Source organism: Brevundimonas faecalis, from assembly GCF_040549405.1.
Classification (GTDB): domain Bacteria; phylum Pseudomonadota; class Alphaproteobacteria; order Caulobacterales; family Caulobacteraceae; genus Brevundimonas; species Brevundimonas faecalis.
Window position 1 is genome coordinate 1 of the sequence record NZ_JBEPTF010000001.1, and the last position, 115343, is coordinate 115343.

The 115343-nt window shown below is 67.9% G+C and carries 98 protein-coding genes (1 of these 98 running past the window's edge); 57 read left to right on the forward strand and 41 right to left on the reverse strand.

Annotation, left to right across the window (positions count from 1 at the left end):
• The first annotated feature begins 1027 nt into the window (after positions 1-1027).
• A complete protein-coding gene (locus tag ABIE19_RS00005) occupies positions 1028-2092 on the forward strand; it encodes a winged helix-turn-helix domain-containing protein (protein WP_354087053.1) in 1065 nt (354 codons plus the stop codon).
• Between the two features lie 64 nt (positions 2093-2156).
• Here the strand turns inward: ABIE19_RS00005 and ABIE19_RS00010 are convergent, their stop codons facing one another.
• Both ABIE19_RS00010 and ABIE19_RS00015 read right to left on the reverse strand, forming a co-directional pair.
• A complete protein-coding gene (locus ABIE19_RS00010; protein WP_354087054.1) occupies positions 2157-3140 on the reverse strand; it encodes an AraC family transcriptional regulator in 984 nt (327 codons plus the stop codon).
• A 5-nt stretch (positions 3141-3145) separates the two neighbouring features.
• Positions 3146-4369: an MFS transporter gene (locus ABIE19_RS00015; RefSeq protein WP_354087055.1), complete on the reverse strand. Its 1224-nt coding sequence runs from the start codon at positions 4367-4369 to the stop codon at positions 3146-3148.
• Between the two features lie 516 nt (positions 4370-4885).
• Between ABIE19_RS00015 and ABIE19_RS00020 the strand changes: the two genes are divergently transcribed.
• The 7 genes from ABIE19_RS00020 (at position 4886) to ABIE19_RS00050 (ending at position 14853) form a co-directional block, all read left to right on the forward strand.
• Positions 4886-7183 carry a TonB-dependent receptor gene (locus tag ABIE19_RS00020; RefSeq protein WP_354087056.1) on the forward strand — a complete coding sequence of 766 codons (2298 nt, stop codon included), beginning with the start codon at positions 4886-4888 and terminating at the stop codon, positions 7181-7183.
• A gap of 162 nt (positions 7184-7345) precedes the next feature.
• Positions 7346-8035 (forward strand): response regulator, encoded by a 690-nt coding sequence (locus tag ABIE19_RS00025; protein WP_354087057.1) that lies wholly within the window; start codon positions 7346-7348, stop codon positions 8033-8035.
• The gene (locus ABIE19_RS00030) at positions 8032-9072 is read left to right on the forward strand and encodes an ATP-binding protein (protein WP_354087058.1); all 1041 of its coding nucleotides are present in this window, start codon (positions 8032-8034) and stop codon (positions 9070-9072) included. Before ABIE19_RS00025 ends, ABIE19_RS00030 begins: the two co-directional genes overlap by 4 nt.
• 198 nt (positions 9073-9270) lie before the next feature.
• Positions 9271-10371, forward strand: coding sequence for an HPP family protein (locus ABIE19_RS00035; RefSeq protein WP_354087059.1), 1101 nt, complete (start codon positions 9271-9273; stop codon positions 10369-10371).
• A 113-nt stretch (positions 10372-10484) separates the two neighbouring features.
• Entirely contained in the window at positions 10485-12605 is a 2121-nt protein-coding gene (locus ABIE19_RS00040) for a TonB-dependent receptor domain-containing protein (RefSeq protein WP_354087060.1), read from the forward strand.
• 11 nt (positions 12606-12616) lie between these two features.
• Positions 12617-13759: an ABC transporter substrate-binding protein gene (locus tag ABIE19_RS00045; RefSeq protein ID WP_354087061.1), complete on the forward strand. Its 1143-nt coding sequence runs from the start codon at positions 12617-12619 to the stop codon at positions 13757-13759.
• Between the two features lie 23 nt (positions 13760-13782).
• Positions 13783-14853 carry a YncE family protein gene (locus ABIE19_RS00050; protein WP_354087062.1) on the forward strand — a complete coding sequence of 357 codons (1071 nt, stop codon included), beginning with the start codon at positions 13783-13785 and terminating at the stop codon, positions 14851-14853.
• A gap of 56 nt (positions 14854-14909) precedes the next feature.
• On the opposite strand, the gene ABIE19_RS00055 is transcribed toward ABIE19_RS00050, so the two are convergent.
• The gene (locus ABIE19_RS00055) at positions 14910-15695 is read right to left on the reverse strand and encodes an ABC transporter ATP-binding protein (protein WP_354087063.1); all 786 of its coding nucleotides are present in this window, start codon (positions 15693-15695) and stop codon (positions 14910-14912) included.
• The gene (locus tag ABIE19_RS00060; protein WP_354087064.1) at positions 15692-16750 is read right to left on the reverse strand and encodes a FecCD family ABC transporter permease; all 1059 of its coding nucleotides are present in this window, start codon (positions 16748-16750) and stop codon (positions 15692-15694) included. The genes ABIE19_RS00055 and ABIE19_RS00060 overlap by 4 nt, the downstream gene beginning before the upstream one ends.
• Before the next feature lie 112 nt (positions 16751-16862).
• Between ABIE19_RS00060 and ABIE19_RS00065 the strand changes: the two genes are divergently transcribed.
• Positions 16863-17588, forward strand: coding sequence for an alpha/beta hydrolase (locus ABIE19_RS00065; RefSeq protein ID WP_354087065.1), 726 nt, complete (start codon positions 16863-16865; stop codon positions 17586-17588).
• Here ABIE19_RS00065 and ABIE19_RS00070 read toward each other — a convergent pair.
• The 3 genes from ABIE19_RS00070 to ABIE19_RS00080 all read right to left on the reverse strand — a co-directional run bounded on the left by ABIE19_RS00070 (position 17585) and on the right by ABIE19_RS00080 (position 21654).
• A complete protein-coding gene (locus ABIE19_RS00070; RefSeq protein WP_354087066.1) occupies positions 17585-18031 on the reverse strand; it encodes a transcriptional repressor in 447 nt (148 codons plus the stop codon). The genes ABIE19_RS00065 and ABIE19_RS00070 overlap by 4 nt on opposite strands.
• 80 nt (positions 18032-18111) lie before the next feature.
• Entirely contained in the window at positions 18112-19533 is a 1422-nt protein-coding gene (locus ABIE19_RS00075; protein WP_354087067.1) for a YncE family protein, read from the reverse strand.
• Between the two features lie 18 nt (positions 19534-19551).
• Positions 19552-21654, reverse strand: coding sequence for a TonB-dependent receptor domain-containing protein (locus ABIE19_RS00080; RefSeq protein ID WP_354087068.1), 2103 nt, complete (start codon positions 21652-21654; stop codon positions 19552-19554).
• Between the two features lie 250 nt (positions 21655-21904).
• Here ABIE19_RS00080 and ABIE19_RS00085 point away from each other — a divergent pair, with 250 nt between their 5' ends.
• Positions 21905-22819: a LysR family transcriptional regulator gene (locus ABIE19_RS00085; protein WP_354087069.1), complete on the forward strand. Its 915-nt coding sequence runs from the start codon at positions 21905-21907 to the stop codon at positions 22817-22819.
• A gap of 13 nt (positions 22820-22832) precedes the next feature.
• Here the strand turns inward: ABIE19_RS00085 and ABIE19_RS00090 are convergent, their stop codons facing one another.
• Complete coding sequence (locus ABIE19_RS00090; protein WP_354087070.1) at positions 22833-24239, reverse strand: HAMP domain-containing sensor histidine kinase; 1407 nt, start codon at positions 24237-24239, stop codon at positions 22833-22835.
• Positions 24217-24888 carry a response regulator gene (locus ABIE19_RS00095; RefSeq protein WP_354088564.1) on the reverse strand — a complete coding sequence of 224 codons (672 nt, stop codon included), beginning with the start codon at positions 24886-24888 and terminating at the stop codon, positions 24217-24219. Before ABIE19_RS00095 ends, ABIE19_RS00090 begins: the two co-directional genes overlap by 23 nt.
• Positions 24889-25036: 148 nt before the next feature.
• Between ABIE19_RS00095 and ABIE19_RS00100 the strand changes: the two genes are divergently transcribed.
• From ABIE19_RS00100 to ABIE19_RS00140, 9 genes are all read left to right on the forward strand, one after another.
• Positions 25037-26296 carry an isochorismate synthase gene (locus ABIE19_RS00100; RefSeq protein ID WP_354087071.1) on the forward strand — a complete coding sequence of 420 codons (1260 nt, stop codon included), beginning with the start codon at positions 25037-25039 and terminating at the stop codon, positions 26294-26296.
• Positions 26293-27921, forward strand: coding sequence for a (2,3-dihydroxybenzoyl)adenylate synthase (locus tag ABIE19_RS00105; protein WP_354087072.1), 1629 nt, complete (start codon positions 26293-26295; stop codon positions 27919-27921). The genes ABIE19_RS00100 and ABIE19_RS00105 overlap by 4 nt, the downstream gene beginning before the upstream one ends.
• Entirely contained in the window at positions 27918-28565 is a 648-nt protein-coding gene (locus ABIE19_RS00110; protein WP_354087073.1) for an isochorismatase family protein, read from the forward strand. Before ABIE19_RS00105 ends, ABIE19_RS00110 begins: the two co-directional genes overlap by 4 nt.
• Positions 28562-28825 (forward strand): phosphopantetheine-binding protein, encoded by a 264-nt coding sequence (locus ABIE19_RS00115; RefSeq protein ID WP_354087074.1) that lies wholly within the window; start codon positions 28562-28564, stop codon positions 28823-28825. Before ABIE19_RS00110 ends, ABIE19_RS00115 begins: the two co-directional genes overlap by 4 nt.
• A gap of 9 nt (positions 28826-28834) precedes the next feature.
• A complete protein-coding gene (locus tag ABIE19_RS00120) occupies positions 28835-32725 on the forward strand; it encodes a non-ribosomal peptide synthetase (protein ID WP_354087075.1) in 3891 nt (1296 codons plus the stop codon).
• Complete coding sequence (locus ABIE19_RS00125) at positions 32722-33492, forward strand: 2,3-dihydro-2,3-dihydroxybenzoate dehydrogenase (RefSeq protein WP_354087076.1); 771 nt, start codon at positions 32722-32724, stop codon at positions 33490-33492. Before ABIE19_RS00120 ends, ABIE19_RS00125 begins: the two co-directional genes overlap by 4 nt.
• A gap of 42 nt (positions 33493-33534) precedes the next feature.
• Entirely contained in the window at positions 33535-34695 is a 1161-nt protein-coding gene (locus ABIE19_RS00130; RefSeq protein WP_354087077.1) for an aminotransferase, read from the forward strand.
• A gap of 112 nt (positions 34696-34807) precedes the next feature.
• Positions 34808-36862: a phytase gene (locus tag ABIE19_RS00135; RefSeq protein ID WP_354087079.1), complete on the forward strand. Its 2055-nt coding sequence runs from the start codon at positions 34808-34810 to the stop codon at positions 36860-36862.
• 85 nt (positions 36863-36947) lie between these two features.
• Entirely contained in the window at positions 36948-38981 is a 2034-nt protein-coding gene (locus ABIE19_RS00140) for a TonB-dependent receptor (protein WP_354087080.1), read from the forward strand.
• On the opposite strand, the gene ABIE19_RS00145 is transcribed toward ABIE19_RS00140, so the two are convergent.
• Genes ABIE19_RS00145 through ABIE19_RS00155 form a run of 3 tightly spaced genes read right to left on the reverse strand, consistent with a single transcriptional unit; the run spans position 38975 to position 43835 of the window.
• Positions 38975-41284 (reverse strand): ABC transporter permease, encoded by a 2310-nt coding sequence (locus ABIE19_RS00145; RefSeq protein WP_354087081.1) that lies wholly within the window; start codon positions 41282-41284, stop codon positions 38975-38977. The genes ABIE19_RS00140 and ABIE19_RS00145 overlap by 7 nt on opposite strands.
• On the reverse strand, positions 41281-42330 hold the full coding sequence (locus tag ABIE19_RS00150) for an HlyD family secretion protein (protein ID WP_354087082.1): 1050 nt from the start codon (positions 42328-42330) through the stop codon (positions 41281-41283). The genes ABIE19_RS00145 and ABIE19_RS00150 overlap by 4 nt, the downstream gene beginning before the upstream one ends.
• Entirely contained in the window at positions 42327-43835 is a 1509-nt protein-coding gene (locus ABIE19_RS00155) for a TolC family protein (protein WP_354087083.1), read from the reverse strand. Before ABIE19_RS00155 ends, ABIE19_RS00150 begins: the two co-directional genes overlap by 4 nt.
• Before the next feature lie 193 nt (positions 43836-44028).
• On the opposite strand from ABIE19_RS00155, the gene ABIE19_RS00160 reads away from it, so the two are divergent.
• From ABIE19_RS00160 to ABIE19_RS00175, 4 genes are all read left to right on the forward strand, one after another.
• Positions 44029-44625 (forward strand): RNA polymerase sigma factor, encoded by a 597-nt coding sequence (locus ABIE19_RS00160; RefSeq protein WP_354087084.1) that lies wholly within the window; start codon positions 44029-44031, stop codon positions 44623-44625.
• Positions 44597-45556, forward strand: coding sequence for a FecR family protein (locus ABIE19_RS00165; RefSeq protein WP_354087085.1), 960 nt, complete (start codon positions 44597-44599; stop codon positions 45554-45556). Before ABIE19_RS00160 ends, ABIE19_RS00165 begins: the two co-directional genes overlap by 29 nt.
• Positions 45557-45707: 151 nt before the next feature.
• Positions 45708-48950 (forward strand): TonB-dependent receptor domain-containing protein, encoded by a 3243-nt coding sequence (locus ABIE19_RS00170; RefSeq protein WP_354087086.1) that lies wholly within the window; start codon positions 45708-45710, stop codon positions 48948-48950.
• A gap of 158 nt (positions 48951-49108) precedes the next feature.
• Positions 49109-50374, forward strand: coding sequence for a dicarboxylate/amino acid:cation symporter (locus ABIE19_RS00175; protein WP_354087087.1), 1266 nt, complete (start codon positions 49109-49111; stop codon positions 50372-50374).
• Between the two features lie 108 nt (positions 50375-50482).
• Here the strand turns inward: ABIE19_RS00175 and ABIE19_RS00180 are convergent, their stop codons facing one another.
• The 3 genes from ABIE19_RS00180 to ABIE19_RS00190 form a co-directional block, all read right to left on the reverse strand.
• Entirely contained in the window at positions 50483-53227 is a 2745-nt protein-coding gene (locus ABIE19_RS00180; protein WP_354087088.1) for a M14 family metallopeptidase, read from the reverse strand.
• Between the two features lie 177 nt (positions 53228-53404).
• Positions 53405-54274, reverse strand: a complete 870-nt coding sequence (locus ABIE19_RS00185) for a bile acid:sodium symporter family protein (protein ID WP_354087089.1) — start codon at positions 54272-54274, stop codon at positions 53405-53407.
• A gap of 24 nt (positions 54275-54298) precedes the next feature.
• Positions 54299-55975, reverse strand: coding sequence for an FAD-binding dehydrogenase (locus ABIE19_RS00190; protein ID WP_354087091.1), 1677 nt, complete (start codon positions 55973-55975; stop codon positions 54299-54301).
• Positions 55976-56204: 229 nt separating this feature from the next.
• Here ABIE19_RS00190 and ABIE19_RS00195 point away from each other — a divergent pair, with 229 nt between their 5' ends.
• From ABIE19_RS00195 to ABIE19_RS00205, 3 genes are all read left to right on the forward strand, one after another.
• The gene (locus ABIE19_RS00195) at positions 56205-59156 is read left to right on the forward strand and encodes a TonB-dependent receptor (protein WP_354087092.1); all 2952 of its coding nucleotides are present in this window, start codon (positions 56205-56207) and stop codon (positions 59154-59156) included.
• A 158-nt stretch (positions 59157-59314) separates the two neighbouring features.
• Positions 59315-59824, forward strand: a complete 510-nt coding sequence (locus ABIE19_RS00200) for a PraA/PraB family alkane oxidation protein activator (protein ID WP_354087093.1) — start codon at positions 59315-59317, stop codon at positions 59822-59824.
• Positions 59825-60200: 376 nt separating this feature from the next.
• A complete protein-coding gene (locus ABIE19_RS00205; protein WP_354087094.1) occupies positions 60201-60623 on the forward strand; it encodes a peptidase S1 in 423 nt (140 codons plus the stop codon).
• Between the two features lie 7 nt (positions 60624-60630).
• Here the strand turns inward: ABIE19_RS00205 and ABIE19_RS00210 are convergent, their stop codons facing one another.
• The 5 genes from ABIE19_RS00210 to chvI form a co-directional block, all read right to left on the reverse strand.
• Positions 60631-60909, reverse strand: a complete 279-nt coding sequence (locus tag ABIE19_RS00210) for an HPr family phosphocarrier protein (protein WP_354087095.1) — start codon at positions 60907-60909, stop codon at positions 60631-60633.
• Positions 60906-61310, reverse strand: a complete 405-nt coding sequence (locus ABIE19_RS00215; RefSeq protein WP_354087096.1) for a PTS sugar transporter subunit IIA — start codon at positions 61308-61310, stop codon at positions 60906-60908. The genes ABIE19_RS00210 and ABIE19_RS00215 overlap by 4 nt, the downstream gene beginning before the upstream one ends.
• Before the next feature lie 108 nt (positions 61311-61418).
• Entirely contained in the window at positions 61419-61850 is a 432-nt protein-coding gene (locus tag ABIE19_RS00220; RefSeq protein WP_354087097.1) for an HPr kinase/phosphorylase, read from the reverse strand.
• Positions 61847-63457 (reverse strand): two-component sensor histidine kinase ChvG, encoded by a 1611-nt coding sequence (gene chvG, locus ABIE19_RS00225; RefSeq protein WP_354087098.1) that lies wholly within the window; start codon positions 63455-63457, stop codon positions 61847-61849. The genes ABIE19_RS00220 and chvG overlap by 4 nt, the downstream gene beginning before the upstream one ends.
• The gene (chvI, locus tag ABIE19_RS00230; protein ID WP_354087099.1) at positions 63426-64130 is read right to left on the reverse strand and encodes a two-component response regulator ChvI; all 705 of its coding nucleotides are present in this window, start codon (positions 64128-64130) and stop codon (positions 63426-63428) included. The genes chvG and chvI overlap by 32 nt, the downstream gene beginning before the upstream one ends.
• Before the next feature lie 195 nt (positions 64131-64325).
• On the opposite strand from chvI, the gene ABIE19_RS00235 reads away from it, so the two are divergent.
• A complete protein-coding gene (locus tag ABIE19_RS00235; RefSeq protein ID WP_354087100.1) occupies positions 64326-66065 on the forward strand; it encodes a hypothetical protein in 1740 nt (579 codons plus the stop codon).
• A gap of 4 nt (positions 66066-66069) precedes the next feature.
• Here ABIE19_RS00235 and ABIE19_RS00240 read toward each other — a convergent pair whose 3' ends face one another.
• From ABIE19_RS00240 to nepR, 11 genes are all read right to left on the reverse strand, one after another.
• Positions 66070-66417: a TFIIB-type zinc ribbon-containing protein gene (locus tag ABIE19_RS00240; RefSeq protein ID WP_354087101.1), complete on the reverse strand. Its 348-nt coding sequence runs from the start codon at positions 66415-66417 to the stop codon at positions 66070-66072.
• Positions 66418-66560: 143 nt separating this feature from the next.
• Positions 66561-67763: a BaiN/RdsA family NAD(P)/FAD-dependent oxidoreductase gene (locus tag ABIE19_RS00245; protein ID WP_354087102.1), complete on the reverse strand. Its 1203-nt coding sequence runs from the start codon at positions 67761-67763 to the stop codon at positions 66561-66563.
• A 37-nt stretch (positions 67764-67800) separates the two neighbouring features.
• Complete coding sequence (locus ABIE19_RS00250) at positions 67801-68109, reverse strand: GNAT family N-acetyltransferase (RefSeq protein WP_354087103.1); 309 nt, start codon at positions 68107-68109, stop codon at positions 67801-67803.
• An 82-nt stretch (positions 68110-68191) separates the two neighbouring features.
• A complete protein-coding gene (locus tag ABIE19_RS00255; protein WP_354087104.1) occupies positions 68192-70918 on the reverse strand; it encodes a TonB-dependent receptor domain-containing protein in 2727 nt (908 codons plus the stop codon).
• Between the two features lie 132 nt (positions 70919-71050).
• Entirely contained in the window at positions 71051-73945 is a 2895-nt protein-coding gene (gene polA, locus ABIE19_RS00260) for a DNA polymerase I (protein ID WP_354087105.1), read from the reverse strand.
• 105 nt (positions 73946-74050) lie between these two features.
• Positions 74051-75106 carry a GTPase ObgE gene (gene obgE, locus ABIE19_RS00265; protein ID WP_354087106.1) on the reverse strand — a complete coding sequence of 352 codons (1056 nt, stop codon included), beginning with the start codon at positions 75104-75106 and terminating at the stop codon, positions 74051-74053.
• 59 nt (positions 75107-75165) lie between these two features.
• Complete coding sequence (ald, locus tag ABIE19_RS00270; RefSeq protein ID WP_354087107.1) at positions 75166-76284, reverse strand: alanine dehydrogenase; 1119 nt, start codon at positions 76282-76284, stop codon at positions 75166-75168.
• A 155-nt stretch (positions 76285-76439) separates the two neighbouring features.
• Positions 76440-76577, reverse strand: coding sequence for an entericidin A/B family lipoprotein (locus ABIE19_RS00275; protein WP_354087108.1), 138 nt, complete (start codon positions 76575-76577; stop codon positions 76440-76442).
• Positions 76578-76627: 50 nt separating this feature from the next.
• Positions 76628-78319: a sensor histidine kinase PhyK gene (gene phyK / locus ABIE19_RS00280; protein ID WP_435521133.1), complete on the reverse strand. Its 1692-nt coding sequence runs from the start codon at positions 78317-78319 to the stop codon at positions 76628-76630.
• Positions 78320-78391: 72 nt separating this feature from the next.
• Positions 78392-79003, reverse strand: coding sequence for a sigma-70 family RNA polymerase sigma factor (locus ABIE19_RS00285; RefSeq protein ID WP_354087110.1), 612 nt, complete (start codon positions 79001-79003; stop codon positions 78392-78394).
• Complete coding sequence (nepR, locus tag ABIE19_RS00290) at positions 79000-79194, reverse strand: anti-sigma T factor NepR (protein ID WP_354087111.1); 195 nt, start codon at positions 79192-79194, stop codon at positions 79000-79002. The genes ABIE19_RS00285 and nepR overlap by 4 nt, the downstream gene beginning before the upstream one ends.
• A 216-nt stretch (positions 79195-79410) precedes the next feature.
• On the opposite strand from nepR, the gene phyR reads away from it, so the two are divergent.
• From phyR to ABIE19_RS00305, 3 genes are all read left to right on the forward strand, one after another.
• On the forward strand, positions 79411-80202 hold the full coding sequence (gene phyR, locus ABIE19_RS00295; RefSeq protein WP_354087112.1) for an anti-anti sigma factor/receiver protein PhyR: 792 nt from the start codon (positions 79411-79413) through the stop codon (positions 80200-80202).
• Positions 80203-80442: 240 nt separating this feature from the next.
• Positions 80443-81465, forward strand: a complete 1023-nt coding sequence (locus tag ABIE19_RS00300) for an NADP-dependent oxidoreductase (protein WP_354087113.1) — start codon at positions 80443-80445, stop codon at positions 81463-81465.
• Positions 81466-81493: 28 nt separating this feature from the next.
• Positions 81494-81901 carry a MaoC family dehydratase gene (locus ABIE19_RS00305; protein ID WP_354087114.1) on the forward strand — a complete coding sequence of 136 codons (408 nt, stop codon included), beginning with the start codon at positions 81494-81496 and terminating at the stop codon, positions 81899-81901.
• Positions 81902-81976: 75 nt separating this feature from the next.
• On the opposite strand, the gene ABIE19_RS00310 is transcribed toward ABIE19_RS00305, so the two are convergent.
• Positions 81977-82768: a SapC family protein gene (locus ABIE19_RS00310; RefSeq protein WP_354087115.1), complete on the reverse strand. Its 792-nt coding sequence runs from the start codon at positions 82766-82768 to the stop codon at positions 81977-81979.
• Between the two features lie 161 nt (positions 82769-82929).
• On the opposite strand from ABIE19_RS00310, the gene ABIE19_RS00315 reads away from it, so the two are divergent.
• Genes ABIE19_RS00315 through ABIE19_RS00330 form a run of 4 tightly spaced genes read left to right on the forward strand, consistent with a single transcriptional unit; the run spans position 82930 to position 85372 of the window.
• Positions 82930-83424, forward strand: a complete 495-nt coding sequence (locus ABIE19_RS00315; RefSeq protein WP_354087116.1) for a Fur family transcriptional regulator — start codon at positions 82930-82932, stop codon at positions 83422-83424.
• A complete protein-coding gene (locus ABIE19_RS00320) occupies positions 83390-84313 on the forward strand; it encodes an alpha/beta fold hydrolase (RefSeq protein WP_354087117.1) in 924 nt (307 codons plus the stop codon). The genes ABIE19_RS00315 and ABIE19_RS00320 overlap by 35 nt, the downstream gene beginning before the upstream one ends.
• A gap of 30 nt (positions 84314-84343) precedes the next feature.
• Positions 84344-84817: a GNAT family N-acetyltransferase gene (locus ABIE19_RS00325; protein WP_354087118.1), complete on the forward strand. Its 474-nt coding sequence runs from the start codon at positions 84344-84346 to the stop codon at positions 84815-84817.
• 57 nt (positions 84818-84874) lie between these two features.
• Positions 84875-85372 (forward strand): hypothetical protein, encoded by a 498-nt coding sequence (locus ABIE19_RS00330; RefSeq protein ID WP_354087120.1) that lies wholly within the window; start codon positions 84875-84877, stop codon positions 85370-85372.
• A gap of 2 nt (positions 85373-85374) precedes the next feature.
• On the opposite strand, the gene ABIE19_RS00335 is transcribed toward ABIE19_RS00330, so the two are convergent.
• Positions 85375-86538, reverse strand: a complete 1164-nt coding sequence (locus ABIE19_RS00335) for an aminotransferase class V-fold PLP-dependent enzyme (protein ID WP_354087121.1) — start codon at positions 86536-86538, stop codon at positions 85375-85377.
• A 142-nt stretch (positions 86539-86680) separates the two neighbouring features.
• Positions 86681-89533, reverse strand: a complete 2853-nt coding sequence (secA, locus tag ABIE19_RS00340) for a preprotein translocase subunit SecA (RefSeq protein ID WP_354087122.1) — start codon at positions 89531-89533, stop codon at positions 86681-86683.
• Positions 89534-89795: 262 nt separating this feature from the next.
• On the opposite strand from secA, the gene ABIE19_RS00345 reads away from it, so the two are divergent.
• Genes ABIE19_RS00345 through mutT form a run of 3 tightly spaced genes read left to right on the forward strand, consistent with a single transcriptional unit; the run spans position 89796 to position 92520 of the window.
• Positions 89796-90731, forward strand: coding sequence for a peptidylprolyl isomerase (locus ABIE19_RS00345; protein ID WP_354087123.1), 936 nt, complete (start codon positions 89796-89798; stop codon positions 90729-90731).
• Positions 90728-92107 carry a bifunctional glutamate N-acetyltransferase/amino-acid acetyltransferase ArgJ gene (gene argJ, locus ABIE19_RS00350; RefSeq protein WP_354087124.1) on the forward strand — a complete coding sequence of 460 codons (1380 nt, stop codon included), beginning with the start codon at positions 90728-90730 and terminating at the stop codon, positions 92105-92107. The genes ABIE19_RS00345 and argJ overlap by 4 nt, the downstream gene beginning before the upstream one ends.
• On the forward strand, positions 92104-92520 hold the full coding sequence (mutT, locus tag ABIE19_RS00355) for an 8-oxo-dGTP diphosphatase MutT (RefSeq protein WP_354087125.1): 417 nt from the start codon (positions 92104-92106) through the stop codon (positions 92518-92520). The genes argJ and mutT overlap by 4 nt, the downstream gene beginning before the upstream one ends.
• Positions 92521-92552: 32 nt before the next feature.
• On the opposite strand, the gene ABIE19_RS00360 is transcribed toward mutT, so the two are convergent.
• Positions 92553-93437, reverse strand: coding sequence for a methyltransferase domain-containing protein (locus tag ABIE19_RS00360; RefSeq protein WP_354087126.1), 885 nt, complete (start codon positions 93435-93437; stop codon positions 92553-92555).
• 43 nt (positions 93438-93480) lie between these two features.
• On the opposite strand from ABIE19_RS00360, the gene ABIE19_RS00365 reads away from it, so the two are divergent.
• Genes ABIE19_RS00365 through ABIE19_RS00395 form a run of 7 tightly spaced genes read left to right on the forward strand, consistent with a single transcriptional unit; the run spans position 93481 to position 97639 of the window.
• The gene (locus ABIE19_RS00365) at positions 93481-94254 is read left to right on the forward strand and encodes a ComFC family protein (protein ID WP_354087127.1); all 774 of its coding nucleotides are present in this window, start codon (positions 93481-93483) and stop codon (positions 94252-94254) included.
• Between the two features lie 30 nt (positions 94255-94284).
• The gene (gene grxC, locus ABIE19_RS00370) at positions 94285-94542 is read left to right on the forward strand and encodes a glutaredoxin 3 (protein WP_354087128.1); all 258 of its coding nucleotides are present in this window, start codon (positions 94285-94287) and stop codon (positions 94540-94542) included.
• Entirely contained in the window at positions 94543-95382 is an 840-nt protein-coding gene (locus ABIE19_RS00375; RefSeq protein WP_354087129.1) for a carbon-nitrogen hydrolase family protein, read from the forward strand.
• Complete coding sequence (locus ABIE19_RS00380; RefSeq protein WP_354087130.1) at positions 95379-95813, forward strand: DUF1178 family protein; 435 nt, start codon at positions 95379-95381, stop codon at positions 95811-95813. The genes ABIE19_RS00375 and ABIE19_RS00380 overlap by 4 nt, the downstream gene beginning before the upstream one ends.
• Positions 95814-95817: 4 nt before the next feature.
• Complete coding sequence (locus tag ABIE19_RS00385; protein ID WP_354087131.1) at positions 95818-96627, forward strand: AraC family transcriptional regulator; 810 nt, start codon at positions 95818-95820, stop codon at positions 96625-96627.
• Between the two features lie 41 nt (positions 96628-96668).
• The gene (locus ABIE19_RS00390; protein WP_354087132.1) at positions 96669-97151 is read left to right on the forward strand and encodes a DUF6265 family protein; all 483 of its coding nucleotides are present in this window, start codon (positions 96669-96671) and stop codon (positions 97149-97151) included.
• An 11-nt stretch (positions 97152-97162) separates the two neighbouring features.
• Positions 97163-97639, forward strand: coding sequence for a GNAT family N-acetyltransferase (locus ABIE19_RS00395; RefSeq protein ID WP_354087133.1), 477 nt, complete (start codon positions 97163-97165; stop codon positions 97637-97639).
• Here ABIE19_RS00395 and ABIE19_RS00400 read toward each other — a convergent pair.
• From ABIE19_RS00400 to ABIE19_RS00410, 3 genes are read right to left on the reverse strand one after another with little or no spacing between them, the layout of a single operon-like run.
• Positions 97626-98168 (reverse strand): AAA family ATPase, encoded by a 543-nt coding sequence (locus ABIE19_RS00400; RefSeq protein ID WP_354087134.1) that lies wholly within the window; start codon positions 98166-98168, stop codon positions 97626-97628. The two genes, ABIE19_RS00395 and ABIE19_RS00400, sit on opposite strands and share 14 nt — an antisense overlap.
• Complete coding sequence (ubiG, locus tag ABIE19_RS00405) at positions 98165-98983, reverse strand: bifunctional 2-polyprenyl-6-hydroxyphenol methylase/3-demethylubiquinol 3-O-methyltransferase UbiG (protein WP_354087135.1); 819 nt, start codon at positions 98981-98983, stop codon at positions 98165-98167. The genes ABIE19_RS00400 and ubiG overlap by 4 nt, the downstream gene beginning before the upstream one ends.
• Positions 98970-99092 carry a hypothetical protein gene (locus tag ABIE19_RS00410; protein ID WP_354088608.1) on the reverse strand — a complete coding sequence of 41 codons (123 nt, stop codon included), beginning with the start codon at positions 99090-99092 and terminating at the stop codon, positions 98970-98972. The genes ubiG and ABIE19_RS00410 overlap by 14 nt, the downstream gene beginning before the upstream one ends.
• Here ABIE19_RS00410 and ABIE19_RS00415 point away from each other — a divergent pair.
• The 9 genes from ABIE19_RS00415 to ABIE19_RS00455 all read left to right on the forward strand — a co-directional run bounded on the left by ABIE19_RS00415 (position 99040) and on the right by ABIE19_RS00455 (position 107969).
• On the forward strand, positions 99040-100314 hold the full coding sequence (locus tag ABIE19_RS00415; RefSeq protein ID WP_354087136.1) for an aspartate kinase: 1275 nt from the start codon (positions 99040-99042) through the stop codon (positions 100312-100314). The genes ABIE19_RS00410 and ABIE19_RS00415 overlap by 53 nt on opposite strands.
• A gap of 116 nt (positions 100315-100430) precedes the next feature.
• Positions 100431-102635, forward strand: a complete 2205-nt coding sequence (gene ptsP / locus ABIE19_RS00420; protein WP_354088565.1) for a phosphoenolpyruvate--protein phosphotransferase — start codon at positions 100431-100433, stop codon at positions 102633-102635.
• Between the two features lie 82 nt (positions 102636-102717).
• Positions 102718-103779: a helix-turn-helix domain-containing protein gene (locus ABIE19_RS00425; RefSeq protein ID WP_354087137.1), complete on the forward strand. Its 1062-nt coding sequence runs from the start codon at positions 102718-102720 to the stop codon at positions 103777-103779.
• Between the two features lie 63 nt (positions 103780-103842).
• Positions 103843-104979 (forward strand): flavodoxin-dependent (E)-4-hydroxy-3-methylbut-2-enyl-diphosphate synthase, encoded by a 1137-nt coding sequence (gene ispG, locus ABIE19_RS00430; protein WP_354087138.1) that lies wholly within the window; start codon positions 103843-103845, stop codon positions 104977-104979.
• A gap of 58 nt (positions 104980-105037) precedes the next feature.
• On the forward strand, positions 105038-105910 hold the full coding sequence (locus tag ABIE19_RS00435) for an alpha/beta hydrolase family protein (RefSeq protein WP_354087139.1): 873 nt from the start codon (positions 105038-105040) through the stop codon (positions 105908-105910).
• Between the two features lie 108 nt (positions 105911-106018).
• Complete coding sequence (locus tag ABIE19_RS00440) at positions 106019-106285, forward strand: putative hemolysin (RefSeq protein ID WP_354087140.1); 267 nt, start codon at positions 106019-106021, stop codon at positions 106283-106285.
• Between the two features lie 13 nt (positions 106286-106298).
• The gene (locus tag ABIE19_RS00445) at positions 106299-106895 is read left to right on the forward strand and encodes a glutathione S-transferase N-terminal domain-containing protein (RefSeq protein ID WP_354087141.1); all 597 of its coding nucleotides are present in this window, start codon (positions 106299-106301) and stop codon (positions 106893-106895) included.
• Positions 106896-106998: 103 nt separating this feature from the next.
• A complete protein-coding gene (locus ABIE19_RS00450; protein ID WP_354087142.1) occupies positions 106999-107415 on the forward strand; it encodes a translation initiation factor 2 in 417 nt (138 codons plus the stop codon).
• Positions 107412-107969, forward strand: a complete 558-nt coding sequence (locus tag ABIE19_RS00455) for a hypothetical protein (RefSeq protein WP_354087143.1) — start codon at positions 107412-107414, stop codon at positions 107967-107969. The genes ABIE19_RS00450 and ABIE19_RS00455 overlap by 4 nt, the downstream gene beginning before the upstream one ends.
• A gap of 58 nt (positions 107970-108027) precedes the next feature.
• On the opposite strand, the gene ABIE19_RS00460 is transcribed toward ABIE19_RS00455, so the two are convergent.
• Together ABIE19_RS00460 and ABIE19_RS00465 are read right to left on the reverse strand one after the other, a co-directional pair.
• On the reverse strand, positions 108028-108810 hold the full coding sequence (locus tag ABIE19_RS00460) for a sulfite exporter TauE/SafE family protein (RefSeq protein ID WP_354087144.1): 783 nt from the start codon (positions 108808-108810) through the stop codon (positions 108028-108030).
• Between the two features lie 101 nt (positions 108811-108911).
• Positions 108912-109520 (reverse strand): response regulator, encoded by a 609-nt coding sequence (locus tag ABIE19_RS00465; protein ID WP_354087145.1) that lies wholly within the window; start codon positions 109518-109520, stop codon positions 108912-108914.
• Positions 109521-109707: 187 nt separating this feature from the next.
• On the opposite strand from ABIE19_RS00465, the gene prfA reads away from it, so the two are divergent.
• Positions 109708-110775: a peptide chain release factor 1 gene (gene prfA / locus ABIE19_RS00470; RefSeq protein WP_354087146.1), complete on the forward strand. Its 1068-nt coding sequence runs from the start codon at positions 109708-109710 to the stop codon at positions 110773-110775.
• A 4-nt stretch (positions 110776-110779) separates the two neighbouring features.
• Here the strand turns inward: prfA and ABIE19_RS00475 are convergent, their stop codons facing one another.
• Positions 110780-112000, reverse strand: coding sequence for a YihY/virulence factor BrkB family protein (locus tag ABIE19_RS00475; RefSeq protein ID WP_354087147.1), 1221 nt, complete (start codon positions 111998-112000; stop codon positions 110780-110782).
• Between the two features lie 99 nt (positions 112001-112099).
• Between ABIE19_RS00475 and prmC the strand changes: the two genes are divergently transcribed.
• The 3 genes from prmC to ABIE19_RS00490 form a co-directional block, all read left to right on the forward strand.
• Complete coding sequence (gene prmC, locus ABIE19_RS00480; protein WP_354087148.1) at positions 112100-112996, forward strand: peptide chain release factor N(5)-glutamine methyltransferase; 897 nt, start codon at positions 112100-112102, stop codon at positions 112994-112996.
• A gap of 290 nt (positions 112997-113286) precedes the next feature.
• Positions 113287-114195, forward strand: a complete 909-nt coding sequence (locus ABIE19_RS00485) for a DUF4167 domain-containing protein (RefSeq protein WP_354087149.1) — start codon at positions 113287-113289, stop codon at positions 114193-114195.
• Positions 114196-114278: 83 nt separating this feature from the next.
• Positions 114279-115343 carry the 5' portion of an ATP-binding response regulator gene (locus tag ABIE19_RS00490; RefSeq protein ID WP_354087150.1) on the forward strand. 246 nt of this gene lie beyond the right edge of the window, so the window shows 1065 of its 1311 coding nt (coding positions 1-1065); it begins with the start codon at positions 114279-114281; the stop codon falls past the right edge of the window.

The window sequence follows — 115343 nt, forward strand, 5'->3', positions numbered from 1 at the left end:
ATCCTGCTCCCGCACCCAAAACTCTCAAAGCCCCGTAGCTCAAAGCTCCGGGGCTTTCTGCTGTCTGCGCCTGACCCAGCGCCAGCAACGCCGCCAAGCTGCCGTGCACCTCCAACTGGAACCAGCCCAGGTCTTCCACTGAGATGAAGTCCATGCGGTCGACGTCGCTGGAGAAGGATTGCGAGCGGCCCGGTTCAAATCTACGTTTTGAGCCGGGCCGTTCGGTTTGATGCAGGGGACGTGATCTGAAAATTCCTGGTGCAACATGCCGTCCTGGGCGCGGCGGTCACCATGAATGCTCAATGGCGTCCATGTCCCGCCGCGAGGTCCAGGCGCCCCGGCGGCGTTCAGGCTGTCAGCACGACATCGCCTCATCGCCGGGTGAGCCTAATGGCGTTCAGGTCGGCTTCGTCGCGCACCACTCTCGCAGCGACGATCTCCTGGTTCGGAGCAGCCAGGCTGTGTTGCTGGCCGAACATGCCCAGGGACTGCACGTCCCAAGACGCTCTCGCAAATCGGGAGAGCAATCCAAACGTGGCGGTCCCGCCATCTGGGCAGGGTCAGGGCGGACTTCCATAGTCGGCGCGGTCGTTTGTTGTCGCAGGCTGTCAGAAGCGAATGATGGGTCGCAGCCGATGTGCGCTTTGGGCGAATCCCGGGCATTTCGACATCGCCGCCATGGGCGGTGCGCCTGCCGTCGTGGAGGCAAAGATCTGAACAGGCGAGAGCCGTCGCGTAGCAACCGGTCTTTTGCAATCAAGGATGTGAACTGCCCGCGCCCCGGGCTTCGATGATCATGCTGGAGAAAACTGGACCTTAGTTTGTCAGTCTGACAAGGCTTTGAACATGCTCATGCGCTTGGATGGGGTGTCGATGTGAATATGATTTCGCCTTTCGCCGGCGCCAGATTTGGCCATCGCTTCAAGTGAGGACACGGCCTGGGCTATCGCGCGAGACTGCGCGCCGTATCGCCCTTGGCGCGCAAGGTTTTGCGCGCGGGCGGCCGTCCGACGTCACCGCGCTCCATTTGCGAGGGCTGGTCGACCGTCTGGGGCTGCACCAGATCGACAGCGTCAATGTCGTCGCGCGTGCGCATTATCTGCCTGCCTTTTCCCGCCTTGGCGTTTATGATCGCGATCTGTTCGACCGCGCCGCCTGGGGTCCGCGTCGGGACCGACGGCTCTTCGAATATTGGGGGCATGAAGCCTCCTTGCTGCCGCTTGCCCTGCACCCCCTGTTGCGTTGGCGCATGGAGAGCGCTGATCGGGGCGAAAGCGGTTGGGGCAGTCTGCGCGCCTTTGCGACCGAGCGCCGCGCGGAGGCGGACGCCGTGCTCGCACGCATTCGGGATCAGGGAGCGATGGCTGCGTCCGATTTCGAGCACGGTAAGAGCCGCAGCGGCTGGTGGGAGTGGGGCGACAGCAAGCGTGTGCTCGAATGGCTTTTCCGCGCCGGGCATGTGACTACCGCTACGCGTCGGGCAAGCTTCGAACGCGTCTATGACCTGACCGAACGCGTCATCCCGGCGTCGATCCGCGCCCTGCCGACCCCCGATGCGGCCAGCGCGCACCGTGGGCTCATCGCGCACGCCGCTCGCGCGCTCGGAGTCGCGACCACGGGAGACCTGCGCGACTATTTCCGGTTGGCGCCTGCGCCAAGCCGCCTGGCGATCGCTGAACTGGTCGAGACAGGGGAACTGGAACCCGTCAGCGTCGAGGGCTGGCCGCATCCGGCCTTTGTCCATGCCTCGGCGAAGCGCCCCCGTCTGATAACGGGTGAAGCGCTGCTCGCGCCCTTCGACCCCCTGATATGGGAACGCGATCGAACCGAGCGCCTCTTCGGCTTCCGCTACCGGATCGAGATCTACACGCCCGCGCACAAGCGCGTGCACGGCTATTATGTTCTGCCATTCCTGATGGACGGGCGCCTCGTGGCGCGTGTCGACCTGAAGGCCGATCGCCAGGCGTCGCGCCTTCGCGTCCAGAATATTCATATAGAACCGGAAGCCCCGGCCGAGACGCGCGAACGTCTTGCCGGCGAACTGCGCCTCATGGCCGACTGGCTTGGATTGGAGACGGTCGCTCATCGCTGACGGCAGAGGCCGTTCGGTTGCTGCATCTAGAGATGGCTCCCATGCTCCGATTGTTTGCCGTCCTTCAGTCCTGTGTTGGAGCGCCGCGACGAAGTTCGCCTGGAGATCGCCCCAGGTGACGCTTGACGGCGCGGCTGAACGAGGGCGTCGAGCGATACCCCAAACGTTGAGCGATCACGGCGGCGCCGAGCCGTTTTTCCTTCAACATGCGGCTGGCGGTTTGAATCCGAAGCGCGGCCAGGTATCGGCCGGGCGACTGCCCCATCACGGTTGTGAAGCGTTCCGCGAAGACCGACCGAGACAGGCCTGCCGTTCTGGCGAGATCAGCCGTCGTCCATGCTCTGGCGAGATCCCTGTGCATGGCGCCCAGGGCGCGTCCCAGCTTGGGGTCTCGCAAGACGGTCAGCCAGCCCTGAGACTGGGCCTGATCTGTTTCCACCCAAGCTCGGATGACGCGTGTCATGACGACATCCGCCAGTCGTCCGAGCACGGTTGCGCCGCCGATCTTCGGGACTAGGATTTCGTCCGCCATCGCGGCGAGAAGGCTCTTGATCACCGGGTCGCAATGAGCGCCCGGCACGGTCAGGACTTCCGGCATGAGCGCCAGGAGCGGATGCAGGCAGGGTTCGTTGAAGGCGACCCCGCATGAGACGATCACCGCATCGGGCGGCTCGGAGGCGCTGGAACTGAAACCTTCTCCCCCGGCTCGATCGCTGCTCCATTCGGCGATGTGCGGCGTCGGTCGTCCTGCGGTTCCATGCAGGACGTGTGCGAGGCCGCGCGGCAGAAAGACGACGTCGCCTCGGGAGAGGGCGCGAGGCGGCTCCCCTTCGACGGCAAGCCAGGCCCCGCCTTCCACGATGCAGTGCAGCCGCGCGGCGGCGGATTTGGGAAAGGCGATCGCCCAGGGTTCGGACAGTTGCTGGTGCCCGTAGTCCACCCCCGAGATACGAAGATCGTGCAGGAGGTGGCTGAGCGCGTCGTCCGCGGGCCCCCCGCCTCCAACTGTACGACGAGCCGAGGGCGGCGATACGTTGGCGCTCTTCACGCCGCTCATGTCGCGCGGCACGCGACGGGCGACGCTTGGCTGCGCCGGGCGATGTTTAGGCGAAGCGCGACCAGGGCCAATCCGGCGATGGCGACAGTCACGCAATAGGCGGGAGCGGCGAGGATGGTGAATCGATCCACGAGAAGGCCGCCGAAGATCGCGCCGCCCGCGATCGCGACCTGGAAGGTCGCGGTCAGAAGTCCCCCGCCGAGTTCCGCCTTGTCCGTGGTTTCGGTCGCGACCCAGGCCTGGAAGCCGACGGGAAGCATGGCGAAGCCCATGCCCCACAAGCCAAGCGCCGCGGTCGTGACCAGGACAGATGCGCCGAGGATCAGGACGGCCGCCAGAGCCGTCGCCATCGCCATGGCGCCCACGATGACCGACAGCTTCGGATCGCGCCCGCTCAGAAGGCCGCCGGCCAGGTTGCCGAGGAAGCCTGCGCCGCCGAACACGAACAACGCCAGGGTGATGGCGCTGATCCCGAGGCCGGTCACCTGCTCGAGAACGGGGCGGACATAGGTGAAGGCCGCGAAATGTCCGGAGATGATGAGAAGAACAGCGATCAAGGCCCAGAGCACCTGCGGGCGCCGCGCGACTTCGACCAGGCCTGCGAGGTCCGCGCTCCCGCGAGCCGGCAGGCGGGGGAGGGTGACGAGGACGCCAAGCAGGGCGGCAAGACCGACGCCGCCCGCGAGCCAGAAAGCGGTGCGCCACCCCAGAAGATCGCCGATGTAGGCGCCGACCGGAGCCGCCAGAACCGTCGCCATGGTCACGCCCGTGAACACGATGGCCATCGCGCGACCGAGAACGGACATCGGGACCAGGCGCATGGCCGTGGCGGCGACCATCGACCAGAAGCCGCCCAAGGCGACGCCGAGAAGGAGCCTGGCCGTCAGCAGGGTGACAAGGCCGGTCGCCGTGGCCGTGAGCAGATTGGACAGGCTCAGGGCGATCATCAATCCGATCAGAACCCGCTTGCGGTCCCACCGTCGTGTCGCGACTGGAACGAGCAGGGCCGCGACGGCGGCGATCACGGCTGTGGCCGTCACGGCCTGGCCGGCGGCGCCGAGGGAAATTCCGAGATCGGCGGCCATGGGCGTCAGCACGCTCGGCGGAAGGAATTCAGCCATGACCAGCGCGAAGACGCTGAGGGACAGGGCGGCGATGCCCGACCACAAGGCCGTGGACGGGCTGTCTTGATCCATGGGGAGGGCGATCTGTTCCGTCATATGGGCTCATCCGTGGTTAGGGAGCCGAAGTGGGGAGCCGGCATGAGCGGCTCAATGCCGAAAACTCCGGAAGACTTATCCGATCGTCCGACTTCAATGGCGACGGCCGGTCGGCGGCTCTGTGCCTTTCTTCAAGGCGGGCACGCGACACAGCGCGAATATACGGCCCTTTCGGGCACGTCGGCTCTCTTGGCGGTCAGGCGGCAGGCGATGGATTCTTCCCGCCAGACCACCGGCGTCGAGCGCCGCCTCGTCCAGCCAGACACAGCATCTGCGCGCTTCTGTCCCAAGCGTCCGCAGTCGAATTGTGGAGATTTGGCGATGTTTGAGTGTTGACTGGGCGGGCGTCGCGCAAATGCGCTTCCATCAAACATACATCGGAGTGTGTTGGGAAATTTAAATAGGGAATACAATCGTGTCTTAGAAGCCGCCCTCTCGAATGAGGGGATGGTGATGCAACACCGCACACAAATACGTAATGTCTTGCTACTCGGATCGGCGCTCGCCGTCGTCCCGATGTCAGCCTGGGCGGCCGCAGACGCGCCCGCTTCCGCGCCTTCCAGCCCTGCCGCATTGGAAGCAGGCGCGCCGGTCGGGGAAGTGACGGCCCTGACGGATGTCGTCGTCACCGCCACCAAGCGCGAGACGAACCTTCAGGACACGCCCATCGCCATTTCGGTGATGAGCCGCGAGGCCCTGGAGAACCGCCACGTCCAGAGTCTGATGGACCTGGCCGACGGCGCCGTTCCCGGCCTGCGCATCGCCACCTTCGAGGCCCGCCAGTCGGCCTTGACCATCGGCATCCGGGGCATCGTGCCGAACGACGCCAACCAGCCTGCCCGTGAGCAGGGCGTCGGCGTCTATGTCGACGGCGTCTATCTGGGCCGCCAGCACGGCCTCGGCGCCGCATTGCTCGACATCGAGCGCATCGAGGTCCTGAAGGGCCCGCAAGGCACCCTGTTCGGCCGCAATACCGAGGGCGGCGCCCTGTCGCTGGTGACCCGCAAGCCGACGGGCGAGTTCGGCATGCGGGCGAAGGCCGGCGTGGGCAATCTGAACGCCTACAACAGCGAACTCCACGTCGACTTCGCCGCCATCGGCGACTTCGCCGTCAAGATGGACGGCGTGATCTCGACCCAGGGCCCGGTCACCAAGAACCCTCTGCCCGGCGAGGAAGGCTTCGGCGCCTATGATCGTCGCGGTCTGCGCGGCCAGGTACGCTGGACCCCGACCGCCAACTTCACCGCTGACCTGGCCGCCGACATCGGCAAGGACAAGAACACCCCCTTCTACAGCCAACTGCTGAACTTCAACCCGAACGGCCTGAAGGTCGTGCCGTGGACCTCGACCAGCATTCCTTCGGGCAGCATCCGCGCCCTGGCGCCGATCGTTCAGGTCAACGGCGACAGCATCATGAAGGTCGCGGACATCGGCGTGCCGCAGCAGTGGAGCGTCGACGACACCAAGGGCGTCGATCTGCACCTGTCGTATCGTCCCAACGACAATCTGGAACTGCGCTCGATCACCGCCTACCGCGAAGTCGCCGTCGAGCAGTACGACAATATCGCTGGCGCCCACCGCCCGCCGGTCGTCGGCCCGAACGCCAACTTCAGCCGCTATTCGCTGGCCGGCCTGTGGCAGCACCAGTTCAGCCAGGAGGTCCAGGCGGTCGGTTCGCTGGGCGACCGTATCGACTATGTCGGCGGCCTCTACTACTTCAAGGAAACGGCTTCGGACGATGCGGCGACGCCGTCCACCAACCGGTGGAACGCCGACGGCACGGGCTACACCATCCTTGATCCGACGCCGACCATCCGCGGCTTCCGTTCGATCGACCGCCAGAGCCGCGCCGAATCCGAGTCCAAGGCCGTCTATGGCCAGGCGACCTGGACCCCGGCCGTGCTCAACGACGCCCTGCACGTCACCGCCGGCGGCCGCTTCACCTGGGACGACAAGTCGGGCGTCCTGTCCAAGGTCAACAACGCCGCGACCAACTTCACCTTCCAGGAGAAGAACGAACGCTTCAACCCGATGGTGACCGTGGCCTATGACGTCAACGACGACGTCAACGTCTACGCCAAATACGCCACGGGCTATCGCGCCGGCGGCGCGAGTTCGCGCTCGCTGACCTATCGCTCGTTCGGTCCGGAAGACATCAAGTCCTACGAACTGGGTGTGAAGAGCGACTGGCTGGATAGCCGCCTGCGCCTGAACGCCGCCGCCTTCTATTCGGAGCGTGAGGACAGCCAGATCGACTTCAGCCTGGTGACCGTGATCGGCGCCTCGACCCGCAACACCCTGGAGACGATCAACGCTCCCGGCACGACCAAGATCAAGGGCGTGGAACTGGAAGGCATGGCGCGCGTCACCGACGCCCTGACCCTGTCGGCGTCCTACGCCTATACGGACGCCGAGGTGCCGCCGACGCGCAATCCGTTCAGCGGCGTCGTGCAGCAGGTCTTCATCGCCTTCACGCCGAAGAACGCCTTCAACCTGGCCGCCGACTACTCGGCGCCGATGTTCGGCGCGACCTTCAAGGCTCACGTCGACGCCAACTACGCCGACGCGACCCAGGCCTTCGACCAGTTCGAGTTGAAGAACGACAGCTCCTTCATCGTCAACGGCCGCCTGGCCCTGACGGACATCGCCACCCGCGACGGCGGTCCCTCGATCGAGTTGGCCCTGTGGTCGCGCAACCTGTTCAACGAGCAGTATGTCTATCGTCGCGACCCCTCGAACCGGGCGACGATCGGCGACTACGGCAACTTCAACACGCCGCGCACCTTCGGCCTCGAGGCAATGGTTCGCTACTGACCCAAGCAGACGGCCTGCGGGCTGTCGCGCTGGAAAGCTCGGGCCCTCCTCGACAGAACACGTCGGGGAGGGTCCGAGAATTTGGCCCTGCTCGATCCTTCAGGGGATGGTTTCCCTGGACGCGGCCCGGGAAGCGAGTGCATGGCAGGGCGAGGAGACGCCATGAGCAATCTGGTTCTGATCGCGGAAGACGAAGTCGAGATCGCCGACATTCTCGGCGCCTATCTTCGCCAGGAAGGCTTCCGCACCGTCTGGGCCGCCGACGGCGAGACCGCGGCCGAGCTTCACGCCGCGTTGAAGCCGGATCTGGTGCTGCTCGACGTACGCATGCCCGGGCGCGACGGCTGGGACGTGCTGGGGGAACTGCGTCGGCGAGGCGAGACGCCGATCATCATGATCACCGCCCTGGACAAGGACATAGACAAGCTGCAGGCCCTGCGCATCGGGGCGGACGACTATGTGGTCAAGCCGTTCAACCCGGTGGAGGTCGTCGCCCGGGTCCACGCCATCCTGCGTCGCGGGAGCACGGGCGGCGGCGCCCGCATCCTCCGGGTCGGCCCGCTGGAAATCGATACGGACGGATACCTGGCCCACTTCGTCGGCGCGTCCGGTCGTCGGCGCCTCAGCCTGACCCTGACCGAGTTCCGGATGCTGGCTCATCTGGCGACCGCCCCCATGCGGGTCTTCACCCGCGCGGAACTGGCCGAGGTCTGCCTGGCGCGCGCGGACGTGCAGGACCGAACCGTTGACAGCCATCTCAGCAAGGTGCGTCGGAAGCTCGAAGAAGTCGGCGCCGAAGGCGTGCTGGTCAGCGTCCGCGGCGTAGGCTACCGGCTGGAGCCGAACGGATGAGGCGTGCGGCCAGCCTGAGCCGCAAGATCGCCGTGCGCATGGCGATCGTCACGCTCAGCGGTCTGGCTGTCGCCGCCCTGTTCGCCTTTTCCGTCTACATGTGGGTGTTCGAGAACCACCCGGAGGCCGTGCCGCCGCCCAGCGAATGGCTGCCCCAGCCCATCGACTATCTCGCCATCGCCGGCGCGGTGGCGGCTGCGGTCGGCATAGCCGTCGCATCAGGCGTGCAACTGGCGCGCCGCATCGTCCTGCCGCTGACCTCGCTGGCGGAGACGGCGCGGCGCATCGCCGGCGGGGATCTGTCGGCGCGCGCCGTGGTCGGCGACCGCACCATCGGCGAGACGGCCCGTCTCGTGGACGACTTCAACGCCATGGCGGCCCAACTGGAGCGGCTGGCCGACGGCATGGTGACCTGGAACGCCTCCATCGCTCACGAGCTGCGGACGCCGCTGACCATCCTCAAGGGGCGGCTGCAAGGCGTCTGGGACGGCGTCTTCGACATGGACGAGGCCACCCTGGTCAGCCTTCTGAAGCAGGTCGACGGCCTGGCCCGGCTGGTCGAGGATCTGCGGGTCGTCAGCCTGGCCGAGAGCGGCCACCTGCATCTGCAGCTGGAAGAGGTCGATCTGGCTCAGGTGATCGGCGATCTCGAGGGCGCGGTGTCGCCTGGGCTGGCGGCGGCGGGATTTACGCCGCAATGGCGTCTGGAGACGGCGAAAACCGTATGTGATCCCGTCCGCTTGCGGCAAGCCGTTCTGGCCCTCATCGAGAATGCGCGCGTCCACGCCACGCCCGGGCCGCTCGTGGTGGAAACCCATGCGACGCCGGATGGGGTTCGCATCCTTGTTCAGGATTCGGGCCCTGGGCTGGCGGAGGGCTTCGAGGCTCTGGCGTTCGATTCCTTTCGGCGGGGGAACGCGCTGGGCGGCAGCGGCCTGGGGCTCTCAGTGGTCCGGGCGGTCGCCGAGGCGCACGGGGGCGGCGTCGCCTATCGACGGGTCGAAGGAGGCTCCGTTTTCGAGATACGGACGCCGTGAAGCAGGAGCGTCGGAGCGATTGTTCACCTCCTGGAAGTCGGCAGGACCAGAGATAGACTCGAGCGATAGATGGCCGTGGCGAGCGGTGTGAACCTTCGTCTGCCCCGACCGGGGTTTCTTGGGCGGTGAAGATTTTCTATCCGGCGATGGCAGTTCATTTGCCTTGAGGCCGCCCCTTGTCGCGGGCAGAAGGCGCTCATGTTCTCGCATGTGCGAAATCTGCTGGCAGGGGGTCTGCGGGCGCCTCGGCGGGAGGTCGTTCGCGGCGCCCTGGGCGCGGCTGTCGGAATCGCGGCCTGTGGTTTGATCGCGCGCTGGCTGGTGGAGGGGCGGATGTCCTTTTCGCCCTTGCTGGCGGCGCCGATCGGGGCGTCGGCCGTCCTGGTTTTCGCCCTGCCGGCCAGCCCGCTGGCGCAGCCGCGCGCCGTCATCGGCGGCAATATGCTGGCCGCCTTCGTCGGAGTGGCGTGCGGCCTGGTCGTTCCTGATCCCCTGCTGGCGGCGGCGCTGGCCGTCGGCGCGGCGATTTTCGCCATGAGTCTGCTCGGGTGCCTGCATCCGCCCGGCGGCGCCATGGCCCTGGGGGCGGCCTTGGCCGCTTCCTCGTCGACGCCGCTCGGGTTTGATTATCCCCTTGTTCCTGTCGGCCTCTGTTCGGTGCTGCTGGTGGTTGCTGCGAGCGTCTACGGTCGTCTCACCGGCCACGCCTACCCCCGTCGTCTGGAGGCTGCGCCGAGCCCGCATCGCACCCAGGACCGCCCTCCGACCGAGCGGTTCGGCTATACGCGCGCCGATCTGGATCAAGCCCTGGCGCAATACGGCGATCTGCTGGATGTCAGGCTTGAAGATCTGGACGCCCTGTTCCGCAAGGTCGAGCTGCAAGCGCATCGACGTTTGCACGCGGCCATCCCCTGCGCCGACATCATGTCGCGCGACGTGATCGCCTTGCCGGCGGATCAGGCTGCGGACCTGGCTCTGGCCAGGCTACAGGCGCACGAACTCAGAACCGCGCCGGTGGTCGATGCGCGTGGGCGGGTTCTGGGCCTGGTCCGACGCGCGGAGCTGCTGGCGGGCGGCGCTCGTCCGGTCGCTGGCCTGGCCGATCCCGTGGTCCATACCGTGCGGCCGACCGCGCCGATCGAGGCGCTGTTGCCCCTGTTGTCGAGCGGTGCGACGCATGAGGTCTTGGTCACGGACGAGGACGGGGTCCTGGTTGGAATCGTCACCCAGACGGATCTGCTCGCGGTTCTTTACAGGGCGCATGTCGTCGAGGCCGTGGCGTCGGCCCAGGCCGCCTGAGCATCACGATCTGCAGGGAAGCGACCAAGGGTCGCGAACCCAGTGGTTGCAAGTGACAATGACTATCATTAGGCACATCCGCATCGTCGTTTTCGACAGGGATGAAGTCACAGATGATGCGCGCCGTTTCCGCCCTGGCCCTGCTGACCGCTGTCGGCGGCCTTTTCAGCGCCTCATCGGCTGACGCGCAAACGGCGGCGCAGAACGCGACGACCGTCGACGACGTGGTCGTCACGGCCTCGACCCGAGCCCAGAAGATCGAGCAGGCGCCGGCGACCATCAGCCTGATCACCTCTGAACAGTTGCAGAGCAGAGCCTATGCCGACCTGTTCGACGCCGTGAGGGACGTGGAGGGGGTGTCGGTCAGCGGCGGCTCCAACTTCCAGGACGTCTTCATCCGAGGCCTGCCGGGCGCCTACACCCTGACGCTGGTGGACGGGCGGCGGCAGTCGACGCGCGACGCCCGAGTCAACGGCAACGGCGGACTGGAGCAGAGCTTCACTCCGCCCGTCTCGGCCATTGAACGCATCGAGGTCGTGCGCGGACCGATGTCGTCCCTCTACGGCTCGGACGCCATCGGCGGCGTGGTCAACATCATCACCCGGAAGGTCCCCGACCGCTGGGGCGGTACGGTTTCAGCCGACCATGTCGCCCAGGAAAACAGCGACAGCGGCGACTGGAGCCAGGGCCAGTTCTATCTGGCCGGGCCGATCGTCGGCGGCAAGCTGGGCGCCCAGATCTGGGGGCGGGTCTTCGACCGGACCGAGGACGACATCTTCAATGCGCCGAACAGCACCGGCGTCATGGGTTCCGAGGAATACAGCGTGACGGGGCGGCTGGCGTGGACGCCGACGCCGGATCACGAAATCCTGCTGCAGGCCGACACGACGAGGATCGAAAGGTTCAGCACGGCGGGCAAGACCCTGGCCGCCAATGCGCGCAGCACCCGCAATGACCACAGCCGGGACAGCGCTTCGCTGTCGTGGAACGGCGACTGGACCTGGGGAACCAGCGCCCTGTCCGTGATGCGCGAGGAAGCCTCCCGCGAGATATTCACTGCCGATGCGACGGTGGCGATGGCGCGCAACCCGCGTGCGCCGGAACTGACGAACACGGTCTTCGACGCCCTGTTCAACCTGCCGCTGTCGGGTTCGCCGCTGGGCGATCACAACCTGGTCTTCGGCGGTCAGTGGATCGAAAACAGCCTGAAGGACATCAATCCCGGCGCCCGGGACAATGTCGCCAAGACCTTCGACGTCTGGCAGCGCGCCCTCTTCATCGAGGACGAATGGACTCTGACGCCGCAACTGGCGTTGACGCTGGGCCTGCGGGTCGATGACCACAAACGCTATGGCGACCACTGGAGCCCGCGCGCCTACGCCGTCTGGACGCCCAGCGAGACCCTGACGATCAAGGGCGGGGTCTCGACCGGCTTCCGCGCGCCGGAGATCCGCGCTGTGGCCGACGGCTACGCCTATGAAACCGGCGGCGCCAACTGCAACTACGGCGCGGGCCTGTGCGGCGTCATCATCGGCGATCCGAACCTGAAGCCGGAAAGCAGCGTCAACTATGAGGTCAGCGCCCTGTGGCGGCCGATCCCGGCGCTGTCGTTGAACGCCACGATCTTCCGCACCGACTTCAAGGACAAGATCGCCGATGACCGCGTGTGCGGTCCCGACGCCAACAAGAACGGCGTCTGCGACGTGCCCAACGAGGTCCTGCGCTGGAGCGAGGACCCGCTGTATCAGCTCTACTACTGGTACAATATCAACGACGCCCGGATCCAGGGCGTGGAACTGAGCGGACGCTGGCAGGCGACGGATCGTCTGGCGCTGAAGGCAGGCTACACCTACACGGATTCCAGGCAGAACGGCGGCCTGTACGACGGCCTGCCCCTGTCGCGCACGCCCGAGCACATGGCCAATCTGCGCGCCGACTACGCCGCGACCGATCGGGTCAATCTGTGGGCGGCGGGCTCCTATCACGGCGAGGAGGTCAACGCCGGCCTGCGCGTCGGCGTGAACGGAAAGCCGGTCATGGACGGGGCGCGTCAGGTGGGGCGCCGCTATCCCGACTACACCCTGCTGGACGTGGGCGCCAACTGGCGGGTGCGCGATGCGGTGACGCTGAAGTTCGGCGTCTACAACCTGACGGACAAGGTGCTGAAGGTGGCGGACTACGACTTCCAGGGCGACGGGCGTCGCTACTGGATGGGCGTGAGCTGGGACTTCTGAGGATGGGGCCGATGATGGCGATGAAGCCGGGCCGTCGCGCCCTTCTGCTGGGGGCGGCGGCGCTTTTGGCGGGCGCCGGAGCGAGCGCCTGCACGCGGCGTGAAGGTGGGGTGGCGTCGTCGTCCCTGCTGACGGACCTGCGGGATCGGCCGCTGGCGATCACCCCGCCGGTGACGAAGCTGTCGATCGACGACAGCCGTTTCCTGATCGCCCTGTCCCTTATCCACCCCGATCCGGTCAGCCTGCTGGCTGCCTGGGCGGGGGACGTGAACCGCCTCAGTCCTGAAATCTACGCCGCCTACCTGGCCAAGTCGCCCGTCCTGGCGAACCTGCCCAAGACGCCGAGCTCGGCCGCCGCCTTCAATGTCGAGGCGGTGCTGGGCGCCCAGCCCCAGGTCGCCCTGGTGTCCCTGGATTCCGGCCCGACCGACACCCAGGCCGCCCAGTTGGAGCAGGCCGGGGTTCGCGTGGCCTATATCGACTTCTTCCAGCACCCGTTCGAGAACCAGTCGCGCAGCCTGACCCTGCTGGGGGCCATGACCGGCCGCGAGGAGCAGGCGGAGGCCTACAACGCCTTCCGCGCCGCCCGGTTGAAGACCATTTCCGATCGCGTGGCGGGGCTCAAGGACGATCAGAAACCGACCGTCTTCCTGGAGGCTCATGCGGGCAACGGGCCGGATTGCTGCAACTCGGTCGGGGCCGGGAACATCGGCGACTATCTGACCTTCGTCGGCGCGCGCAACATCGGCGCCGAGGTGTTGAAACAGCCGTCCGGCAAGCTGAATCTGGAGTTTGTGGTCGAGCGCGACCCTGACATCTACATCGCCACGGGCGGCCCGCACCTGGAGAAGGTCGGCGGCTTCGTCGTCGGACCCAAGTACGACGTCGAGACGTCGCGCGCCTCGCTGCGTCGCGTGGCCGGGCGGCGCGGCCTGTCGACCTTGAAGGCGGTGCGCGAGAACCGCGTCCACGGCCTGTCGCACCAGTTGATCAACTCGCCCATCGACATCGTCGCCACCGAGGTTCTGGCCAGGTGGATCCAACCTGAGCTGTTCGCCGACCTGGACCCGCGCGCCACGCTGAACACGATCAACGAACGCTTCCTCGCCGTGCCCTATCGCGGCGACTACTGGACCGACCTGGTCCCTGCCTGACGATCCCAAAAAGGAGAGACCGAATGACCATCCTGCGCAAAGGCGTTCTGACCGCCGCCGCTCTCGCCGTCCTGGCGACGGCGTCCGCCGTCTCGGCCCAGTCGATCGAGAAGACCGTCAAGGTCGCGCCCGGCGGACTGTATGAAATCGTCTTCAACCCTGCGGACAACGACGTCTATGTCGCCGCCATCGGTCCGCGCGGCGAGAACCGCGCCCAGGTCGTGCGGCTGGACGGCCGCACCCTGGAGACGGAAACGCCGGTCGATGTCTCGGCCAACCCCCTGTTCGGCCTGGGCCTGAACAGCCGCACCCAGGTGCTGTACGGAACCGACACCCGCGCGGGCGCCGTCACGGCCATCGACCTGAAGACCGGTCGCGTCCTCGCCACCTTCCGCCACGGCGACGAAGAAGGCGCCCATGTGCGCGAGGTCATCGTCGATGAGCAAAGGAACAAGGCCTATGTCACCATCGTCGGCGGCGACGCGGGCGATGCTTCCCGTCCCAACCTGATCTGGGTGATCGACGGCGCGACCAACCGGGTCGAACGCACCATCGCCGCTCCGGTCGGCGGCCTGACCGGCGCCGCCCTGGACGTCGCGGCCAACCGCCTGTTCGTCACGGGCATGGGCAGCAACGAGGTGGCGGCCATCGATCTTGCAAACGGCCAGGTCGTGGGCAAGTGGGCGGCCGGCGGCGAGTCCCCGACCAATGTCGCCGTGGACGCCGAAGGTCGTCGCCTGTTCGTCGCCAACCAGAAGTCGGGCGATCTGACCGTGCTGAACGCCGATACCGGCGCCCTGCTGCAGACGGTCAAGACCGGCGAAGGGGCCTTGAGCGTCGCTTATAATCCCGGGGTCAAGCAGATCTATGTCGCCAACCGCCAGGCCGGCACGGTGACGGTGGTGGACGCCGACACCTATGCGGTGAAGGCAAACCTGCAGACCGGCACCTTCCCGCAGACCATCGCCGTGGATCGCGCGACGGGCGCCGTCTATGTCACCAACAAGGCGCGGGGTCTGCCGCGCGGCGCCCCGGCCGGCACGCCGGTCCCGGTGGATCCGACCGGCGACGTGGTGACGCTGATCCGTCCCTGATTATCGTTGTTTCCAGCCTGAAAGGCCCGGTCGCTGCGGCGGCCGGGCCTCTTTTTTCAGGTCAGCACGCCGTCGATCATGACCTGTAGCGCGCCGCGCTCGCACCGCAGGACGCGAGCCGAAACGCGGTAGACCTGGGCCAGGATGCCGGGCGTCACCGCCTCGTCCGGCGCGCCGAAGGCGACCAACCGTCCCTGGGTCATGACCGCGATCCGGTCCGAGACGCGGGCCGCCGCCTGAAGGTCATGCAGGACGATCATCACCGTCATGCCCCGCTCGGCCGCCGCCTCGCGCGCCAGGTCCAGCACGCGTAGCTGATAATGCAGGTCCAGGGCGCTGGTCGGTTCGTCCAGCAGCAGCAGGCGCGGTTCGCGCGCCAGGGCCTGAGCCAGGCCCGCCAACTGCTTCTGCCCGCCTGACAGGCGGTCCAGCCTCTGTCCGGCCAGGGCCTCGGCGCCGATCCGTTGCAGCACCTCATAGGCGCGTTCGACGGCCTGTTTGTCGGTGAAGTCGGCGCCGCCCAGGGGCGTGGCTCGGATCGAGGCGACCACCGTCTCTAGCACGGTCAGCGCCACGCCCTGCGGCAGGGTCTGGGGCATGTAGGTGACGCGCTTGGCCCGGTCGGCCAGCGACAGGCCCGTCAGCTCCGTCTCGTCCAGTCGGATCGAGCCCTTGGTCGGGATCAGGCCGGCCAGGGCGCGCAGGAAGGTGCTCTTGCCCGCGCCGTTCGGTCCCACCACCGACGCCACCTCGCCGGCGGCCAGGGGCGGCAGGCTCAGCGCCTCGACGATTGAACGACCGCCGTAGCCGGCGGTCAGGCCGCGGATGTCCAGCCTGCTCATCCCCGTCCTCCGTTGCGGAAGATCAGCACCAGGAAGACCGGCACGCCGATCACGGCGGTGACGATGCCGACCGGCATCAGAACGCCGGGCACGATGACCTTGGACGCCGCCGAGGCCAGGGACATGATGACGGCTCCCGCCAGGACGCTGGCCGGCAGGAAGAAGCGGTGGTCCTCGCCGACCAGCAGACGTGCGATGTGCGGCCCGACCAGGCCGATGAAGCCGATGGCGCCGACGAAGGCCACGGCGGTCGCCGACAGCAGGCTGACCCGCAGCAGGGACAGGAAGCGCAGACGCTTCACGTCCACGCCGAAGCTCATGGCCCGGTCCTCGCCCAGCCGCAGCGCGGTCAGCCCGCGCGAGGACAGAAGCGAAAAGGGCGCGACCAGGGCCAGCACCAGGGCCAGGGCCCCGACATTGCTCCACGTGGCTCGCGACAGCGACCCCATGGTCCAGAACACCAACTGCTGCAGGGCCTCGGCCGAGGACAGGAACTGCACCAGGGCCGTCAGGGCGTTGAAGGCGAAGACCAGGGCGATCCCGAACAGGACGATGTTCTCGACCCCCGACCCCTTCAGCCGCGCCAGGGCCTGGAGCGCCAGCACCGAGCCGAAGGCGAAGACGAAGGCGTTCAAGGGCACCAGCCAGTCGGCCCCGATGAAGCCGGCGCCCACGCCCAGCACGATGGCCAGGGAGGCGCCGAACGACGCGGCCGAGGACACGCCCAGGGTGAAGGGGCTGGCCAGCGGATTGTTCAGCACCGTCTGCATCTCGGCCCCCGCCAGGGCCAGGGCGGCGCCCACCATCATGGCCATCAGGGCGTAGGGTAGGCGCACCTGCCAGACGATGGCCTGTTGGGCCGGCGTCAGGCTGGAAGGGTCGAAGACGCCGGCGAGGACCGTCAGCGGCGAGATCGAGGAAGGCCCCGTCGCTATGTCCAGAAGCAGGGCGACGACCGCCAGCACGGCCAGGGCGGCGATGGCCAGAAGCCTGGTTCGGATGTCCCGGGAATAGGCGATCACGGCCTCGGGCGCAGCGCGTTCAGCGTCCGCCAATTGACGACCTCCACTCAGCGAATGCGTCGCAATACATGTTTGCTTCCGGATCGGCTAGGGTGGCGGAATGATGCAGACCTCCCCCGCCTTTCTTGACGACCCTTCCGCTGCCTTGACCAGGGTCCTGCGACTGCCAGCCGTCGACGGCGCGCCCAGCCTGGAACTGCGCCTCAGCTTGCCGGAAGGGTCACGTTCGCCGCAGGGGCGGCCCGTTCTGATCATTCTGGAAGCCGAGGCCTATTTCGAGGCGGCGGTGCAGATGGCGCGTCGCCTGATCCGGCGGTCGGCCAAGACGCGCGTCGATCCGCTGATGATCCTGGGCGTGTCTCTGACGGATGCGCCGGACCGAATTTCGGCCTTTGTCTTCACGTCCGGCGCCGACGGGCGGGATGTCGTCCCCCAGGGCGCTGGTTTGCTGCGTCGATTGACCGAAGAGATCTTGCCGCTCCTGGTCGCCGAGGGGGCGGATCCCGACAACGTCGCCCTCATGGGGCATTCCATGTCGGGCCTTTTCGTCCTGCAGGCGCGCGCCGCCGCCGCGCCCTTCGCCCGCTATGTCGCGGCCAGCCCGTCGATCTGGTGGAATCCGGACGTGATCGCCGCGCAGCCTGTCCGTTCCGACGCCGAGACTGATCTGCTGGCGGTGGTGGGCGAACGCGAGGAGACGCCGGGTCTGCCGCCTGCGCATCTGGCGCGGCGGATGATCTCCAACATGCAGGGCCTGGCTGATGCAGGCGGGACGCGGCTGCGGGTTCTGGAGGACGAGGATCACGGTTCGACGCCTTACGCCGCTCTTCCGGCCGCCCTGCGTTTCGCCTCTCCGCTCAAGGGCGCCTAGGCGGCGTCGCGCTCTTCGATGGGCTCGACGCGGAATTCTATGCCTTCGGCCAGGCGATAGCCCAGACGTTCGAGCAGTTGCTCCACGGAGTCGGCCAGGGCGTCGTCCTGAATCTGAAGGATCTCGTTCCGCTGGACACAGCTCAGGCTGATGGTCCGCGTGGCGCGTCGCAGGCGGAAGAAGCGCCGCGCGTTCCGACGAGCGGCGACCTCCGCCAGGCCCAGCGCGTTCAGCAGGGTGAGGAAGCGAGAGACCGCCGCGCGGGAGACCAGGCTGCCGTCGCGACGCGCGGTCGCCAGGACGCCGTCCACGTCGAGCGGCTGCGGTGCTCTCAAAAGGACATGCAGGACGTCGCGGCGCGACCGGTTGAGCAACAGGCCGCGCGCCTTCAGCGCCTGTTCGATCTCGGTTTCGCAGACAGCGGCGAGGGGGGCGTGCGGCATTGAAAGAATGGGGGCGAACTGTTGGACATGAAGAGGGGCTCGCGCGCGACGGCGGGAGCCCCTGATCGGCTTGGCGAGGATCAGCGCGCGGGGCGGATCCGCAGGACGGAGTCGTTGCCCTCGTTGGTCCAGCCCGACTTGACGGCGGCGTAGATATTGCCGCGCCCGTCGGTCGAGACGTGGTTGGCCACGGGCGGGGCGGGCAGGTTGGCGACGATGCGGCCGTCGACGTCCGCCACCGTCACCGTGCCCGCGCCGAAGGTGCTGACGAAGACACGACGCGATCTCGGTTCGAACACGACATTCAAAGCGCCTGCGCCGACCGGGGTGTCGGCCACGACCGATCCGTCCGAACCCTTCAGCACCACCAGATTGTCGGTGCCCTGGGCCGCGACGAAGATGCGGTCGGTCTGCGGGTCATGCGAGACGCCGATCACGCCGCGCGCGCCCGGCACGGGGAAGACATGCTCGACCGTGTCGGTGCGGGTGTCGATGACCGCGATCTCATTGGTCGAGTTGGAGGCGACGTAGAGACGGCGCGCCTCGCGGTCGTAGGAGACGCTGGCGGCCGAGAAGGTCTCGCCGCGCACGGTCGAGTCGATCTTGATCCGCTTGGCCACCGTCAGGGCGCCGGTGTCGAACACCACGACCTCCGGTTCGAAGGTGGCGCTGGCGTAGGCCTTGCCGTCCTGTTCGTCGATGACGACGTCGCGGGCGTGGTTGACCGTGCCCGGCTCGAACTGGCGCACCAGGGACAGGTCCGACTGGCGATAGACGGCGACCGTGTTCTGGCGACTGTTGCTGACCCAGACGGTGTCATGGGCGTCGTCGACGCCGACGCCGTAGACGGCGAAGACGCCGCCGTCCTGGGGCTGACCGTCGCGGCCGGTGCGGCCCGGTGCGGCGGCCGGGGTGACGCGGGCCTCGACCGCCAGGGTGTCGGCGTTCAGGCGCAGCAGCTCCGACTGGCGCACCGGCGGACGGCCGACCGCCGAGGTGGCGAAGACGGCGTTGCGCTTGGCGCTGTAGGCGGTCTGATACAGGCCGCGCGTCGGCTGGACGTTGGTCACGCGATAGGCCGCCTCGTTCGACAGCGGCACGTTCGGCGAGATCTTCAGATTGGCCAGGACGGCGTTGTAGGGCGCCTGGGACACCGCCACGATCGGATGATTGCCCGGCTGGGCGTCGGCGGGCAGCGTCAGGCGCGCCTCGAAGCCGCCCTCGGCGTTGGCCGTGATCGGGCCGGTCGACAGCGGCGTCTGGCCGTACATCAGGACGACGTTCTGACCGGGATGGAAGCCGCGGCCGCTGGCCACGACCGGACCGCCCGGCAGGACGGGTCTGCCGCGCTCGCCGGACGAGAAGTTCACCTGGCCTTCGACCAGACGCTCGGGCGCCGAGAACAGGGCCTGGGCCGAGGCGACCGCAGGAACCGCGACGGCCGAGGCCGCCAGGAGGGCGCCGAGGGCGACGCCGCGAAGGGATTGGCTCAGTTTAATCATGATCGCTGCATCTCCGGATCAGAAGCGGGTGGTCAGGCCAACGAAGAAGCGGCGGCCGGGCGAGTAGTAGCCGTCGCCGGCGGTGCCGCTGACCTTCTCGTTGAAGAGGTTGGAAACGCCGGCGCGCAGGGTCACCGTGTCGGACGCCTCATAGGCGGTGGTCAGATCGAACTCGGTGCGGGCGTTAGTCAGGGTCGAACCGCCGCTCAACTGTTCGCCGGTGTACTGGGCCGACAATATGAGCCCCAGACGGTCCGTCGCCCGCCAGTCCAGCGAGGCGTACCCCGACCATTCCGGCGTGGTGATCAGGCTGGCGCCGGTATCCAGGTTCTTGGCCTCGATCATCCAGGTGGCGTTGGCGCGCAGGGTCAGGTCGTAGGGCAGGCTGGCCTGGCCGGTCAGTTCCAGACCCTTGGTGCGGGCGCGCTGGACGTTCTCGTTCTTGGTCCACCAGCGGCCTTCGAAATAACCCAGCGGCGCGTACTGGATCTTGTTCTCGAAGTCGGTGTGGAAATAGGTGGCGGCGAAGCTGTAGGCGGCGCCGTCGTAGGCGAAGCCGAACTCGTAGCTGGTGCTTTCCTCGGGCTTTAGGTTCGGGTTTCCCGCCATCCAGCAGCCGCCCGAGGTGTAGACCAGGGGCTTGCCGTTTCCGTCCAGGATCGGATTGCCGTTCTTGTCCTTGGCGGCCATGCCGATCAGGCCCCGGCAGCCGTTGCCGCCGGACTGGGTCGCGGCGCCGGCGCTGTTCTCCTTCAGGGACGGCGCACGGAAGCCCTGGGAGACGCCGCCCCGGATGGTCCAGGCCTCAGCGGGATGCCAGACCAGATAGGCGCGCGGGCTGAAGTGCTCGCCGTACTTGTCATGGCTGTCCAGGCGGCCGCCGAGCGTCAGCAGCAGGTTCTCGCGCAGGGTGATCTGGTCCTCGGCGAAGATCGCCGCCGTGTCGCCCTTCAGCGTGGCGCCGGTGATGACGTTGCCGTCATAGTCGATCGGCACCGTGCCGATGGTGTCGGTGTTGGTCAGCTCTTCCTGACGGTACTGGGCGCCCAGCGCGAACTTGTGCCGCCAGACGAAATTCTTCTCGAAGTTCCACAGGCCGTCGATGATCAGCTCCTCGAACTCGCCGGAGCCGCCGTACTCGCCCATGGCCTTGTTCTCGAAGGCGTTGCGATAGACGTCCAGGCGCGTCTTGCCGAAGGACCATTCGCCCTCGTGGCTGGCGCGGAAGTTGGTGCGCTCGGTCTCGGAGCCGAAGGCGCCCTGAGGCGTCAGCACGCCGTTGCGGTTCGGCACCAGCAGCTTGGGCGCCAGGGGCTCCTCCACCCCGTAGTTGGCCTCGAACGAGAAGTTGTGATTCTGGATCGGCGCCCAGTTCAGCACGCCGTTCAGGCTCTTGTTGACGACGCCGCCCGTGCCGTTGGCGCCGGCGATGTTGACCTCGTCCGGATTGGTGCGGGCGTAGGTCGCGCCCAGCCTCAGCCCCAGGTTCTCCGCGAGCGGACCGGCCACGTTGACGCCCAGCTGATAGGCGTCGCCGCGCTCGGACTCCTCGGACCAAGTGTAGCTGGTGTTGGCCGAGCCGCGCCACGTCGGGGCGATCTTGCGGGTGATGATGTTGATGACCCCGCCCATCGCATCAGAGCCGTAGAGGGACGACATCGGACCGCGCACCACCTCGATACGCTCGATCATGTCGGGCGAGATCCAGTTCAGATCCTGACGGCCCAGGTCGGGGCGATAGCTGATGTCGCGCGAGTTGCCGACGCGACGGCCGTCCACCAGCACCAGGGTGTAGTTGTCCGGCAGGCCGCGGATGGTGATCTTGGACATGGCGCCGGTCGGGCTGACGCCGCCGGTCACGCCGGGCAGACGGCCCAGCAGTTCGCCCAGGCTCTGAACCGGTTGGCGTTCGATTTCTTCACGCGTGATGACGCTGACCGAAGCGGGGGCGTCGCGGGTATCGACGGCCGAACCGGAGGCGGTGACGATCACGTCGGCCACGGCGACGGCCTGAGGATCGACGCCCGGAGCCAGCGGGTTGTTCTCCGCCAGGGCCGGCGAGGTTGCGAGCAGGGTGGACGTCATCAGGCCGAGCCCGATGCGGCGAGTGGAAATAGGCATCTGCGCCCCCAGAAGGCATGCGTTGGTCGGGCGTTGTGCGCCCGGCGGGGAGGGAGGCTCGACGGTGCGAGCGACGGGCGCTTCTAATAATCATTCGCAAAATTGCCTCAATGCCGCATTCGGCATGGGCCGCATTCGCCTTGGGACATGAAGGCGGCGGGTCCTAAGAGACAGAGGCATGAAGGTTGCAATTGATATTCGTTATTAATATCGAGGCCGTCCTATTCCTCGAGATGTCGGAACAAGGCCTATGTCGGGGCGGCTTCCCCACCGCGCGGATTTCACCCTGCTGCAGCACCTGTCGGTGTTGATCGAGCAGCGCAGCGTCTCGCGCGCGGCTGAGCGGCTCGGGATCGGCCAGCCGGCCATGAGCCGGATCCTGGCGCGTCTGCGCGATCAGTTCGACGATCCCCTTCTGGTCCGTGGTCCGCGCGGCATGACGCCCACGCCCAGGGCGGAGGCGATCCTGGCGCCCCTGCGCGCCTGGCTGGACGCGGGCGAGGCGCTTCTGCGTGATCCGGGGGCGGAGCCCGCGCGCATGAAGCGGGTGTTCCGCCTGGCCTCCACCGATTTCGGACTGCTCAGCGTCCTCGCGCCGGTCATCGCGCGCATTGAACGCGAGGCTGCGGGAGTGGAACTGGCGGTCGAATCCCTGTCGGACGCCAGCTTGAGGCGGTTGGAAGACGGTCGCCTGGACCTGGTTCTGACGGGGTGGAACCCCGACGGGGCCGGGCTGAAGTCGCGCTGGCTGTTCCAGGAGACCTATCTGGGCCTGGCTCGGACCGATCATCCCGTGCACCAGGCGCCGCCGTCATGCGCGGATCTTCTGCTCTGGCCCCATGTGGCGACCTCCGTCGGCGACGGCTTCGGCGACTGGGTGGCCCAGGACCTGCCTGAAATCGCGGACCGCCGCGTCCTGGTCTGGGCGGAGAGCTTCTCCCTGGCGCCCTATCTGCTGAAGGAGGGAGAGGCGGTGGCGCTTCTGCCGCGTCGAGCCGCAGAAAGATTCGCCGTCGCCCATGATCTTCGCACCTTCCCGGCGCCCAAGGGCATGCGGCCTTTCGACTATCATCTGGTGTGGCACGAACGTTCGGATCTGGACGCAGGAACCCGGTGGCTGGCGGACGCCCTGTCCGCCGCCTTCGTCGGTGCGGCGTCGCGATAGACCGGGGCCGAGGTCAGGCGTCGGTGGTCGTCGGCAGGATCAACTCCGCTCTCAGGCCCGGACCGTTGTCCGACAGGCGCAACGCGCCGCCGTGAACGCGGGCGACCGCATCCACCATGGCCAGGCCGAGGCCGGAACCGCTCGCCCGCCCCGCGCCATGCTCCCGGCGATAGAAGCGTCGCACCACCTTGTCCCGCTCTTCCGGAGGAACGCCTGGACCCTGGTCGGAGACGCTGATGATCGTCAGATCTTCGGTCGTCCTGGCGGCTACCTTGATCTGCGTGGGCGAGCCGCCGTGGAAGACGGCGTTTTCAATCAGATTGGCCACGGCCTGTTGCAACAGGGCGGAATCCGCCCTGAGCGGCTGCGTCGGCTGGGCGTCGATCTCCAGACGGCCGCCGGCCTCCTCGACGAACGGCCGATAGATTTCGCCCACGGACTCGACCAGGGCGGAGGCGTCGACGCTTTCGGTCTTGAGAACCGCGCCGCCGCTTTCGATGCGCGCCAGCGCCAGAAGCGCCTCGAACAGGGCGCTGACCTGATCCGTCTCCTCAAGCGCGCGTTCGAGGGCGTCGGCGCGCGCATCGGGGTCGTCGAGGCCGGCGGCGATGTCTTCCAGCCGGTTCCGCACGCGGTTCAGCGGGGCGCGCAGTTCATGGGCCACGCTTTCGGACAGGGTCTTCAGGGTGGTCAGGGCGGCTTCCTGTCGATCCAGCATGTGGTTCAGGTTGACGGCCAACTCGTCGAACTCGCGGCCCAGGCCGACGGCGGGCAGGCGTGCGGACTCCTGACCGGCGATGATCCGGCCGACCGCCTGATTGACCTCGTCCAGCCGTCGCAGGAACAATCGACCGGAAATCCATCCGCCGCCCACCGCCAGCAGGATCAGCGCCAGACCGCTCCACAGGGCGTAGCGGCGAATGCCGCCGCGCAGTTCGTCCAGATGCTGGATGTCGCGTCCGACCGCCAGCAGGCCGCCGTCCGCCGCCCGGGCGCTGAGCGTCAGCATGTTGGGGGTCTGGTCGGGCCAGCGGGTCGGGCGTCCCTTGTCGGGCAGGTTGCGGCGAAAGCCGGCTTCATTGACCGCCAGGCGGGTCAGGCCGTTGGAAAAGACGGCGCCGTCCGGGGCCTCGACCAGCAGCAGATAGCGGCGCGCGTCGCGATTGCGGGCCTCGGCGTTCAGTTCCTGCACCAGTCGGGCGGTGCCGTGTCGGTCGGCGTCGGCGCGCATCACCTCCATCTGATGGTTCAGGCCGTCCCGCACCTCGGCCTCGGCGAACCGCATCAGGCCGTAGTCGACCCCGGCGACCATGACGACGGCGCCGAGCGCGAACAGGGCCGAAAAGGCGACGGCGTAGCGCAGTCCGGCCGTCGACCAGACTGAAGGGCGACGACGGCTATTCCGGGGTCTTGAGAACATAGCCCACCCCGCGGATCGTATGGATCAGGTCGCGGTCGAAGCCGCGGTCCACCTTGGCGCGCAGACGGCTGACGTGGGCGTCGATCAGGTTGGCGCGCGGGTCGAAATGGAAGCCCCACAGGCTTTCAAGAAGCATGGCCCGGGTCACCGCATGTCCGGCGTTGCGCGCCAGGCGCTCCAGCAGCTTGAACTCGTGCGGGGTCAGGTCCAGCGTCCGGCCGGCGCGCGTCGCCCGATGTGCGGCGACATCGACCTCCAGGTCGGCGACCTGATGCCGCATCGGCGCATCGGCCAGGGGTGGGCGCCGCACCAGGGCCTGAAGACGGGCGCTCAGTTCGCTGAAGGCGAACGGTTTGACCAGATAGTCGTCGGCGCCGGCGTTCAGGCCGGCCACCCGGTCGTCGACCGAGCCCAGGGCGGTCAGCATCAGAACAGGCGCCTTGAGCCCGGCGGTCCGCATCGCCTGGACGGCTTCGAGCCCCGGAAGGCCGGGCATCATGCGGTCGATGACGACGGCGTCATAGGCGCCTTCCACGGCCATGTGCAGCCCTGTCTCGCCCTCGGCCGCCTCGTCCACCGTATGGCCCTGTTGCCGCAGGCCGTCGGCGACGAAGGCGCGGGTCCGAGCGTCATCGTCAATGATAAGCATTCGCATGACCCTGCTTCTAGCGCGATGCGCGGGCGAGGTCAGGTCAATTGCGAATTAATCTCACGGCAAGGTCGCGCGAAGGTTGGGCGGCTATAGGCTCCGTTGTTGCGAATGACATGCAACAGCGTGATTTTCGGCGAGTTGGGTCATGGATGTCAGGACGGCGGAATTCTGGGGGGCGCCCGATCTGTCGATTCAAATCGGCGGAGACGGCGCGTCTGAGCGTCGAACCGCCGAGCAGGGAGGCGGCGATTCGTCGCTCGACTGGGCCTTCGGCCTGACCACCCCGGAACTTCGGCTGTTCACTACGGGCATGCGGCGACGTCTGACGCCGGGACCGGCGGCCACGCTGGGCGAGCGAACGCGACGTTTCTTCGCCGATCTTCCGCCCGCGACGGAGACGAAGGCGCCGTCGCCGCGTCTTCTGGTCGGCGCCCTGCCGTTCGACCGCGAGGCCGAGGATCGTCTTTTCCTGCCGCAGCGCGCCGCCAACCGCCCCTGGGCTTCGCCTCGAGCCGGAGCAGTCCCGCTCCGCGGCATGCGCCTGACCTCGCAGCCGTCGCGGGCGCACTATCAACAGGCGGTGGCCCGGGCATTGGAAGCGATGCGAGCGTCGCGGGACGGCCCGACGCGGCTCGATAAGGCGGTGCTGTCGCGCAGCCTCTTGGTTCAGGCGGATGCGCCGATCGACCCCTTCGCCCTGTGGCGCGACCTCAAGGCCGATCCGACCGCCGCGCGTTTCCTGGTCCCGCTGGGCCAGGGCCAGGACGGCGCCATGCGTCGCCTGGTCGGCGCGACCCCCGAGCTTCTGGTTTCCAAGCGGGGCCCGGCGGTCCTGTCCCACCCCCTGGCCGGGTCGGCGCGTCGCAGCGCCGATCTGTCGCAGGACGAGGCGGCGGCCCAGGACCTGCTGGCGTCCGAGAAGGATCGCCGAGAACACGCCCTGGTGGTCGAGGCCATCATGGATCTGCTGACGCCTTGGTGCAGCGACCTGCGCGCCCCGCCGGCGCCGGCCCTGGTCTCGACCCGGACCATGTGGCACCTGGGCACGCGCATCGAAGGGCGGCTGCACCGCCCGGACGAGACATCCGCCGCCGATCTGGCCGCCCTGCTGCATCCGACGCCCGCCGTCTGCGGTTCGCCGCGGGACCAGGCGGCGGAACTGATCCGGGACCTGGAAGGCTACGACCGGGGCTTCTACGCCGGGGCCGTAGGCTGGACCAACGCCTCCGGAGACGGCGCCTGGTACGTCTCCCTGCGTTGCGCCGAAGTCTGCGGCGACCAGGCGCGGCTCTATGCGGGGGCGGGCGTTGTCGAAGGCTCCGACCCCGCCGCCGAGGCGGATGAGACGTCGGGCAAGTTCCAGGCCGTGCTGCGCGCCCTGGGCGTAGATGAGGCGAGCCTATGATCCCCCTGCAACAGATCTGGCCGGACGACATGGCGGCGCGTTATCGGGCCAAGGGCTATTGGCGCGGCGAGACCTTCTCCCAACTGCTGCGCAGTCGCGCCGAGGCGCAGGCCGACGCCGTCGCCGTGGTCGGCATGGAGCAGTGCTGGACCTATGGCGAACTGCTGGAAAAGGCCGAGACGGTCGCCGCCGGCTTCCTTGCGCTGGGGCTGAAGCCTGGCGACCGGGTCGTGGTGCAACTGCCGAACCTGCCGGAGTTCCTCAGCGTGATCTTCGGCCTGTTCCGGGCCAAGCTGATCCCCGTCTACGCCCTGCCCGCGCACCGCTCGACCGAGGTCGTCCATTTCGTGACGCGTGCCGAGGCCTCGGCCTATGTCGTGGCCGATCGGCATGAGGGCTTCGACTACCGCGCCCTGGCCCGCGCCGTTCAGGCCGAGGTTCCCGAACTGCGCCACGTGATCGTGGTAGGCGAGGCCGAGGAGTTCGCACCCTTGGACGCCTTCCGCGCCGATCCTGCGTCCCTGCCGACGCAGGACGCCGATCCGTCCGACGTGGCCTTCCTGCAGATTTCGGGCGGGTCGACCGGCCTGTCCAAGCTGATCCCGCGCACCCACGACGACTATCTCTACAGCGTGCGCGAAAGCGCCGACATCTCGGGGCTGGAGCCGGAAAGCGTCTATCTGACGGCCCTGCCGGCGGCGCATAATTTCCCGATGAGTTCGCCGGGCTATCTGGGCGCCCTCTATGTCGGAGCGACGGTGGTGATGGCGCCGTCGCCGTCGCCGGACGTCTGTTTCCCCCTGATCGCGCGCGAGGGGGTGACGATCACCGGCCTGGTGCCGCCTCTGGCCCTGCTGTGGATGCAGGCGGCGGCCAAGAAGACCCACGACCTGTCCAGCCTTCAGGTGCTGCTGGTCGGCGGGGCCAAGTTCCTGCCCGAGGCGGCGCGGCGCGTGCGCACCGAACTGGGCTGCACCCTGCAACAGGTGTTCGGCATGGCCGAAGGGCTGGTCAACTACACCCGGCTGGACGACCCCGAGACCCTGATCGTGGAGACGCAAGGGCGGCCGATCAGCCCCGACGACGAGATCCTGATCGTTGACGACGCGGGCGCGCCCGTGGCCGAGGGCGAGCCGGGCGATCTGCTGACGCGCGGCCCCTATACGATCCGGGCCTATCACAACGAACCGGCGGCCAATGCGCGGTCCTTCACCGAGGACGGCTTCTATCGCACCGGCGACGTGGTGCGTCGCACGCCCGAGGGCTATCTGGTGGTCATGGGCCGGGCCACCGACCACATCAACCGCGCGGGCGAGAAGATCTCGGCCGAGGAGGTCGAGGATCACCTTCTGGCCCACCCGTCCGTGTTCGACGCGGCCGTGGTGTCGGCGCCGGACGACTATCTGGGCGAGCGGATCTGCGCCTTCGTCATCCCCAACGGCGCCGCGCCGCGCGGCGTCGAGCTGAAGGCCTGGATGCGCAAGCGCGACATCGCCGACTTCAAGGTGCCGGACCAGATCGTCTTCGTCGACGACTTCGCCGTGACCGCCGTGGGCAAGGTCAGCCGCCGCGAACTGCGCGCGGCGCTTCGCCAGCGCATTCTGGAAAACGAGGGCAAGGCGTGAGCGTCTCGAAGGGTCTTCCTGCCGTCCCGGCCTACGCCCTGCCGACCGAGGCGGAGATTCCCGCCTCGCGCGCCCAGTGGACGCTGGAGCGTGATCGCGCCGCCCTGCTGGTCCACGACATGCAGCGTTATTTCATGCGTCCCTATGCACCGAGCGCCGAGCCTCTGCCTGGGCTGATCGCCAACATCGCCCGGCTGATCGCGGCGGCGCGGGCGGCGGGCGTTCCTGTCTTCTACACCGCCCAGCATGGCGATCAGGACCGCCGCGACCGGGGCCTGCAGGCCGACCTGTGGGGACCGGGCATGAGCCGCACGCCCGAGCATGAAGAGATTTTGCCTGAACTGGCCCCGGCGCCGGGCGACTTTCCCCTGGTCAAGCACCGCTACAGCGCCTTCCAGCGCAGCAACCTCGAGACTCTGATGCGCGTGCGGGGGCGGGATCAACTGATCGTCTGCGGCGTCTACGCCCATATCGGCTGCCAGCTGACGGCGGCCGAGGCGTTTCAGCGCGATATCGAACCCTTCTTCGTCGCCGACGCTTTGGGCGACTTCTCGCGTGAGAAACATATGGGCGCGGTGGCCTGGGCCGCCGACACCTGCGCCGTGGCCCTTTCGACGGCGCGCGTTCTGGAACGACTGACATGACCAAGCTGACCCCGCAGGATCTGACGCTGGAGCGGATGCGCGCTGATGTCGCCGCCGTGCTGCACGAAACGCCGGACTCCATTCTGGACGATGACAATCTGATGGACCTGGGCGTCGACTCCTTACGCGCCCTCAACCTGTCGCTGGCGTGGAGCGAGGCTGTGCCGCTGGAGTTCAGCGAACTGGCCGAGCACACCACGCTCGCAGGCTGGTGGGGCGTGGTTCAGGCGCGCCTGCGCGCAGCCGGTCACGACGCCTGACCTGACATCATGGACGACGGACGCATGGCGGCGGTGCTGGAATATCCGCTGACGGAAGCCCAATCCGGCCTGTGGTTCGCCCAGAGGCTGGACCCGGCCAACCCGATCTTCAACACGGCCCACTATCTCGACATCCAGGGCGATCTGGACGTTGAAGCCTTCCGCGCCGCCGTCGACCAGACCGCCGCCGAGGCCGAGGCCCTGTCGCTGCGTTTCGTCGAGCGAGGCGGCGAGGTCGTCCAGACTCTAGACCTGACCCATCGTCCCCTGCTTCAGGTCGTGGACGTGGCCGCTGCCGCCGATCCGGTCGCTGAGGCCGTGGCGGCCATGCGTCGCGACCATGAGACGCCGCTGGACCCGACGCGCGATCCGCTGGCCGCCAACATCCTGTTCCGCATGGGACCGCAACGCTTCCTGTGGAGCCTGCGCGTTCACCATCTGGCTACCGACGGCTTCGGCATGGCCCTGCTGACCAACCGCACAGCCGAGCTTTACAACGCCGCGCGTGGCGGCCCGGCGCCGGGTCCGGTCTTCAACCCCATCGCCAGGGTATGGGACGAGGACGCCGCCTATCGTGCCTCGGACAAGCGCACGGCCGACGCCGTCTACTGGCGCGAGATCATGGGCGACGCGCCCGAGGTGGCCTCCCTGGCGCCCGGCAAGGCCACGACCGCCCACCGCTTCCACCGCATCGAGCGCGCCCTGCCGCCGCAGGTCACGGCCCGCCTCCGCGCCCGCGCCGACGCCGGGCGCCTGTCCTGGCCTGACGTGCTGACCGCCATCGGCGCCGCCTATGTCCGCCGCTTCTCGGGCGCGGAGGAGGCCGTCATCGGCGTGCCGTGGATGGGCCGCATGGGCAGCGCCTCGGCGCGCACGCCCGCCATGATCATGAACGTTCCGCCGCTGCGCCTGACGCTGGATGAGGACGCGCCGTTGGACGAGCAACTGATCCTCGCCTCCAAGGCCCTGATCAAGACCCGCCGCCACGGCCGCTATCGCAGCGAGCAACTTCGGCGCGACCTGGGCCTGATCGGCGGGGCGCGGCGCCTGTATGGGCCGCTGGTCAACGTCCTGCCGTTCGACCTGCCGCCGCGCTTTGCCGGGCTGGACACGACGCTGAAGGTGCTGGGCGCCGGCCCGGTGGACGACATCAGCTTCACCTTCCGCGGCGACGCCGCCCCGGCTCTGACGCTGGAGGTCGACGCCAACCCCGACCTCTATACGCTGGACGAAGCCGCCGCCCACGCCGAGCGTCTGGCCGCCTTCCTGACGAACGCCCTCGACGCCGAGACGCTGGGCGAGGTTCCCATCGCCACGCCGGAAGAAGCCGCGCGCGAACTGGAAGCCTTCAACGCCACGGCCCACCCGGTTCCCGACACGACCCTGACCGCCCTGCTGGAGGCGGCGATGAAGGCGACGCCGGACGCCCCGGCGCTGACTTTTGGCGATCAGACCCTGACCTACGCCGAGCTGGACCGCCGCACGGCCGCGCTGGCCTCGGCCCTGGCGGCGCGCGGCGTGGGGCGCGAGAGCCTCGTGGCCGTGGCCCTGCCGCGTTCGCTGGAGCTGGTGATCGCGCTGGTCGCGACCTTACGCGCAGGCGGGGCCTATCTGCCGCTGGATCTCGAGCATCCGGCCGAGCGCATCGCCGCCATCGCCCGCGCCGCCGGACCGAGCGTCGTGCTGGCCCATGAAGACATCGGCACCGCGTTCGGCGAGGCATTGCTGGCGCCCGCCGACTGGCCGCAGGACGGGGCGGGGCCTGCCGTCGCGCAGGGGGGCGAGGACGCCGCCTATGTCATCTACACCTCGGGGTCGACCGGCGATCCCAAGGGGGTGCTGGTCGAGCATCGCGCCATCGTCAATCGCCTGCTGTGGATGCAGGCCGAGTACGGCGTCGGCGCCCATACCCGCATCCTGCAGAAGACGCCCGCCACCTTCGACGTCTCGGTGTGGGAGTTCTTCCTCGCGCTGATTTCCGGCGGCGAACTGGTCGTGGCCCCGCCCGGCGCGCACCGCGATCCGGCCGCCATCGCCGGGCTGATCCGCCGTCATGCGATCACCGACCTGCACTTCGTCCCTTCCATGCTGTCCGCCTTCCTGGCCGATCCGGCCGCCAAGGGGATCGCGGCCGCCCACGTCTTCTGCAGCGGCGAGGAACTGCCCGCCGAACTGCGCGACCGTTTCCACCAGACGGTGAGCGCCGAACTGCACAACCTCTACGGCCCGACCGAGGCGGCGGTGGACGTTAGCTATTGGACGGCCGGGCCGGATGATGCGTCCCGCCCCATGCCGATCGGCTGGCCGGTGTGGAACACGCGGCTGGTCATTCTGGACGAGCGGCTGCGCCCCGTGGCGCCCGGCATGGGCGGTCATCTGCATCTGGGCGGGGTGCAGCTGGCGCGCGGCTATCTGAACCGGCCCGACCTGACCGAGGACCGCTTCATCCCCGACCCGCACCATCCCGGCCAGCGCCTGTATCGCACCGGCGACGTGGCGCGCAGGCGGGCGGACGGGGCGGTGGTCTACCTGGGTCGCAGCGACCATCAGGTGAAGATCCGCGGCCTGCGCGTCGAACTGGGCGAGATCGAAGTCGCCGTCATCGCCAGCGGCCTGGCTCGCGAGACGGTGGTGCTGGCGCGCGAAGACCGGCCGGGAGAGCGCCGCCTGGTCGCCTATCTGGTCCCGGCCGAGAGCTACGATCCCGCCGCTCTGAAGGCCAGGCTGGTCGCGCGCCTGCCCGATTACATGGTCCCGGCCGCCGTCGTGACTCTGGACGCCCTGCCGACGACCTCCAACGGCAAGCTGGACCGCAAGGCGTTGCCCGCCCCGGTGTTCGAGGCGGCGGCAGGCCGGGCGGCCGAGACACCGACCGAGAAAATCATCGCCGAACTGTTCGCCGAGACGCTGGGCCGGGCCGAACCGGCGGGCGCCGACGACGACTTCTTCACCCTGGGCGGCGACTCCCTGCTTGCGGTGCATCTGATGATGCTGATCCGCGAGCGGTTGGGGCGCGATCCGGGGCTGGGCGCCCTGTTCGACCGGCCGCGCGTGGCCGAACTGGCGGCCCTGATCGACGCCGAGGCTCTGGACTTCGACAATGGGCTGGGCGTGCTGATCCGTCTGGCCGAGGGCGATCCGGCCCTGCCGCCGCTGTTCCTGATCCATCCGGCGGGAGGGTTGTCGTGGGGCTATCGCACCCTGGCGCGCGCCCTGTCGCCGCGTCGCACGGTGTGGGGCGTGCAGTCGCCCGCGCTGGACCCGGCCAACGCCCTGCCGGACGGGATCGAGGCGCTGGCGTCCGCATACGTCGATCATATTCTGGCGCTCGGCTCGTCCGGCCCGGTCCACATTGCAGGCTGGTCTGTCGGCGGCATCATCGCCCAGGCGGCGGCGGTCGAGCTGGAGCGGCGCGGGGTCAGGGTCGGGCTGATGGCCATGCTGGACTCCTACCCGGCCGAGTGCTGGCGCGCCGAGCCGGAGCCCGACCCCGTCGACGCCATGCGCGCCCTGCTGGCCATCGCCGGATACGACCCGACCCAGTATCCCGAGCTACGCAGCTGCGCGGCCATCCTCGCCTTCCTGAAGGCGGGCGACAGCGCTCTGGGCGGCCTGCCCGAAGCGGCGCTGGACGGGGTGATCCGCGTGGTGTTGGACACCAATCGTCTGGTCCGCGAGCACCATCATCGGCCCTTCGACGGCCGCACCACCCACGTCCGCGCGGCGCTGGACCACAAGGAGCGCGACCTGACGCCCGGTCTGTGGCGGCCCTACGCCGCCGATCTGGACGTGGTCGAGGTTCCCTTCCTGCATCCGCAACTGACCGGGCCGGCGGCGACGGCCCTGATCGCCCCGGCGCTGGACGCCCGCATGACCGCCGCAGAGGAAATGATACGATGAGAGACAGCGGACTGTCCGGCCGTCTGGCCCTGGTCACGGGCGCGGGCGGCGGCATCGGCGCCGCCGTGGCGCGCCTGCTGGTCGAGGAGGGCGCGCGCGTGGTCGCCACCGACCTGCCGTCCACCGCCCTGTCGGGTCTGGCCTTCCTGAACGGCGTGCGCGTCGAGCCGCTGGACGTGTCCGACGGCGCGGCGGTCGACGCCCTGTTCGACCGCATCGAGGCCGAAGACGGCCCGATCGACCTCGTCGCCAGCGTGGCGGGCGTCCTGTCCAATGTGACGGTGGATCAGACCTCCGACGCCGAATGGCGCCGCGTCTTCGCGGTCAATACGGATGGCGTCTTCCATCTGGGCCGCGCGGCGTCGCGCCGGATGGGCGAAAGGGGCAAGGGCGCCTTCGTCACCGTCAGCTCCAACGCGGGGGGTGTGCCGCGCCATGCGATGGCGGCCTATGCCGCGTCGAAAGCGGCGGCGACCATGTTCACCCGCTGTCTGGGGCTGGAACTGGGGCCCAGGGGCGTCCGCTGCAACATCGTCGCCCCCGGCTCGACCCTGACGCCGATGCAGACCGGCATGTGGGCCGACGAGGACGGCGCTGCCCGCGTCATCGCCGGCTCGCCCGAGACCTTCAAGGGGGGCATTCCGCTGCAGAGGCTGGCCACGCCGGAAGACATCGCCGAGGCGGTGGTCTTCCTGCTGTCCGACCGCGCCGCCCACATCACCATGACCGACCTCTACGTCGACGGCGGGGCCACGCTGAAGGGTTGAGCCAGGGCTTTCCCTGAAGCCTATCCTGCGTAGTGTGGGCGGATGCGGCTCAACTCCCTTTTCGACGGTCTGCCGACCACGGTGTTCGAAACCATGTCCGGCCTGGCCCGCGCGCACGGCGCGATCAACCTGGGGCAGGGGTTTCCGGACGGAAGAGAACCGGCCGACCTGCTGGCCTCGGCGGCGCGCGCCCTGACGGAGCGAGGCAACCAGTATCCGCCGTCGCGCGGCCTGCCGGAACTGCGCGCGGCGGCGGCCGCCTTCTACAACCGGTTCGACGGGCTGGCCCTGACGGCCGAGAACCTGGTGGTCACGTCTGGCGCGACAGAGGCCCTGGCGGCCGCCTTTCTGGCCACGATTTCTCCCGGCGACGAGGTTGTGGTCGTCGAGCCGGCCTATGACGCCTATCGCCCCCTGATCGAGCGGGCCGGAGGCGCGGCGCGGACCGTGGCCCTGACGCCGCCGCACTGGCGGCTGACGGCGGATCTTCTGGAGACGGCGGTGACGCCCCGGACGCGCGCCCTGGTCTTCAACAATCCCCTGAACCCGGTCGGTCGCGCCTTCAGCCGCGAAGAGGTGGAGGCGGTCGCGGCCGTCTGCCTGAAACACGACCTGATCGCGATCAGCGACGAGGTATGGGAGCGGCTGGTTTACGACGACTGTCGCCATGTCAGCCTGTCGTCCGTCGCGGGCATGTTCGAGCGGACGCTGAAGATCGGTTCGGCGGGAAAGCTGTTCGGCCTGACGGGCTGGAAGGTGGGGCTGATGATCGGCGGCGGCGCCCTGCTGGAGGCGGCGGCCAAGGCGCACCAATACCTGACCTTCACCACCGCGCCCAATCTCCAGGCCGCCGTGGCCGAAGGCCTAGCCTGGCCCATGGAGCGGTTCGAGGTCCAGGCGCGATCCCTAGCGCGATCGCGTGATCGTCTGGCGGCGGCCCTGACGGCGGAGGGCTTCCAGGTTCTTCCGTCAGAGGCGACCTATTTCCTGTGCCTGGATCTGGCGGCTTCGGGGCTGTCGATGACGGCCCAGGCCTTCGCCGAACGCGCCGTGGCCGAGCATGGGGTGGCGGGGATTCCGGTGTCGGCCTTCATGTCAGGTCCAGCGGCGGACGGCGTGCTGAGGCTCTGCTTCGCCAAGCCCGACGCCATGCTGGATCAGGCGGCGGAGCGCCTGGGGCAGGCGAGACGTGCTTGGGCGTAGAGCGGAAACCGCGCGGGACGGAGAATCTGTCACCCCGGCGTCGCGCTTCCTTTGCAGAACCTCCCTACTGGCCCTGATCGACGCCGGGGCGCGTCGGATCTGGGAGGCGATCATGGCGAACCGACTCAAGACCTGGCTCATGGGCGTCGGCGCGGCGGCGCTGGCGACGGCGGCCATGGCGCAGGATGTCCCGACACCGGTCGTGGCGGCGGCGATCGACACGGCGTCGCACGGCGAAGCGGCCGGCGCGGTGCTTGTGCGGGACGCGGCGGGACGAGGCCGTCTGGTGTCCGCCGCCGGTCTGGCCGGCTTGCAGGTCATGGATCTGACGGGGGCCTTGCAAGGCGCGGTCCCGGCGGGCGAGGCCGGCGGGCTGGACCTTCGTTACGGCTTCCCGCTCGACGGCCGAGCGGAGACCCTGCTGGTCTCGACCGACAGGACGAACAACGCCCTGCGCTTCTTCGCCATGCGGGACGACAGGCCCGTCGAGGTCGGCGCGCGCGCTGTGCCTCTGGGCTTCGCCGTCGAGGCCGTCTGCCTGATACGCAACGCGGCCGACGGCGGCTTCTACGCCGTGGCCGTGGGCGACGGCGGCGAGATCGAACAGCTTCTGCTCTATGCGACCGCCGAGGGGCGGGTGGACGCCCGTTCGTCGCGACGGATCAACCTGCCGTCCAAGATCAAGTACTGCGTCGCCGATGATGCGACCGGCGACCTCTATGTGTCGCAGCAGGCGGTCGGGGTCTGGCGCTTCAATGGCGATCCGGAAGCCGACGCGGCCCCGACCCTGGTGGACGCGACCGGCCTGGGCCGGATCAGCGAGGAGAGCGGCTCGCTGGCCCTGTATGACGGCGGGGCGGGCGCGCGCTATCTGATCGCGACCGACGCCTCCAGCGGCCGGCTCTTCTTTTACGACCACGGGGCGGGCGACGCCTTCCTGGGCGCGGTCGGCCTGACCGGCCGCGACGGCGCGGCGGTCAAAGAGCCGGGCGCGCTGCAGATTGCGGGGGCGGGGCTCACCCCGGACCTGCCCTCCGGCGTCCTGACGGCGACGGACGAGGACGCTGCTGCCGGACCCGGCTACAAGCTGATCTCCATCGCGGCCCTGACCGGCGCCCTCGGCCGTCCGGCCGGCGCGCCTCGGGATCCGGGCGCGGTCGTCGCGCCGCGCTTCCCCGCCGTGGTTCCGGTCGTTGAGACTATTCCAGTCTCCAGCCCCGGCGACGCCGCCGACGATCCCGCCGTCTGGGCCGATCCGCACAATCCGGCGAACAGCCTGGTCATCGGCACGGACAAGAAGGCGGGGCTGAACCTCTACGACATGCAGGGACGGCTGCTGCAGCACCTGCCCGTGGGCAAGATGAACAACGTCGACCTGCGCGAGGGTTTCATGCTGGGCGGGCGGCCGGTGGTCCTGGTCACGGCCAGCGACAGGACGAACAAGGCGGTGGCCGTCTATCGCCTGGACGTCGAGGCGCGGCGGCTGGTCGATGTCGCGGACGGCCTGCAGCCCACGGGCCAGGGCGATCCCTATGGCCAGTGCATGTACCGCTCGGCGCGCAGCGGGAAGACCTATGTCTTCATCAACGACTCCAACGGCGAGAAGCGTCAGTGGGAGCTGGTCGACGCTGGAAACGGCAAGGTCCGCGCCGTCCGGGTGCGCGACTTCGCCTTCTCCAGCCAGGTCGAGGGCTGCGTGGCTGACGACGCGACCGGCCGCCTCTATGTGGCCGAGGAGGACGTGGGCCTGTGGAGCCTGTCGGCGGAGCCGGACGGGGGCGCGAACATGACCATGATCGCCCGCATCGCCGACAATCCGGCCCTGAAGGACGATCTCGAAGGCGTCGGCCTCTATGACCTGGGCGACGGGCGGGGCTATCTGATCGTCTCCAGCCAGGGCAACGACAGCTACGCCGTCTTCCGGCGCGAGGGCGATCAGGCCTATCTGGGTTCCTTCATCATCGCGGCCGACGGCGCGCGCGGGATCGACGGCGTGTCGGAGACCGACGGCTTGGACGTGACCAGCCGCAATCTGGGGCCGGGCTTCGAACACGGCGCCCTGGTCGTCCAGGACGGACGCAACGTCCTGCCGGCCGAGAACCAGAACTTCAAATACGTGCCCTGGACGGCGATCGCCGGCGCACTGGGCCTCGAAGTGCGGCGCTGAAGGCGAACGACATCGGCACGCCGATGAACTATCTGAAGAGGGCGTCGCATCAGGAGCGGCCGTCTACAGGGAAGCTCCAGGGCTGATGTTTGCAGAGACGGCGTCCCAGGCGCAGCCGACGACCCAGGTCGACGAGGTGACGGTCACGGCCGCCCGGCTGCCGCCCGCGGCGGGCGAGGCCGCCTTCTCCGTGATCCGCCTGGGCGAGGAGGTCCTGTCGTCCGCCACGCGGCTGGATGAGGCCCTGGCGACGGTTCCGGCCGTCTCCCTGTTTCGGCGCACCTCCAGCCTGGCGGCCAATCCGACGACCCAGGGCATGTCCCTGCGCGCTATCGCGCCGTCGGGGGCGGGGCGGACTCTCGTGACTCTGGACGGGGTTCCCCTGAACGATCCCTTCGGCGGCTGGGTGATCTGGTCCCAGCTTCCGACCGAGGCGGTCGAGAGCCTGGACGTGGTGCGCGGCGCGGGCGCCGGCCCCTATGGCGCGGGCGCTCTGACCGGGGTGATCCAGCTGCGCGAGCGGGACAGGGGCGGCGTGCTGGACGCCTCCGTGTCGGAATACGGCGGGGCTCGGCTGGCCGGTTCGGGCGGGACGAATATCGGGCCGGGGCGCCTGAGCGGCGGCTTCTTGCGCGAGGTCAGCGACGGCTACACGCCGGTGCGCGGCGCGGCGGCCAGGGCGGCGGACACGCCCCTGGACCTGGACGTCAAGAGCGCCTTCCTGCGGGCGGACATCCCCGTCAGCGACGCCGCCCTGTCGCTGCGCGCGGGCGCCTATGAGGAGAAGCGGGGGGCCGGTCTCGCCGGCGCGCGCTCGACCGCCAGCGGCCATGTTCTGTCGGCGACCCTGGCGCGACGGGCTTCGGAGGATCACGCCGGGTGGCGGCTTCAGGCCTGGCGCCGAGAGAGCGATTTCGCCAACACCTCGGTCGCCGTGGCCGCCGACCGTTCCGTGACCACGCCCGCCAATGATCAGTATCAGACCCCGGCGACGGGCTGGGGCGCCAATGCGGCCCTGCGCGGTCGGAACGACGGTCCCTGGGGCGGACGGCTGGAGTGGGAGGTGGGCGCCGACGCCCGCTTCAACGAGGGCGAGACGCGCGAACGGTTTCGCTACATGGGCGGCCAATTCACCCGCGACCGCGTCGCCGGCGGCCGCACGTCCGTGGCGGGCCTCTATGGCGAAGGCGCGCTGGAGACCGGTCCCTGGCTGATCGCCGGGGGGCTGAGGCTGGACGGCTGGAAGAACGAGAAGGGGCGGCGGCTGGAACGTGACCGGGGGACCGGTCTCGCCGTGCTGGATGAGCGGGACCCCGAACGATCGGGCGAGGTGGTCAGCGCCCGTCTGGCGGCGCGGCGGATGATCGGCGGCGGCTGGGCGGCGCGGGCGGCGGCCTACAGCGGCTTCCGGCCCGCGACCCTGAACGAGCTGCACCGGCCCTTCCGCGTCGGCAACGACCTGACCGAGGCGGACGCCGGCCTGGTGCCAGAGACCTTGCAGGGCGTGGAGGCGGGCCTGGCGTTCGAGGGGGCGCGGTCCGCCGTGACCGCGACCCTGTTCTGGAACCGCATCGAGGACGCGGTGGTCAATGTCACCATCGGCCAGGGACCGGCGACCTTCCCCCGCGCGGGCTTTGTTCCTGCGGGCGGCGTGCTGCGTCAGCGGCGGAACGCGGGAACCATAGAGGCGACAGGCGTGGAGATCGGCGCGCGCCGGACCGTCCGGGACGGCCTGACCCTGTCGGCGGCCGTCTCGATCACCGATGCGCGGATGGACGGGGGCGGCGCCGCGCCGCAGCTGACGGGCCTGCGCCCCGCCCAGGCGCCGATCTGGAGCGCCAACGTCGGGGTCGACTGGCGCGCCCACCCCCGTCTGACCCTCGCGGCCCGCGTCCGGTATGAGAGCCGGCGCTTCGAGGATGATCTGAACAGCCGGATCCTGGACGCCGCCGCGACGGCGGACGTGCGGGCGGACTGGGTCCTGAACGACCGGGCGACGGTCTGGCTGGCCGCCGACAACCTGTTCGATGAAGCGGTCGAGGTGTCCGAGACGGGCGCGGGCGTGGCGGGATACGGGCCGCCGCGAACCCTGTCCCTGGGCCTGCGCCTGACCTACTGAGCGGGACGCGCCTCGCCCTCTGATCGCGCACACAGGCGCCAGGCGGCGCCCAGGCCGAACAGGACCGCCAGGACCGCCAGGGTCAGGAGTTCCGGCGCGACCTCCGACAGACGGGCGCCGGCCGCGTTCAGCTTGACGAAGGCCTGGATGGCCGAGGTCGCGGGCGACAGATGCGCGGCCCAGGCCAGGGGCTGGGGCATCATGAACAGGGGCCAGGCCGCGCCGCCCAGGAAGAAGAGCGGCACCGAGGTTCCGACCAGAATCTGCATGACCCGCTCATGTCGATCGAACAGGGAGCCCAGCATCAGCCCCAGTCCCGCCGTCGCGGCCGCGAACAGGGGCGCGGCGATCAGCAGGCCCAGGGGCTCGCCCATGCGCGGATAGTCCTGGAACCAGAAGACGAAGCCGAAATAGAACAGGCTGCCCAGGACGCCGATCAGCGTCAGCGCGCCCCACAGCCCCAGGAAGCCGCGAAGACGCAAGGGTCGCGCGCCGGTCTCGCGTCGAATGCCGGCCAGGACGGCGGCGCCCAGCAGCAGGGTCTGTTGCAGGATGATGGCGCTGACCGCCGGCACGGCGTAGCTGCCGTAACCTTCGGTGGTGTTGTAAAGCGGCCTCTGCACCACGGACGGCAGGCGTTCCGCCAGGCGGGTCGCATTCTCCACCGAGGCCAGGGCGTGTCCGGCCACCGATGCCGCCGCCCCGCCCAGGGCCTTTCCGATCGAGGTGGCGCGCACCAGATAGGCGCCGTTCAGATAGACGCCCACGCCGCGCGGCGCGCCGGAAAACAGGCTGGCTTCGAAATGATCGGGGATGTGGATCACCCCGTCCACCTGTCCGTCGCGCAGCAGGCGTTCGGCCTCGGCGGGAGAGGCGGCGACGGTCGCGGGCTCGATGGCCCGGGTCGCCTCCAGGGCTTCGATCAGGCGACGACTGAGGGGGGAACGGTCCTGATCCACCACGGCGACCGGCAGGCGTGTCGCCGTCTGCCCCACATAGGCCAGGGGGTAGTAGAAGGCGTAGGCGACCACGGCGAGCAGCAGCAGGCTGGAGACCGGACGGTTGCTGAGGATTCCCTTGAAGGTCGCGACGAAGGCGCCGGGCAGGCTGGCGGCGGGCAGGGGAAAGGACAGGGCGTTCGCTTTCGGCGCCCGACCCGCGCGACGTTTCGCCAGGGGAACCGCCAGGGCGAAGGCGCCCAGGGCGACCGCCGACAGCGTCAGCAGGGGGCCGAGAGAGGTCATGAGGCTTGAGCCCAGCACCATCTGCTCGTTCTGCAGCTTCAGGTAGTGGGTAAAGGGTAGGGCGGCGCTCCATATCTGGGCGAAGGCGGGGCCGTGGGTCAGGGGCAGGGTGCCGTTGGAGAAGGCGATGGCCGATCCGGCATAGATGGCCGTGGCCGAGAAGCTGACGTCCAGGTCCCCCGTCAGGACGACCAGCAGGGCGGATATGGCCGCCGTCGCCGCCGCCAGGGCGAAGACCCCCGTCAACAGCACGGCCATGTCCCCCTCGACGCCCCAGCCGCGCCATCCGCACAGCCAGGCGATCCAGAGCGCCCCCCACAGGGTGAAGACGACGACATAGGGGATCAGCTTGCCCAGGATGGCCGCCGCCGTCCGCCCTTCCATACGCGCCGACCAATCGGCCAGGGAGCCGCCCTTCAGCTCCCGCCCCATGGCCATGACCGCGCCGCAGGCGGTTAGCAGATGCAGGACGCCCGGCGCGATCAGGCCGCCGAGGAAGAGCTCGAAACTGGTCTGCGGATTGCCCAGGACGGTGACCTGGACCGCCGGCGGCGACAGCCGGGCGGCCGGAACGCCCGCGGCGTGGGCGCGATCGCGGATCAGGGGAAGGGCCGCGGCCGTCAGGGCCGTGGTCTGGGCGGATGCGGCCAGGGAGCCGACGGTCTGGAAGGCGCCGTTGTAGTAGACGATCACGGCTTCGGGCTTGCGCAGGGCGTCGCGCGAGGCGCCCTTGGGAATATAGGCCAGGCTGTAGATGCGGCCGGAACGCATCAGCGGCCAGGCGGCTTCCAGGTCGGTCGGCGCGGCCACGACCCTCAGGCCGGTGCTGGCCTCCATGTTGCGGATTGCGGCGCGGCTGAAGGCCGAATGATCCTGGTCCACCACGGCGACGGGCACTCCGCGCAACACGCCCTGAAACAGCATGGCTGCGATCACGGCCAGAAGGATCAGGGGCATGCCGAACAGCAGGAACTGATCCCAGCGGTCGCGACCCAGATGGGCCAGTTCAGCCTTGAGCGCCCGCAGCAGAACGGTCCCGGCGCCGGCCCGCGCCGTCACCGGGCGGGCCAGTCGAACAGGACGCTCATGCCCGGACGCAGGCCCTCGACCGGGCGAACGGGCGTGGCGTGGACCTCGAAGCTGCGGACGTCATAGCCGCTGGACTGGCGGGTGGCGCGCCAGGTGGCGAAATCGCCCTGGGGGCTGATGAAGCTGACGCGGAAGGCGATGTTCTTCAGGTTCAGGGCGGGGATGTCGCCCCGGACCGTGCGGCCGATCTTCAACCCGTTGAACTGATCCTCGCGCAGGGTGAAGGAGACCCAGATCTCGTGCAGGTCCGTCACGGTGAAGACCGGGACCCCGATCAGCACCAGTTCGCCCGGATTGGAGAAGCGATGGGCGATCTCGCCCGCCGCCGGGGCGATCAACCGCGTCTCGGCCTGCAGGGCGGTGGTGGCGTCCACGCCCGCGCGGGCGGCCAGGACCTGGGCGTCGGCCATGGCCTTTTCCTCGGCGCGGGTTCCGGCGACGGCCTTCAGATACTGCTGTCGAGCCGCCTCGGCCTGGGCGGCGGTGGCGGCGCGGGCGGCCACGGCCTCGTCGCGACGCTGGGCGGAGATGACGCCCTCGGCGAACAGATTTTCAGCGCGACGCGCGGTCTGGGCGGCCAGACCGGCGGCGGCCTGGCTGCCGCGCCAGACGGATTCCACCGTCTTCACGTCCTCGCCCCGCGCGCCCAGGCGGCTGAGCTGTTGCATGGCTTCGGCGCCCTGGAGGGCGGCGGCGGCCTGCTGGTCGCGGGCCTCGATCTCGGGGCTCGACAGGATGGCCAGGACCTGGCCCTGGGTCACGCGGTCGCCCTCGGCCACGAGCATCTTCTCGACGCGGGCCGGGGCCTTGGTGGCGACGGTGAAGGTTTCGGCCTCGACCATGCCCTGGACCTGCGGCGGGGCGGGGCGCGCCGCCAGGAACAGGCCGACGCCGATGAAGACCAGGACGCCCAGGGCGACCAGACTGAGGATCAGGGTCCGCAAGGGGAAGGTTTTCTTCGGCTTCGAGGCCGGCGGCGCGGGGTCCTGCGGAAGGGCGGCGGGGGTTTCGGTCATGGGGCGATCACCCGGTCGGCGCGTTGCACATAGGCGGAGAATTCCTCGCTCCGGCCGCTGGCGGTCAGCAGGGCGGCCAGGGCCAGTTCATATTCATAGGCGGCGGCCGCGCGCTGCAGTCGGGCCGTGCCCAGCAGGTTGCGCGCGTCGATGACGGCGGAGGCGGGCGCCTCGCCCTCGCGGAATGACAGCTCCTGCACGCGCAGGTTTTCCTGGGCGGCCGCCAAGCTGGACTCCAGCGACAGGAACTGGCGGCGCGACAGCTCGACCAGATTATAGGCGCGGATGATCATGATGCGGATCTCGTCCCGCGCCTGGCGTCCGACCTGATCGGCGGCCTGGGCCCGGGCGCGGGCGGCGCTGAGCATGCGGCCCCGGTCCAGCGAGGACATGAGGGTGTAGCGCGCGCCGACGCCCACGGCCCAGTCGGGCTCGGTCGGCAGGGCGTGTTCGCGGTTCAGGTTATAGGCGCCGAAGGCGAAGACCGAGGGCCGCATCCGCGACCGAGCCAGGTCGACGCCCGCCTCGGCCAGTTCGCGCCCGGCCTCGGCCTGGGCGATGCGGGGATGCTGGTTCATCCCGGTCTCGACGAAGACGTCCACCGGCGCCGGCGGCGTCGCATTGACGAAGAGGGGCGTGGTCGGGGTCACGGGCGTCGCGACGTCCAGCAGGCGCGTCAGGCTCTGCACCGCCGTGTCGTGCTCCAGCTCCGCCCGGTCGACCTGGCGCTGGGCCGCGTCGCGCGCCACCTGGACCTGAAGCCTCTGGCCCGCGCTGAGGAAGCCTTCGCGCTCCATGGCCTCGGCGTTGCGCAGGTGCAGGTCGAAGCCGTCGCGGGTGTCGCGGGCGATGACCAGGGCCTGATGGGTCAGGGCCTGGCCGAAATAGGTCCGCACCAGGTTGACCTCTTCCAGATTGCTGGCCGATTCCCGTTTGGCGCGCGCCATATCCACATTGGCCGCGGCCGCGTCGCGCAGGGCCGGGATGGCGCCGCCGGTATAGATGGGCATCACGGCGGTGGCGACCGGCCGAAAGACGGTGTCGGCGCTCTTCAACCGGATGCTGCCGGGCAGGCTGGCGAAGAACTCCGGCAGGGCCTGCTCCAGCCGGTTGTTGATCGTCTCGAGCACGTCGCCGGGCACGCCCGGCAGGTCGCCGGTCAGACCGGGCAGGAGCTGGCCCGCGATCGATTCCGCCTGACCCAGGGCGTCGGTCAGGGAAATGTCGAAGGTCTTCTGATAACGCAGAAGCTGGGCGTCGATGGAGACGGTGGGCCGGTTCAGCGTCGCGGTCGCCGCCGCCTGCTCCTGGGCCGCCGTCACCTCGGCGTCGGCCGCGCGCCGGATGCTGGAGGCCGCGTCCAGCCGAACCGATGCGGCGTCGTAGGAGAAGGGAACCGCCTGGGGCTCCTGCGCCGCGAAGGCGGACGGCGCGGTCAGGACCGTGGTCGCGAACAGGGCGGCGGCGCATCCCCGTCCGATTCCGAAATTCGGTCCTGACTTCATTATGAAAGGCGACTCCTCGAACGCCGGGCCGCGCCTGCGGTCCAGCTAGGCCTTAATATCGCATCAGGACCGGGACGGTTGCATGACGCCCCATTCTTGAGGGGCGTGCGCGCAGGAAGACAACGTTGTTCGTTGAGGCTTCACGAATAATTGCGGTTGAAGCGGACGGCTTTCGTCATGCAAAAGCCGGCGCATGGGGGTCTCAGACGAACGCGCATTGTGGTTGGCCACGCACGTCATGCCGCACGAACCGGCGGTTCGCGGCTGGCTTCGTCGCGGCCGTCAGGCCGAGTTCGACATCGACGACATCATCCAGGAAGCCTACGCCAAGCTGGTGACGACGCCGGACGTGGCGGGGATTCAGAACGTCAGGGCCTATTTCTTCCGCACCGTCTATTCGGTGGTCGTCAGCCGCGTGCGCCGCAAGAGCGTGGTCTCGATCCGATCCCTGGCCGAGGTCGAGACTCTGCAACTGGCCGTTGAGGAACTGACGCCCGAGGACAGCGCCGTGGCGCGCAACGAGCTTCAGGTCCTGGCCGAGATGATCGCCCGCCTGCCGGAAAAGACGCGCAGGATCTTCCTGCTCAGCCGGGTGTCCGGCCTGTCGCAGAAGGAAGTTTCGCGGCGGACGGGGATTGCGGAAAGCACGGTCGAGAAACACATCGCCAAGGGGCTGAGATTGCTTTTATCCGCCTACGCCAATGGCGGATTCGGCGAAGTGATCGCGTCTAGGTCGGGTAAGCAACAGAACAGGCGTGCGAATGGTCAGGCAGACAAGCCAGGAGGTTGAGCGGACCGCTTGCCTCTGGGCGGCCAGACTCGACGACGGGCCTCTCTCGGAGACGGACCAGGCCGAACTCGACGCCTGGCTGGCGGGAGGAGACGAGCGCCGCCTGGGCGCCTTCGCGCGTGCACGCGCCGTGGCCTTGCACAGCCGACGGGCGGCGGCCCTGGCGGGGGGGGCGGTCCCCCTGCCGCCGCGACCGGCGCGCCCCATGATCCATCGACGGGGGCTGATCGCTGCTTCGGTCGGCGCCCTGGCCGTCGGCGGGGCCGGCGCCTACGCCTTCTTCGCCGGACGGGGCTACGCCTTCGAGACCCGGATGGGCGAGACGCGGGTCGTGCCGCTGGACGACGGCTCGGTGATGACGGTGAACACCCTGTCCGAGGGCGACGTGCGTTACGGTCGTCGCGCACGCGAAGTGGTGCTGGAAACGGGCGAGGCGCTTTTCAACGTCGTGGCCGAGACGGGACGTCCCTTCATCGTCCGCGCCGGCGAGGCGGCGGTGATCGCCAACGGCGCCAGCTTCCTGGTGCGCCGTCTGGAACGCGCGCCGCTCCAGGTCGTGTCCTTCAGCGGTCATGTGGAATTGAACGGACCGACGGGCGAGGGCCTGATCCTGGCGCCGAACACCCGCGCCGCCCTGGCGGAGGGCGAGCGTCCCGTGCGGGTCGGGGCAGTCGACGCCGATCGCGAGCTGGCCTGGCGGCATGGCCGCATCCAGCTGGAGGATGAAACCCTGGCGCGGGCGGCGCGGGAGTTCGCCCGCTATAATCCGACCCGGATCACCCCGGCGGATCCTGCGGTCGCGGCCTTGCGGATCACCGGTCTTTTCGTGGCCAACGACCCCGTCTCCTTCGCCCATGCGGCGGCCGGCAGCCTGGACCTGAAGGTCGACGTCAACGCCCGCGAAATCCGCCTCAGCCGTCGTTCCGTCTAATTTCCGACCAGAAACGGCTTTTTTTTGGAGGAAGCGCGCGCGGCCCGCGTCTTGGACAGGAACCGTCATGAGGCGGACATCCTAAAAAAGATCGAGGGTCGGGATTATGAAAGCGTCTTGGAAGCAGTGTCTGGCGGCGAGCGCCGCGAGCATGGCGCTGCTGTTTGCGGCTGACGGAGTGCTCGCGCAGGCTCGAGCCTTCAATGTTCCGGCCCAGCCGATCAGCCAGGCGATCACCGAGCTGGCGCGCCAGGCGGGCGTGCAGATTTCGGCGCCGACCTCGCATCTTTCCGATTTCCGCACCCGCCCCGTCAGCGGGACCATGGACGTGGCCGAGGCGGTGGATCGTCTGATCGAGGGAACCGACCTGGAGGTCGTCAGCCGTCAGGGCTCGACGATCGTGTTGCGCCAGCGCCCTATGCAGGGCGACGCTACCCAGGTGGACGAGGTGGTGGTCGTCGGCAGCCGCATCAAGGGAACGCGCATCAATGAAGCCCTGCCGGTGACGGTCCTGGGCGCGCAGGAGATCGACGCGGCGGGCGCCGTCGACGGCGACGACCTGTTCCGCTCCATCTCCCAGGCCGGCGACGTCAACTTCAACGATGCGGACACGGACAACGGCGGCATCAACAATGCACGGGGCGACGTGGCCTCGATCGACCTGCGCGGCCTGGGCACGGGCAACACCCTGACCCTGCTGAACGGCCGCCGCCTGGTGAACCACCCCGGCACCCAGGTCGAGAACTACGTCCCCGTCACCACGGTCAACACCAACGCCATCCCGGTCATGGGGGTTCAGCGGGTCGAGGTCCTGGCGGACGGCGCGGCCGCCCTGTTCGGCACCGACGCCGTGGCGGGCGTGGTCAACACGGTTCTGAAGAGCAACTTCAACGGCTTCAACACCCAGGCCGGCATGGGCCGCGACGAAGGCGGAATGGAGGAGTATTCCTTCAGCTTCCAGGCGGGCAAGGATTTCAACGACGGCCGCACCAACATCTCGATCATGGGCGACTATCTGACCCGTGACGCCCTGTTCATCTGGGAACGGCCCTACGCCACGGTCGAGGGCCGCAAGGCGCGCTTCGGCGACGGCTTCTCAGGCCTGGATTACGTCACCTACAGCGCGGTTTCCGCCTGGGCCGAGGGCCTGCGCCTGAACCCCACCACCTATGCGCTGGACAAGACGGCGGCCATGGTCAACGGCCAGCGGCTGACCAGCACGACCGGCGTCTTCCATGTTCAGCCGACCGCCAATCCCGGTTGCGTCACGGGCGGCTTCCGCGACGGCGTCTGCTTCGACGACGGCACATTGGCGGTGACGGGGGCGGACGAGAACCTGCGCTACGACCTCGACACCATGCGCACGATCAGCTCGGCCGTGGACCGCGCCAACCTCTTCACCTTCATCAACCACCGCTTCGACAACGGGATCGAGGCTTTCGGCGAGATCGGCTACTACTGGGCCAACACCTGGTCGCAGCGTCAGCAGGACACGCCGCTGGACTATCAGCGCGTGCTGATGTCGCCGACGGCCTATTGGAATCCCCTCGGCGCGATCGGCGTCACGGCGCGCCTGCCGGGCCTGACCTCGGTGCCGACCACGGGCGCGGCGGTCCAGGTCCAGGACTTCCGCTTCGCCGACCTGGGCTATCGCCAGGTGGACGTGGAGAACGTCTCCACCCGCTTCGTCGGCGGCCTGCGCGGCGAATGGCGCGGCTTCGACTGGGAAACCGGCCTGCTCTACTCCATGGCCCGCACCGAGGACGTCATGGACGCGGTCAGCATGACCGGCCTGCAGGCGGCCATCAACCGCACGACCAAGGACGCCTATAATCCCTTCGCGGGCGGCGACCTGAACAGCCCCAAGGACGGCGACTTCACCGTGAACAGCCGCGAGACCATCGACAGCTTCATGGTCAAGGCGACGCGCACCTCCGAGACGGAGCTGATGCAGTGGGACTTCCACGTCTCCAGGCCTGACCTCTATCAGCTGCCGGCCGGCGACATCGGCCTGGCCGCCGGGGTCGAGGCGCGCCGCGAGACCTTCACCGAGACGCGCGACGACCGCCTGAACGGCACGATCAACTTCACCGATCTGACGGGTCAGACCTTCCAGAGCGACATCATGGGCGTGACCTTCACTCCCGACAGCTCCGGCGCGCGCAACGTCTACTCGGCCTTCGCCGAACTGGCCGTGCCGATCGTCTCGCCGGAAATGAACGTCCCGTTCGTGAAGGCGATCGACATGCAACTGGCCGGGCGGGTGGAGCACTACTCCCTGTTCGGATCGGTCGGGGCGCCCAAGATCGCCCTGTCCTATCGTCCGACCGACTGGCTGATGTTCCGCGGCGCCTGGTCCAAGGGCTTCCGCGCGCCCAACCTGATGCAGCTGCACCAGCCGGACTTCGAACGCTCCAACGCGCGTCGCGACTATGCGTCCTGCGCGGTCCAGCTGGCGATCGGCGCCATCACCTCCATCACCCAGAACAACGACTACTGCGCTTCCGATTCCCGCGTGGAGCGGCGAGCGGGCAACCTGGAGTTGAAGCCTGAGCACTCCAGGAACCTGACCTTCGGCGCGGTGCTGGAGCCCAAGCTGTGGGACGCCAAATACGGGGTGCTGACGGCGACGGTCGACTACTGGAAGATCAATCAGACCGATCTGGTCGGCATCTTCGGCGCCACCAACCAGCTGATCATGGATTACTACCTGCGTCAGAAGGGCGGCTATAACGAGAACGTCGTCCGCGCCGACCCGACCGCCGAGCAGATCGCCGATGCTCAGCAGGCGGGCCTGGCGCCGGTGGGCGACATCGTCTCGATCAACGACGTCTACCTGAACCTGCAGCCGCGGGAGTCGGAAGGGATCGACTATCGCCTGCACTACAGCCTGCGCGACACGGCGCTCGGCGACTTCACCTGGACCCTGAACGCCAGCCAGTGGCTGAAGATGTATCAGGAGGCGAACGCCGATTACCAGATGCTGCTGGACGGCCTGCGCGACGGCGTCATCGCCGGCGTCTCGGTCGGCGGCGTCGAGGAACTGGTGCGTCGCAACGGCCGTCCGGAATGGAAGGTCACCTCGACCGTGACCTGGAGCGCCGGTCCCTGGACCACGGGCTTCTATTCCAGCTACGTCAGCGACTACTACGACACCTCGGCCACCTATGCGGCGACCGGCGACTACCTGGTGGTGGACGACTGGCTGACGCACAACCTGTACGTGCAGTACGAGTTCGAGAAGGGACCGATGTCCGGCACGCGCCTGCGCGTCGGGGCCCGGAACATCACGAACGAGGACCCGCCCCTGGCCAACCAGCGCTACGGCTACGACGGCCGACTGCACTCGAACCGCGGTCGCTGGTGGTATGCGACGATCCGCAAGTCATTCTGATCTAGTCGCGAGAGCCGATTGGCTTTAGCAACGGTAGGGACGAAACGGGGCAGTGGACAGATCGGACGTCTGCTGCCCCGATTTCGTGTGAACGACAGGCGCGAAAGGCCTGGGGCCGAGCCCCGGCGAAGCGGGCCGAACGGAGCTGGAACGCAAGCATGAAGAAACTTTTCGCCTATCTGATCATCGGCGCGATGATCCTGGGCGTCCTCGTAGGCTGGGGACTGAACCAGTATCTGACGGCCGACCAGGCCAAGGACGCCGCGACCAATCTCAACCTCATCACCGACGTCTTCCTGCGCCTGATCAAGATGATCATCGCGCCCCTGGTCTTCACCACCCTGGTGGCGGGCATCGCCCACATGGAAGACGCCGCCTCGGTCGGACGTATCGGGATCAAGACCATGACCTGGTTCATCGGCGCCTCGGTGGTGTCGCTGGTCCTGGGCCTGGTCATGGTGCAGATCCTGCAGCCGGGCGCCGGCATGCATCTGCAGCATGCGGCGGTGGCGACCGCGCCGGCCGCCTCGACCGACGCCTTCTCCCTGCACGGCTTCGTCACCCATCTGGTGCCGACCTCGATCTTCGACGCCATGGCCAAGAACGAGATCCTGCAGATCGTCGTCTTCTCCCTGTTCGTGGGCACGGCGGTCGCCGCGCTCGACGACAAGGCGCCGGCGGTGCTGAACCTGGTCGAACAGGCCGCCTCCATCATGCTGAAGGTGACGGAGTTCGTGATGAAGCTGGCGCCCTTCGCCATCTTCGCCGCCCTGGCCTCGACCATCGCCACCCAGGGCCTGGAGATGCTGGGCGTCTACGCCAAGTTCGTCCTGGGCTTCTACGGTTCCATGGGCCTGTTGTGGGGCCTGCTGTTCGTCGCCGCCGCCCTGGTGCTGGGCCGTCGCGTCATTCCGTTGTTCAAGGTGATCCGCACCCCGGCCCTGCTGGCCTTCTCGACCGCCAGCTCGGAAGCCGCCTATCCGCGCATCCTGGACGCCCTGCCCACCGTCGGCGTGCGTCGCCGGATCGTCAGCTTCGTCCTGCCGCTGGGTTACTCGTTCAACCTCGACGGCTCGATGCTCTACTGCACCTTCGCCACCATGTTCATCATGCAGGCGCACGGCGTGCACCTCAGCGTCTCGCAGCAGGTCTTCATGCTGCTGCTGCTGATGGTGACGTCCAAGGGCATCGCCGGCATTCCGCGCGCCTCCCTGGTGGTCATCATGGCGACCCTGACCTACTTCGGTCTGCCGGAAGCCTGGATCGCCATCGTCCTGGGCGTCGATCACCTGCTCGACATGGGCCGTTCGGCCACCAACGTCGTCGGCAACTCCGTCGCCGCCGCCGTGGTCGCCAAGTGGGAAGGCGAACTGGACGACATCCCCGAAGGCGGGCCGGAAGCGCCCAAGCCCGTCGCCGCCTAGGTCCTTCTCGGCGCACCCAATGAAACGGCCGCCCCATCGCTGGGGCGGCCGTTTTGCTTTGCAGGGATATGGAAGCGGGCGGCGATCCGAAGACCGCCGCCTCGGCCCCTATTCCTCCGCGCTGACCGCCGGCCCGTAGAAGAGGGCGTTGAACAGCAGGCGGACCGACGACCGAGCCTGGGCGCGGTTGACCACGTCGGGGCCCAGGACGATCACCCGGCCCTCGCCGTGCGGCAGGTCCAGCACCGCGTCCGCGCCCGACAGCTTCTGCGGCCCGATGGCCCAGCCGCTGGAGACCGCGACCTGTTGCGGATAGCGGACGATGGAGCCCGTCTCGCCGCTGTGGCGGAAGCCGGAGTTACGGTTGAAGAAGACGTTCATCCGGGCCGGGGCGCCGAAGGCCAACGGCTGGCGATTGTCGACCTCGGTGTTCAGGACGGCGCCGGGGATGAAGAAGTCGGTCGAGGCCGGTGCCTTGCCGTCCGCGCCCAGCAGCACGTCCTGAACCGGCGCGCCCATGGCCGCGGCCAGGCGATGCGACGAGCCGATGGTCACGACGCTGCCGCCGCCGCGCACGAAGGCGTCGAGCTGGGGCACGGTCTTTTCAGCCGTGATGTGGCCCAGCCAGCCGCGGTACTCGGCGGGAATGGACTCGGGTTCCGGCTGGTCGCGCTGGGCGGCCGCCGACAGGTCCGCCGGGATCATGTCCGAGGCGAAGACCAGGACGTCGAAGTCCTTGGCCAGGTCGCCGGCGTCCAGACGCTGCGGATAGACGACCTCGAACGGATACTCGAACTGCTCCAGCATCCAGCGGGTCCAGCCCGAGGCCATAGAGCCGCCGTAGCGGTCGACCAGGCCGACGCGGACGGGCTTCAGAGCGATCTTGTCGCCGCCCGGCGCGCGGGCGACGGCGTGGGCGTTCAGGCCCAGATCGCGCACGGCGGCCTCGACGATCGGACGCGCCGCGTCGCCGGCCGGAATCCACAGGGCGCCGGGAGCGAGCGTGGCGCGGCCCGCGCGCGTCTCGCCTTCCTGCCAGAAGACCGGCACGCCCGCCTTCAGCAGGCGGTTGGACAGGATGTAGCCGTTGACCGGCGCATGATCGATCAGCCAGCCGGCGCGGCCCGAACCTTCGATCTTGCCCGGCGGCGGGGCCATGACGTCGGCGACGCGCTCGGTCGGGGCCTCGAAGCCGTCTAGGATGCGGTCGAACTGCACCCCCATCTGCAACGCCAGGGTGTAGCCGGTGGCGTCATAGGGCAGTTTGGGCGGACCGCCCGGATATTGCAGGTCGTGCGGGTGATCCTGCGGCTCGAACATGTCCAGCACGTGCGGGCGATAGGCCTGGGCCGTCTTCACCACATAGGAGCCGGCCGGATAGGCCTTGCCGCCGACGGTGAAGGCCTGGGTGGCGCGGTCCACGTCGACGCCCGTCTTTATCAGGCTGTTCAGGAAGGCCACGGCGTTGGGCAGGTCGGCCTGATCCGCCGGGATGACGTATCCACGCGGGTCGCGCCGGGCCGGATCGCGCAGGATGGAGTTGTAGAGAGCCGGATCGACGCGACGGGCGTTCTCGCCGGCCGCCGCCTCCAGAGCCTCGATCCCCGACGGCGTGACGCGCCAGGTGTCGGTATTGCCCTTGTCGATGGCGTTCTGGCCCATGCGCCAGATGTTGAACAACAGCCGGTCCTTGTTGCGCGAGGCGTAGTTCAGCACGGCGCGGTTGATCGACTGCGAGTACTCGATCGACTGGGCGAAGCGCCAGGTCTGGGGCGCGACCGGCATGGGCAGGTCGTTGCGCGGCAGCTGGTTGTCGGGGACCAGGCTGATCTGGCTGGGCGTCGGGTGGCCGGTGATCTCGGTCAACAGGCCGACGGCGTTGTGGAAGTAGGTGATGGAGCGTTCCATCCCGTTGTTCCATGTCGAATAGTTGGCGCCGCTGCGCATGGTCGAGCCGGGCTTGCCCTCCTCGATCAGGCGGCTGTGCATGGCCGCCCCGACTTCCGACAGCGTGCCCATGACCAAGGGGTCGTAGTTGTAGTTGAAGGGGTCGCGGAAGGGCGGCATGAAGACCACGGTTCCGGCCGGCGCCGTCTGGTGGTGGTTGTAGATGATCTGCGGGAACCACTCGCGGAAGAACTGCCGGTTGACGTTGGTCGTCTCGGCCATGGCCGACAGGTAGTAGTCGCGGTTGTTATCGTGGCCGACGTACTTCTGGTACAGCACCGGGATCGAGCCGAACTCGCGCTTCAGCGGGTCCTCGTTGCGCATGTACCAGTTGGAGACCAACTCCATCCCGTCCGGGTTCAGCGGCGCGAACAGGATGATCGTATCGTTCAGGACGCGCAGGGCCTCGGGGTCCTCGGCCGTCAGCCATTCGTGCACGGCGGCGATCAGGGCCTGGGGCGGAACCGTCTCGGTCGCGTGCAGGCCGCCGTCGATCCAGACCACGGCCTTGCCCTCGGCGGACATGGCGCGAGCCTCGGCCTCGCTGACGCCCTCGGCTTTCGCCAGGCGGCGCGCGATCTCCTGATAGCGGTCCAGATGGGTCAGGTTCTCAGGGGTGGAGACGATGGCGATATACTGGGTTCGGCCTTCCGAGGACTTGCCGATCTCCACCAGCTTCATCCGGTCGGACTGGCTGGCCAGGGTCTTCAGATAGGCTTCCCACTGGGTGTAGTTGACCAGGTGATAGTCGGCGCCGACGTCGAAGCCGAAGGCCTCGCGCGGCGAGGTGACATGACGCGGCGCCTGGGCCGTCGCGGCCGGCGGCGCGGCCAGGACGTCGGCGTAGGCCAGGCTGCTGGCGCTGGTCATGGCCAGGGCGGCGAACCCCATGACCAGGGTTCTCATGGGACGGCGTACGGCGTGTGACGGCGATCTTGTCATTGCGTTCCTGTCAAAGGGCTACGAGGCGCTCCAGACCAAGACGTGTCCGCCGCGTCGTTTCCTCCACGATGCCGTCTCGGCGCACGATGTCCAGAGGTATCAGGAACGAAACAACCACGCGTGTCGGCGCCGACCCTTCGCCTAGGCGGTGGCGGCGGACGTCCGACGTCGGGTGATCAGCAGGCCGAAAATCGCCGCCAGGGGGAACATCAGCACGCCGTAGACGGCGCCGGGCAGGGACATGTCCGGAACCTGCAGCACCGACTGGGCGATGACGATGGCCAGGGTGGCGTTGTGCAGCCCCACCTCGAAGGCGGAGGCGATCGCCTGCTCCCGCCCGATCTGCAGCAGGCGCGGAACCACGAAGCCGATCGCCAGGCTCAGGCCGCAGAAGACGACGGTGATGCCCGCCAGGGACAGGAAGCTGGTCTTCAGGACATCCCGGTTGGAGACCGCCGCGCCCGCGATCACCAGGGTCAGGATGATGATGGAGGCGATGCGCACCGGTCGGTCCATGGCGCGGGCGAAGCCGGGCCTCACCCCGCGCACGATCATGCCCAGGCAGACCGGCGCCAGGACGATCATGAAGACCTCGATCGTCTTCTTCAGTTGCAGGCCCACCTGCAGGTCGCCGGGCTGGAACCAGGCGATGGACAGGTTGACGATGACCGGCAGGGTCAGGACGGCGATGACCGAGTTGATCGCCGTCAGACTGATGTTCAGGGCGACGTCGCCGCGGAACAGGTGGCTGTACAGATTGGCCGTCGTCCCGCCGGGCGATGCGGCCAGCAGCATCATCCCGACCGCCAGGACGGGCGGCAGGCGGAACAGCAGAACCAGTCCGAAACAGACGGCGGGCAACAGCAGCAACTGGCAGGCCAGGGCGACGCCGACCGCCTTGGGTCTGCGGCCGATGCGGGCGAAGTCGCGCGGCGTCAGGTCCAGCCCCAGGCCGAACATGATGACGCCCAGGGCGATGGGCAGGCCGATCACGGCCAAGGGCGAATCCATGGCGTCGTTCCTCCCCGAACGGCGTCAGAGGCCGGCGGCGAGACTGCGCCCCGCCGTGCGGCCCGAGAACAGGCACCCTCCCAGGAAGGTCCCCTCCAGAGCGTTATAGCCATGCATGCCGCCTCCGCCGAAGCCCGCAGCCTCGCCTGCGGCGTAAAGTCCCTCCAGCGGGGTTCCGTCCGCCTTCAGCACCCGCCCTGACAGGTCGGTCTGTAGGCCGCCCAGCGACTTGCGGGTCAGGACGTGAAGCCGGACCCCGATCAGCGGCCCCGCCTTCGGATCCAGCAGCCGATGGGGGGGCGAGGTCCGCGCCATGCGGTCGCCCAGGTAGCGACGGCTGTTGTGGATGCTCATGACCTGGAAGTCCTTGGAATAGGGATTGTCCATCTGGGCGTCCCGCTCCTCGACCTGGCGGCGGACCAGGGCGGGGTCCAGCAGCGGGCGTTCAGTCAGGGCGTTCATCTTCGCCACCAGGGTCTCCAGGTCGTCGGCCACGACGAAGTCGGCGCCCTTTCGCTTGAAGGCGTCCACCGCCGGCGGCGCGCCCCCGCCCAGGCGCGATCTCAGCACCTTCAGGAATTTGCGGTCGGTGATGTCCAGGTTTTGTTCCGACCCCGACAGGGCGAACTCCTTCTCCAGTATCTTCTGGGTGACGATGAACCAGGAATGGTCGTGTTCGGCGATGTCGGGCGTTGTGCGCAGGTAACGTAGGGTGGCGATGGTGTCGTGGCCGGGCAGGGCGGGCGCGGGCAGGCGACGTCCCAGGGCGTCCAGCCATAGCGGCGAGGGGCCGGGCAGGATGCGGATCGCGTGACGGGGCCAGATCGGATCCCAGTTCTGTACGCCCTCGACATAGTGCCACATGCGGTCCCGGTTCACGAGGCGGCCGCCCGCCTCCGCCGCAATATCCAGCATCCGGCCGTCGACATAGGCGGGGACGCCGGTGATCATGGCCTTCGGCGGGACGCCCAGGCGCTCCGGCCAGAAGCGACGAACTTTCTCATGGTCGCCGCCTATGCCGCCGGTGGCCAGGACGACCGCCTGGGCCCGCAGGGTGAAGTCTCCGACCCGGTTGCGGTTCGAAGGAGCGCCGCGCGGGGCGTCATCGGCCGCCAGGATGGCGCCGGCGACCCCTGTCGCCCGTCCGCCCTCCATCAGAAGGCGGTCGACCCTGCGGCGATGATGAAAGGTCAGGCGCCCCGTCTGCGCCGCCGCTCGGGCTCGGTCGGCGAAGGGCTCCGACACCCCTGTGCCTGTGCCCCAGGCGACATGGAAGCGCGGCACGGAGTTCCCGTGGCCGAAGGCCTCGCCTCCGCCGCGCTCGGCCCACCCCACCATGGGGGTCAGCTTGATCCCGCGCTGCCGCAGCCAGCTTCTCTTTTCCCCGGCGGCGAACTCCACATAGGCGCGTCCCCATTGCGCCGCCCATTCGTCTTCGGGCAGGGGGCCGTCCAGCCGGTCCCACCCGGCGCTGCCCCGCCAGTCGCTCCAGGCCAGATCGAAGTTGTCGCGCACGCCCAGCCGCCTTTGCTCCGGCGAGTCGACCAGGAACAGTCCGCCGAAGGACCAGAAGGCCTGACCGCCCAGGTTGGCCGGGTTTTCCTGCTCCACGATCGCCACGCGGCGGCCCGCCCGTAGCAACTCGTCGGCGGCGACCAGGCCCGCCAGACCCCCGCCGACGATGATGACGTCCGCGTCCATTTTTCGCCCCATTTGTTATCGCTGTTCACTTGGTGCTGACATAAATGTCAGTAGTAAAACCTATGTTTCCTCCGCGAACATATCTGTCAATAGGTATTGACAAGATGGTGAGTAGGGTGTGGTCTAAACCCAACCGCTGGCGGCGCCGCCCCGTCATGCGGAACCAATCGGCGGCGTGGAAACGATGCGGAACCCGTTGGGGAACGGGCCGCTCAGGGGAGGGTACTTCATGGCGACGTCCGTCGTGCATGCGCGCTTGGCTGCGACTGTGTCTTTGCTGGCTTTGAGCCTTGGGGCGCCGGCCCTGGCGCAAACCACGCCTCCGGCCGAACAGGCCACCACGGTCGAGGACATCATCGTCACGGCGCAAAAGCGCGAAGAGTCGATCCAAGACGTACCTGTGGCGATTTCAGCATTCTCAGCTGAGAACTTGGATGCGATGAAGATCGAAGGCGGCTCCGAGCTGTTGCGGGCGGTGCCGAACGTCAGCTTCTCCAAAAACAATTTCTCAATGTATAACTTTTCCATCCGTGGGATCGGCACGAAGGCGATTTCTGCTGCATCGGATCCGGCGGTGGCGGTGAGTTTCAATAACAGCCCCCTCATACGCAATCGCCTATTCGAGCAGGAATACCTCGATGTGAACCGAGTCGAGGTTCTGCGTGGGCCGCAGGGCACCTTATACGGCCGCAACGCCACGGCGGGCGTGGTTAATATGATCCCCAATATGCCCGGGCCGGATTTCGAAGCCTTTTTAAAGGCGGAAACAGGCAACTATGGATCCATGCGCGGCCAGATGATGGTCAATATCCCCTTGACCGATACGTTATGGTTAAGGGCCGCCGCTGGTCTTACAAAACGCGAAGGATTTGATCACAATACCTTTAACGACACCCGAGTGAATGGAAGAGACCTCTATTCAACACGATTGTCAGCTGCTTGGGAGCCAAGTGATAGGTTCAATGTCAACCTGATTTGGGAACATTTCGGCGAAGACGACAACCGCTCACGTACGGGTAAACAGCTCTGCGCCACGGACGCCGGACCGTCGAGCGTTGGAGGCATCGCTGTGACTTCTGAAACCCTCCGAGGGAGGATGTCGCAAGGTTGCCGCCCGGTGTCGCTATATGATGACGCGGCATACGGCGTGCCGAATGGCGCAGGGATGTCGCAAATATATTTGGGCAGCGCCTTCAGCCTTGTTGGTATGTTCACGACGCCGCTGCCGGCTACCCGCAAAGGGTTTACCTTCATTACCCCTGATGTTGATCCGTACGCCGGGCTAACCCAGAGTCGAAATCTAAGAGAAATTTCAACTTCATACGACCCAATCTTCAGGGCGGAGAACGATATTTTTCAACTAAACATAAACTATGACATCAGTGATAGTCTGAAATTTATCTCCCAAACTGCATACTCTGAGGATAGTTACTATTCTTCTCAGGATTATACCCGCTATGTAACTAATGAAATATTTAATGATAGTTCAAAAATATATAACAGGCAGGGTGTACTTACGCCTCATCCCATGACTCCAGGCGGGTTTTATAACGACCCTCAACTTGGTTTATCTAACAGGATGTTGTCCGTAGATTTGAGTAAGTCTGAAAATAACCAGATCTATCAAGAATTTCGTCTACAATCTAGTTTTGATTCACGCTTCAATTTTAATGTTGGAGCAAATTACATGAAATTTAAAACTCAAGATGACTATTATGTATTCAGTAATTTGTTTAGCTTCTTGGCAGAAGCTTATTACAATGGGGCGTCTTCAAATAGAATTCCCATAGAGTGCACGAGCACATCTTCAATTGAGTGCATATATGTCGACCCGAATAGGCTTTCCGATATCAATGGAGACGGACATAATTACTTTAGAAGTAAGAATCAGGTAGAGACTGAATCGTGGGCCATCTTTGGTGAGGCTTACGTCGATGTCAGAGATGACCTGAAGCTTACCGTTGGGCTGCGCTATACGGATGATACTAAGGTAACGACCCCGTACCCTAGCCAATTGCTTCTTGGCGTATGGTCTCTGCTCGGGTATGGCCCTTCTTCTGGAGGAAAGGTTAGCCGTGGGTATCCAGCCGATGAAATTGTTAAGCAAAATTGGGATGCATTAACGGGCCGAGCTGTTATTGACTGGAAAGTCAATGATGATTTGATGGTATATGCATCATATTCTCGCGGATATAAGGGAGGTGGAACAAACCCTCCTCGTGCAGATATTGATCCTACTGTTATACAGTACATGCCTTTAGCAAGTACGTTTGATCCAGAATATGTAAATGCCATTGAAATTGGTGCAAAAGGGCAATATTTTGATGGGCGAGTTCGCCTAAATGCAACGGCATTCTATTATGACTATAAAGACTACCAAGTTTCTCAAATCGTTGATAGAATTTCACTGAACGAAAATTTCGATGCCAAATCTATGGGTTTGGAGCTTGAAGGAGTGTATCAAGTTACTCCTAACTTTAGGTTGGATGCTAACTTTGGGTTGTTAAAAACGAAAATCGATAGCGGCGAAAAATCGATTGACGTTATGAATAGGACCCAGGGCAATCCAGACTGGATGGTCTTGAGGCCTTGGCTGCAAGTTCCTTCAAACTGCATTGCGCCTAAAAAATACGTTGAAAAAATTCTATCCGTTCCATCAACAAATCAATGGAACGCGCTAACTGCACTTTGTGGAGGTTCGGCGAGATCAGGTAGCTTTACTCCTGATATAACGACGAATTTCAAATTCTATGAGCAATATGGGTTCACTTATAATCCATTCAAAGATGCAGAGAATGCAGGGAAGGGTTTCTACGCGGACCTGTCCGGGAACGAGCTGCCTAATGCTCCTAGATGGACGGCCAATATAGGAGCGCAGTACACGTGGTTCTATGGTGCTTGGGAAGCAACGATACGCGCAGATTATTATAAACAGGCGAATAGCTATTTCAGAGTCTATAATACAGAATATGATCGCATAAGGTCGTGGGATAATGCGAATGTTTCAGTTTCCATTGAGAATGCCTCTACGGGACTGAGATTTGGTGCATACGTTAAGAACATATTTAATGATACATCTATAGTTGATGCCTTCACTAATAGTGATGATTCTATGCTTACAACTAATGTTTTTGTGACTGATCCGCGACTATTTGGGGTTAATATTTCCAAATCGTTCTGACGTTATATGATATAACGATGGCCCATTATTTCGTGGTGGGCCATTGTTTGTTTACTATGTGTGTCAAATTATTATAAGAATTCGTGTTGACAACTGGTGAGACAATTATAGTTTGTAATTATCCGCTGATGCGGAGTTCATAAAAAGGGAGGTTTAATATGTCTATGCGTATAGCTTCGATTGCTGTCATGGCTGTTATTGCTGCCGGTGCTGCAACTTCTGCAAGTGCCCAGACCTTTTCTCCTGTTGGATCTTTTAGTGTCGTTACCGACTATCTCTATGTAGAGCAGTCGCAGCAACTTTCTTGCAAAATTGATCACATTGGTGGTGTGGTTAATGCTGGTGGCGCCACTGCGACCATCAACGCCAACGGCAACGCATTCGGCGCCAACCCGGACAATCTCTGCACCAGCGTCAACCTGACCAAGAATTGGACGCTGACGCCGGATACCAGTGTTGCTGGCTCCAATGTTCGCATTGACGGACTTAAGGTGAACTCGCTGCTGGGAAGCTGCGGCGGCTCTGCTGGAGGCACCGTGTACGGTTACCTGGATAGCACGGGTTATCTGACGATTCCGCGCCAAGGTTTCCCCGGAGTGATCGTTTTCGTTCCGACGACCTGCTATGTCGAGGGTGGAATTCAGACTGTTGGCCCGGTTACTCTGTAATTAGGCGGACGCTCCCCCCGCACCATGCGTGGTGTGGGGGGAGTATTTATAAAAATCTAAATATAACTGATCTAAATCTGCTCAATAATATATATATTGCACCATGATTTTTCATGCTTTGATGGCGCTTAACTTGTGAATATTGTCTGTGGGCTGATAGTTGTCGGCATGTGATATTCTGAGTTGGCCTATGCCTGCTTGGGACGCGGGGCCTGTGTTTTGCTGGGGTGTCTTTACTTTCACGTCCTTAATGTCTTGACGGAAAGTGCGAGCTGGCGCACGGCTTAAGGCCAAGGTGCCGTCACAATCCTTGTGGAGCAATAAGGTGCGCAGTCGACTTGTAATTGCAACGACATCGCTAATCATAGCAATCAGCATGGCTTCGGGCGCTCCGGCCCAGGACGTCACCAAGGCTGCGACCTATGGCGAGGTTCGCCTGAGCGCCGGCTTCACGCCCGATCCCTATCGTGTCTCCGTGACGGCCGGCGGGTCGATCGATGCCTATCAGGATACGCCCCTGCCGGCCGAATGCGTGGGCAAGGTGGCCGAGGCGCCGGACTTCAAGGTCACCTATGAGGCGGGTCGTCTGCCGCTCGTCTTCCGGACCCTGTCGTCGGAAGACACGACCCTGATCATCAACGGGCCGGACGGCAAGTGGCGGTGCGACGACGACAGCTACGGCGACGGCGACGCCGAGGTCCGCTTCGAAAAGCCCCGCAGCGGAACCTATGACGTCTGGATCGGCACCTTCGGCGAGAACATGGCCGACGCGACGCTCCTGATTACGGAAACCCCGTAACCGGCGCCTACTGCTCTTCGTCGAAGCGGCGCGCCACCAGATCGCTCAGGGCCTCGACGGCTTCGGCCGCGTCGGGGCCTTCGGCGTTGATGTCGACATTGCAGCCGATGCCGGCGCCCAGCATGAGCAGGCCCATGATCGAGCGGGCGTCGACCGTCACCCCGTCGCGCGTGACGCGGATCTCGGCCTCATACCCCGAAGCCAGCTTGACGAACTTGGCCGAGGCTCGGGCGTGCAGGCCGCGCTGATTGCAGATGTTGACGGTCGCCTGGGCCTGATCGCTCATTTTTCCCCCGCCAGGACCCAAGAGGCCACCGAGATATATTTGCGGCCCGCGTCCTGGGCGTGGGCGACGCAGGCTTCCAGGGTTTCGCGACCGCGCACGCTGGCCAGCTTGATCAGCATGGGCAGGTTCAGGCCGGCGATGACCTCCGCCTTGGTCTGCTCCATCACCGAGATGGCCAGGTTGGACGGGGTGCCGCCGAACATGTCGGTCAACAGGATGACGCCGTCGCCGTCGTCCACCGCCTGGGCGGCGTCGACTATGTCGCGGCGCCGCCGCTCCATGTCGTCCTCGGGCCCGATGCAGATGGCGGCCACGCCGCGTTGAGGGCCGACCACATGCTCCATGGCCGCCAGGAATTCGGAAGCGAGGCCCCCGTGAGTGACGATCACAAGCCCGATCATGAAGGCTTCACCAAGACTATTCGCCCCGCGCCGCTGTCTGTCGCGAGCGCTGGAACGGCGCCCGGATCAATGTGCAAGCCGGCCTTCATAGGGCAATCGCGCGCCGGTTCAAAGACCACAGACCGCCCTTGCGACCACCTGCCCCGCAGAGGCCGGCCGCGGGTCGATCCGCAACAGGGGAATCCGCTGGCCGCCATGCTCCAGGAAGGCCGGCTCCGGCAGGCGCTCGATCGCCTCCAGCGTGCATTCCACGGCCAGGATCACCCGCGCGCTAAAGCGGACGGGCACGCTCACGATCCCCAGGCCGCGCGCCTCGATCCGCCCCGCGATCGTCGTCGGGGCCGTGGCGTAGAGCGCGTCGCCGGACGACCAGAGGCAGGTCCAGTCGTCGGCGACCAGACGCCAGCCGTCGCCCATCATCCGCAGGGCCAGGTCGCTCTTTCCGGCGCCGGAGGGACCGGTGATCAGAACGCCGCGCCAGCCGTCCTGCATCCGCCGCGCGACGGTCGTTGCATGGACGGGTTGCAGCAGGGGCGTCACGGCCGGCGGCCGGGCTGCGGCAACTGAACCTCGAAGCGGGCGCCGACCACGGCCCCGGCCTCGTCCTTGCGGTTCTCGGCGCGCACGCGGCCGCCGTGGGCGTCGATGATCTGGCGGACGATCGACAGGCCCAGGCCGGAGTTGGCGCCGAAGGCCGTTCCCTTGGGGCGAGAGGTGTAGAAGCGCTCGAAGACCGTCTCCAGGTTCTCGGGCGGGATGCCGGGACCGTCGTCGTCGATCTGGATGCGCAGCGGCAGGTCCGGACTGTCGTCGTCGCGTTCCAGCCGGACCCGAACCTCGCCGTCGGCGGGGCTGAAGGAGCGGGCGTTGTCGATCAGGTTGCGGAACACCTGGCCCAGAGGAATGTCGCGACCCAGGACGCGCGCCGTGTCTGCGGCGGAGAAGAAGCGCACCTGGGCCTCGCCCGGCTTCTGCCCGCCTTCGTAGACGTTGACGATGTCGCCGAGCAGTTCGTTCAGGTCGATCAGGCGCGGGCGGTCGCGCGACAACTCGGCGTCCAGGCGCGAGGCGTTGGAGATGTCGGTGATCAATCGGTCCAGGCGCCGCACATCCTGCTGCAGCAGATTGGTCAGGCGCGCCCTCTGCTCGTCGGTCTTGACCAGGGGCAGGGTTTCCAGCGCCGAACGGATCGAGGTCAGGGGGTTCTTGATCTCGTGGCTGACGTCGGCGGCGAAGCGCTCGATGGCGTCCATCCGCGTGGACAGGGTGTCGGTCATCGACTCCAGGGCGCGGGCCAGATCGCCAATCTCGTCCTTGCGGTCCTCGAGGTCGGGCAGGGAGATGGCGCGGGCCCGCTGCAGGCGCACCTGATCCGCCGCCGTCGACAGACGCATCACGGGCCGCGCCACGAAGAGGTGCAGGACCAGCGACGCCAGCAGGTTCACCGCCAAGGCGACCAGGGCGAAGGGGGTCAGGGCGCGACGTTGAGCGTCCAGGGTCTTGTTGACGTCCCCGGCCTCCAGGGTCAGCACGCCCAGCACCTGCTGGACGTGGCGGACGGGCAGGGAGACGGACACCACGCGCTCGCCGTTCTCATTGCGCCTGATCGCGGCCTGCGGCGCCCCTTGCAGGGCGCGCTCGACCTCGGCCGACAGCTCGTTCTCGGCGCGGGTCATGCGCGCTTCCTCGCGCGCACTGGGCGCGTTGGAAGGGACGGGCGTCCCCGCCGGCTTGGCGGGGGGCAGGGGCTCACCGGGAATGGCGTCCGTGACGGCGTAGCTGTCGGAGACCAGCAGCCCGTCCTGGTCATAGAGGCGGGCGCGCTGTCCCTCGGGGATGAAGTTGTCGCGCAGCCACAGGCCCGCCGCCCCCGGATCCAGCATCGGATAGGGCTCGCCCCGCGTGATGCCCAGTTCGCCCAGGACGTTGGCCAGCAGTTCCGCCTGGACGGATAGGGATTCCTGGCGGGCCTCGATCAGGCCGCGCCGCCATTCGTTCAGGGCCAAGGCCCCGCCGAACAGGATCAGCAGGCTGAGCAGATTCAGCGCGAGGATGAAGCCGCCCAGACGCGACCCGCCGAAGCGGAACCGACGCCGGGGCGGGGCGTCCTCGGACTCAGCTTTCGCGGTAGCGGTAGCCGACGCCATACAGGGTCTCGATCGCGTCGAACTCGGGATCGACGACCCGGAACTTCTTGCGCATGCGCTTGACGTGGCTGTCGATGGTGCGGTCGTCGACATAGACCTGATCGTCGTAGGCGGCGTCCATCAGGCTGTCGCGGCTCTTCACGAAGCCGGGGCGCTGGGCCAGGGCCTGCAGCAACAGGAACTCCGTCACCGTCAGCTTGACCGGCCTGCCGTCCCAGGTGCTCTCGTGGCGGGCCGGGTCCATCGACAGCTTGCCGCGCTTGATGGCCTTGCCGGCCGGATCGGCCGAGGCCTCGGCCTCGCCGCCGTCGGCGCCGGTGCGGCGCAGCAGGGCCTTCACCCGCTCGATCAGCAGGCGCTGGCTGAAGGGCTTGTGGATATAGTCGTCGGCGCCGAGGTTGAAGCCGAGGATCTCGTCGATCTCCTCGTCCTTGGACGTCAGCATGATGACCGGAATCTGCGAGGTCTGGCGCAGGCGACGCAGCACCTCCATCCCGTCCATGCGCGGCATCTTCACGTCCAGGATGGCCAGGTCCGGCGGCGTGGTCTCCAGGGCCTCCAGGCCCGATGCGCCGTCGTGATAGGCCGTGATCTTATGGCCATGGCTCTCCAGGGCCAGGGAGACGGAGGCGACGATGTTCTCGTCGTCGTCGACCAGGGTGATGTTGGCCAAGGGCTTCTCCTCAGTACGGGCGGCGGCGGGCGTTCAGTCTTGCGCCGTGCGTTGACGACAGATCAACGCACGACAAGCGTAACCGTTCTATCCCATGATGGTGAGATTACGGCCAAGGGAAATGGTTCGCCATAGGCTGACTTTCAACCTTGGCGCGGAAAGGGCGAAACCGGACCTTAAAGCCTTTCCTGCAGGATGCGCCCTCGTTTTCCGCAGGACGCCATGGCCGGACCGGTTCACTACGAAGTCTATATCCGCAAGACGCCCCCGGCGTCCTGGGCGCTGGAGATGGCGACCGAGGACCGCAAGCAGGCGGTCGAAGCGGCCGAGGACCTGATGCGCGACGGCCGGGCTTGCGCCGTGCGCGTGACCAAGGAGACCCTGGACCCGGAAACCATGGAGTTCGCCAGCGTCGTGGTCCTGAACCGCGGCGCGCCGGAGCTCAAGCGCAAGGCGCCCGTGCGCGACGCCGACGCCGGGCCGGTCTGCCGGGGCGTGCAGGACCTCTATGCGCCCCACGCGCGCGAACTGATCGGCCGCGTGCTGGAGGACTGGCTGAACCGCCAGGCGGCGACGGCCTTCGAGCTCCTGCATCGCCCCGATCTGGCGGAACGGCTGGAAGCCTCGGGCGTGGAGCTTCAACACGCCATCCAGAAGGTCGCGGTGCCCGAGGCCCAGGCCCTAGGCCAGACGGTTCACGAACTGGTCCGCCACTATCAGCGCCTGGCCGAACAGGCGGTGGAGCGGGTGCTGCAGTCGGGCCGGCGCAACCTCTTCCCCAACCTCGACGAGCAGTCCGTGGCGGACACGGCTCAGCGCCTGTCCGGCGCGCCGGATCGGGCCTTCATCATGGGCGGGGCCGTGTCGGGGGCTCTGGCGGGGCTGCGCGGCGCCCGGACGCGTCTCGATCGATTGATGGACCTGTGCGACCAGGCCCCGACCGAAGGCGCGCCGCGCGCCCTGGTCATGGTGCCGATCGAGCAGATCCTGTGCGAACTCTTCGCCTCGCGCAGCGGCCTGGCCCAGATTCTCGGCCCGGCTCTGGATCAGGGGGCCAGCTTGGCCGCCGTGGTGCGCATGGTGGCCCCGCGCGAGGTCGGCCTCCTGACCGGCCAGGATCCGAAGCTCGCCGTCCTGGTGCCCCAGGTCGAGGGCGCGGCCGCTCGTCTGGGCGAGCGGATGGCGGCCGGCGAGTTTCCGCTTCTGTCGGCGGCCCTGGCGCGGATGGTCCTGCGCGAGCTGATGAGCCAGCGCCGCCTGCGGCCCGGCGACGCCGAGGGCGAGATCGACATCCTGCGCGCCCTGGCCATGACCCTGACGGCCACGGCGGGCCGCCTGTTGACCCTGGAAGAGGTCCAGACCGCCTTCAGCGAACGGTCCAAGGGCCTGGTGACGGCCGACTTCGTGGCGGTCTACGTCAAGGGATGCCCGCACGTCCTGTGCGAGGCGGAGCGGCTGACGCGCCTGTGCGAGAACGTCACCGGCGCGGCCAATAAGCGTTCGGCGGCGCGCTGGCTGGACGCCTGCGTCGCCTCGCTTCGGTTCGAGACGGAAATCCGCTCTTCCAGCCAGACCCCGGGCCAGAAACTCGCGGCCCTGCAGGGGTTGCAGCGGGCCGCGCGCAACGCTGCCCTCTCCGAACGGGACGGCGAGGCGATCGCCGCGGCCCTGGGCGTCGTCGGCGGCGCGGTAGAGGCCGACGCGCGTCTGGTGGCCCAGATCGGACGCGCTCCGGCCCCGGCGCCGCAGAAGCTGGCGGCCCTGCTTCGACTGGCGGCGGCCGAAACCGGCCCGACCGGTCCGGTGGCGGATCGGGCCAAGGCCGAGGCCCTGCGCCTTCTACGGACGCCCGACGTGCGCGCCTCGCTGACCGCCGCGCCGGACGCGGCCCAGACGCTCAAGCCCCTGATCAAGGCCGCCGGGCTGGCGGCCTGATCCGTCAGTCGAAGATGTCGAAGATATCCATCCGCTTCTTCTTCTTGCGGTAGTGATAGTCGTCGTCGCGGTGACGCTCGTCCTTGTAGCGCGGCGGCTCGCGATAGCCCTGGGGCTGGCCGCCCCACGGCTGCTGCTGGATCGGCTGCTGATAGGTCGGCGGGGGCGCGGCCTGCGGGGCGATCTGAGGGGCTGAGGCGCGGCCTTCCTCGGTCGCCACGGCCATCAGCTTTTCCAGTTCGCCGCGATCCAGCCAGACGCCGCGGCAGGTCGGGCACATGTCGAACTGGACGCCGCCGCGATCCAGGGTCTGCATGGCGGCGTTGTCGTTGGGGCACATCAATAGGGGCATGGGATCCTCGTCGTCGTTGAATGCGGTCCGACATCGCGTCGCCGAAGCGCCGCCAGAGGGGCCCGTCCCGCTGAGGATAGAGTTAGGGTCGCTCTGTCCGCCTCACAACGTGCGCAGACGCCGCAGCCTCTCGCCGGTCCGGGTCAGCAGCTTTGGCCGGCCGCCCAGCCCGACGACCAGGCCCATTGGAAGTTGTAGCCGCCCAGCCAGCCGGTCACGTCCGCCACCTCGCCGATGAAGAAGAGGCCGGGGACCGTCCTGGCCTCCATGGTCTGCTGGTCCAGGGCGGCCGTATCGACCCCGCCCAAGGTGACTTCGGCGGTGCGATAGCCCTCGGACCCGACCGGCTTCACCGTCCAGGCGTTGACCGTCTCGGCCATGGCCCGCAGCTTCTTGTCGCCGATCTCCGCCAGCTTGCCTGACAGGTTTTCGCGGGCGCAGATCACCTCGGCCAGACGGCGGGGGATGATATGGCCCAGGGCCGTATGCACCGCCTGCTTGCCGTTCTCGGTCTTGGCCGCCAGCAGCCGCGCGGCGACGTCCTCGCCCGGCGCCATGTCGACCGTGATCGCCTCGCCCTCGCGCCAGTAGGAGCTGATCTGCAGGATCGACGGCCCCGACAACCCGCGATGAGTGAACAACATGGCTTCGGTGAAGCTGGCGTTCCGGGCCTTGTCGCCGGTCGTCCTGACCACGGCGTCCACGGCCACCCCCGCCAGCGGCTTGAGCTGCTCCAGCAGGCCGGGCTCGAAGGTCAGGGGAACGAGCGCGGGCCGGGTCTCCGTCACCCGCAGGCCGAACTGGCGCGCGACCTCATAGCCCCAGCCGGTCGCGCCCATCTTGGGAATGGACTTGCCGCCGGTGGCCACCACCAGGGACGCCGCCGAGACGCGCGTCCCGTCGTCCAGATCGACGGTGAAACGCTCGCCGTCGCGGGCGATGGCCTTGACCCCGAGGTTCAGCGACAGGACCACGCCCGCCGTCTTCATCTCATCCGTCAGCATGCGGATGATCTGCCTGGCGCTGTCGTCGCAGAACAGCTGGCCCAGGGTCTTCTCGTGCCAGGCGATACCGTGGCGCTCGACCATCTTGAGGAAGTCGCGTTGGGTGAACCGCTTCAGCGCCGACAGGGCGAAGCGCGGGTTCTCGCTCAGGAAGTTGGCGCCGCCGGTCCCCAGATTGGTGAAGTTGCAGCGTCCGCCGCCCGAGATGCGGATTTTCTCGCCCGGGGCGCGGGCGTGGTCGATGACGCGCACGCGGCGGCCGCGTTTACCGGCTTCGATGGCGCACATCATGCCGGCCGCGCCGGCGCCGACGATCAGGACGTCGAGATCAGAAGACTTCATCGCCCCGCCCTAGCAGGCGCGGGCGCTCGAGGCGACCTTACAGGCCTAAAGCCGCCCGATAACCCGGATGCACGAGGTCGGCGTATTCCGGATGCTTTTTCAGATAGCCGGCGAAGAAGGGGCAGGTCGGCAGGATCAACAGGCCGCGATCCTTCAGGTCGGCCAGGACGTGCTTGGCCATCCGGCTGGCGAGGCCGCGTCCCTCCAGCGGGATCGGCACGATGGTCTCGGTGATCAGCAGGCCGCCCGCGACCGGGTTGTAGATGACCACAGCGGTCTGGCCCTCGACCTCCAACTCGTAGCGCTTGGCCTCGGCGTTGTCGCGGATGTCGGGATCGAGGCTCATGCTTGGCTCCTGCAAAGGGAAGGCCAAACCCTAGTCCGGACGCCGGAAAAAAGGGAGGGGGCGTCGCCGCCCCCTCCAGGTGTCAGAAGCTGTAGTCCAGTTGGACCCAGGTCTGACGGCCGTAGATGTCGTACCAGCCGATCGAATAGTTCGGCCATCCGCCGGTCCGGTCCGTGGGATAGCTGTCGGCGACATTGTTCATGATGACCGAGACCGAGGCCTTGTCGTTCACGCGATAGCGGACGCTGGCGTTGAACACGGCGTAGGGGTCCCGCTCCGATTCATAGTCGTTGGTCGGAATGGTCCCGTAGCGGATGCCGTACAGCGTGGCCGTCCACGGACCCGCGTCCCAGGTGACGCTGCCCGACAGGCGGTCGCGCCAGTCCGACTGACGCGACAGGTCGCGCAGATAGTCGAAGGTCGGATCGCCCTCGAACTGCTGATACTCGTGTTCCAGGACCTTGGTGTAGGTCAGGCTGCCGCTCAGCAGGCCGCGGTTCTCGAAGACGTGACGGGCGTTGATCGTGGCGTCGAAGCCGCGCGTGGTCTCGCTGGCCGCATTGATCGGATTGACCGTGATGCGCGTGACCTGGTTCGGGTTGATCGCCGCGTTCCCGGGATTGCGCGCCACCCGCCCGACATAGTCCAGGCACAGGGCGGACTTGGGATCGACCGTCCCGCCGCTGGGCGTGCGGCCCAGGCGGCAGTCCGCCTCGGTACGCAGGACGATGTCCTCGCTCAGCGACGTCACCTGCTGGCTGATCTCCAGCTCATAATAGTCGAACTGCAGGTCGAAGGCCTTGCTGGGCGTCCAGACGAAACCGGCGGTGAAGGACTTGCCCTTCTCCGGCTGCAGCTGGGCGTTTCCGGTCCGCGTGAAGTCCATGTTGTACTGGATGTCGCAGCTGGAATAGTCCTGCCCTTCCAGGCGGCACTGATAATAGTCCGTCACGCCGGGATAGTAGCCGCGCGTCTCCGTGGCGAAGATGTAGTTCATGTCCGGGGCGCGGAAGCTGGTCGAATAGCTCGAGCGCAGCAGCAGGCTGGGGATCGGCCGGTATTGCAGGCCCAGGCTGTAGGTCGGGCTGTCCACCGACTCGCCGCGGTATTCATAGCGGTCGTAGCGGCCGGCCACGGTGGCGGTCAGCTGCTCCAGGATCGGAATCCGCAGTTCCAGGCCCGCCGCCTGTCGCTTGCGGTCCCCGCCCGAGGGCTGCGAGCCGCTGGTGTTCCAGGCGATCCCCGTGTTCAGGCGCGGATCGGGCTGGTTCCTGTAGCCCTGCTCGCCGATCTCGACCACGGCGGCGGCCTGAAGCGGGCCTGCGGGCAGCTGCCACAGATCGCCGTCCACGGAGACGGTGAAGTCCTGCAGCCAGGAGGTGTTGTGATCGGTGAAGCGGCCGGCGATCGTCCCGAACTCGGCGGTCGTCAGCGGCGTGTAGAGGCGGTTGGCGGCGGGCGCATAGACCGGCTGGGTCGTGCCCGAAACCTGGCGCGTCCCCTTCTGGGCGCCCAGGAAGAAGGCGTCGACCCCGGTCAGCAGCCGCACCCGGCTCTGGTCGCTGACATATTCGGACCGGTTGAGGGCGGCTTCGTAGCGCCAGCCGCCCAGACGGCCGCGCACGCCCAGGACGGCGTTCCAGTTCTCCTCGTCATAGCGGTTGCCGACGCCGAAGGCGCCGCCCGTTTCCTCGGGCGTCAGGACGCGATTCCAGGCTTCCAGCCGCCCGGCCGTCTCGTTCCAGAAGGTCTTGTTCCAGCTCAGCGACCGGACGACGTTGTCCACCTGGGTCTTGCCGTACAGGAACTCGCCGAACACCTCCGTATCGTCGTTCAGGTGATAGGTCAGGCCCAGATAGGCGTTGCCCGATTCCTTCTGCGTCTGGATCGTGCGCGTGCTGTAGAAGGCGTCGCTGCCGCAATAGGAGCCGCCGCTGGCCGCGCCGACCCGCACGATCGTCCCGCCCTGCAGACCATAGAGGCCCTCGCACACGCCCGCGGGCGGATCATAATAGGCGCGGGTGATCGGGTTGCGGTTCGAGAAGATCGCCGGCGGGACCGTGCCCGGCTCGGCGTAGCGGGTGTAGGACTCGCTGATCTCGCGGTCGCCCCAGAAGATGGCGTCGCGCTGGCTGTATTCCAGGCTGCCGACCACATCCAGGCGGTCCCAGCTGCGGCCGCCCGACAACTGGGCGCGCCAGTTCTCGCCGCCGCCCTGCTGCGTGCCGCCGTGGCGGAGCGAGGCGTCGAAGCCATCGGTCTTCTGCTTCAGCTTGATGTTGACCACCCCGGCGATGGCGTCCGAGCCGTAGATGGCGCCGGCGCCCCCGGTCAGGACCTCGATCCGGTCGACCACGGCGTTGGGCAGGTTGGCTAGGTTCACCGCATTGACCGAGCCGTTGTAGGCCGATGGATATTCCGCCACCCGCCGCCCGTTCAGCAGCACCAGGGTGTGGTTGGGGCCGAGCCCGCGCAGGGAGATGACGTTGGCCGCCGGGGTGAAGGTGGCGCCGAAGTCCTCGCCCTGGACCGAGCCCGTGTTCTGGGTCGCCTGGCTCAGGGCGTCGAACACGCTGCGGAAGCCGCGCGTGTCGATGGCCTCGCCGGTCAGGACCGAGACGGGGGCCACGCCCTCCAGATCGACACGGCGAATGCGCGAGCCGGTGACGACGACTTCCTCGACGGTCGAGACGGCTTCGGGCTCGGGCGTGTCCGCTTGGGGCGTCGACGACGCGGACTGGGCGAAGACGGGCGAGGCCGTCGTCAGGGCGATGGCGGCGGCCGACAGCCGCAGCAGACTCTTTTTCACAACTATACCTTGATCTTGGCGGGGAGTTCCAAGTGGTCGAGGTTTAGGCGAATTTTATTCCACGAAAAGCCGTTATCGCCGCATCGTGCATTTAGAAGTTCGCGCCCGTACGAGAGATTATCTCAACAATCCTCAGTGGGCGTCGTCCCAGTTTCCAGCGGCCTTGGCCTCGACGTCCAGGGGAACGGTCAGGGCGACGGCCGGCTCGGCGGCGCCCTCCATCACCCGGCGGATGACGCGGATGGCGGCTTCGGCTTCCGCCTCGGGCGCCTCGAACACCAGTTCGTCGTGGACCTGCAGCAGCATGCGCGTCCGCAGCCCGGCCTCGACCAGGGCGCCCGGCATGCGGATCATGGCGCGGCGGATGATGTCGGCGGCGGCGCCCTGGATCGGGGCGTTGATGGCCGCGCGCTCGCCGAACTGACGCTCGGCGCCCGACTTGGAATGGATGGCCGGGATGTGGATGCGCCGCCCGAAGACGGTGGTGACGAAGCCCTGCTGCTTCACCAGGGCCTTGGTCTTGTCCATGTAGTCGCGGATGCCGGGGAAGCGCTCGAAATAGGTCTTGATGTAGGCCCCGGCCTCGCCCTGGTCGATGCCCAGCTGGGCGGCCAGGCCGAAGGCGCTGATGCCGTAGATGATGCCGAAATTGATGGCCTTGGCCCGGCGGCGCGTCTCGCTGGGCATGCCCTCGACCGGCACGCCGAACATTTCCGACGCCGTGGCGGCGTGGATGTCCAAGCTGCTCTTGAAGGCGCGCTTCAGCTCGGGGATGTCGCCGATATGGGCCAGCAGGCGCAGCTCGATCTGGCTGTAGTCGGCCGAAATCAGCACATGGCCCGGCGAGGCGATGAAGGCCTGGCGGATCTGGCGGCCCGTCTCGGTGCGGATCGGGATGTTCTGCAGGTTCGGATCGGACGAGGCCAGCCGTCCCGTGTTGGCCGCCGCCAGCTGATAGGAGGTGTGCACCCTGTGGGTCGTCGGGTCCGCCGCCGCCACCAGGGCGTCGGTATAGGTGCCCTTCAGCTTCGACAACTGACGCCAGTCCAGGATGGTGCGGGGCAGGGGGTGGTTCTGAGCCAACTCCTCCAGCACGCTGGCGTCGGTGCCCCACTGGCCGCTGGCGGTCTTCTTGCCGCCGGGCAGGTTCATCTCGCCGAACAGGATGTCGCCGATCTGTCGCGGGCTGCCGATGTTGAAGGGCCGGCCGGCCAGTTTGTGCGCCTCCTCTTCCAACTCGGCCATGCGCTGGCCGAAGCTGGAGGACAGCGAACGCAGCCGGTCGGGATCGACCCGGACGCCCGCCCGCTCCATGTCGGCCAGGACCGGCGGCATGCCCCGCTCCAGGGTCTCATAGACGGTGGTCAGGCGTTCGCTCGCCAGGCGCGGCTGCAACAGGCGATAGAGGCGCAGGGTCACGTCCGCATCCTCGGCGGCGTAGCGGACGGCCGACTTCAACTCGACGTGCTTGAAGCTCTTCTGGCTCTTGCCGGTCCCCGCCACGCTCTTGAACGGAATGGGCTCGTGGCCGAGGTGCAGGCGCGACAGCTCGTCCATGCCGTGGCCGTGCAGACCGCCCTCCAGGACGTAGGAGATCAGCATCACGTCCTCGATCGGGGCGACGCGCACGCCGCGCCGGTCCATGACCGCCAGGTCGTATTTGATGTTCTGTCCCACCTTCAGCACCGACGGGTCTTCCAGCAGGGTCTTCAGCCGCGCCAGGGCCGTGGGCTTGTCGATCTGCGTCAGGGGCGGGCGGGCGTCGCCGCCGTCGCCGAAGTCCAGGCCGCCGTCGCCGGTTGGCTCATGCTCATGCGTCAGCGGAATGTAGCAGGCCTCGTTCGGCCCGACCGCCAGCGACACGCCGCACAGCCCGGCGTGGGTCGCGGACAGGGCGTCCGTCTCGGTGTCGAAGCCGACCACGTCCGCCGCCTTGGCGCGCGCGATCCAGCGATCCAGGTCTTCCACCGTCTGAACGCATTCATAGCGGTCCAGGTCGAAGGCGTGGGCGTCGACCGGCGCGGCGACCTCGGTCGGGGCGTAGCGCGGCGTGGCCACCGGCGCCGTCGGCTGGCGCGTGAAGGCCGAGCCCTCCTTGACCGGCGCCTTGCCGTCGCCGACCCGGCGGGCCAGGGACCGGAATTCCATCGTTTCGAGGAAGGCCGACAGGGTTTCGGGATCGGGATCGCGGATGACGAAGTCGTCGATCGGCTCAGGGATCGGCGCGTCGCAGGTCAGTTGGACCAGTCGGCGCGACAGGCGGATCTGATCAGCGAATTCGATCAGGGTCTCACGGCGCTTGGGCTGCTTGATCTCGCCCGCGCGGGCCAGAAGCGTGTCCAGGTCGCCGAACTCGTGGATCAACTGGGCGGCCGTCTTCGGCCCGATGCCGGGCGCGCCGGGCACGTTGTCGACGCTGTCGCCAATCAGGGCCTGAACCTCGACCACCTTGTCCGGGGTGACGCCGAACTTCTCGAACACGGCCTCCTCGGCCAGGCGGCGGTCCTTCATCGGGTCGTACATGACCACGCCGTCGCCGATCAGCTGCATCAGATCCTTGTCGGAGCTGACGATCACCGCCTCGCCGCCCGCATCGCGCGCCTTGCAGGCATAGGTGGCGATCAGGTCGTCGGCCTCGTATCCGGCCATCTCGACGCAGTGAACGCCGAAGGCCTTGGTCGCCTCGCGCACCAGCGGAAACTGCGGGACCAGGTCCTCGGGCGCCGGCGGGCGGTGGGCCTTGTATTGATCATAGAGGTCGTTGCGGAAGGTCTTCTCCGAATGATCGAAGACGGCGACCAGGTGCGTCGGCCCGTCCTCGCCCTTCATGTCCTTCAACAGCTTCCACAACATGTTGCAGTAGCCCTGCACCGCCCCCACGGGCAGGCCGTCCGACTTGCGCGTCAACGGCGGCAGGGCGTGATAGGCGCGGAAGATATAGGCCGAGGCGTCGATCATCCACAGCCGCAGCGGCGGCCCGTCTTGCGTCAGGGGGCGGTCGGCGGATTCGGCTGCGGCGTCGGTCATGCCGCGAACATAGGCGGCCGAAGGCGCGCCGTCATCGGCTTAAGCGCTCCGCAGTTTAGCGGCCTCTTCTTCTCCTCCCCTGCGCAGCGGGGGAGGAGAAAACCCTTACGGCTGCCAGCCGCCGGGCGTTTCGGGGAGGGCGTCGTCGCCCTCGGCGGTGATCTCGCCGCGCGTCCTGCGGACCTCGGCCCAGGCGGCGCGGAGCAGTTCCGTCACGCCCTCGCCGGACACGCCGGACACCAGATAGGGGGTCTTGCCGGACGCGGCCGCCAGTTCGGCGACCTTTTCCTCGCGCTCTTCCGGCGACAGGGCGTCGATCTTGTTCAGCGCCAGCAGCTCGACCTTGTCGGCCAGGCCCGCGCCGTAGGCGTCCAACTCGCCGCGGATGATGCGATAGGCCTCGGCGACGTTCTCCTGGGTGCCGTCGATCAGGTGGATCAGGCTGGCCGAACGCTCGACGTGGCCCAGGAAGCGGGTGCCCAGCCCCGCGCCCTCGCTGGCGCCCTCGATCAGGCCGGGGATGTCGGCGATGACGAAGCGTTCCGACGGGCTCAGGTCCACCACGCCCAGATTGGGCGTCAGGGTGGTGAAGGGATAGTCCGCCACCTTGGGCCGCGCGGCCGAGGCGGCGGACAGGAAGGTCGACTTGCCGGCGTTGGGCAGGCCGGCCAGGCCGATGTCGGCGATCAGCTTCAGCCGCAGCCAGATCCAGCGCTCCTGGAACTCCTGGCCGGGGTTGGCGTAGGTCGGCGCCTGGTTGGTCGGCCCCTTGAAGCGCGTATTGCCCCAGCCGCCGTTGCCGCCGGACAGCAGCTTCACCTTCTCGCCCGCCTTGTCCATGTCGAGCAGGACGGTCTCCTTGTCCTCGTCCAGCACCTGGGTGCCGACCGGGACGCGCAGGACCACGTCCTCGCCCTTGCCGCCGTGCATCTGACGGCCCTGGCCGTGGTGGCCGGTCTGGGCCTTGAAATGCTGCTGGTAGCGGTAGTCGATCAGGGTGTTCAGCCCCTCGACCGCCTCGACCCAGACGTCGCCGCCCTTGCCGCCGTCGCCGCCGTCGGGGCCGCCGTTGGGGATGAATTTCTCGCGTCGGAACGAGACGGCGCCGGCGCCGCCCGCACCCGAGCGAATATAGATCTTGGCCTGGTCGAGGAACTTCATCGCGGCCTTATGGCTCAAGAGAGCGGCGATTTACAGGCCGGGAAGAAATCAGGGCGTTTTCAACCCCGCGCCCAGACGCCGAACGGGTCGCGCCATTCCAGGCCCAGGGCCTCGGCCACGGCCGGATAGGTGATCTCGCCCTTCAGCACGTTCAGGCCGCGCGCCAGGTGCGGGTCCTTCTTCAGGGCCTCCAGCCCCTTGTCCGCCAGGGCCAGGCCGAAGGGCAGGGTGGCGTTGTTCAGGGCCTCGGAACTGGTGCGGGGCGCGGCGCCCGGCATGTTGGCGACGCAGTAGTGGACCACCCCGTCCACCACATAGGTCGGGTCCTCGTGGGTGGTGGGGCGCGAGGTCTCGAAGCAGCCGCCCTGGTCGATGGCCACGTCGATCAGGACGCTGCCCGGCTTCATCGACTTCAGCTGGTCGCGGCGGACCAGGGTCGGGGCCTCGGCGCCGGGCACCAGAACGGCCCCGATCACCACGTCGGCCTTGACCAACTCCTCCTCGATCGCGCCGATGGAGGAATAGCGGGTGATGACCCGTCCCCCGGTCAGTTCGTCGATGTCCCGCATGCGGGGGATGGACCGTTCCAGCACCACCACCTCGGCCCCCAGGCCCATGGCCATGCGCGCGGCGTTCAGCCCCACGACCCCGCCGCCCAGGACCAGCACCCGGGCCGGCGCCACGCCCGGCACGCCGCAGAACAGCAGGCCCATGCCCCCGTTGTGCTTCAACAGGGTCTCGGCGGCGGAGAAGACGGCGATCCGTCCGGCCACCTCGGACATGGGCGCCAGCAGCGGCAGGCCCCCGTTCCGATCCGTCACCGTCTCATAGGCGATGGCGGCGCATCCCGAGGCCAGCAGGCCCTTGGTCTGTTCCGGGTCGGGCGCCAGGTGCAGATAGGTGAAGAGGATGTGGTCGGGCCGCAGCCGCGCCCACTCGATGGGCTGGGGCTCCTTGACCTTCACGATCATCTCGCTGTCGGCAAAGACTGTCGCGGCGTCGGCGACGATGGTCGCGCCCGCCTTGACGTAGTCGGCGTCGGTGAAGCCCGCGCCCAGTCCGGCGCCGGTCTCGATCCGGACCTCGTGCCCGTGGGCGACGTATTCGCGGACGGCGGTCGGGGTCAGGCCGACCCGATGCTCGTTGGTCTTGATCTCACGGGGGACGCCGACGCGCATGAAAACCCTCCTGAACCCGGCCGCCTCACAAGCGGAGCAGGCGGGACGCTAAACCTCCCGTCGGCGCCCCGCCACCCGGAATCGACCGGGGCGCGACGCAAAAACCCCCGCAACCGGATCGGCTGCGGGGGCGTGCGGGCTTGGGTTCTCGAGGTCTAGTTCTTGGCGTCGCGGGCGGCGCCTTCGACAGCCTGGCCGGCGGCTTGGGTGTCCTTGCCGACCCCGGCGATGGTGTTGCAGGCGGCGGTGGAAAGCAGGGCCGCGGCGGCGGCCAGGATGAACAGTTTGCGCATGGTCGACTCCGGGTTGAAAGGGCAGGGCGGTCGTTCCGCCCTTCCCGAAATCAACGCGAGGACGGCGTGGCGGTTCCGGCGCCCTCGCTCGGCACGACGGCTTCCGGCGTGGGGAAGGTCAGGCGCGCGATGGAGCCGCCGCCCGGGGCGTCGATGATCTCGGCCTGTCCGCGCAACTGCTTGGCGAAGGCGGTCATCAGGGTGCGGCCCACCCCGGCGGCGTCGTCCTCGCTGACGCCCGGACCGTCGTCCTGAACCTCCAGCACGCTGGTGTCGCCCTGGACCTTGAACCGGACCTGCAGGTCGCCGCCGCGCCCGGCGAAGGCGTGCTTCTGGGCGTTGGACACCGCCTCGACCAGCCACAGGGCTACGGGCGCTAGCTTGTCGGGATCGATCACCAGCTGATCCGCCTCGACGGCGCTTGTGACCAGAGGACCGCGCGTGGCCTCTCCGGCGATCAACTGCCCGACCAGTTCGCTGAGGAAGGCGCGAGAGTCCGCCGCCCGGATGTCGTCGCTCTGGTAGAGGGTGCGGTAGATCAGGGCCAGGGCCGTGATCCTCTGGCGGGTGTCGCCCAGGGCGGCCCGCGCGGCCGGGTCCGACACCGCCCGCTGCTGCATGGACAGCAGAGAGGAGATGATCTGCAGGTTGTTCTTCACCCGGTGATGGATCTCGCGCATCAGCGCGTCCTTCTCGTCCAGGGAGTCGAGCAGGGCCTGGTCGCGCCGGGTGATGTTGTCGCCCAGAACGCCCAGGGTGCGGGCCAGGACGCGGATCTCGGCCGGGGCGCGCTCGGCCTGGACGGGGCGGACGCTAAACCGGCCGCGCGCATAGATGGCGGCGATCCGTTCCAGATAGGCCAGCCAGCGGATGATGATCCGCTCCGACAGCAGCATGACCGCCAGGAAGGCCGTCAGCCAGGCCGCCAGCGGCAGCAGCAGGACGCCGATCGGGTTCAGCCGGGCCCAGGACAGCAGGCCCGACGAAGGGGCCGACAGCAGGACGAACAGGTCCCGGCCCGCCAGGCGGGTGGCGGCGTAGACGTGGGGGCGCCCTTCCTTGTTGCGCGTTTCATGCAGCGAGGCCTCCCCCCGGGGGATGCCCTGGATCCAGGTCTTCAGCCCGCCGGCGCGACGAACCGCGAAGGCCGAGGCGTCGGTGGAGGTCAGGATGCGGCCGTCGGCGTCGGTGATGGCCGATTGCGATCCCGGCGGCAGGGCGGGATCGCTGATGTCGGGCTGCAGGGTCGACAGGGGGATGACGGCGGCCACCGCGCCCTGGAAGGCGCCCAGCGGACGTTGGGAACGGACGGCCACGATCAGGGAATCCGGCGCGCCGGGCGCGCGGGCCATCACCACCTCCTCGCCGTTTCTCAGGCGCTGGAACCAGTCCTGGTCGCGCACATGGCTTGCGGCCGCGTCGTCGGCGGCCTGACCGCTCCGGCGTGAGGCGCAGACCTCGTCTCCGGCCTCGTTGAAGCGGCGCAGGCCGGAGATGGAGTCCAGTCGGGACACCAGGGCCGTCAGCCGCGGCTCGCAATAGAAGCCCGCCGCCTCAGGCGCGAGAGTCTGGAGCAGGATGGTGGTGCTGTCGATCTGGGCCTTGGCGTCCACCGCGCTGCGTTCGGCGGCCAGTTGCAGGTCCAGACGTCTTTCCTCGGCCTGGCGGCGGAATTCCACCTGGGTCTGGTTGGCGCTGAGGATCAGGATGGGCAGCAGGGCGGCGGCCATGGCCAGGCCCATTCGGAAGCGAATGCCCTGAACGCTCGGCCGCCCCAGTTTGCGCCCCAGCGCGCGGCCGAACCGCAGCACGGGTCAGTCCCGCCGCGAACCGCCGCTCAGCCTGTCGGCGTCGGCCAGAATCGAGCGCATGGCGTCGCCCGCCGCCTGGCCGTCACGACCATAACCGCCGCTTTCAAGAATGGCCTGCAGCGCCTTGCGGGCGCGCGACACGCGGCTCTTCACCGTGCCCACGGCGCATTGGCAGATCTCGGCCGCCTCCTCGTAGGCGAAGCCGCCCGCGCCGACCAGGATCAGGGCTTCGCGCTGTTCCTCGGGCAGGGACTTCAACGCCTGGCGCAGTTCGTCCAGGGCCACCGGCGCCTCGGGGTCGTCGACCGCGATCAGGGTCCGCTCGGCCGCTTCCTGGTCAAGCTGGGTCTGACGCCAGGACCGGCGCTTCTCCGAATAGAACTGGTTGCGCAGGATCATGAAGGTCCAGGCCTTCATGTTGGTGCCCATCTGATAGCTGGCCCGGGCGTCCCAGGCCTTCATCATGGCTTCCTGCGCCAGGTCGTCGGCCGCGGTGGGGTCGCCGGTCAGGGTGCGGGCGAAGGCGCGAAGATGCGGGATCAGCGTCACCAGCTCCTTCTTGAACGCCGCATCGTCGCTCGAGGGCGGTTTGGGAGGCGTTTCGGCGCTGCTCACTGCCCCTCCTTGGACTGCGTCTTCTCGTCGGCTTTTCGCAGGATTTCGAGGAATTCGTCGGGGATGGGCTCGTTCACCACCTCGTCGAACAGGTGGCGCAGCTTTACGCCTATGGCCTGCTGACGCAGACGTACTTCCTCCAACCCGTGCTCTTCGTCGGATCGCGGGTTGGTGTCCTTGAAATCATTCATCGAGTGTCGGCCGCCGCCCAAGCCAGATGTCGTCGCTCATGGAAGCGAAGAACGCCTCCTGTCCCATAGGGTTCCTAGACCGGCGTCTTTTCACGCTCAAGCTTGTGTTTCAGATCGAGACCTTGGCCGTGGAGGGGCGGGAACCCTTGTCCGGGGCGGGCGTTGTGGCAAGCTGAGGCGAATTTTGTTCCTGTCGCCGAGATTTGGGGAAATCGAATGAGTCTTCTCGCCCGGCTTGCGCCGCATCTGCCCTATGTCCGCCGCTACGCTCGCGCGCTGACGGGAGATCAAGCGCGTGGCGACAACTATGTGCGTGTTGCGCTGGAGGCCCTGGCGGCCGGCGAGCGTCAACTGCCGGAAGACATGACGCCGCGCGTCGCCCTCTACCACGTCTTCCACACGATCTGGTCCTCCACCGGCGCCCGCCTCGACGATACGACGGTGGAGGCCGGCGACGACGCGGCCCGCCGTCTGATGCGGATTTCGCCGCGTTCGCGCCAGGCCTTCCTGCTGACGGCCCTCGAAGGCTTCACCCCTTCCGAGGCGGCCCAGATCCTGGGCGTCGACGCCCAGAGCGTGGAACGCCTGATCGCCGAGGCCCAGGCCGACATCGACGCCGAACTGGCCACCGACGTCCTGATCATCGAGGACGAGGCCATCATCTCCGCCGACATCGAGAGCCTGGTGAAGGAGCTGGGCCATCGGGTCACGGGCACGGCCACCACCCACGACGAGGCCCTGGACGTGGTCGCGCGCCATCGCCCCGGTCTGGTCCTGGCCGATATCCAACTGGCTGACGGCTCTTCGGGCATCGACGCGGTCAAGGACATCCTGAAGACCCTCGACGTGCCGGTCATCTTCATCACGGCCTTCCCCGAACGCCTGCTGACCGGAGAGCGGCCCGAGCCGACCTTCCTGATCACCAAGCCCTTCCAGCCGGAGACGGTGAAGGCGGCGATCAGCCAGGCCCTCTTCTTCCACCCGTCGCGCCAGAAGCAGGCGGCCTGAATCTAGGCTCGCCGGCAGGGAACGGAGTTCCCGCCTCGGCGTTTGACTGATGCGGAGGCGACGAAGCCCCCGACCCGGCCGGTGCTCCGGCCTGTCGTCTCCGCACCTCATTCTCGATGATGCGACCTTGGGCGGACCGGAAACGGTCCGCTTTTTCTTTGCCTGGATCGCCGCGCCCACTCGACAGGAAGCGCCCATGCGCCACTATGGGTCTTCAAAGAAAACCGATGGAGACGCGTCATGAGCCTTCGCAACCGTCAGTGGGTCCTGCGTCAGCGCCCCAAGGGTCTGATCCAGGACGGCGACCTGGAACTGGTTGAGACGCCCGTGCCGGATCTGAAGGATCAGGAGGTCCTGGTCCGCACCCTCTATCTGTCGCTGGATCCCACGAACCGGACCTGGATGAACGACTCGGAAGGCTATCTGCCGCCGGTCGGCCTGGGCGACGTCATGCGCGGATTGACCCTGGGCGTGGTCGAGCAGTCGCGGTCGGATCGCTTCAAGACCGGCGACGTGGTCACGCCCCTGTCCGGGGGCTGGGCCGACTACGCCGTGGTGCACGAGCAGGGTCTGCGCCCTGTCCACCGCGCGCCGGGCCTGCCGTTGACGGCCAATCTGTCCGTGCTCGGAATGACGGGCCTGACCGCCTACTTCGGCGTCACCGACGTGCTGAAGGCCAAGGCCGGAGAAACCCTGGTCATTTCGGCGGCGGCCGGCGCGGTCGGCTCCATCGCCGGCCAGGTGGCCAAGCAGCGCGGCGCGCGGGTCATCGGCATCGCCGGCGGGGCCGAGAAATGCCGGTGGCTGACTGATGAACTCGGCTTCGACGCCGCCGTCGACTACAAGAACGAGGACGTCGGCGCGGCCCTGGATCGCCTGGCGCCGGACGGGATCGATCTGAATTTCGAGAACGTGGGCGGCGACATCATGATCGCGGTCTGGAACCGGCTGAACGTCCACGCCCGCATGGCGGTCTGCGGCCTGATCTCCTCCTACAACGCCACCCGCATGCCGCCGTCGCCGAACTTCAGCCGCATCATCACCCATCGGCTGGACGTGAAGGGCTTCCTCGTCCTCGACTACGCCCATCGCGCCCGGGAAATGGTCGAGGAAATGGGCCCCTGGCTGGCCGACGGGAAGGTCAAGTGGAAGGTCCATGTGGACGACGGCCTGGAAGGGGCTGTGACCTCCCTGAACCGCTTGTTCACCGGGGACCATGACGGCAAGCTGCTGGTGCGGGTTTCGGAAGAGCCCGCAGCCTGAGCCTCGCCCGTTTAAGGAAGCCCGTCGGATGACCGAAGCCCTGCATGTCCATTTCGAGGATCTCGAGGTCGGTCAGGTCATCCCCCTGGGGGCCTGCGCCGTCGACGAGGCGGCTCTTGAGGTGTTCGCCGAACGCTTCCTGCCGGGTTGGGACACGGCCTACGGCGCCCCCGACGCCCTGGTCTACGCCCTGTGGAGCCGGTTGTCGGCGGAGAAGACCGGCGGCTGGGCGGGAACCAAGACCCTGGCGATCGACGGTCTGCGCTTCATGCGCAACCCGCCGTCGGGCGAGCTGCTGAGGGGACGCCTGACGATCATGGGCAAGGATCCCGTCGGCGACGAAAAAGGCATCGTCATCGCGCAGCAGGACCTGCTGGATGAAGCGGGGCGTCTGGTCTTCTCCTGCCTGACCCGGGCCCTCGTGGCTCGACGCTGAAGTCAGGGCAGACCTAAAAAAAGCCCCGCCGGAAACGGCGGGGCTTTCGTTTTCAGCGCGGCTGAAGGCCGGGGATCAGGCGTTGGCGGCGACCGGCTCGGCGGCGGCGCGCGTGAAGGCCATGGCGATCAGGCGGTCCCAACCCAGCAGGGACACCAGGTGGGCGTAGATCTGACCCAGGGCGCCGTTGTCGCGCAGCTCGACCAGCTTCTCGGCCGGCAGAGCCTTCAGCTTGTCTTCCGAAACGGCGAAGTATTCCGCCAGCTTCTGCACCTCGCCGGCCGAGCCGTCCGGGTTGCGCGGCGTGAAGTTGGCCTCGCGGGTTTCGAACAGGTCCAGATCCGTCAGCAGCTTGACGAAGGACTCGGTGCGCAGGCGCTCCTGTTCGAAGTTGTTGCAGAACTCCATCGCATTATTGACGTAGTCGCTGGGCTGGTCGCCGTTGAACAGCGGAATTTCCGCGTTCTCGCCGACGAAGGAGGCGGCGCGGTCGATGCAGAGGATCATGCGACCCTGGGCGTCGTCGTTGGCGAAGACGAAGGGATAGCGGCGGATATAGGCCGGGATGTAGGCGTCCGGACGGAAGTCGCCGTTATCGATGAACAGATTGTCGTTCTGGCGCAGGCCCATGGCCACGACCGGTTGCTTGTTCTCGCCGACGAAGATGATCGGGTAGGACAGGGCGGCAGGGGCGAATTCCGTGACCGTCAGCGGCACGATATTGGTCTGGGCGACGAAGGCGTAGGGCTTGTCGGCGGGCGTGACGCCCAGCTTGCCGTGGACCTCGGCCGACAGGGGCTCGGGCTGGCCGTAGAAGAGGACGTTGCCAGACAGGGGGCCGGACGCTTGGGACGTGGTGTCGGTCATGTGTGTGTCGGATCGATTTCTGAACAGAAAAGGTCGGGCCTTCTAGCCCATGGCCGGGCGCGTCGCAAACGCGATGGTTCGCTGAACCCTGGAATATCGTGTGGCGGGATGCGGCGCCGACGAAGGTTGCGATGCGGCGCCGGAGCCCTTAGCTGTGGGACATGGGCGCCGCATGTGATCATGAACACCTCGAAAGCCGCCCGGGTCCTGGGGAAGTCTCCCAGGCCCTGGCTTCGGTGGAGGCGCAGTGCGCCGAGGCCGGCGAGCGGATGACCGCGCCGCGTCGTCGGGTGCTGGAACTGCTGCTAGAGGCGGGGGAGCCCGTGAAGGCCTATGATCTGATCGCCCGTTTCGGCGTGGACGGGCAGGCGGCCAAGCCCCCGACGGTCTATCGCGCCCTTGAGTTTCTGGAGCGACGGGGCGTGGTCCATCGCATCGCCTCCATCAGCGCCTATGTGGCCTGCACGGCCGAGGCGGTGGAAGGTCGTTCCCACGCCGCCGCCTTCCTGATCTGCGACTGTTGCGGCGCGACCGAGGAAGTGGCCGTGGCGGGCGGGGACGCCTTCGCCGCCGCGGCTTCGCAGGCCGGCTATGCGATCGAGCGGACGACGATCGAGGGCCATGGTCGTTGCCCTGCCTGCCGCGTGGCGGCCTGAGGCGATGGACGCCCTGACCCAGTCGGCGCCGCGTCGTCTGACGGTCCCCATCGACAATCGTTGGGGCGCAGGCCGAATGGCGGTGCTGGACTTCGGGGCCCCGGACCGACCCGTCGACCTGGTCTTCGTCCACGCCAACGGCTTCAACGCCTGGACCTATCGTTCGCTGCTCCAGCCCCTGTCGGGCGCGCTGCGCATATGGGCGCCGGACCTGCGCGGACATGGGCGAACGCGCCTGCCGGCCGATCCCAGGGGAAGGCGCAGCTGGATCGACCATCGCGACGACCTGATATCCCTGCTGGACGGTCTCGATGGGCCCCCGGTCGCCTTGGCCGGCCATTCCATCGGCGGGACCAGCGGCCTTCTGGCGGCGGCCGAGCGGCCTGAAAAGGTGTCGCGTCTGCTGCTGTTGGACCCCGTGATCTGGCGGCGTGAAATGGTGCTGGCGATGAGCCTGCCCTTCGTCGGCCGACTGGCGGCCCGCTCGCCGATCGTCGCCGGCACCTTGAAACGACGCTCGATCTTCGACAGTCGCGAGCAGGCGCTGGCCGCCTATCGCGGGCGCGGCGCCTTCAAGGGCTGGTCCGACATGATGCTGGCCGACTATCTGCTCGACGGTCTGATCGAGACGGATCGCGGGTTCGAGTTGACCTGTTCGCCGGCCTGGGAAGCCTCCAACTATGCGGCCCAAGCGCACAATCCCTGGCGCGCGCTGAGGCGTTATCCGGGCGGCGTAAGGGTTCTGAAGGCCGCGACCGGCAGTCTGACCCACATGTCGGAAACGCAAGGGGATCGGCTGCGCGTGGAGCAGGTCGCGGGCTCAGGCCATCTCCTGCCCATGACCCATCCGGAGGTCGTGCGCGACGCCCTGTTCGATCTCGGGGTCTGAGCCGCTCATGTCGCCGGGAGGCTGATTGTCATGACGATCGATGTCGCCGTGCGTCGCGCTGTTGCTAAGGATGCGGAACAGCTTCACGCCCTGATGGGCGCGCTCGCCGAGCATGAAGGGTATGCGGCCTATCTGGCCGCCACGCCGGAAAGCCTGGCGCACGCCATGTCCGCCAAGCCGCCGCTGGCCTTCTTCCTGCTGGCGGAAGCAGGCGGACGGGCGATCGGCTTCGTGTCCTGGACGCGCGTCTACGGCATCTGGCGCGGGGGCGACTACTTCAACCTCGATGACCTGTTCGTCGTCGCGGACGCGCGCGGAGCCGGCGTGGGCGAAGCCCTGATGCGGGCCTTCGCGGCCGAGGCCATGGCCGAGGGCTTGGGCGCGCGTTGGGAGGTTCAGCCGGATAATCTCGGCGCCCGACGTTTCTACGCTCGCCTGGGCGCCGAGCTGGAAGAGAAGGCGGTGGTGCGTTGGTCGGCCGCCGCCATGGCGGCCGCGTCCTGACCCAATTCCATCGCGGGGCTTGTCGTGCGGGCGTTCAGTGGTAGGCCTTGACGGGTCATGCCGTCGTCCGCCGTTTCCTCCAACCTGTCGCGCATCCTCGTCGGATCGCTGATCGGCGCCGTGATCGGCCTGGTCCTGCTGGCGCTCGGCGTGGCCATTCTATGGAAGGCGGCGGACCAGCGGCTGACGGAAACGACGCCTCCAGCCGCAGTCACGCCTGTTTCGGCGCCGCCGCCGTCGCGGCCTCCGAAGGAGAGCCGCGCCTCGCCCGTGCCCTATCCCGTCGTGCCGTCGGCCGGTCCGGCGCCTCGGGTTGAAGCCGAAGTCCGGCTTCCGGAGGCCCGGCCTCGCTCCGTCGTCTCGTCGATCTTCGATGATGACGATGAGGCGGATGCGTCCCCCGCTTCAGCCCCGGCGAAGGCTCGCCCTCAAGCCGCTCCGTCCCGGCCGGCGCCGTCTTCCGTCGCGCCGGGCGCTCAACGACCGCCGCGTGCGCCCCCGACGCGCCGGGCTCCGCCGGAGGCCCGGCGCCAGGAAGACAGCCTCTTCTTCTGAGTTCAGTCCAGCCGGGCGCAGGCGTGGATCAGCTTCTCCACGTCGTCTTCGCTCTGATACAGGCTGAAGCCGAAGCGGATCACGTCGTCGCGGACGTCGGCGATGACGTTCATCCGCTGCAGTTCCGTCTTCCAGCGCGCGGCCTCGTCCGAGCGCAGGGCCAGGAAGCGGGCGCGAGAACTCTCGCCTTCGACGGGATTCAGGATGTCCGCCGTCGACAGGACGCCCGCTTCGCCGTCGCGGATCGCCGTCTGGAACCGGGCTTGCAGGCCGCGCGCATGGGCGGCGATCTTGGCGGTGGTCAGGCCCTGCTCGCCCAGCATCCGCCGCACGGCGTTGAAACGGTACAGGGCGCTGCAGTCGAAGGTGGCGCCCCAGAAGCGGCCGCCGTCGGTGCGGTACTGAACGCCGCCGGGCGGACCTTCCAGATGTCCGAACTCGGCGAACCAGCCTGTGATGACCGGCCGGGGGCAGAAGCCCGGCGGGGCGTGCAGGAAACAGGCGCCTTCGCCCGCCATGGCGTACTTGTAGCCGCCCGCCAGATAGAAGACCCTGTCCGCCACTCGGGATAGGTCGGTCGGCGTCGCCATGAAGCCGTGATAGCCGTCGATGACCACCCAGGGACCGTCCGGATCGGCCAGGGCGGCCAGTTCCTCTACGGCGTCGAAGACCTGGCCGGTGCGGAAGAAGACCTGGCTGACCAAGATCAGGTCATGGCCCCCCGCCCGCGCCGCGGCGACAAAGCGCTCGGCGAAGGTGGCGAAGGGCTGCAGCGGCACGCGCGCCACCACGGCCTCGCCCGCCTCCTCCCAGCGCTCCGACTGGCGGCGGAAGGAGTGGAACTCCCCGTCCGTGGCCAGGATGCGCACGGGCTTGGTCTCCACGCCCGAAACGATCCGCAGCAGCAGGTCGTGGGTGTTGGAGGTGAAGATCAGGCTGTCGGGCGAAGGCAGGCCCAGTTCCTCGGCCACATGCTTCTGGGCCTCCGGCACGACCTCGCCGAACACCAGGTCCCACTTGCGGTCGGCGAAGCGATTGGCCTCGGCCCAGGCCTGGACCTGGGCGTCGAAACTGGCGTCGGGCCATAGGTGGTGGCTGTGGGCGGCGAAATGCAGCCGTTCGGGATCCAGACCCAGGGCGCGCGAGAAGAGGGGCTTGTAGCTCATGTCCCGACCTTACCCGGATCGGCGCTGGGCCCAACAGAAAAGAGGCGGGTCGCCGTCGCGAGCCCGCCTCTCTCAACTCAGTCTTTCGGCGCTCAAGCCGCGAGCGACCGCGTCGCGAGCGTAGCGCCGCGCGGCAGCGCCTTTAGATCAAACTACCATGGCAGTGCTTGAACTTGCGGCCCGAATGGCAGGGGCAGTCGGCGTTGCGGCTGGTGCGTTCCCAGCCGACCGGCAGGGCCTCGACCGGCAGCTTGGAACGGTCGTCGCCGGTCAGCATGCCTTCGGGGTTCTGGGCCATCGGATTGATCATCTCGTTCTCGCCGGTGCCGGGGTTCAGGTGAATTTCCTGGAACTCGGGCATCTCCATGGCGGGCGGAGCCTCGAAGCGGAACTCGACCGTCATCAGCCAACGGGTGACGTTGTGGCGCAGGTCGTGCAGCAGGGTCTCGAACAGGTTGAAGGCTTCGGTCTTGTACTCGTTCAGCGGGTCGCGCTGGCCGTAGCCGCGCAGGCCGATGACGCCGCGCAGGTGGTCCAGGTGGACCAGGTGTTCGCGCCACTGCATGTCGATCATCTGCAGCATGAACTGCTTTTCCAGACCGCGCGTCTGCTCGGCGCCGATCAGCTCCAGGCGCTCGGCGGCGCGGGCCTCGGCGGCGGCCATCAGCCGCTCCTCGATCTCCTCGTTGGAGACGCCTTCCTCGGCGGCCCAGTCGTGCAGAGGCAGCTCCAGGCCGAGGGTGGACTTCACCTTCTCGTCCAGGCCGTCGATGTCCCACTGCTCGGCATAGGCCTTGGGCGGCATGTAGCGTTCGACCAGGTCGTTGATCACGTCGGCGCGGAAGTCGGCGACCAGTTCCGACAGGTCCTCGGAGTCCATGAACTCCTGGCGCTGTTCGAAGACGGCCTTGCGCTGATCGTTCACGACGTCGTCGTACTTCAGCACGTTCTTGCGCATGTCGTAGTTGCGGGCTTCGACGCGCTTCTGGGCGGTTTCGACGGCGCGGTTCAGCCAGGGGTGGCTGATGGCCTCGCCCTCGGCCACGCCGAAGGACTTCATGATGGCGTCCAGGCGGTCGCCGGCGAAGATGCGCAGCAGGTCGTCTTCGCACGACAGATAGAATTTCGAGGTGCCGGGGTCGCCCTGACGGCCGGTGCGGCCGCGCAACTGGTTGTCGATGCGGCGGCTCTCGTGACGCTCGGTGCCCAGGACGAACAGGCCGCCGGCGGCCAGCGCCTGTTCCTTAGCGACGGCGATCTCGGCCTTGAACGCCTCTTCCTGGGCCGACTGGCTTTCAGGCGTGACTTCCACGGCCATGTTGCGCTGTTCCTGGAGCCAGCGCTGGACGCGCATCTCCAGGTTGCCGCCCAACTGGATGTCGGTGCCGCGGCCGGCCATGTTGGTGGCGATGGTGACCGCGCCGGGCAGACCGGCGTCGGCGACGATATAGGCTTCTTGTTCGTGCTGGCGCGCGTTCAGGACGTTGTGCGGAATGCCGCGGCCCGTGACGTAGGTGATGTCATAGGCCTCGTCGCCGACCTTCTGGGCTTCCTTCTCGCGACCGGCGTACTCGGCCTTGAGCGCGCGTCCGGTCTCGACCTTGTAGGCGTAGGTGTTGAGGACTTCCGACAGTTCTTCCGACTTCTCGATCGAGACGGTGCCGACCAGGATGGGCTGGCCCTTGACGTGGCACTCGGCGATCTGGGCGGCGATGGCCCCGTTCTTCTCCTTGAAGGTGCGATAGACCTCGTCGTCGTAGTCCTTGCGCTGGATCGGACGATTGGTCGGCACCTCCAGGACGTCCATCTTGTAGATGTCGAGGAATTCCTGGGCCTCGGTCGCGGCCGTGCCGGTCATGCCGGACAGCTTTTCGTAGAGGCGGAAGTAGTTCTGGATCGTCACCGAGGCCAGGGTCTGGTTCTCGGGCATGATCTTGACGTCTTCCTTGGCCTCGATGGCCTGGTGAAGACCTTCGGACAGGCGACGGCCCGTCATCATGCGGCCGGTGTATTCGTCGATCAGGACGATCTCGCCGCCCTTGATGATGTAGTCCTTGTCGCGCTGGTACAGGGTGTTGGCGCGCAGGGCCTGGTTGACGTGGTGAACCAGGCTGACGTTGGCCGGATCATAGAGGTCGGTGGTGTCCTCGGCGAAGTGGCCGCCGGTCTCCAGCATCTCCTCGATGCGTTCCGAACCCAGTTCGGTCAGCAGGGCCTGACGCTGCTTCTCGTCGAGATCAAAGGTGGTCTTGTCGACGATCAGCTCTTTCACGATCGCATCGACGATCTTGTAGAGGTCCGAGCGGTCCTCGGTCGGGCCCGAGATGATCAGAGGCGTGCGCGCCTCGTCGATCAGGATGGAGTCGACCTCGTCGACGATGGCGAAGTGGTGGCTGCGTTGCACCATCTCGCGACGGTCGTAGACTAGGTTGTCACGCAGATAGTCGAAGCCGAATTCGTTGTTGGTGCCGTAGGTGATGTCGGCGTTGTAGGCCGCCTGGCGCTGGCCCTGCGACAGGCCGTTGACGATGACGCCGACTTCCAGGCCCAGGAAGCGGTAGACGCGGCCCATGGTCTCGGCGTCGCGGCGTGCCAGGTAGTCGTTGACGGTGACGACGTGGACGCCCTTGCCCAGCAGGGCGTTCAGGTAGACCGGGGCCACGGCCACCAGGGTCTTGCCTTCGCCAGTCCGCATCTCGGCGATGCCGCCTTCGTGCAGGATCATGCCGCCGGCCATCTGCACGTCGTACTGACGTTGGCCCAGGACGCGCTTGGACGCCTCGCGCACCACGGCGAAGGCCTCGCTCTGGATCTTGTCCAGGCTCTCGCCGCCTTCGATGCGATCCTTGAAGGCCTGCGTCATCATGCGCAGTTCGTCGTCCGAGAAGGCCTCGAACTTGGATTCCAGGGCGTTGATCTTCTGGACCTCGGACTGGAAGGCCTTGACCTTACGGTCGTTGGAGGAACCGAAGATTTTCTTGGCGAAGCCGAGCATGGGCGATCCGGGTCAGGCGGTCGAGCGGCTGAAGGCTCTGGAAACAGGGAACGTCCGGTCGAAGGCCCGGATCGACGCCGGTCCCGGCGGCCCCCGGAATCCGGGGCGCGCGCAGGGGCCGCGCAGACGATCGAAAACCCCTCGACTTGGGCGCAGCCGGGACTTAAGCACCGCCCTTACCCCTGTCAACGCGAGGGGCTTTCAAGGGCCAGGGCCTGACGGGCTCCCGGCCGCCGCTTTTCAATCCCGACCGGAGCGCCCGATGCGTCTTTCGCGTCCCGTCCCGCCAGGCCTTCGGCCGCTGCTCGCGCCCGCGCTCGTCGCCCTGACGCTGACGGCCGCCTGCGGGCGAGGACCCGCCGAAACCCCGCCAGAAAAGGACGATCGCATCGTGGCCCGGGTTCTGGACCGCGCCGTCTGGGCCTCCGACGTGCGGCGCGAGGCCGTGGCCCAGGGGCTGGTGGGCGAGGGAGAACCCCTGGACGCTTCCTCCGAATTGTTCCGTCGCGTTCTGGATGAAGTGGTCGATCAGAAACTTCTGGCCGCCGAGGCCCGCCGTCGTGGTCTGGACAAGAGCCCGGCGGCCCAGCGTCGCCTGGAGGCGGTGCACGAGCGCATCCTCGGCGACATGCTGGTCGAGGACGTCGTCAGCGACGCGGTTTCGGATCAGGCGGTCGAGCGCCTGTATCAGGAACAGCAGCGCCGCGCCCAGACGACCGAGGAGGTCCGGGTGCGTCTGATCCTGTCCCACACCAAGGAACAGGCCGACGCCGTGGTCGGCGTCCTGGGCCAGGGCGCGGCCTTCGAGGCCGTGGCCGCCCAGCGCTCGACCGACGACGCCACCCGCTATTCCGGCGGCGACCTGGGCTACTCCACCCTGGACGTCCTGCCGGCGCCCTACGCCGCCGCCCTGCGCGGCCAGGCGCCGGGCGCCGTGGTCGGTCCGGTCCAGACCGAGAACGGCTGGGCCGTGCTGCGGATCGAGGATCGCCGCGTCGAGACGCCGCCGACCCTGGATCAGGCTCGCCCCCTCATCGTCCGCTACCTGACCTATGAAGGCGTGCGCCAACTGCTGGAGCGATTGCGAGGCAAGGCCTCGGTCGAGCTTCTGCTTCCTTCCTCTCCCAAGCCTCAGGCCGCGCCCGCTCCGGGCGCGCGTCCCGCCGCAAACCCTGCCTCCGCCGGAAACGCCTCATGAGCCGTCCCCCCGCCTCCAAGTCCGGCTCGACCGGCCAGATGATCGAAACCGCCATCGAAAAGGCCCTGGATCCCCTGGCCTCGGCCCTGAAGCGCGCCACCCAGCCGTCCTCGGCCAAGGCAGCGCCGGGCAAGCCGGGCCTGATGGTCTCGCCCCTGGCCGTTCCCTTCCCGGCCATTCCGCCCATCGGCGGGGTCGAGATCGCCACCGCCCGCGCCGGTTTCTACAAGCATGAGCGCGACGACCTGGTCGTCTTCCACTTCCCCGAGGGGGCGTCCTGCGCCGGGGTCTTCACCCGGCACAAGGTGGGCTCGGCCCCCGTCGACTGGTGCAAGCGCCACCTGGACGCCGACAAGGGCGGCGAGGACGTCAAGGTCCTGGTGGTCAACGCCGGCTGCGCCAACGCCTTCACGGGCAAGGCCGGGGCCGACGCGGCCCGCCGCACCGCCTCCGAGGCGGCCAAGCGCTTCGGCTGCCGCCAGCGCGACGTCATGCTGGCCTCGACCGGCGTCATCGGCGTGGTTCTGGACGACGCCAAGATCAGCGCGCGCCTGCCCGAGATCGAGGCGGGGCTGAAAGCAGACGCCTGGGCCAAGGCGGGCGTGGGCATCATGACCACGGACACCTTCCCCAAGGGCTCCTACGCCGAGTGCGAGATCGAGGGGGTGAAGGTCCGCATCGCCGGGATCGCCAAAGGGTCGGGCATGATCGCGCCGGACATGGCGACCATGCTGGCCTTCATCGTCACCGACGCCGACATCGCCCCGCCGGTGCTGAAGGCCCTGCTGAACCTGCATGTCCGCACCACCTTCAACTCGGTGACGGTGGACGGCGACACCTCGACCAACGACACGGCCCTGCTGTTCGCCACCGGCGCCTCGGGTGCGCCGCGCATCGGCCGAGTCGGCGACCGTCGCCTGAAGGAATTTTCGGCCGCCCTGGATCGGGTCATGCTCGACCTGGCCCATCAGTTGGTGAAGGACGGCGAGGGGGCGACCAAGTTCGTCCGCGTCACCGTGGACGGCGCCGCCAGTCCCGCCTCGGCGCGCAAGCTGGCCAAGTCGATCGCCGACAGCCCCCTGGTCAAGACCGCCATCGCGGGCGAGGACGCCAACTGGGGCCGCATCGTCATGGCCGTGGGCAAGACCGAGGAGGCGGTGGATCGCGACCGTCTGGCCATCTGGTTCGGACCGCATACGGCCGCGATCGACGGCGCCCCGGCTCCCGACTACGATGAGGCCAAGATGAGCGCCTACATGAAGAATTCGGAAATCGACATCACCGTCCATGTCGCCTCGGGTCGGGCCTCGGCCACCGTCTGGACCTGCGACCTGACCAAGCGCTACATTGAGATCAACGGGGACTATCGTTCGTGAGCGAAGCGTCCGCCGTTCCCACCGTCCTCGTCGTCGCCGTCGCCCTGATCGATCCGGACGGCCGCGTCCTGATCGCGCGCCGGCCCGAAGGCAAGCAACTGGCCGGGATGTGGGAATTCCCCGGCGGCAAGGTCGAGCCGGGCGAACGGCCCGAGCAGGCCCTGATCCGCGAACTGAAGGAAGAACTGGGCATCGACGTGAACGAGGCCTGCCTGGCCCCCTTCGTCTTCGCCAGCCACGCCTATGAGAACTTCCACCTGTTGATGCCGCTCTATCTGTGCCGACGCTGGTCGGGCGTCGTCACGGCCAAGGAGCACGACGGCCTAGCCTGGGTGAAGCCCAGCAAGCTGTCGGACTATCCCATGCCGCCCGCCGACGAACCCCTGATCGCCTGGCTGCGCGACCTGCTTTAAGATCCTCTCCTGCGTAGCGGGGGAGGATCAGCCTATTCGCCCGTCTGTTCCTTGACGCCGAGCGCATCGGCCAGCCTCGTCTTGGCCGAGCCGCGTCGGGCGGGCTTCTGCTGGCTGTCGTGCGGCGCCCAGCCGGCCAGGTGCACCATCTCGAAGGTCGCGGGGATGCGTCCGTCCGCTTCGGCGTGTCGTTTGGCGTAGAGTTGGGCGGCGCGAGCCAGGACGGCGCGGCTCAACGGCTTGATCGGTCCCGCCAGGACATTGGTCTCGCCCATGGCCCGCAGGTCGCGCATCAGGGCGAAGGGCTCAGCATAGCGCACCGTCACCCGGTCCACGTCGCTGACCGGCAGGGCGAACCCGGCGCGTTGCAGCAGGCCCGCCCCGTCGAAGCCGTCGGCGAAGGGCGAGACGCGGGCCTGGGCCCCGCCGTTCACCTCCAGCTCCGCCTCGGTCAGGACGCCGCGCAGTTCCTTCAGCGTCGCGGCCCCGAACAGGCTGGCCACGAACAGGCCGTCCGGCTTCAGCGCGCGCCGGATCTGGGCCAGGGCGCCGGGCAGGTCGTTGGCCCAGTGCAGGCCCAGCAGGTTGACGATCAGGTCGGCTGACTGGTCCTCCAGCCCCAGAGGCCCGGCCCCCGGCGCGGCGCGCTCGGCGACCGACCCTACGGCGCGCACCTCGGCCACCCGGTCGCGGGCCGAACTGTCCGCGACGGCCTGGGCGAAGACGCCCGGATGCGGCGACAGGTCGACGGGCGTCCGAAACTCGCGCAGGATCACCTCCAGGCTGTTCACCGCATTGTCGGCGGCGCGCAGGTGCAGGAAGTCGGCGTCGGGGAAACGTCGGGCGGCGCGGCTCAGGCGCGCGGCGCGGCGGGCGGCGTCGAAGATGATCGGGGGACCGGAGGAGGGGGCGCTCATGTCGGTTCAGGATGGGGGCTGGCAGGCGGAAATGAAAGCCGGAATGCGGGATTGGACGCGGCGCGCGGCCCTGGCGGGGCGCGAGGTCGGGCGGGGCCTGCTGGACATCGTCCTGCCGCCCATGGCCCACGACAGTCGCGAAGCCGCGGCGGCGGCGGGTCTGTCGCCCGACGCCTGGAGCCGCGTGATCTTTCTGGAGGCGCCGGTCTGCGACGGCTGCGGCGCGGCCTTCGAATACGATGGCGGCGCGTTCGCGGCTGATCGTTGCGCGGCCTGCCTGGCCTCCCCCTACGCCTTTGGGCGGGCGCGGGCGGCCTGCGTCTACGACGAGGCGTCGCGCGGCCTGATCCTCAAGTTCAAGCATGGCGACCAGCAGCAGTTCGCGCCCCTGTTCGCTCGCTGGATCAGCCGTTCCGCCGCCGACCTGCTGGCGGAGGCCGACGCCCTGGTTCCCGTGCCCCTGCACCGCACGCGTCTTCTGACCCGGCGCTTCAATCAGGCGGCGGAGATCGCGCGCCCCCTGGCTCGGGCCGCCCAGCGCGACTACCTGCCCGACGCCCTGGTCCGCGCCGTCGCCACCGAAAGTCAGGGCGGGCGCTCGGCGCGGGGCCGACGTCTGAACGTGCGCAAGGCCTTCGCCGTCACCCCGGCGGGCGCGCGTCGGATCAGGGGGCGGCGCATCCTGCTGATCGACGACGTTCTGACCACCGGAGCCACGGCGGAGGCCTGCGCCCGCGCCCTGATGGAGGCTGGAGCGCGCGCCGTGGACCTCGCCGTCATCGCGAGGGTGCGAACTGCGCGAGAACCGCCTAAATGAGGGTTCGAAGACCCTGTAAGGAGACCTGCGTTGGCCGAAGTCGTCATCTACACCAAGCCCGGCTGCCCCTATTGCATCCGGGCCAAGGCCCTGCTGGACCGCAAGGGCGCCGCCTATACCGAGATCGTCGCCTCCAATGATCCGGAGAAGAAGGCCGAGATGGTCGAGCGCTCGGGCGGCGCCGCCACCTTCCCCCAGATCTTCATCGACGGGAAGCACGTCGGCGGCTCCGACGACATCCACGCCCTGGATGCGCGGGGCGGCCTGGACCTCCTGCTGGCGGCCTGAATGACCCAGGGGCTCGATATCGCTCTGATCCAGACGCGGACGCCGGCGACGGCCGCCGCCGGGCTGGCCCATGTCGAGCCCCTGATCCGTCAGGCGGCGGCCGAGGGGGCGCGCTTCATCCTGACGCCGGAAGGGAGCAACTTCCTCGAACAGCGACGGGGCCTGCGCGAAGAGGCCCTGTCCGACGAAGGCGAGGACGCGGCCGTCCTAGGGCTGCAGGCCCTGGCGGCGGAGCTCGGCGTCTGGCTGCTGATCGGTTCGGCCATCGTCCGCTCCGGCGTCCCCGGCGACGCGCGCGCCGCCAACCGCTCCCTGCTGGTCGATCCGACCGGCGCGATCACGGCGCGATACGACAAGCTGCATGTCTTCGACGTCGATCTGGCGGGCGGCGAGACCTATCGCGAAAGCGCCTCGGTTCGGCCCGGCGACGCCGCCAAGCTCGCCGACACGCCATGGGGCCGGCTGGGCCTGACCATCTGCTACGACGTGCGTTTCCCGCACCTGCATCGCGCCCTGGCCAAGGCCGGGGCTGGGATGATCGCCGTGCCCGCCGCCTTCACGCGACCGACCGGCGAGGCCCATTGGGAGACCCTGCTGCGCGCCCGCGCCATCGAGACGGGCGCCTTCGTCCTGGCCCCGGCGCAAGGGGGGCGGCATGAGGACGGTCGCCAGACCTGGGGCCGTTCCCTGGTCGTGGATCCCTGGGGCGTGGTGATCGCCAAGGCGGATCATGACGAACCCGGCGTCCTGCACGCCCGCCTGGACCTGGGCGCGGTGGATCGCGTGCGCGCCTCCATCCCCGCCCTGTCTCACGACCGCACGTTCGACCCGCCTCAATGATCCGCTACACCCTGTCCTGCGACCACGACCATGGTTTCGAGGCCTGGTTCGCCTCTTCCGCCGACTATGACGACCAGGCTGCGCGCGGCCTGGTCGAATGCCCGTTCTGCAACTCCACGGCGGTGCGCAAGCAGGTGATGGCCCCCGCTCTCTCGGGAACGAAGAAGGATGCGCCCTCGCCTGATGCGGCCAGGCAGATGCAGGCCATGATGATGCAGGCGGCGCGCGAGGTGCGCGATCACGTCGAGCAGAATTTCGACTACGTCGGCGACGCCTTCGCCCGCGAGGCGCGGGACATCCACGAGGGTCGCTCGGAGAAGCGCGAAATCTACGGCGACGCCACGCCCGCCGAGGTGAAGAAGCTGAAGGACGACGGCGTGCCCTGCGCGCCCCTGCCTAGCCTGCCGCCTGATCCGAAGAAGGCGAACTGACTTCATGGGGGAGGGGGAGCGCTACGAGGAATTCGCGCCGCCCGAGGCCCTGCGTCCCTTCGTGCGCGTCCTGTGGACCTATGCGACGCCCCATCCGACGGGCGGGGTGCAGCGCATCGCCCCGGACGGCTGTTCGGAACTGGTGATCGACCTGGCCGATCCCTATGAGGAACAGGACGACGACGGCGTCTTCCGGCCTCAGCCGCCAGTCATCTTCGCCGGTCAGTTGACCCGACCCATGGCCATCCGTCCTGTCGGACCGGTCGAGATCGTCGCCGCCAAGTTCGAGCCGGACGGCGCGCGAGAGTTTCTGGGACGTCCGCTGATCGAGGCTACGGACCTGCGGCTGGATCTGACGGCGCGGCTGCGGGGCTTCACGGCGCCGTCCGGCGATCCGGCGGGACAGGCGGCGGCCCTGGCCGCCTGGTTGGAGGGACAGCGCCGGACGGGCGGCTGGCGCATCGATCCGGCCGTGCGCGCCGAGGTCGCCGCGGCCGAGCGCGACATCGACGGACCCTTGCTGAACCCGGCCGAGCGACGCGCCCTGCAACGCCGTTTTCGCGACCGCGTCGGCGTGGCGCCGCGCACCCTGCGTTCGGTCTTCCGCTTCCGCCGCATCTTCGACCATGCGACGGGGCCGGACGCCGATGCGGCCTCCTGGCTGGAGGCGGGCCTGGCCGCCGGTTATTTCGACCAGCCCCAGATGGCGCGCGACTTCCGCCGTTTCCTGGGATGCACGGCGACCGAATGGGCGCGCGAACAGATGGAACTGGCGCGGCGACTGGCGTCGCAATCCTACAAGCCCGCGTCTTGAGGACGGCCTAGCCTGGTCCGGTCCTTGAGGAGGGAGACATCATGTCCGTTCTGACCGGCCTGGCGGCCGCCGCCCTGTTGCAGACGGCCCCGGCCGCGCCGCTCGCGCCCGACCTGTCGTGGATGGCCGGCTATTGGCTGGATTGCTCGCGCGGTCGTGAGGCGGCCGAGACCTGGACCGATCCGCGCGGGGGCCTTCTGGTCGGCCACACCGTGACCGTGCGCAATGGCCGCAGCGGCTTCGAGTTCGCCCGCATCGGTCCTGTCCCGGAGGGCGGTCTGGCCTATGTCGCCCAGCCCAGCGGGGCCGCGCCCACCCCCTTCCGCCTGATCGAGAGCGGGCCGCAGAGGGCGGTCTTCTCCAACCCGGACAACGACTTTCCGCATCGGATCATCTATCAACGCACTGTCAGCGCCTCTGGGGATGTGCTGACCGCCCGCATCGAAGGAGCGGATGACGACGAGACCCGGAGTGTGGAATGGAGCTTCAACAAGGCGGAACTGAACGCCCGCTGTCCCCGCTAGAATGGCGGCCCATGGCGCCCGAGGACGTCGACGGCGTCGTGGCCGTCGCCCGCCTGTCCTTCCCCGATCATTTCGAAGCCCGCGAGTGCTTCGCCGAGCGTCAGGCCCTGGCGCCTGAGGGCTGCTTCGTCCTGTCCGACCCGGCGGGAACCGTCAGGGGCTATCTGATGGCCTATCCCTGGCGGCGCAACGCGGCCCCGCCTCTGGACAGCCTGATCGGCGCCGTGCCCGAGGACGCCCAGGTCGTCTATCTGCACGACCTGGCCATGCATCCCGACACGCGCGGCGGCGGCTACACCCGGATTATCGTCGAGCGCCTGGCCGAACAGGCGAAGGCGGCAGGCTGGCCCGAGATCGCCCTGGTGGCGGTCAATGAGGCGACCGCCTTCTGGGAACGCAACGGCTTCGTGGTCCAGAACCCGCCCGGCATGGCCGAGAAGCTGGCCAGTTACGGCGCCGACGCCCGCTACATGGTCAGGCCTCTCTGATCGTCTCCAGCACGAAGGCCAGGCGTTCGGTCACGGGCGCCTTCGGCAGTTCGATCAGGTCGTAGCCGAAGCGCGGATAGACCTCGGCCATGGCGTCGAAGGTGCGACGGGCCTCGTCCAGATCCTGCCTGCGCTCGGCGTCCTGACCGAAGATTTCGGGCCAGACGGGGGCGATGAAGACGCGGTCGTACCGGACATCATGCGCCGCCCGCTCCACATGGGCCGGGACGGGCAGGTCGCACAGGGTCAGATAGCCGACGACGTCCGGGACCCCGCGATCGAAGAAGACCGGCCCGTCCGCGCCGTCCGCGCGAGCGTGGGCTTCAAGCTCCCTGTCCAGCATCAATTCGGCGAACAGGGCCCGGTCGCGCCACGGCAGGGCCTCGCCTTCGATCATTCTCTGACGGCGGATGATCGCTCGTCCGGCCTCGGGCGAAGTCGCATGGTCCGTTGCCGCCAAGGCTTCGATCAGGCTGGTCTTGCCCGATCCAGGTCCGCCGGTCAGGACGATGCGGCGTGGGCCGCTCATGCGTCCCGCGTCGCCATCATCATATAGTTGATCCCCACGTCGTCGCCCTCGCTCCAGCGGTCGTTGAGCGGGTCGTAGGCCAGGCCATAGGGGCCGGTGGCGGTCAGGGGCTCGCCGTCCAGCATGGCGCGCAGTTCCTCGGGCTTGAGGAACTGGCGCCAGTCGTGGGTGCCGGCCGGCACCCAGCGCAGCACGTATTCGGCCGCGACCTTGCCTAGCAGCAGGCCCTTCAGGGTGCGGTTCAGGGTGGCGACGATCATCAGGCCGCCGGGCTTGATCAGCTTCGAGCAGGCGCGGACGAAGGCTTCCGGATCGGCGACGTGCTCGATCACCTCCATGGTCAGGACCACGTCGAAGGGGCCGGCGCCCGCCTCCACCATCTGTTCGACGGTGGCCGCGCGATAGGCGATGTCGAGGCCCACCTGTTCGGCGTGGGCGCGGGCCGTGCCGATGTTCTCGGACGAGGCGTCCAGGGCCGTGACCTCAAAGCCCATGCGTCGCATCGGCTCGGCGATCAGGCCGCCGCCGCAGCCGATGTCGATCAGGCTGAGGCCGGTGAAGGGCGCGCGGGTCCGGACGTCCCGCCCGAAATGCTCGGCGGCCCGGTCGCGGACGAATTTCAGCCGCGCGGGGTTGAACCGATGCAGGGGCGCGAAGGGGCCTTTCGGGTCCCACCACTCGGCCGCCTGGGCTGAAAAACGGGCCACATCGGCGGGATCTATGCTGGGACCTTCGGCACGATCGGTTGCAAAGGGTGAAAAACCCTCATCGCTTTGGGGTTTGCGCGGATCGAGGCTGTCGTTAGAAGCGGACATGGCCGCAGGCATGAACCGCCTTGGCCGCCCATGCAAGCAGGGGACGAAACGGCACGATGACGCGGCCCGAAACGACACGACTGGTGATGAAGTTCGGGGGGACCTCCATGGGAGACCTCGAGCGCATCCGCCGTGCGGCGCGGATCGTCGCCGCCGAGGCCGCCAAGGGCAAGAAGATCGCCGTCGTGGTCTCGGCCATGGCGGGCAAGACCAATGAGCTGGTCGCCTGGACCGACGGCGCCGGACCGGCCGCCGCAGGACTGCCCCTGTCGGACGACGAATACGACGTGGTGGTCGCCTCGGGCGAGCAGGTGACGTCGGGCCTCCTGGCCCTGACCCTGCGCAACATGGGTCTGGACGCGCGCAGCTGGATGGGCTGGCAGATTCCGATCCTGACCGACGACGCCCACGGCCGCGCCCGCATCGAGGACGTCCCTGGCGACGTTCTGGGCGCCGCAGTCGACAGCGGCCAGATCGCCGTGGTTCCTGGCTTCCAGGGCGTGACCCGCGACGGCCGCATCACCACGCTCGGCCGCGGCGGCTCCGACACCTCGGCGGTGGCCGTGGCGGCGGCGCTCGGCGCCCCTTGCGACATCTACACCGACGTGGACGGCGTCTATACGACCGACCCCCGCATCGAGAGCCGCGCGCGACGCCTGGAAAAGGTCTCCTACGAGGAGATGCTGGAAATGGCCTCGCTCGGGGCCAAGGTGCTGCAGACCCGCTCGGTCGAACTGGCCATGGCCAAGCAGGTCCCCGTGCGGGTCCTGTCCAGCTTCATCGAGCCGGATGAGAATGGAAATCTGCCGGAAAACGCCGGCACCCTGATTTGTGACGAGGATGAGATCGTGGAAAAGCGCATCGTTTCCGGCGTGACCATGAGCCGGGACGAAGCCCGGATCACGCTGCTGGGTCTGGCGGACCGCACCGACGCCCCCGCCGACGTCTTCACGCGTCTGGCCGAGGCCAACGTCAATGTGGACATGATCGTGCAGAGCCAGGCCCGCACCGAGGGCGCGGTGAACCTGACCTTCACGACCGGTCGCCGCGACGCCCAGCGCGCCGCCGAGATGATGACGGCGGCCAAGGCCGAGCTCGGCTTCGAGGAACTGCGCATCGACGCGGACGTGGCCAAGATCTCGGTCATCGGCGTCGGCATGCGCAGCCACGCCGGCGTGGCCCAGACCATGTTCCGGGCCCTGGCCGACAAGGGCGTGAAGTTCCAGGCCATCTCGACCTCCGAGATCAAGATCAGCGTCCTGATCGAGGACGCCTATTCCGAACTGGCGGTGCGGGCGCTGCACTCGGCCTACGGACTGGACGCCCTATAGGAAAACAAGGACGCCGCCCTATCTGATCGAAGGGCGGCAAGGCGGGAGCGAACATGGTGAAGGGCGGATTGACGACGAGGGGGCCTCGCAACCTCCTGCGCCAGATCCGCGAAGCCATGGCCGGCGGCGGTCCGGCGCAGGACCGGCTGGACATGGTGGTGCGCGTCATCGCCCAGTCCATGGTGGCCGAGGTCTGCTCCATCTATCTGCGGCGCGCCTCGGGCGAGTTGGAGCTGTTCGCCACGCAAGGGTTGAACCCCGAGGCCGTCCACAGCACCCGCCTGCGTCCCGGAGAGGGTCTGGTCGGCGAGGTGGCGCGTCTGGCCCAGCCGATCAGCCTGTCGGACGCCCCGACCCATCCCAGCTTCTCCTATCGCCCGGAAACCGGCGAAGATCCCTTCCATGCCTTCCTCGGCGCGCCCCTGCTGCGCGGCGGTCGGGCCATCGGCGTCCTGGTCGTCCAGAACCGCGCCGCCCGTCGCTATGACGAGGAAGAGGTCGAGGACATCCAGACCATCGCCATGGTCCTGGCCGAGACGGTCGCCTCGGGCGAACTCCTGGCCCAGGACGAACTGCGCGACGTCGAGGTCGCGCCCCACCGCCCGGAGCGGCTGAAGGGCCAGAAGTTTGCGGAGGGCCTGGCCTACGGCGTCGTCGTCCAGCACGAGGCGCCCCTGGCTCCCGAGCAACTGCTGTCCGATGATCCCGCCGCCGAGGAACGCCGCCTGAACGAGGCCCTGACCGCGCTCAAGGCCGGCATCGACGACATGCTGGAAGGCGGACAGGGCAAGCTGGGTGGAACCTCCTTCGAGGTGCTCGAAACCTATCGCATGTTCGCCGACGACCGGGGTTGGAACCGGTCGCTGGAAGAGGCTGTGCGCTCCGGCCTGACGGCCGAAGCCGCCGTGGACCGCGTCCGCAACGAGCACCGCGCCCGCTTCGCCAAGGCCCGCGACCCCTATATCCGCGAGCGGCTGCACGACTTCGAGGACCTGGCCAATCGGCTGCTGCGCGTCCTGGCGGGCGACAAGCCTGGCCAGCGCGATCTGCCCGACGACGCCATCCTGGTGGCGAGAAATCTCGGCCCCGCCGATCTGCTGGAGTATCCGCGCCACAAGCTGCGCGGCCTGCTGCTGGAAGAGGGTTCGGCCGCCAGCCACGCCGCCATCGTGGCGCGGGCGCTGCAGATCCCTTGCGTCGGCCGTCTGCAGGGCTTGCGCGACCGTCTGTCCGAGGGCGATCAGGTCATCGTCGACGGGGAGACTGGCGAGGCCTATCTGCGTCCCCGTCCCGACATGCTGGCGGCGGTCCAGACCCGCATGGCCGTGCGCGAGCAGCGCCGGGCCGAGTTCGACCTGCTGCGCGACACGCCCGCGATGACGAAGGACGGCACGCGGATCATGCTGCTGACCAACGCCGGCTTGGCCGTCGATCTGGAGAACCTGGACATGACGGGGGCAGAGGGCATCGGCCTGTTCCGCACCGAGTTCCAATTCATGGTCTCGGACGAACTGCCCCGCCTCGACGCCCAGACGGCGCTCTACAAGCTGGTGCTGGACGCGGCGGGCGACCGCCCCGTCACCTTCCGCACCCTGGACATCGGCGGCGACAAGGTCCTGCCCTACCTCGACAATGAGCGGGAGGAGAACCCGGCTCTGGGCCGTCGCGCCATCCGCCTGGGCCTGGACCGTCCGGCCCTGTTGCGGATGCAGCTTCGCGCGCTTCTGGCCGCCGCCGCCGGGCGCGAATTGCGCGTCATGTTCCCCATGATCGCCACGGTGGACGAATTCCGCGCCGCGCGCGAACTGGTCGACGTGGAATGCGAATGGGCGCGGCGTCGCGGCCGGCCCCTGCCGTCCCTGCTGCGGGTGGGGGCCATGATCGAGTGCCCCAGCCTGCTGTGGCATCTGGACGCCCTGTTGCCGCTGACGGACTTCGTCTCCATCGGCACCAACGACCTGCTGCAATACATGTTCGCCGCCGACCGGACCAATCCCATGGTTTCGGACCGCTACGATCCCCTGTCGCCCCCGGCCCTGCGCGCCCTGGCCGAGATCCAGCAGAAGTGCGCCGACAGCGCCACGCCCGTATCGGTCTGCGGCGAACTGGCGGGCCGTCCGCTGGAGGCCTTCGCCCTGATCACCCTGGGCTATAACCGCCTGTCTGCACCGGCGGGCGGGGTGGGGCCGGTGAAGCGCATGATCCTGTCGGTCGATCTGGCGGCGGCGCGGCGGGGCATGAACGTCCTGCTCGGCTCGTCGGCGGGATCGGTGCGGGGCGAGATCGAATCCCTGGCGCGCAAGCTGAACGTGGTCGTCTGATTCCCGCGTTGCTCGCGGGGTGCGCCTCGTCTAAGCGAAGGAAAGGGCGCGTCGGCGCCCGCACGGACGGAATTCCCGCTGCATGGATCAGGATCGGCAAGACGCGCCGTCCCTCGAGGACGCCGAGACGCTGGGCGAAGCCCTGCGCGCCGCCCGTCTCGCCTCGGGCCGCACCATGGCCCAGCTGTCCACCGCCACCCGGGTGCATCCGCGATATCTGACCGCGCTTGAACAGGGAGAATACGCCGTCCTGCCGTCGCGCATCTTCTCCATGGGCTATGTGCGCGCCTACGCGGGCGCCCTGGGGCTGGACGAACTGACGGCGGTCGAGCGCTTCAAGCGTGAATTCCCCGAAGGCGCCGTGCCGCTTCAGGCGCCGACCGGCGACGCGGTGCAGAAGATGCGGCGCAGCTCGCCGCGCATCCTGGCCGTCGTCGGCGCGGCCCTGGTCGTGGTCATCGGCTGGAACGTCTTCCAGCGGGTCAGCCGCATCGAACCCCCCCATCCTTCCGACCTGGTCGCCGTCCCCAAGAACTGGAGCGAGACGGCGGACGAGCAGGTGGATCGCGCCCTTTATCTCGGCGCGCCGCGCGCCGCGCCGCCCGACCAGACCACGCCGGCCCTCTACGTCACGCCGGGTCTTGAGGCCCAGTTGACCGGGGTCGATCCAAACGATCCCAACACGGCCCCGCCGCCCGCACCGCCGGTCCAGGCCGCCTTCAACCCGCGCGGCGCCGTCTACGGCGCTCCGGCCACGGCGTCCCAGGTCACGCTTCAGGCGCGCAAGCCCGCCATCCTCGTCATCCGCCAGGGCGACAACCGCATCCTGTTCGCGCGCCAACTGGCGGCGGGCGAGGCCTGGCGCGCGCCCATGAACGTATCGGCGGCGATCGACACGCCGACGCCGGAGCTGTTCGACGTCTATCTGAACGGCGAGCACGGCGGCGCCCTGTCCGCGTCCTCTTCCCTGGGGCAGCTGAACGCCCGCGCCCAGGCCGAGGCTCGCCAGTCGGAAGCCCGCGCGACAGCCGCCGCGGAGGCGCGCCGTCGGGCGGCCGCCGAGCTCGTCGCTCCCGTCGCGGCCTCGCCCGCCGCCGCGACGCCGGCTCCCGCGCCCGCGCCTGCCGCGCCGCTGGCGGGCTGAATCGACGCGGCGACGCGTGATGTCGTGGTTTTGCCGTCGTTCCTCGCCTATGTTCCCGGCGTCATGAGCGACCACAGTTCCGAACTCGGCCACGTCCGTCCCTGGCGCCACATCGAGCGCCGCAAGAGCCGCCAGATCATGGTCGGCTCCGTCCCTGTCGGCGGCGGGGCGCCGATCAGCGTCCAGTCGATGACCAATACGCCGACCTCCGACGCGGCGGCGACGCTGGAGCAGATCCGCCAACTGGAGGAGGCCGGGGCCGACATCGTCCGCGTCTCCTGCCCGGATGAAGATTCGACGGCGGCCTTCAGGACCATCGCGCGCGAAGCCCGCGTGCCGCTCGTGGCCGACATTCACTTCCACTACAAACGCGGCATCGAGGCGGCCCAGGCGGGCGCCGCCTGCCTGCGCATCAACCCCGGCAACATTGGCTCGATCGACCGGGTCAAGGAGGTCGTCCAGGCCGCCCGCGACCACGGCTGCTCTATGCGTATCGGCGTCAACGCCGGGTCGCTGGAAAAGGAGCTGCTGGAGAAGTACGGCGAGCCCTGCCCCGACGCCATGGTCGAGAGCGCGCTGAACCATGCCCGCATCCTACAGGACCTGGACTTCCACGAGTTCAAGATCTCGGTGAAAGCGTCCGACCCCTTCCTGACGGTCGCCGCCTATCAGCAACTGGCCGAGGCCATCGACTGCCCCCTGCATCTGGGCGTGACCGAGGCGGGGCCCCTGCGCACCGGCACGATCAAGTCGGCCATCGGCATGGGCTCCATGCTCTGGGCGGGCATAGGCGACACCATCCGCGTCTCCCTGGCCGCCGATCCGGTGGAGGAGATCAAGGTCGGCTTCGATATTCTGAAGTCGCTGGGCCTGCGTCATCGGGGGGTGAACATCATCGCCTGCCCGTCCTGCGCCCGTCAGGGCTTCAACGTCATCGAGACGGTGGCCATCCTGGAAGAGAAGCTGGCCCATGTCTCGACGGCCATGTCGCTGTCGATCATCGGCTGCGTCGTCAACGGACCGGGCGAGGCTCTCTATACCGATGTCGGCTTCACCGGCGGCGGCAAGGGCGCGGGCATGGTCTATCTGAACGGCAAGATCGCCCACAAGCAGGCGAACGAGGGCATGATCGACGAGATCGTGGCTCAGGTCGAAGCGAAGGCCGCCGAACTGGAGGCCGCCCGCGCGGCGGCCGAATAAGCCCTGTTCCATATCGAACGTCTGCGCTAGTTCAGGCGGGACTCTGTGAGGGCTTTTCATGATCCGTCGCGTCGCGCTTGCCTCCGTTCTCGCCCTTTCGATCGCGGGCGTCGTCGCGGCCCCGGTCCAGGCCCAATCGACGACCACGGCCGCGTCCGCGCCTTCGACGGCGACCCATGTCGAATTGCCGACGCCTGACGGCCGGACCATCGACGTCAGCGTCTGGCCCGCGGCGGAGGAGAGGGCCGTCATCGTCTTCAGCCACGGCTGGAACAGCGACCCGGCGCGCTATCACCGCATCATCGACTATTGGACCGCCCACGGCTTCACGGTCGTGGCGCCGCTGCATCTGGATTCGTTGAAGCATCCTCGCCATGCCGAGGCGGACGAACGCAGCGTCTTCATCACCCGCATCGTCGATCTGGCGATGACGCGCGGCTATGTGCAGGCCAGCCATCCGGGCAAGCCGCTGATCGCCGACGGCCATTCCTTCGGTTCCTTCAATTCGCTGATGTCGGCCGGGGCGGTCAGCGTGGCGGGATCGCTACTGGACCCGGCGGTGAAGGCTGTCGTGGCCGTGTCCACGCCGGGTCTTGTTCCGGGCCTGGTCAGTCCGACGACATACGCCACGGTCTCCACCCCGGTTCTGCTCGTCACGGGCGACGCCGATCTGGTGCCGGGTTTCGTGACGAACCCGCGCGACCACAGGGCGGCCTTCGACACCAGTCCTGCGGGCGACAAGATGCTGATGACCTTCGCCGGCGGCGATCACAGCCTGATCGGCGTCGCCGACGCCGCCGACTTCGAGTTGATGGCGGCCACGACGGTCGATTTCATGCGCCTATGCCTTGGACGATGCAGCGGCCCGGGCCCGGTTGAACGCTCTGACGGCTCCCGAAGGCGTGACCATCGAACGACGCTGAAGGCGTGACGTTTCGGCCTGCGGCGATCCCCACGAAAGATCGCGCGCGAACGGGCGAATGGGGGCATGATCGGCGTGTTTCCCACCCTGCTTGTCGCGCCGAATGAGGAAAGACCGATGACACGAGTTCTGACGCCGCTTTTCCTGACCGCCCTGTTGGCGACGGCCGCCTGCGCGCCGGCGGCCGAGCCTCAGACGCCGCAGCGCATCGGCATGGCCAATCCGGCTTCTGTCCATTGCCAGGCCGAAGGCGGCAAGACCGAGATCCGCCGGGACGCCCAGGGCGGCGAGTACGGCGTCTGCGTCTTCGAGGACGGCCGTCAGTGCGAGGAATGGGCCCTGTTCCGCGACAAACGCTGCGTCGCCCCTACCGCTTCAAAGTGACATCTGCCGAATCATGAAGCTCTACATCACCACCCCGTCTCCCTTCGCGCGCAAGACGCGTATCGTCGTCCGTGAAAAGGGCCTGTCCGATCGGGTGGAGGAAGTCCTCGCCGACCCCTACGCCAATGCGCCGGAGCTGCTGGCGACCAATCCGGTCGTCCAGGTCCCGACCCTGGTGGCCGAGGACGGTCTGCCCGTAACCGACAGCCCGGTCATCGCCGAATACCTGGATATGGTCGGCCCCGGCGAGCGGCTGCTGCCGGCTGAGGGGGAGGCGCGTCTGCGCGTCAAGCGGCTGGAAACCCTGGCCAACGCCGCGCTGGAAATGGGCGTCAAGCTGTTGCTGGAGAAGCGTCGGCCGGAACACGAACGCTCGCCCTCGTGGATGGAGCGCTGGACGGCCAACCTGGGCCGCGCCCTGGATGCGCTGGAAGCCGCCGCCCCGGACGCCGAACAGTTCGACATGGGGGTTCTGACGGCGGGGGTGGCCGTGACCTGGATCGGGTTCCGTCATCCCGACTACGACTGGAAGACCGGCCGTCCGCGTCTGGCCGCTCTGCAGGCGGCCTTGGAAACGCGGCCCAGCTTCATCGAGACCTATCCTGTTTGATCACAGGTTTTCACGCATGCGTGATTGACGGTCGAACGGTGTGATGTAATCGTGTTCGTCAGGTCGCGCCGGGGGGGCTCGACCGTCACCTGACAGGACGATCATGTTCTCGAAACGTCATGCACGCTTCGCCGTGCAAGCCGTGGCGCTCGCCGGTTTGAGCGCGACCCTGCCTGCCTGCGCCACGGTCACGCGAGGCACCACTCAACAGTTCGTCGTGGAAAGCAGCCCGCCGGGCGCACGCGCCGTCACGTCCAACGGCTTCTCCTGCGAGGCGACGCCTTGCACCTTCCGCATGCCGCGCAAGGACGCCTTCAGCATCGCCATCTCGCATGACGGCTATGCGGAGCAGGTCCATCATATCGAAAGCAAGATGTCGGGCGGCGGCGGTGCGGCCCTGGCCGGCAACATCCTTGTAGGAGGCCTGATCGGAGCCGGGGTCGACGCGAGCAGCGGCGCCTTGAACGACCTGACGCCCAACCCGCTGGTCGTCACGCTCGAGCCGGAGAAGAAGCCGTGAGACACCGATCCGAAGTGGCGCGCCGCGCCGCTGTCGCGCTCGTCGGCCTGGGCCTGCTGTCCCTGGGCGCCTGCGCCTCGGCCGCGCGGCCCGACGCCATGACGGTGCTGCCCTCGACCATCACCATCGCCCAGGCCGGAGATTTCGGGCACGGCGCGATCAAGATCGCCAATGTCTCGGGCGGAACGGAAACCAATCCCCTGCTGTGGTCTGAAGTCGCCAGCGGCGATTTCCGTCAGGCGTTGGAGAATTCGCTGAAGGCGGCCGGCTATCTGGGCGCGACGGCGGACGCTCCCTTGTCGCTGACCGCTTCCATGCTGGAGTTGAAGCAGCCGATGGCGGGTTTCGACATGTCGGTGACCAGCCGCGTGCGTTATTCCGTGACGGACAGCTCGGGACGGATAGTGTTCGACGACACCGTGGCCGCCACCGGCACGGCCAGGATGGGCGAATCCCTGATCGGCATGGAGCGTCTGCGTCTGGCCAACGAGTACGCCATTCGCGAAAACATCAAGGCCTTCATAGAACGCTTCCGGACGCGCACGGCGCGCTGAAGCCTCCCGATCTGATGAGGCGTAGGGGCGGGACGAGCCGAGGCTCGTCCCTCCCTTTCTATTTGCCGATCAGGCCCGCCAGCTGTGCGCCCTGGAACGCCGCCAGGAAGAGCAGCAGGAAGCCGACCGCATAGGTCAGGCCCTTGCGCGGCACCTTCTTGACGATCAGGCCCGCGAAGGGGGCGGCGATCAGGCCGCCGACCACCAGGCCGCCCACGGCGGCGGCGTGGTTCTCCAGCGCGCCCGCTTCTTCCCAATGCCCCGTGACCAGGGACCAGACGAAGGTGGCCGATATGGCGACCGTCAGGAAGAACTCGGCCGTGTTCACCGTACCGATGGCCTTGCGCGGCTCCTGCCCGGCGCCGACCATGGTCGAGGAGACGGTCGGACCCCAGCCGCCGCCGCCGACCGCGTCCAGAAAGCCGCCGACCACGCCCACCGGCGCCGTCACCCAAGCCGGAAGGTGGCGCGGCTTGATGTCATGCCCCGCCCGCCACAGAATCCAGACGCCGACCAGGGCCAGATAGCCGATGACGAAGGGCTTGATGATCGCCGCGTCCAGCCCGGCCAGGACATAGGCGCCCAGGCAACCGCCGATGACTCCTGCGACAACCAGGGGAATGAACAGCCGCCATTCCACGTTCTTATGCAGGACGTGGCTGCCGGCCGAGGCGGCGGTGGTGAAGACCTCGGCGGCGTGGACGCTGGCCGAGGCGGTGGCCGGCGGCACGCCCAGGGCCAGCAGAACGGAGGATGAGATGACGCCGTAGGCCATGCCCAGGGCGCCGTCGACCGCCTGGGCCAGCACGCCCACCAGCAGGAACAGGAAAAAGGTGTCCATTCAGCCCCCTGGAGCCGAATGGCCCCGCACCGCATCAGACGATCAGGCGGCCGTTTGTGCAATGGCCGCCGGTCGCTTTTGGTTGCCGCGTCTGTGGCGGATCAGGCGGTCGGCCGCAGGCGGGCCAGGGCGTCCAGCACGTCGCGTCCCGTATAGGGCTTGATCACCATGGCGGCGGCCAGTTCGGCGTTGGCGGCCGCCGCGCTGACGTCGCCGGACAGGAAGACGACGGGCACGCCCCAGCGGGTCTTCAGGCTGCGCGCCAGGTCGACGCCGGTCGCCTCGCCCGACAGGTTGATGTCCAGAAGGGCCGCGTCGATGGGGTGCAGCGCAGTCGCCGCCTCGGCGGCTTCGGCGCTATGGAAGGGGCCGACGACGCGGTGTCCGGCGGCGTCCAGGGCCTCGGTCAGGGCGGCGGCGGCCTCAGCGTCGTCCTCGACCAGCAGGACGGTCATGGGTTCGGAAGAGGGGACGGCGGCGGGCGTATCGGCCGGCGCCTGACGCACCAGGACGGCGCGAACATAGGGCCAGAGTTCGGCCGCGGGCCGCTCCGCATCCAGGTCGAAGATCTTGGCCAGGGCCTTCAGTTCGGTCTCGGCCTCCGGGGAAACGGTCGCGTCCGAACGCTCCAGCAATCCGTCATAGAGGGCGCACAACCGCGCCACATTCTCGTCCGCCCCGAGGTTCGCGTTCACGTTTCCGTCGAACATGCCTGTCTCCTGTCAGTTTCAGCCCCCGTCGAGCTAGGGGGTTTGCACCTGCGAAGGAACCGCTCTGACGGGCTTGTGACGGCTGTTCACAATCGCTCCATCGCGCCGTGTTCGGGGCTTTTCATCGACAGGGGCGGGCCGGACGGCTATGGCTCCGCCCTCGATTTTTGATGCGAAGGACGCTGCATTGCGACTGCCCCAGGCCCGGCTTGATCAGGTGCTCGACCGCTTCCACGAGGTGGAGGCGCGGATGGGCGCGGCCTCGGACGGCGCCGAGATCGTGCGCCTGTCGAAGGAGCATGCCGAGCTCAAGCCCGTGGCCGACGCCGTCCAGTCGCTGGCCCGCGCCCGCGCCGAGGTCGAGGACCTGAAGGCCATGGCCTCGGATCCCGAGATGGCCGCCATGGCCGCCGACGAACTGGACGTCCTGAACGAACGCCTGCCGGAGCTGGAGCGCGAGGTCGCCCTGTTGCTGGCGCCGCGCGACGCCGACGAGAACGCCTCGGCGGTCCTGGAAGTGCGCGCCGGCACGGGCGGGGACGAGGCGGCCCTGTTCGCCGGGGACCTGTTCCGGATGTATTCGCGCTATGCCCAGTCGCGCGGCTGGCGGGTCGAGGTCGACAGCATCGCCGAGGGGGACGCCGGCGGTTACAAGGAAATCGTGGCCACCGTGACGGGCGAGGGGGTCTTCGGCCGCCTGAAGTTCGAATCGGGCGTCCACCGCGTCCAGCGCGTGCCCGTGACCGAGGCCGGCGGGCGCATCCACACCTCGGCCGCCACCGTCGCTGTCCTGCCCGAGGTCGAGGACGTCGAGATCGAGATCCGCGATCAGGACATCCGCATCGACACCTTCCGCTCGTCGGGCGCGGGCGGCCAGCACGTGAACAAGACCGACTCGGCGGTGCGCATCACCCACCTGCCCACCGGCATCGTGGTGACGTCCTCGGAAAAGTCGCAGCATGTGAACCGCGACAAGGCGATGAAGAACCTGCGCGTGCGCCTCTACGACATGCAGCGTCAGGCCAAGGACGCCGCGCGTTCGGACGCGCGTAAGTCCCAGGTCGGTTCCGGCGACCGGTCGGAACGCATCCGCACCTACAACTTCCCGCAGGGGCGGGTGACCGACCATCGCATCGGCCTGACCCTGCACAGCCTGCCTCAGATTCTGGAAGGCGAGATCGACCCCCTGCTGAACGCCCTGATCGCCGAGGATCAGGCCGCCCGCCTGGCCGATCTGGAAGCCGAGTTCGGCTGAGGCTTCAGCGTCGGCGTTTCCTTGATCGCCGCCTCAGCATCCGATCGCCCAGGCTTTCGGCGTAGCGCAGGGTGAAGGCCAGGGCGGCGGGATTGCCTCGGCGCGGACCGACCGAATCCGCCATGACCGCGCCGCGCTCGCCGATCGGGCGGGGCTTGCCCGTGGTGGTGTCGAGCGCCGTCTGATGCTCGATCTCTGCGTTCAGGCGCGCGCCCATCAGGATCACCTGCACCGAAATCCAGGTCCAGAGCAGGAAGCCCATGGCCGCCGCAAGCGGGCCGTAGGAATCGGTGCGGACGAAGGTCGTCAGGAACCAGCTGAACAGGAAGGAGACCAGCAGGCTCAGCGCCGCCGCGAACAGGGCTCCCGGCGTCAGCCAACGCCAGCGCGCCCGGGCCCGGCACGGTCCCATCCGATAGATCAGGGCCAGGGCGCCGGCGTAGCCGAAGAAGAGCAGGGGCCAGCGCAGGGGCGCCAGATGCGCCCATTCCTCTTCCAGGCCGAAGACCGCCAGCACGACCGGCACGCCCACCACCAGGGCGGAGCTCAACAGCACCGCCAGCAGACCCGAGACGGTGAAGCCCATGCACAGCAGGTTGAAGGTGATGATGTTGCGCTTCTCGACCTCGTGATAGGCGAGGTTCAGTCCGTAGAAGAGGGTCTTCACCCCGCCGTTCGCCGCGAACAGCGACAGGGCCAGGGTCCAGGCCAGGGTGAAGGTCAGCTGCCCGGTGGAATTGCCTGCCAGCCGGGTCATTTCCGCGCCCAGGAACTGGGCCACGTTCGACGGCAGGATCTGGTAGAGGAAGCTCAGCCGTCCCCAGGCGTCGGCCGGGTCTGCGAACAGGCCGTAGATGGTGACGAAGGCGCCGAGCGTCGGGAACAGGGCCAGCAGCATGAAGAAGGTCACGCCGCCGGCGACGAAGCCGACCCGGTCGCCGAAGTAGCCGACGCCCGTGCGCCAGGCGATGTCGACCCAGCCCTTGTGCGGAATATGGGTCGGATGATCGGCCAGCCGCCCGCGGCCGGGTTCGTCCCGATCATAGTCCTCGGGCGTCGGATCCTGCGGGGGCAGGGCCTCCGGCCGGGCCGTCCTCAGGTCCAGTCCGAACCTGTAGCCTTGGGTGTAAAGCAGGTGGGTCGCCCCGGCGCCGGCCGCCAGGCCGCCGGCCGCAGCCGCCAGAAAACGCCAGATCGCGCCGCCCGCCGCCGACTGTCGGCGCATCGATTTTCGCTGGTTTCGCATCCCCATCCGCCCCTGAACGGTCACGCTGGTCCTGCGTTCCGTCTTGAAATCGTCCTCGGCAATCGCCAATCACCCCTCATGTCAGAAAACGCCGCCGCCGCCCCGACCCTGCTCACCGCCTGGAAAGGTGCGCAAGCCTCGCTGAAAGCCGCAGGGATCGACAGTCCCTCGATCGACGCCCGTCTGTTGCTGGAGGCGGCGACCGGCGCCGGCCGCGTCGACATCCTGACCGATCCCTATCGTCCCGTCTCGGCGGATCAGGCCCAGGCTCTGGACGACATGGTGGCTCGCCGCCTGAGGCGTGAGCCGGTCTCCCGCATCCTGGGCAAGAAGGGCTTCTGGAAGATCATGCTGAACGTCACGCCCGACGTTCTCAGCCCGCGTCCCGACACCGAGGTCCTTCTGGACGTCATCGTCCGCGCCTTCCCGCCGCACAAGGCGTTCGAGATGATCGACTTGGGCACGGGGTCGGGCGCCATCCTGCTGGCGACGCTGGCGGAGCGTTTCGGCGCCCGCGGCGTCGGCACCGACATTTCGACCGAGGCCATCGCCGTGGCGCGCGAGAACGCGGCCAACCTGGATCTGAACAGCCGCTGCACCTTCATCCGCACCGACTGGGCGACCGGGTTCGCCGAGGACAGCTTCGACTTGGTGGTGTCCAACCCGCCCTATATTCCGACCGGCGACATCCCCGGCCTGGACCCCGAGGTGCGAGAGCACGATCCGCATCTGGCGCTGGACGGCGGTCCCGACGGACTTCAACCCTATCGCGACCTGGCGCCGGAAATCGCCCGCATCCTGCGGCCCGGCGGGATTTTCGCGGTCGAGATCGGCTGGGATCAGGGCGAGGCGGTCAAGGCGCTGTTCGAGGCGGTGGGCTTCGCCGACGTCAAGGTGGTCAAGGACCTGGGCGACCGCGACCGCGTCGTCACCAACGGACCCGATCCGCGCGTCGATCCTATCCCCGAAGCGTGACGGGCGGACGCAATAAAACCCTTGGAAAGCGCGTCGCCGCGCGCTAAGTCCCTCCTTGTCTCCCACTCAGACGCGATGTTTTCGAGCAGGTTTGCTCGCTCAGACGCGCCTGGGTTCAGTGACGGTCGGACCTGTTCGTCCGGCGGACCACAGGGCGGCGAACGGTTTTCCGAACACATCGATGCGGGGATTGGCCCCGACCGAACGGAACGACGAACTGGGTCCTACCCGTCCTGAACCGACGGCGGCCCGCACCAGCACGGTAAGCTCCGATGAGAGATTTCAAGGGCATGAAGCGTCAACGCGGACGCAACCGGAAGCCCGGCGGCGGCAACAACGCCAATGCGACCAATCCGAACCGGTCGTGGGACTCGCAAGGCCCCGAGAACATCAAGGTCCGCGGCAACGCCCAGACCGTCTATGAGCGCTACATGCAGTTGGCGCGCGACGCTTCGGCCGCCGGCGACCGTGTCCTGGCCGAGAACTACACCCAGCACGCCGAACACTATTTCCGCGTCCTGCGCGCCCTGCAGCCGCAGCGCCCGGTGAGCGAGATCGCTCAGCGCGAACTGGCCGGTCAGGGCTTCGACATCGACTTCGAGGACGAGTCGGGCGCCCAGGCCGCCGCCATCATCGCCGCCGCGCAGGCCGAGCAGCAGCGCGTCGAAGACGAAGCCCGCCGCCAGGCCGAACGCGCCGAGCGCGACGCCAACCGGGACCGTGACCGGGACCGCGACTACAACAGGGACCGTGATCGCGACCGGGACCGCGAGCCCCGCGACAGCGAGCCGCGCGCCGAAGGCGAGAGCCGTGAAGGCGGTCGTCGTGAATCGCGCCGCGAGCGCTGGGAACGGCGTCGCGAGGAGCGCAACCGTCGCTTCGAGAACGGCGAGATCGTGGAGGGCGGGTCCGAACCTGACGACCGCGCGCCTGCCGACGAAGACGCCGCGCCCGCTTCGGTCGAGGCCGTCGCGCCTGTGGTTGAAGCCGTCGAGGCCAAGCCCGCCCGCGCCCCGCGCCGTTCGCGCGCCGCCGCCGCTGCGGAAGCTCCGACCGAAGAGACCGCCGACGGCATGGGCCTGCCGGGCTTCCTGACGCGCCCCTCCGCTCCGGCGGCCGAAGGCGAGGCGGAAGAGGCGCCTGCGCCGCGTCGTCGCGCCCCGCGCCGCAAGGCCGAGGCCGCCGCCGACGAAGGCTGACGCCTGCGGGCGTTCTGCGCCCGTTTCCTTCACGATTGCACAACCGAACGGCGTTACTCTCGAGTTCATAGGGAGGACGCGCGATGGAACTCGTGCTGGTTGCGACGGCCCTGGCCTTGGTCGCCTGCATCGTCGGCGTCCGCGCCGCGATGAAGGCGCGCGACGAGGCGACTCGACTGCGCCGCTTCACCCAGGACCAGGAAGGTCGCCACGAAAGGCGCGTGCGCGCCCTGGAAGCCGCCCTGGAGGAGGCCGCCCGCCGCGCCGACAAGGTCGAGGCGGATCTGCGCTCCCGTTCCGACTTTCTGCTCGACCTCAGTCGTGAGATGCGCGGGCCGCTCAACGCCGTGGCCGGCTTCGCCGATCTGATGCAGCTCAACGAGGCGAGCGAGCCCCTGACCCACAGGCAGCATCAGGCGGTCGAGCGGATTCGCGAGGCCTCCGCGCGACTGACGGCCGTGGCGGAACAGGCTCTGGCCCTGGCCGAGATCGAGGCCGGACGCGGGGCTGTGGTGATTGAGCGCGTCGATCCTCTCCTTCTGGCGCGACAGGCGTGCGAAGCCTTGCGGCCTCAGGCCCAGGCGGCGGGCGTCGAACTGCATGAGCCGCCGCCCGCGGCGGGCCTGGCCGCCCTGGCGGATCGCGACCGCCTGCGTCAGGCCCTGACCCTGCTGGCCGAAGCGGCCCTTCGTCGCACGCCGCGCGGCGGAAGGGTCGTGGTCGAGATTCAGGCGATCGCCTCCGAACTGGCGCTGGTCGTGCGCGATGGAGGCGGCGATGCGACCCCTCCTTCCTTCGGACGATCCTCGCGGACGCAGGCCGACGTCGACACGGGCGGCGTCGCAGTCGCCCGTGGATTAGTCGAGGCCATGAACGGCCGCCTGGAGATCGAACACAGGGAGGGAGAAGGGACGGTCTTCGCCCTGCGCCTGCCCGCGCCTTCCCGGGGGGCGGCGCGTTCGTCGGCCGATCTGGCCCAGGCGACCCTGCTCTATGTCGCCGACAACTCGTCCGACATCGCCCTGATGCGGCATTTGGCCCCGGCGCTCGGCGGGCTGCATCTTCATGTCGCGGAAACGGGCGAGGAGGGGCTGGTCCTGGCGCGCGACCTGCAGCCTGACGTCGTGCTGGTCGATCTCGATCAGTCG

Excerpts from the sequence above, each read along its gene's own strand:
- ABIE19_RS00015 (WP_354087055.1), bottom strand. The coding sequence starts at position 4,369 with ATGACGGAACAGATCGCCCTCCCCATGGATCAAGACAGCCCGTCCACG.
- ABIE19_RS00020 (WP_354087056.1), top strand. The coding sequence starts at position 4,886 with ATGTCAGCCTGGGCGGCCGCAGACGCGCCCGCTTCCGCGCCTTCCAGC.
- ABIE19_RS00025 (WP_354087057.1), top strand. The coding sequence starts at position 7,346 with ATGAGCAATCTGGTTCTGATCGCGGAAGACGAAGTCGAGATCGCCGAC.
- ABIE19_RS00030 (WP_354087058.1), top strand. The coding sequence starts at position 8,032 with ATGAGGCGTGCGGCCAGCCTGAGCCGCAAGATCGCCGTGCGCATGGCG.
- ABIE19_RS00035 (WP_354087059.1), top strand. The coding sequence starts at position 9,271 with ATGTTCTCGCATGTGCGAAATCTGCTGGCAGGGGGTCTGCGGGCGCCT.
- ABIE19_RS00040 (WP_354087060.1), top strand. The coding sequence starts at position 10,485 with ATGATGCGCGCCGTTTCCGCCCTGGCCCTGCTGACCGCTGTCGGCGGC.
- ABIE19_RS00045 (WP_354087061.1), top strand. The coding sequence starts at position 12,617 with ATGATGGCGATGAAGCCGGGCCGTCGCGCCCTTCTGCTGGGGGCGGCG.
- ABIE19_RS00050 (WP_354087062.1), top strand. The coding sequence starts at position 13,783 with ATGACCATCCTGCGCAAAGGCGTTCTGACCGCCGCCGCTCTCGCCGTC.
- ABIE19_RS00055 (WP_354087063.1), bottom strand. The coding sequence starts at position 15,695 with ATGAGCAGGCTGGACATCCGCGGCCTGACCGCCGGCTACGGCGGTCGT.
- ABIE19_RS00070 (WP_354087066.1), bottom strand. The coding sequence starts at position 18,031 with ATGCCGCACGCCCCCCTCGCCGCTGTCTGCGAAACCGAGATCGAACAG.
- ABIE19_RS00075 (WP_354087067.1), bottom strand. The coding sequence starts at position 19,533 with ATGATTAAACTGAGCCAATCCCTTCGCGGCGTCGCCCTCGGCGCCCTC.
- ABIE19_RS00080 (WP_354087068.1), bottom strand. The coding sequence starts at position 21,654 with ATGCCTATTTCCACTCGCCGCATCGGGCTCGGCCTGATGACGTCCACC.
- ABIE19_RS00085 (WP_354087069.1), top strand. The coding sequence starts at position 21,905 with ATGTCGGGGCGGCTTCCCCACCGCGCGGATTTCACCCTGCTGCAGCAC.
- ABIE19_RS00090 (WP_354087070.1), bottom strand. The coding sequence starts at position 24,239 with ATGTTCTCAAGACCCCGGAATAGCCGTCGTCGCCCTTCAGTCTGGTCG.
- ABIE19_RS00095 (WP_354088564.1), bottom strand. The coding sequence starts at position 24,888 with ATGCTTATCATTGACGATGACGCTCGGACCCGCGCCTTCGTCGCCGAC.
- ABIE19_RS00100 (WP_354087071.1), top strand. The coding sequence starts at position 25,037 with ATGGATGTCAGGACGGCGGAATTCTGGGGGGCGCCCGATCTGTCGATT.
- ABIE19_RS00105 (WP_354087072.1), top strand. The coding sequence starts at position 26,293 with ATGATCCCCCTGCAACAGATCTGGCCGGACGACATGGCGGCGCGTTAT.
- ABIE19_RS00115 (WP_354087074.1), top strand. The coding sequence starts at position 28,562 with ATGACCAAGCTGACCCCGCAGGATCTGACGCTGGAGCGGATGCGCGCT.
- ABIE19_RS00120 (WP_354087075.1), top strand. The coding sequence starts at position 28,835 with ATGGACGACGGACGCATGGCGGCGGTGCTGGAATATCCGCTGACGGAA.
- ABIE19_RS00125 (WP_354087076.1), top strand. The coding sequence starts at position 32,722 with ATGAGAGACAGCGGACTGTCCGGCCGTCTGGCCCTGGTCACGGGCGCG.
- ABIE19_RS00130 (WP_354087077.1), top strand. The coding sequence starts at position 33,535 with ATGCGGCTCAACTCCCTTTTCGACGGTCTGCCGACCACGGTGTTCGAA.
- ABIE19_RS00135 (WP_354087079.1), top strand. The coding sequence starts at position 34,808 with ATGGCGAACCGACTCAAGACCTGGCTCATGGGCGTCGGCGCGGCGGCG.
- ABIE19_RS00140 (WP_354087080.1), top strand. The coding sequence starts at position 36,948 with ATGTTTGCAGAGACGGCGTCCCAGGCGCAGCCGACGACCCAGGTCGAC.
- ABIE19_RS00150 (WP_354087082.1), bottom strand. The coding sequence starts at position 42,330 with ATGACCGAAACCCCCGCCGCCCTTCCGCAGGACCCCGCGCCGCCGGCC.
- ABIE19_RS00155 (WP_354087083.1), bottom strand. The coding sequence starts at position 43,835 with ATGAAGTCAGGACCGAATTTCGGAATCGGACGGGGATGCGCCGCCGCC.
- ABIE19_RS00160 (WP_354087084.1), top strand. The coding sequence starts at position 44,029 with ATGGGGGTCTCAGACGAACGCGCATTGTGGTTGGCCACGCACGTCATG.
- ABIE19_RS00165 (WP_354087085.1), top strand. The coding sequence starts at position 44,597 with ATGGTCAGGCAGACAAGCCAGGAGGTTGAGCGGACCGCTTGCCTCTGG.
- ABIE19_RS00170 (WP_354087086.1), top strand. The coding sequence starts at position 45,708 with ATGGCGCTGCTGTTTGCGGCTGACGGAGTGCTCGCGCAGGCTCGAGCC.
- ABIE19_RS00175 (WP_354087087.1), top strand. The coding sequence starts at position 49,109 with ATGAAGAAACTTTTCGCCTATCTGATCATCGGCGCGATGATCCTGGGC.
- ABIE19_RS00180 (WP_354087088.1), bottom strand. The coding sequence starts at position 53,227 with ATGAGAACCCTGGTCATGGGGTTCGCCGCCCTGGCCATGACCAGCGCC.
- ABIE19_RS00185 (WP_354087089.1), bottom strand. The coding sequence starts at position 54,274 with ATGGATTCGCCCTTGGCCGTGATCGGCCTGCCCATCGCCCTGGGCGTC.
- ABIE19_RS00190 (WP_354087091.1), bottom strand. The coding sequence starts at position 55,975 with ATGGACGCGGACGTCATCATCGTCGGCGGGGGTCTGGCGGGCCTGGTC.
- ABIE19_RS00195 (WP_354087092.1), top strand. The coding sequence starts at position 56,205 with ATGGCGACGTCCGTCGTGCATGCGCGCTTGGCTGCGACTGTGTCTTTG.
- ABIE19_RS00200 (WP_354087093.1), top strand. The coding sequence starts at position 59,315 with ATGTCTATGCGTATAGCTTCGATTGCTGTCATGGCTGTTATTGCTGCC.
- ABIE19_RS00205 (WP_354087094.1), top strand. The coding sequence starts at position 60,201 with ATGGCTTCGGGCGCTCCGGCCCAGGACGTCACCAAGGCTGCGACCTAT.
- ABIE19_RS00210 (WP_354087095.1), bottom strand. The coding sequence starts at position 60,909 with ATGAGCGATCAGGCCCAGGCGACCGTCAACATCTGCAATCAGCGCGGC.
- ABIE19_RS00215 (WP_354087096.1), bottom strand. The coding sequence starts at position 61,310 with ATGATCGGGCTTGTGATCGTCACTCACGGGGGCCTCGCTTCCGAATTC.
- chvG (WP_354087098.1), bottom strand. The coding sequence starts at position 63,457 with ATGGCGTCGGCTACCGCTACCGCGAAAGCTGAGTCCGAGGACGCCCCG.
- ABIE19_RS00235 (WP_354087100.1), top strand. The coding sequence starts at position 64,326 with ATGCGCCCTCGTTTTCCGCAGGACGCCATGGCCGGACCGGTTCACTAC.
- ABIE19_RS00240 (WP_354087101.1), bottom strand. The coding sequence starts at position 66,417 with ATGCCCCTATTGATGTGCCCCAACGACAACGCCGCCATGCAGACCCTG.
- ABIE19_RS00245 (WP_354087102.1), bottom strand. The coding sequence starts at position 67,763 with ATGAAGTCTTCTGATCTCGACGTCCTGATCGTCGGCGCCGGCGCGGCC.
- ABIE19_RS00250 (WP_354087103.1), bottom strand. The coding sequence starts at position 68,109 with ATGAGCCTCGATCCCGACATCCGCGACAACGCCGAGGCCAAGCGCTAC.
- polA (WP_354087105.1), bottom strand. The coding sequence starts at position 73,945 with ATGACCGACGCCGCAGCCGAATCCGCCGACCGCCCCCTGACGCAAGAC.
- obgE (WP_354087106.1), bottom strand. The coding sequence starts at position 75,106 with ATGAAGTTCCTCGACCAGGCCAAGATCTATATTCGCTCGGGTGCGGGC.
- ald (WP_354087107.1), bottom strand. The coding sequence starts at position 76,284 with ATGCGCGTCGGCGTCCCCCGTGAGATCAAGACCAACGAGCATCGGGTC.
- ABIE19_RS00275 (WP_354087108.1), bottom strand. The coding sequence starts at position 76,577 with ATGCGCAAACTGTTCATCCTGGCCGCCGCCGCGGCCCTGCTTTCCACC.
- phyK (WP_435521133.1), bottom strand. The coding sequence starts at position 78,319 with ATGGGCCTGGCCATGGCCGCCGCCCTGCTGCCCATCCTGATCCTCAGC.
- nepR (WP_354087111.1), bottom strand. The coding sequence starts at position 79,194 with ATGAATGATTTCAAGGACACCAACCCGCGATCCGACGAAGAGCACGGG.
- phyR (WP_354087112.1), top strand. The coding sequence starts at position 79,411 with ATGAGTCTTCTCGCCCGGCTTGCGCCGCATCTGCCCTATGTCCGCCGC.
- ABIE19_RS00300 (WP_354087113.1), top strand. The coding sequence starts at position 80,443 with ATGAGCCTTCGCAACCGTCAGTGGGTCCTGCGTCAGCGCCCCAAGGGT.
- ABIE19_RS00305 (WP_354087114.1), top strand. The coding sequence starts at position 81,494 with ATGACCGAAGCCCTGCATGTCCATTTCGAGGATCTCGAGGTCGGTCAG.
- ABIE19_RS00310 (WP_354087115.1), bottom strand. The coding sequence starts at position 82,768 with ATGACCGACACCACGTCCCAAGCGTCCGGCCCCCTGTCTGGCAACGTC.
- ABIE19_RS00315 (WP_354087116.1), top strand. The coding sequence starts at position 82,930 with ATGGGCGCCGCATGTGATCATGAACACCTCGAAAGCCGCCCGGGTCCT.
- ABIE19_RS00320 (WP_354087117.1), top strand. The coding sequence starts at position 83,390 with ATGGTCGTTGCCCTGCCTGCCGCGTGGCGGCCTGAGGCGATGGACGCC.
- ABIE19_RS00325 (WP_354087118.1), top strand. The coding sequence starts at position 84,344 with ATGACGATCGATGTCGCCGTGCGTCGCGCTGTTGCTAAGGATGCGGAA.
- ABIE19_RS00330 (WP_354087120.1), top strand. The coding sequence starts at position 84,875 with ATGCCGTCGTCCGCCGTTTCCTCCAACCTGTCGCGCATCCTCGTCGGA.
- ABIE19_RS00335 (WP_354087121.1), bottom strand. The coding sequence starts at position 86,538 with ATGAGCTACAAGCCCCTCTTCTCGCGCGCCCTGGGTCTGGATCCCGAA.
- secA (WP_354087122.1), bottom strand. The coding sequence starts at position 89,533 with ATGCTCGGCTTCGCCAAGAAAATCTTCGGTTCCTCCAACGACCGTAAG.
- ABIE19_RS00345 (WP_354087123.1), top strand. The coding sequence starts at position 89,796 with ATGCGTCTTTCGCGTCCCGTCCCGCCAGGCCTTCGGCCGCTGCTCGCG.
- argJ (WP_354087124.1), top strand. The coding sequence starts at position 90,728 with ATGAGCCGTCCCCCCGCCTCCAAGTCCGGCTCGACCGGCCAGATGATC.
- ABIE19_RS00360 (WP_354087126.1), bottom strand. The coding sequence starts at position 93,437 with ATGAGCGCCCCCTCCTCCGGTCCCCCGATCATCTTCGACGCCGCCCGC.
- ABIE19_RS00365 (WP_354087127.1), top strand. The coding sequence starts at position 93,481 with ATGCGGGATTGGACGCGGCGCGCGGCCCTGGCGGGGCGCGAGGTCGGG.
- ABIE19_RS00375 (WP_354087129.1), top strand. The coding sequence starts at position 94,543 with ATGACCCAGGGGCTCGATATCGCTCTGATCCAGACGCGGACGCCGGCG.
- ABIE19_RS00380 (WP_354087130.1), top strand. The coding sequence starts at position 95,379 with ATGATCCGCTACACCCTGTCCTGCGACCACGACCATGGTTTCGAGGCC.
- ABIE19_RS00385 (WP_354087131.1), top strand. The coding sequence starts at position 95,818 with ATGGGGGAGGGGGAGCGCTACGAGGAATTCGCGCCGCCCGAGGCCCTG.
- ABIE19_RS00390 (WP_354087132.1), top strand. The coding sequence starts at position 96,669 with ATGTCCGTTCTGACCGGCCTGGCGGCCGCCGCCCTGTTGCAGACGGCC.
- ABIE19_RS00395 (WP_354087133.1), top strand. The coding sequence starts at position 97,163 with ATGGCGCCCGAGGACGTCGACGGCGTCGTGGCCGTCGCCCGCCTGTCC.
- ABIE19_RS00400 (WP_354087134.1), bottom strand. The coding sequence starts at position 98,168 with ATGAGCGGCCCACGCCGCATCGTCCTGACCGGCGGACCTGGATCGGGC.
- ubiG (WP_354087135.1), bottom strand. The coding sequence starts at position 98,983 with ATGTCCGCTTCTAACGACAGCCTCGATCCGCGCAAACCCCAAAGCGAT.
- ABIE19_RS00415 (WP_354087136.1), top strand. The coding sequence starts at position 99,040 with ATGACGCGGCCCGAAACGACACGACTGGTGATGAAGTTCGGGGGGACC.
- ABIE19_RS00410 (WP_354088608.1), bottom strand. The coding sequence starts at position 99,092 with ATGGAGGTCCCCCCGAACTTCATCACCAGTCGTGTCGTTTCGGGCCGC.
- ptsP (WP_354088565.1), top strand. The coding sequence starts at position 100,431 with ATGGCCGGCGGCGGTCCGGCGCAGGACCGGCTGGACATGGTGGTGCGC.
- ABIE19_RS00425 (WP_354087137.1), top strand. The coding sequence starts at position 102,718 with ATGGATCAGGATCGGCAAGACGCGCCGTCCCTCGAGGACGCCGAGACG.
- ispG (WP_354087138.1), top strand. The coding sequence starts at position 103,843 with ATGAGCGACCACAGTTCCGAACTCGGCCACGTCCGTCCCTGGCGCCAC.
- ABIE19_RS00435 (WP_354087139.1), top strand. The coding sequence starts at position 105,038 with ATGATCCGTCGCGTCGCGCTTGCCTCCGTTCTCGCCCTTTCGATCGCG.
- ABIE19_RS00440 (WP_354087140.1), top strand. The coding sequence starts at position 106,019 with ATGACACGAGTTCTGACGCCGCTTTTCCTGACCGCCCTGTTGGCGACG.
- ABIE19_RS00445 (WP_354087141.1), top strand. The coding sequence starts at position 106,299 with ATGAAGCTCTACATCACCACCCCGTCTCCCTTCGCGCGCAAGACGCGT.
- ABIE19_RS00450 (WP_354087142.1), top strand. The coding sequence starts at position 106,999 with ATGTTCTCGAAACGTCATGCACGCTTCGCCGTGCAAGCCGTGGCGCTC.
- ABIE19_RS00460 (WP_354087144.1), bottom strand. The coding sequence starts at position 108,810 with ATGGACACCTTTTTCCTGTTCCTGCTGGTGGGCGTGCTGGCCCAGGCG.
- ABIE19_RS00465 (WP_354087145.1), bottom strand. The coding sequence starts at position 109,520 with ATGTTCGACGGAAACGTGAACGCGAACCTCGGGGCGGACGAGAATGTG.
- ABIE19_RS00475 (WP_354087147.1), bottom strand. The coding sequence starts at position 112,000 with ATGCGCCGACAGTCGGCGGCGGGCGGCGCGATCTGGCGTTTTCTGGCG.
- prmC (WP_354087148.1), top strand. The coding sequence starts at position 112,100 with ATGTCAGAAAACGCCGCCGCCGCCCCGACCCTGCTCACCGCCTGGAAA.
- ABIE19_RS00485 (WP_354087149.1), top strand. The coding sequence starts at position 113,287 with ATGAAGCGTCAACGCGGACGCAACCGGAAGCCCGGCGGCGGCAACAAC.